The 114,659-nt window shown below is 57.3% G+C and carries 108 protein-coding genes, 1 other RNA gene, 1 pseudogene and 1 riboswitch (2 of these 111 cut by a window edge); of the genes and pseudogenes, 38 read left to right on the plus strand and 72 right to left on the minus strand.

What is annotated here, in order from left to right:
• From proB to QQX03_RS10070, 28 genes are all read right to left on the minus strand, one after another.
• On the minus strand, positions 1-422 hold the 5' end (the start) of the coding sequence (gene proB / locus QQX03_RS09935) for a glutamate 5-kinase (RefSeq protein ID WP_285975577.1). 703 nt of this gene lie to the left of the window's left edge; the window shows 422 of its 1,125 coding nt (coding positions 1-422); the start codon lies at positions 420-422; the stop codon falls past the left edge of the window.
• A 4-nt stretch (positions 423-426) separates the two neighbouring features.
• The gene (gene cgtA / locus QQX03_RS09940; protein WP_285975578.1) at positions 427-1,497 is read right to left on the minus strand and encodes an Obg family GTPase CgtA; all 1,071 of its coding nucleotides are present in this window, start codon (positions 1,495-1,497) and stop codon (positions 427-429) included.
• 39 nt (positions 1,498-1,536) lie between these two features.
• Positions 1,537-3,498, minus strand: coding sequence for a TonB-dependent receptor plug domain-containing protein (locus tag QQX03_RS09945; RefSeq protein WP_285975579.1), 1,962 nt, complete (start codon positions 3,496-3,498; stop codon positions 1,537-1,539).
• Positions 3,499-3,607: 109 nt separating this feature from the next.
• Positions 3,608-3,842: riboswitch (cobalamin riboswitch) on the minus strand.
• 30 nt (positions 3,843-3,872) lie between these two features.
• Positions 3,873-4,604 (minus strand): hypothetical protein, encoded by a 732-nt coding sequence (locus tag QQX03_RS09950; RefSeq protein ID WP_285975580.1) that lies wholly within the window; start codon positions 4,602-4,604, stop codon positions 3,873-3,875.
• Positions 4,605-4,799: 195 nt separating this feature from the next.
• Positions 4,800-5,540 carry a Bax inhibitor-1/YccA family protein gene (locus tag QQX03_RS09955; protein WP_432762820.1) on the minus strand — a complete coding sequence of 247 codons (741 nt, stop codon included), beginning with the start codon at positions 5,538-5,540 and terminating at the stop codon, positions 4,800-4,802.
• Between the two features lie 112 nt (positions 5,541-5,652).
• Complete coding sequence (locus tag QQX03_RS09960) at positions 5,653-6,450, minus strand: pyrroline-5-carboxylate reductase family protein (protein WP_285975581.1); 798 nt, start codon at positions 6,448-6,450, stop codon at positions 5,653-5,655.
• A gap of 48 nt (positions 6,451-6,498) precedes the next feature.
• Positions 6,499-7,005 carry a type III secretion system chaperone family protein gene (locus tag QQX03_RS09965; protein ID WP_285975582.1) on the minus strand — a complete coding sequence of 169 codons (507 nt, stop codon included), beginning with the start codon at positions 7,003-7,005 and terminating at the stop codon, positions 6,499-6,501.
• A gap of 141 nt (positions 7,006-7,146) precedes the next feature.
• Positions 7,147-8,481, minus strand: coding sequence for an SPOR domain-containing protein (locus tag QQX03_RS09970; protein WP_285975583.1), 1,335 nt, complete (start codon positions 8,479-8,481; stop codon positions 7,147-7,149).
• Between the two features lie 91 nt (positions 8,482-8,572).
• Complete coding sequence (ftsZ, locus tag QQX03_RS09975) at positions 8,573-10,210, minus strand: cell division protein FtsZ (RefSeq protein WP_285975584.1); 1,638 nt, start codon at positions 10,208-10,210, stop codon at positions 8,573-8,575.
• Positions 10,211-10,335: 125 nt separating this feature from the next.
• Positions 10,336-11,616 carry a cell division protein FtsA gene (ftsA, locus tag QQX03_RS09980; RefSeq protein ID WP_285975585.1) on the minus strand — a complete coding sequence of 427 codons (1,281 nt, stop codon included), beginning with the start codon at positions 11,614-11,616 and terminating at the stop codon, positions 10,336-10,338.
• Entirely contained in the window at positions 11,609-12,532 is a 924-nt protein-coding gene (locus tag QQX03_RS09985; protein WP_285975586.1) for a cell division protein FtsQ/DivIB, read from the minus strand. Before QQX03_RS09985 ends, ftsA begins: the two co-directional genes overlap by 8 nt.
• The gene (locus QQX03_RS09990; protein WP_285975587.1) at positions 12,519-13,505 is read right to left on the minus strand and encodes a D-alanine--D-alanine ligase; all 987 of its coding nucleotides are present in this window, start codon (positions 13,503-13,505) and stop codon (positions 12,519-12,521) included. The genes QQX03_RS09985 and QQX03_RS09990 overlap by 14 nt, the downstream gene beginning before the upstream one ends.
• The gene (murB, locus tag QQX03_RS09995) at positions 13,502-14,395 is read right to left on the minus strand and encodes a UDP-N-acetylmuramate dehydrogenase (RefSeq protein WP_432762821.1); all 894 of its coding nucleotides are present in this window, start codon (positions 14,393-14,395) and stop codon (positions 13,502-13,504) included. Before murB ends, QQX03_RS09990 begins: the two co-directional genes overlap by 4 nt.
• A complete protein-coding gene (gene murC / locus QQX03_RS10000; protein ID WP_285975588.1) occupies positions 14,392-15,831 on the minus strand; it encodes a UDP-N-acetylmuramate--L-alanine ligase in 1,440 nt (479 codons plus the stop codon). Before murC ends, murB begins: the two co-directional genes overlap by 4 nt.
• The gene (murG, locus tag QQX03_RS10005; RefSeq protein ID WP_285975589.1) at positions 15,828-17,123 is read right to left on the minus strand and encodes an undecaprenyldiphospho-muramoylpentapeptide beta-N-acetylglucosaminyltransferase; all 1,296 of its coding nucleotides are present in this window, start codon (positions 17,121-17,123) and stop codon (positions 15,828-15,830) included. Before murG ends, murC begins: the two co-directional genes overlap by 4 nt.
• A complete protein-coding gene (locus QQX03_RS10010; protein WP_285975590.1) occupies positions 17,120-18,346 on the minus strand; it encodes an FtsW/RodA/SpoVE family cell cycle protein in 1,227 nt (408 codons plus the stop codon). The genes murG and QQX03_RS10010 overlap by 4 nt, the downstream gene beginning before the upstream one ends.
• On the minus strand, positions 18,343-19,686 hold the full coding sequence (murD, locus tag QQX03_RS10015) for a UDP-N-acetylmuramoyl-L-alanine--D-glutamate ligase (RefSeq protein ID WP_285975591.1): 1,344 nt from the start codon (positions 19,684-19,686) through the stop codon (positions 18,343-18,345). Before murD ends, QQX03_RS10010 begins: the two co-directional genes overlap by 4 nt.
• A 7-nt stretch (positions 19,687-19,693) precedes the next feature.
• Positions 19,694-20,764 carry a phospho-N-acetylmuramoyl-pentapeptide-transferase gene (gene mraY, locus QQX03_RS10020; protein ID WP_285975592.1) on the minus strand — a complete coding sequence of 357 codons (1,071 nt, stop codon included), beginning with the start codon at positions 20,762-20,764 and terminating at the stop codon, positions 19,694-19,696.
• Between the two features lie 9 nt (positions 20,765-20,773).
• Positions 20,774-22,252: a UDP-N-acetylmuramoyl-tripeptide--D-alanyl-D-alanine ligase gene (locus tag QQX03_RS10025; RefSeq protein WP_285975593.1), complete on the minus strand. Its 1,479-nt coding sequence runs from the start codon at positions 22,250-22,252 to the stop codon at positions 20,774-20,776.
• Entirely contained in the window at positions 22,249-23,721 is a 1,473-nt protein-coding gene (locus QQX03_RS10030) for a UDP-N-acetylmuramoyl-L-alanyl-D-glutamate--2,6-diaminopimelate ligase (RefSeq protein ID WP_285975594.1), read from the minus strand. Before QQX03_RS10030 ends, QQX03_RS10025 begins: the two co-directional genes overlap by 4 nt.
• Entirely contained in the window at positions 23,721-25,475 is a 1,755-nt protein-coding gene (locus QQX03_RS10035) for a peptidoglycan D,D-transpeptidase FtsI family protein (protein ID WP_285975595.1), read from the minus strand. The genes QQX03_RS10030 and QQX03_RS10035 overlap by 1 nt, the downstream gene beginning before the upstream one ends.
• A complete protein-coding gene (locus QQX03_RS10040; RefSeq protein WP_285975596.1) occupies positions 25,472-26,014 on the minus strand; it encodes a hypothetical protein in 543 nt (180 codons plus the stop codon). The genes QQX03_RS10035 and QQX03_RS10040 overlap by 4 nt, the downstream gene beginning before the upstream one ends.
• Positions 26,011-26,961, minus strand: a complete 951-nt coding sequence (rsmH, locus tag QQX03_RS10045; RefSeq protein WP_285975597.1) for a 16S rRNA (cytosine(1402)-N(4))-methyltransferase RsmH — start codon at positions 26,959-26,961, stop codon at positions 26,011-26,013. The genes QQX03_RS10040 and rsmH overlap by 4 nt, the downstream gene beginning before the upstream one ends.
• Positions 26,958-27,461 (minus strand): division/cell wall cluster transcriptional repressor MraZ, encoded by a 504-nt coding sequence (locus QQX03_RS10050; protein WP_285975598.1) that lies wholly within the window; start codon positions 27,459-27,461, stop codon positions 26,958-26,960. The genes rsmH and QQX03_RS10050 overlap by 4 nt, the downstream gene beginning before the upstream one ends.
• 476 nt (positions 27,462-27,937) lie before the next feature.
• Positions 27,938-28,642, minus strand: coding sequence for a hypothetical protein (locus QQX03_RS10055; RefSeq protein ID WP_285975599.1), 705 nt, complete (start codon positions 28,640-28,642; stop codon positions 27,938-27,940).
• Entirely contained in the window at positions 28,617-28,994 is a 378-nt protein-coding gene (locus QQX03_RS10060) for a hypothetical protein (protein ID WP_285975600.1), read from the minus strand. Before QQX03_RS10060 ends, QQX03_RS10055 begins: the two co-directional genes overlap by 26 nt.
• Positions 28,995-29,026: 32 nt before the next feature.
• A complete protein-coding gene (locus tag QQX03_RS10065) occupies positions 29,027-30,040 on the minus strand; it encodes a cysteine synthase A (protein ID WP_285975601.1) in 1,014 nt (337 codons plus the stop codon).
• A 42-nt stretch (positions 30,041-30,082) separates the two neighbouring features.
• On the minus strand, positions 30,083-30,400 hold the full coding sequence (locus QQX03_RS10070; RefSeq protein ID WP_285975602.1) for a 2Fe-2S iron-sulfur cluster-binding protein: 318 nt from the start codon (positions 30,398-30,400) through the stop codon (positions 30,083-30,085).
• Between the two features lie 111 nt (positions 30,401-30,511).
• Between QQX03_RS10070 and QQX03_RS10075 the strand changes: the two genes are divergently transcribed.
• The 3 genes from QQX03_RS10075 to QQX03_RS10085 all read left to right on the plus strand — a co-directional run bounded on the left by QQX03_RS10075 (position 30,512) and on the right by QQX03_RS10085 (position 34,064).
• Complete coding sequence (locus QQX03_RS10075) at positions 30,512-31,129, plus strand: DNA-3-methyladenine glycosylase family protein (RefSeq protein WP_285975603.1); 618 nt, start codon at positions 30,512-30,514, stop codon at positions 31,127-31,129.
• 72 nt (positions 31,130-31,201) lie between these two features.
• Positions 31,202-33,160: a S9 family peptidase gene (locus QQX03_RS10080; RefSeq protein ID WP_285975604.1), complete on the plus strand. Its 1,959-nt coding sequence runs from the start codon at positions 31,202-31,204 to the stop codon at positions 33,158-33,160.
• A gap of 85 nt (positions 33,161-33,245) precedes the next feature.
• Positions 33,246-34,064, plus strand: a complete 819-nt coding sequence (locus QQX03_RS10085) for an SDR family oxidoreductase (RefSeq protein WP_285975605.1) — start codon at positions 33,246-33,248, stop codon at positions 34,062-34,064.
• Here the strand turns inward: QQX03_RS10085 and QQX03_RS10090 are convergent.
• Positions 34,061-34,351 (minus strand): 4a-hydroxytetrahydrobiopterin dehydratase, encoded by a 291-nt coding sequence (locus QQX03_RS10090; protein WP_285975606.1) that lies wholly within the window; start codon positions 34,349-34,351, stop codon positions 34,061-34,063. The two genes, QQX03_RS10085 and QQX03_RS10090, sit on opposite strands and share 4 nt — an antisense overlap.
• A 48-nt stretch (positions 34,352-34,399) precedes the next feature.
• Between QQX03_RS10090 and ccmA the strand changes: the two genes are divergently transcribed.
• Positions 34,400-34,981: a heme ABC exporter ATP-binding protein CcmA gene (gene ccmA, locus QQX03_RS10095; protein WP_285975607.1), complete on the plus strand. Its 582-nt coding sequence runs from the start codon at positions 34,400-34,402 to the stop codon at positions 34,979-34,981.
• Positions 34,978-35,634: a heme exporter protein CcmB gene (locus tag QQX03_RS10100; protein WP_432762822.1), complete on the plus strand. Its 657-nt coding sequence runs from the start codon at positions 34,978-34,980 to the stop codon at positions 35,632-35,634. The genes ccmA and QQX03_RS10100 overlap by 4 nt, the downstream gene beginning before the upstream one ends.
• Positions 35,635-35,711: 77 nt before the next feature.
• Here the strand turns inward: QQX03_RS10100 and QQX03_RS10105 are convergent, their stop codons facing one another.
• The gene (locus QQX03_RS10105) at positions 35,712-37,226 is read right to left on the minus strand and encodes a M20/M25/M40 family metallo-hydrolase (protein ID WP_285975608.1); all 1,515 of its coding nucleotides are present in this window, start codon (positions 37,224-37,226) and stop codon (positions 35,712-35,714) included.
• Positions 37,227-37,382: 156 nt separating this feature from the next.
• Positions 37,383-38,213, minus strand: coding sequence for a type I methionyl aminopeptidase (map, locus tag QQX03_RS10110; RefSeq protein ID WP_285977003.1), 831 nt, complete (start codon positions 38,211-38,213; stop codon positions 37,383-37,385).
• A 69-nt stretch (positions 38,214-38,282) separates the two neighbouring features.
• Here map and QQX03_RS10115 point away from each other — a divergent pair, with 69 nt between their 5' ends.
• From QQX03_RS10115 to QQX03_RS10140, 6 genes are all read left to right on the plus strand, one after another.
• Entirely contained in the window at positions 38,283-39,674 is a 1,392-nt protein-coding gene (locus tag QQX03_RS10115; protein ID WP_285975609.1) for a leucyl aminopeptidase family protein, read from the plus strand.
• Between the two features lie 96 nt (positions 39,675-39,770).
• The gene (locus QQX03_RS10120) at positions 39,771-40,121 is read left to right on the plus strand and encodes a hypothetical protein (protein WP_285975610.1); all 351 of its coding nucleotides are present in this window, start codon (positions 39,771-39,773) and stop codon (positions 40,119-40,121) included.
• 11 nt (positions 40,122-40,132) lie between these two features.
• Positions 40,133-41,062: an N-acetyl-gamma-glutamyl-phosphate reductase gene (gene argC / locus QQX03_RS10125; protein ID WP_285975611.1), complete on the plus strand. Its 930-nt coding sequence runs from the start codon at positions 40,133-40,135 to the stop codon at positions 41,060-41,062.
• Between the two features lie 176 nt (positions 41,063-41,238).
• Entirely contained in the window at positions 41,239-41,577 is a 339-nt protein-coding gene (locus tag QQX03_RS10130) for a P-II family nitrogen regulator (RefSeq protein ID WP_285975612.1), read from the plus strand.
• An 89-nt stretch (positions 41,578-41,666) separates the two neighbouring features.
• Positions 41,667-43,076, plus strand: coding sequence for a type I glutamate--ammonia ligase (gene glnA / locus QQX03_RS10135; protein WP_285975613.1), 1,410 nt, complete (start codon positions 41,667-41,669; stop codon positions 43,074-43,076).
• 206 nt (positions 43,077-43,282) lie between these two features.
• Positions 43,283-43,654, plus strand: a complete 372-nt coding sequence (locus QQX03_RS10140) for a lysozyme (protein ID WP_285975614.1) — start codon at positions 43,283-43,285, stop codon at positions 43,652-43,654.
• A gap of 69 nt (positions 43,655-43,723) precedes the next feature.
• On the opposite strand, the gene QQX03_RS10145 is transcribed toward QQX03_RS10140, so the two are convergent.
• Both QQX03_RS10145 and QQX03_RS10150 read right to left on the minus strand, forming a co-directional pair.
• Positions 43,724-44,557, minus strand: a complete 834-nt coding sequence (locus QQX03_RS10145) for an arginyltransferase (protein WP_285975615.1) — start codon at positions 44,555-44,557, stop codon at positions 43,724-43,726.
• A gap of 165 nt (positions 44,558-44,722) precedes the next feature.
• Entirely contained in the window at positions 44,723-45,976 is a 1,254-nt protein-coding gene (locus tag QQX03_RS10150; protein WP_285975616.1) for a threonine ammonia-lyase, read from the minus strand.
• Between the two features lie 106 nt (positions 45,977-46,082).
• On the opposite strand from QQX03_RS10150, the gene QQX03_RS10155 reads away from it, so the two are divergent.
• The 3 genes from QQX03_RS10155 (at position 46,083) to QQX03_RS10165 (ending at position 49,124) form a co-directional block, all read left to right on the plus strand.
• Entirely contained in the window at positions 46,083-46,982 is a 900-nt protein-coding gene (locus QQX03_RS10155; protein ID WP_285975617.1) for an NAD(P)-dependent oxidoreductase, read from the plus strand.
• Positions 46,979-48,640 carry an amidohydrolase gene (locus tag QQX03_RS10160; RefSeq protein WP_285975618.1) on the plus strand — a complete coding sequence of 554 codons (1,662 nt, stop codon included), beginning with the start codon at positions 46,979-46,981 and terminating at the stop codon, positions 48,638-48,640. Before QQX03_RS10155 ends, QQX03_RS10160 begins: the two co-directional genes overlap by 4 nt.
• Before the next feature lie 265 nt (positions 48,641-48,905).
• Positions 48,906-49,124, plus strand: coding sequence for a hypothetical protein (locus QQX03_RS10165; RefSeq protein WP_285975619.1), 219 nt, complete (start codon positions 48,906-48,908; stop codon positions 49,122-49,124).
• A 93-nt stretch (positions 49,125-49,217) separates the two neighbouring features.
• Here QQX03_RS10165 and tatC read toward each other — a convergent pair whose 3' ends face one another.
• The 9 genes from tatC to QQX03_RS10210 form a co-directional block, all read right to left on the minus strand.
• Positions 49,218-50,015: a twin-arginine translocase subunit TatC gene (tatC, locus tag QQX03_RS10170; RefSeq protein WP_285975620.1), complete on the minus strand. Its 798-nt coding sequence runs from the start codon at positions 50,013-50,015 to the stop codon at positions 49,218-49,220.
• A gap of 5 nt (positions 50,016-50,020) precedes the next feature.
• Positions 50,021-50,416: a Sec-independent protein translocase protein TatB gene (gene tatB, locus QQX03_RS10175; protein WP_285975621.1), complete on the minus strand. Its 396-nt coding sequence runs from the start codon at positions 50,414-50,416 to the stop codon at positions 50,021-50,023.
• A gap of 12 nt (positions 50,417-50,428) precedes the next feature.
• Positions 50,429-50,689 (minus strand): twin-arginine translocase TatA/TatE family subunit, encoded by a 261-nt coding sequence (gene tatA, locus QQX03_RS10180; RefSeq protein ID WP_285975622.1) that lies wholly within the window; start codon positions 50,687-50,689, stop codon positions 50,429-50,431.
• A gap of 59 nt (positions 50,690-50,748) precedes the next feature.
• On the minus strand, positions 50,749-51,354 hold the full coding sequence (scpB, locus tag QQX03_RS10185; protein ID WP_432762853.1) for an SMC-Scp complex subunit ScpB: 606 nt from the start codon (positions 51,352-51,354) through the stop codon (positions 50,749-50,751).
• A 65-nt stretch (positions 51,355-51,419) separates the two neighbouring features.
• A complete protein-coding gene (locus QQX03_RS10190) occupies positions 51,420-52,199 on the minus strand; it encodes a segregation and condensation protein A (protein ID WP_432762854.1) in 780 nt (259 codons plus the stop codon).
• Positions 52,200-52,228: 29 nt separating this feature from the next.
• The gene (nagZ, locus tag QQX03_RS10195; RefSeq protein WP_285975625.1) at positions 52,229-53,248 is read right to left on the minus strand and encodes a beta-N-acetylhexosaminidase; all 1,020 of its coding nucleotides are present in this window, start codon (positions 53,246-53,248) and stop codon (positions 52,229-52,231) included.
• Between the two features lie 112 nt (positions 53,249-53,360).
• Positions 53,361-54,050 (minus strand): SPOR domain-containing protein, encoded by a 690-nt coding sequence (locus tag QQX03_RS10200; RefSeq protein ID WP_285975626.1) that lies wholly within the window; start codon positions 54,048-54,050, stop codon positions 53,361-53,363.
• Positions 54,047-55,798, minus strand: coding sequence for an arginine--tRNA ligase (gene argS, locus QQX03_RS10205; RefSeq protein ID WP_285975627.1), 1,752 nt, complete (start codon positions 55,796-55,798; stop codon positions 54,047-54,049). Before argS ends, QQX03_RS10200 begins: the two co-directional genes overlap by 4 nt.
• 65 nt (positions 55,799-55,863) lie before the next feature.
• Positions 55,864-56,520 (minus strand): hypothetical protein, encoded by a 657-nt coding sequence (locus QQX03_RS10210; RefSeq protein WP_285975628.1) that lies wholly within the window; start codon positions 56,518-56,520, stop codon positions 55,864-55,866.
• Positions 56,521-56,628: 108 nt separating this feature from the next.
• Here QQX03_RS10210 and ispH point away from each other — a divergent pair, with 108 nt between their 5' ends.
• Genes ispH through rnhA form a run of 3 tightly spaced genes read left to right on the plus strand, consistent with a single transcriptional unit; the run spans position 56,629 to position 59,062 of the window.
• Positions 56,629-57,603: a 4-hydroxy-3-methylbut-2-enyl diphosphate reductase gene (gene ispH, locus QQX03_RS10215; protein ID WP_285975629.1), complete on the plus strand. Its 975-nt coding sequence runs from the start codon at positions 56,629-56,631 to the stop codon at positions 57,601-57,603.
• 15 nt (positions 57,604-57,618) lie between these two features.
• Positions 57,619-58,602, plus strand: coding sequence for a homoserine kinase (locus QQX03_RS10220; RefSeq protein ID WP_285975630.1), 984 nt, complete (start codon positions 57,619-57,621; stop codon positions 58,600-58,602).
• Between the two features lie 16 nt (positions 58,603-58,618).
• On the plus strand, positions 58,619-59,062 hold the full coding sequence (gene rnhA, locus QQX03_RS10225; protein WP_285975631.1) for a ribonuclease HI: 444 nt from the start codon (positions 58,619-58,621) through the stop codon (positions 59,060-59,062).
• 58 nt (positions 59,063-59,120) lie between these two features.
• Here rnhA and QQX03_RS10230 read toward each other — a convergent pair whose 3' ends face one another.
• From QQX03_RS10230 to QQX03_RS10240, 3 genes are all read right to left on the minus strand, one after another.
• Positions 59,121-59,297, minus strand: coding sequence for a YegP family protein (locus QQX03_RS10230; RefSeq protein WP_285975632.1), 177 nt, complete (start codon positions 59,295-59,297; stop codon positions 59,121-59,123).
• Positions 59,298-59,403: 106 nt separating this feature from the next.
• The gene (locus tag QQX03_RS10235; RefSeq protein ID WP_285975633.1) at positions 59,404-60,504 is read right to left on the minus strand and encodes an NAD(P)/FAD-dependent oxidoreductase; all 1,101 of its coding nucleotides are present in this window, start codon (positions 60,502-60,504) and stop codon (positions 59,404-59,406) included.
• Positions 60,501-61,466, minus strand: a complete 966-nt coding sequence (locus tag QQX03_RS10240; RefSeq protein ID WP_432762823.1) for an alpha/beta hydrolase — start codon at positions 61,464-61,466, stop codon at positions 60,501-60,503. Before QQX03_RS10240 ends, QQX03_RS10235 begins: the two co-directional genes overlap by 4 nt.
• 88 nt (positions 61,467-61,554) lie before the next feature.
• Here QQX03_RS10240 and QQX03_RS10245 point away from each other — a divergent pair, with 88 nt between their 5' ends.
• The 7 genes from QQX03_RS10245 (at position 61,555) to QQX03_RS10275 (ending at position 68,813) form a co-directional block, all read left to right on the plus strand.
• Positions 61,555-62,046 carry an A24 family peptidase gene (locus QQX03_RS10245; RefSeq protein ID WP_285975634.1) on the plus strand — a complete coding sequence of 164 codons (492 nt, stop codon included), beginning with the start codon at positions 61,555-61,557 and terminating at the stop codon, positions 62,044-62,046.
• A gap of 84 nt (positions 62,047-62,130) precedes the next feature.
• The gene (gene cpaB, locus QQX03_RS10250; protein WP_285975635.1) at positions 62,131-63,198 is read left to right on the plus strand and encodes a Flp pilus assembly protein CpaB; all 1,068 of its coding nucleotides are present in this window, start codon (positions 62,131-62,133) and stop codon (positions 63,196-63,198) included.
• A gap of 44 nt (positions 63,199-63,242) precedes the next feature.
• Positions 63,243-64,775, plus strand: a complete 1,533-nt coding sequence (locus QQX03_RS10255) for a type II and III secretion system protein family protein (RefSeq protein WP_285975636.1) — start codon at positions 63,243-63,245, stop codon at positions 64,773-64,775.
• An 18-nt stretch (positions 64,776-64,793) separates the two neighbouring features.
• Positions 64,794-65,438, plus strand: a complete 645-nt coding sequence (locus QQX03_RS10260; RefSeq protein ID WP_285975637.1) for a CpaD family pilus assembly protein — start codon at positions 64,794-64,796, stop codon at positions 65,436-65,438.
• Positions 65,439-65,441: 3 nt separating this feature from the next.
• Positions 65,442-66,728 carry a pilus assembly protein CpaE gene (locus QQX03_RS10265; protein ID WP_285975638.1) on the plus strand — a complete coding sequence of 429 codons (1,287 nt, stop codon included), beginning with the start codon at positions 65,442-65,444 and terminating at the stop codon, positions 66,726-66,728.
• A 96-nt stretch (positions 66,729-66,824) separates the two neighbouring features.
• A complete protein-coding gene (locus QQX03_RS10270) occupies positions 66,825-67,796 on the plus strand; it encodes a type II secretion system F family protein (protein ID WP_285975639.1) in 972 nt (323 codons plus the stop codon).
• 18 nt (positions 67,797-67,814) lie between these two features.
• A complete protein-coding gene (locus tag QQX03_RS10275; protein ID WP_285975640.1) occupies positions 67,815-68,813 on the plus strand; it encodes a type II secretion system F family protein in 999 nt (332 codons plus the stop codon).
• A gap of 57 nt (positions 68,814-68,870) precedes the next feature.
• Here QQX03_RS10275 and QQX03_RS10280 read toward each other — a convergent pair whose 3' ends face one another.
• The 4 genes from QQX03_RS10280 to QQX03_RS10295 all read right to left on the minus strand — a co-directional run bounded on the left by QQX03_RS10280 (position 68,871) and on the right by QQX03_RS10295 (position 72,645).
• Entirely contained in the window at positions 68,871-69,374 is a 504-nt protein-coding gene (locus tag QQX03_RS10280) for a MarR family winged helix-turn-helix transcriptional regulator (RefSeq protein WP_285975641.1), read from the minus strand.
• A gap of 82 nt (positions 69,375-69,456) precedes the next feature.
• The gene (locus QQX03_RS10285) at positions 69,457-70,329 is read right to left on the minus strand and encodes a crotonase/enoyl-CoA hydratase family protein (protein WP_285975642.1); all 873 of its coding nucleotides are present in this window, start codon (positions 70,327-70,329) and stop codon (positions 69,457-69,459) included.
• A gap of 331 nt (positions 70,330-70,660) precedes the next feature.
• On the minus strand, positions 70,661-71,446 hold the full coding sequence (locus QQX03_RS10290) for an SDR family NAD(P)-dependent oxidoreductase (RefSeq protein ID WP_285975643.1): 786 nt from the start codon (positions 71,444-71,446) through the stop codon (positions 70,661-70,663).
• 26 nt (positions 71,447-71,472) lie between these two features.
• A complete protein-coding gene (locus QQX03_RS10295; RefSeq protein ID WP_285975644.1) occupies positions 71,473-72,645 on the minus strand; it encodes an acetyl-CoA C-acetyltransferase in 1,173 nt (390 codons plus the stop codon).
• Positions 72,646-72,783: 138 nt separating this feature from the next.
• Between QQX03_RS10295 and QQX03_RS10300 the strand changes: the two genes are divergently transcribed.
• A complete protein-coding gene (locus tag QQX03_RS10300; protein WP_285975645.1) occupies positions 72,784-74,163 on the plus strand; it encodes a putative 2OG-Fe(II) oxygenase in 1,380 nt (459 codons plus the stop codon).
• A 68-nt stretch (positions 74,164-74,231) separates the two neighbouring features.
• Here the strand turns inward: QQX03_RS10300 and QQX03_RS10305 are convergent, their stop codons facing one another.
• The 3 genes from QQX03_RS10305 to clpB form a co-directional block, all read right to left on the minus strand.
• Positions 74,232-76,223 carry an alpha/beta hydrolase family protein gene (locus tag QQX03_RS10305; RefSeq protein WP_285975646.1) on the minus strand — a complete coding sequence of 664 codons (1,992 nt, stop codon included), beginning with the start codon at positions 76,221-76,223 and terminating at the stop codon, positions 74,232-74,234.
• A 140-nt stretch (positions 76,224-76,363) separates the two neighbouring features.
• A complete protein-coding gene (locus QQX03_RS10310; protein ID WP_285975647.1) occupies positions 76,364-79,747 on the minus strand; it encodes a TonB-dependent receptor domain-containing protein in 3,384 nt (1,127 codons plus the stop codon).
• Positions 79,748-80,010: 263 nt separating this feature from the next.
• Positions 80,011-82,590, minus strand: coding sequence for an ATP-dependent chaperone ClpB (gene clpB, locus QQX03_RS10315; RefSeq protein ID WP_285975648.1), 2,580 nt, complete (start codon positions 82,588-82,590; stop codon positions 80,011-80,013).
• Positions 82,591-82,804: 214 nt separating this feature from the next.
• Here clpB and QQX03_RS10320 point away from each other — a divergent pair, with 214 nt between their 5' ends.
• Both QQX03_RS10320 and QQX03_RS10325 read left to right on the plus strand, forming a co-directional pair.
• Positions 82,805-85,015 carry an acylase gene (locus QQX03_RS10320; RefSeq protein ID WP_285975649.1) on the plus strand — a complete coding sequence of 737 codons (2,211 nt, stop codon included), beginning with the start codon at positions 82,805-82,807 and terminating at the stop codon, positions 85,013-85,015.
• 73 nt (positions 85,016-85,088) lie between these two features.
• Positions 85,089-85,388 (plus strand): hypothetical protein, encoded by a 300-nt coding sequence (locus tag QQX03_RS10325; protein WP_285975650.1) that lies wholly within the window; start codon positions 85,089-85,091, stop codon positions 85,386-85,388.
• Positions 85,389-85,500: 112 nt separating this feature from the next.
• Here QQX03_RS10325 and gatB read toward each other — a convergent pair whose 3' ends face one another.
• The 8 genes from gatB to rpsU all read right to left on the minus strand — a co-directional run bounded on the left by gatB (position 85,501) and on the right by rpsU (position 90,915).
• Complete coding sequence (gene gatB, locus QQX03_RS10330; protein WP_285975651.1) at positions 85,501-86,997, minus strand: Asp-tRNA(Asn)/Glu-tRNA(Gln) amidotransferase subunit GatB; 1,497 nt, start codon at positions 86,995-86,997, stop codon at positions 85,501-85,503.
• Positions 86,998-87,028: 31 nt separating this feature from the next.
• Positions 87,029-87,709: a class I SAM-dependent methyltransferase gene (locus QQX03_RS10335; protein ID WP_349665861.1), complete on the minus strand. Its 681-nt coding sequence runs from the start codon at positions 87,707-87,709 to the stop codon at positions 87,029-87,031.
• Positions 87,710-87,832: 123 nt separating this feature from the next.
• Entirely contained in the window at positions 87,833-87,988 is a 156-nt protein-coding gene (locus QQX03_RS10340; protein ID WP_285975652.1) for a hypothetical protein, read from the minus strand.
• A gap of 3 nt (positions 87,989-87,991) precedes the next feature.
• A complete protein-coding gene (locus tag QQX03_RS10345) occupies positions 87,992-88,159 on the minus strand; it encodes a hypothetical protein (protein WP_285975653.1) in 168 nt (55 codons plus the stop codon).
• Positions 88,160-88,163: 4 nt separating this feature from the next.
• Entirely contained in the window at positions 88,164-89,645 is a 1,482-nt protein-coding gene (gatA, locus tag QQX03_RS10350) for an Asp-tRNA(Asn)/Glu-tRNA(Gln) amidotransferase subunit GatA (RefSeq protein ID WP_285975654.1), read from the minus strand.
• Entirely contained in the window at positions 89,645-89,947 is a 303-nt protein-coding gene (gatC, locus tag QQX03_RS10355; RefSeq protein ID WP_285975655.1) for an Asp-tRNA(Asn)/Glu-tRNA(Gln) amidotransferase subunit GatC, read from the minus strand. Before gatC ends, gatA begins: the two co-directional genes overlap by 1 nt.
• 70 nt (positions 89,948-90,017) lie before the next feature.
• Positions 90,018-90,581 carry an FKBP-type peptidyl-prolyl cis-trans isomerase gene (locus QQX03_RS10360; RefSeq protein ID WP_285975656.1) on the minus strand — a complete coding sequence of 188 codons (564 nt, stop codon included), beginning with the start codon at positions 90,579-90,581 and terminating at the stop codon, positions 90,018-90,020.
• Between the two features lie 133 nt (positions 90,582-90,714).
• Complete coding sequence (rpsU, locus tag QQX03_RS10365; RefSeq protein WP_285975657.1) at positions 90,715-90,915, minus strand: 30S ribosomal protein S21; 201 nt, start codon at positions 90,913-90,915, stop codon at positions 90,715-90,717.
• A gap of 240 nt (positions 90,916-91,155) precedes the next feature.
• On the opposite strand from rpsU, the gene crcB reads away from it, so the two are divergent.
• The 6 genes from crcB to QQX03_RS10395 all read left to right on the plus strand — a co-directional run bounded on the left by crcB (position 91,156) and on the right by QQX03_RS10395 (position 94,884).
• Positions 91,156-91,578 (plus strand): fluoride efflux transporter CrcB, encoded by a 423-nt coding sequence (gene crcB / locus QQX03_RS10370; RefSeq protein WP_285975658.1) that lies wholly within the window; start codon positions 91,156-91,158, stop codon positions 91,576-91,578.
• The gene (locus tag QQX03_RS10375) at positions 91,575-92,735 is read left to right on the plus strand and encodes an RluA family pseudouridine synthase (protein ID WP_285975659.1); all 1,161 of its coding nucleotides are present in this window, start codon (positions 91,575-91,577) and stop codon (positions 92,733-92,735) included. The genes crcB and QQX03_RS10375 overlap by 4 nt, the downstream gene beginning before the upstream one ends.
• Before the next feature lie 172 nt (positions 92,736-92,907).
• Positions 92,908-93,330: an FMN-binding negative transcriptional regulator gene (locus tag QQX03_RS10380; protein WP_285975660.1), complete on the plus strand. Its 423-nt coding sequence runs from the start codon at positions 92,908-92,910 to the stop codon at positions 93,328-93,330.
• Complete coding sequence (locus QQX03_RS10385; RefSeq protein WP_285975661.1) at positions 93,327-93,974, plus strand: HAD-IA family hydrolase; 648 nt, start codon at positions 93,327-93,329, stop codon at positions 93,972-93,974. The genes QQX03_RS10380 and QQX03_RS10385 overlap by 4 nt, the downstream gene beginning before the upstream one ends.
• Entirely contained in the window at positions 93,971-94,189 is a 219-nt protein-coding gene (locus QQX03_RS10390; protein ID WP_285975662.1) for a hypothetical protein, read from the plus strand. Before QQX03_RS10385 ends, QQX03_RS10390 begins: the two co-directional genes overlap by 4 nt.
• Positions 94,186-94,884: an ATP12 family chaperone protein gene (locus QQX03_RS10395; protein WP_285975663.1), complete on the plus strand. Its 699-nt coding sequence runs from the start codon at positions 94,186-94,188 to the stop codon at positions 94,882-94,884. Before QQX03_RS10390 ends, QQX03_RS10395 begins: the two co-directional genes overlap by 4 nt.
• A 6-nt stretch (positions 94,885-94,890) precedes the next feature.
• Here the strand turns inward: QQX03_RS10395 and QQX03_RS10400 are convergent, their stop codons facing one another.
• The 4 genes from QQX03_RS10400 to QQX03_RS10415 are packed head-to-tail and all read right to left on the minus strand — an operon-like array spanning position 94,891 to position 98,446.
• Entirely contained in the window at positions 94,891-95,499 is a 609-nt protein-coding gene (locus QQX03_RS10400) for an ABC-type transport auxiliary lipoprotein family protein (RefSeq protein ID WP_285975664.1), read from the minus strand.
• 14 nt (positions 95,500-95,513) lie between these two features.
• Positions 95,514-96,461 carry an MlaD family protein gene (locus QQX03_RS10405; protein WP_285975665.1) on the minus strand — a complete coding sequence of 316 codons (948 nt, stop codon included), beginning with the start codon at positions 96,459-96,461 and terminating at the stop codon, positions 95,514-95,516.
• A 9-nt stretch (positions 96,462-96,470) separates the two neighbouring features.
• Complete coding sequence (locus QQX03_RS10410) at positions 96,471-97,337, minus strand: ABC transporter ATP-binding protein (protein WP_285975666.1); 867 nt, start codon at positions 97,335-97,337, stop codon at positions 96,471-96,473.
• Complete coding sequence (locus QQX03_RS10415) at positions 97,334-98,446, minus strand: ABC transporter permease (RefSeq protein ID WP_285975667.1); 1,113 nt, start codon at positions 98,444-98,446, stop codon at positions 97,334-97,336. The genes QQX03_RS10410 and QQX03_RS10415 overlap by 4 nt, the downstream gene beginning before the upstream one ends.
• 106 nt (positions 98,447-98,552) lie before the next feature.
• Between QQX03_RS10415 and QQX03_RS10420 the strand changes: the two genes are divergently transcribed.
• Together QQX03_RS10420 and QQX03_RS10425 are read left to right on the plus strand one after the other, a co-directional pair.
• The gene (locus QQX03_RS10420) at positions 98,553-101,282 is read left to right on the plus strand and encodes a valine--tRNA ligase (protein ID WP_285977006.1); all 2,730 of its coding nucleotides are present in this window, start codon (positions 98,553-98,555) and stop codon (positions 101,280-101,282) included.
• A 2-nt stretch (positions 101,283-101,284) separates the two neighbouring features.
• Complete coding sequence (locus QQX03_RS10425; RefSeq protein ID WP_285975668.1) at positions 101,285-102,019, plus strand: 7-carboxy-7-deazaguanine synthase QueE; 735 nt, start codon at positions 101,285-101,287, stop codon at positions 102,017-102,019.
• Positions 102,020-102,219: 200 nt separating this feature from the next.
• Here QQX03_RS10425 and QQX03_RS10430 read toward each other — a convergent pair whose 3' ends face one another.
• Complete coding sequence (locus QQX03_RS10430; RefSeq protein ID WP_285975669.1) at positions 102,220-102,972, minus strand: TIGR02186 family protein; 753 nt, start codon at positions 102,970-102,972, stop codon at positions 102,220-102,222.
• Entirely contained in the window at positions 102,969-103,880 is a 912-nt protein-coding gene (locus QQX03_RS10435) for a sulfite exporter TauE/SafE family protein (protein WP_285977007.1), read from the minus strand. The genes QQX03_RS10430 and QQX03_RS10435 overlap by 4 nt, the downstream gene beginning before the upstream one ends.
• 230 nt (positions 103,881-104,110) lie before the next feature.
• Here QQX03_RS10435 and nhaA point away from each other — a divergent pair, with 230 nt between their 5' ends.
• A complete protein-coding gene (nhaA, locus tag QQX03_RS10440) occupies positions 104,111-105,334 on the plus strand; it encodes a Na+/H+ antiporter NhaA (protein ID WP_285975670.1) in 1,224 nt (407 codons plus the stop codon).
• Positions 105,335-105,355: 21 nt separating this feature from the next.
• On the opposite strand, the gene QQX03_RS10445 is transcribed toward nhaA, so the two are convergent.
• Together QQX03_RS10445 and QQX03_RS10450 are read right to left on the minus strand one after the other, a co-directional pair.
• Positions 105,356-105,793, minus strand: coding sequence for a VOC family protein (locus tag QQX03_RS10445; protein WP_285975671.1), 438 nt, complete (start codon positions 105,791-105,793; stop codon positions 105,356-105,358).
• A gap of 132 nt (positions 105,794-105,925) precedes the next feature.
• Positions 105,926-106,789 (minus strand): TorF family putative porin, encoded by an 864-nt coding sequence (locus tag QQX03_RS10450; RefSeq protein WP_285975672.1) that lies wholly within the window; start codon positions 106,787-106,789, stop codon positions 105,926-105,928.
• A gap of 365 nt (positions 106,790-107,154) precedes the next feature.
• Here QQX03_RS10450 and QQX03_RS10455 point away from each other — a divergent pair, with 365 nt between their 5' ends.
• A complete protein-coding gene (locus tag QQX03_RS10455) occupies positions 107,155-107,874 on the plus strand; it encodes a metallophosphoesterase family protein (RefSeq protein ID WP_285975673.1) in 720 nt (239 codons plus the stop codon).
• On the plus strand, positions 107,871-109,181 hold the full coding sequence (locus tag QQX03_RS10460) for a UDP-glucose dehydrogenase family protein (protein ID WP_285975674.1): 1,311 nt from the start codon (positions 107,871-107,873) through the stop codon (positions 109,179-109,181). The genes QQX03_RS10455 and QQX03_RS10460 overlap by 4 nt, the downstream gene beginning before the upstream one ends.
• Before the next feature lie 604 nt (positions 109,182-109,785).
• Here QQX03_RS10460 and QQX03_RS10465 read toward each other — a convergent pair.
• The 4 genes and pseudogenes from QQX03_RS10465 to QQX03_RS10480 all read right to left on the minus strand — a co-directional run.
• Positions 109,786-112,800 (minus strand): TonB-dependent receptor domain-containing protein, encoded by a 3,015-nt coding sequence (locus QQX03_RS10465; protein ID WP_285975675.1) that lies wholly within the window; start codon positions 112,798-112,800, stop codon positions 109,786-109,788.
• A 287-nt stretch (positions 112,801-113,087) separates the two neighbouring features.
• Positions 113,088-113,486: RNase P RNA component class A (gene rnpB, locus QQX03_RS10470), an RNA gene on the minus strand.
• Positions 113,487-113,730: 244 nt separating this feature from the next.
• A pseudogene (locus QQX03_RS11575) lies at positions 113,731-114,005 on the minus strand (aquaporin); the annotation flags it as partial.
• An 88-nt stretch (positions 114,006-114,093) separates the two neighbouring features.
• A protein-coding gene (locus tag QQX03_RS10480) for an N-acetylmuramoyl-L-alanine amidase (protein ID WP_285975677.1) crosses the window boundary here: on the minus strand, positions 114,094-114,659 show its 3' portion. 142 nt of this gene lie beyond the right edge of the window; 566 of the gene's 708 nt are visible here — the last part of the coding sequence; its start codon lies beyond the right edge, outside the window — the gene reads right to left on this strand; its stop codon occupies positions 114,094-114,096.

The raw sequence follows: 114,659 nt of genomic DNA on the forward strand, positions 1-114,659 counted from the left end.
ATGACTGGTACGGCCCCGGCTTCGAGCAAGCGAGCAAGCGTTGCCGACGCATTGAGATACCGCCGCCGATCCTCAAGATCGCTCAAAGACAGCAGCATTTGTGCCGCCGTCAGTTCCGACTGCGCCAGTTTGTCTGCCCACAATCCCGCCAGCGTGATTTGTCCGACTGATGCCGCTGCTTGTGCATCGGCCAAACTCGCGCGCCCGCCAGATGGCAAGCCCAGCCTTGATGCGCCCAATGCAATCGCGCCGGAGCTGACTACAACCAGCTCCACCCCTTCGTTCCGCAGCATGACCAGGTCTTGCACCAGCGTTTCAAGCCAGTTTCTGCGAGGGCTTCCATTGCCGATCAACAATGCACTGCCGATCTTGACCACCAAACGGCGGCACGAGGTCAATTCGCTCAATGCAGTAAAGGACATCAGCTTAGATAGGCGACCAATTGCCGCCCTCCTCTTCTTCTATGTCTTCGACTTCATTGCCTTTGGTTTCTGTCGAAGTCCGATCTGGCAGATAGCTTAGCACTGCATCCATTAGCGCTTCGATACCCTGGCCGGTGGCTCCTGAAACAGCGAACACATCTTCTGCACCGGCAGCCATCAGCTCTTTGGCAAACTCTGCTGCTAGTTCACCATCCGCAAGATCGATTTTGTTGAGCGCAATCAATCGCGGCTTGTCTTCCAGCCCTTCGCCATAGGCTTCCAGCTCTTCTTCTACTACGCGCATCGCCTCAGCCGGGTCCTGATCACCCTGTCCGGTAATATCGACCAAGTGGATGAGAACGCGGCACCGTTCGATATGACCCAGGAACCGGTCTCCGATTCCGGCGCCATCTGCGGCACCTTCGATCAGGCCGGGAATGTCCGCGAGCACAAATTCGCGGCCCTTGTGGCGGACAACGCCCAATTTCGGGACGAGGGTTGTAAAAGCGTAGTCGCCCACCTTGGCCCGCGCGTTCGATACCGCATTGATAAAGGTCGATTTCCCTGCATTGGGCAGCCCGACCAGGCCCACGTCAGCAAGCAGTTTCAACCGCAGCCACACCCACATTTCTTCGCTGGGCTCGCCGGGCTGATGCTGGCGCGGGGCACGGTTTGTAGAGCTCTTGTAACTGGCGTTACCGCGACCGCCCATGCCGCCTTCAAGAAACACGACGCGCTGACCAACCTCGGTAAAATCGGCGAGAATTTCTTCCTTGTCTTCGGACAGCACCTGCGTGCCAACGGGTACTTTGATCACGAGGTCTGGCGCGCCTGCACCTGTCCGGTCGCGCCCTTGCCCGTGGTTGCCACGCTTTGCCTTGAAATGCTGCGAATAACGAAAGTCGATCAGCGTGTTGAGACCCTGCACGGCCTCGAACACGATGTCGCCACCCTTGCCGCCATTGCCGCCATCGGGTCCGCCATATTCGACGTATTTCTCACGCCGGAAGCTGACGGCCCCTGGGCCGCCGGCACCGGATTGGAGATAGATCTTGGCTTGGTCGAGAAAATGCATGGGCGCTACCTATGCATTTTCCTGGAAAAAGCGAGTGTTTTAGAAATCAGCTTTGATGCCAATGACTGCGGTCCGTCCGGGCGAGACAAAGCTGAACACTTGCTCATATGTCTGATCGAACAAGTTTTCGACGCGGCCGAACACTCTGAACTGGCCCGTCAAGCGCGCTTCCGCGTTGAAATTGACCAATGTGAAACTGTCCAATCGCTCGACCACCGGAGCAAAGCTGGGATCAGTGAAGGCCACATCGTCGGTTGCACCATTGTGCCGCACGATCAGAGTAGTTGATCTCTCGTCACCCGGCGCGGTCCAGGTGAGTACGGCAGACGCGATATTTCCGGGGCGGCGCACTTCTTCCACCCCGTTTTCTTGGGCGTCGAGATAGGTATAGGCCGCATTCAGTGTCAGTTGCTTTCCGAGCTGCGCACGAGCGCTTAGCTCAACGCCGCGCTGTTTCGATAGCGTGCTGCGGTTGGCTGGGGTTGCGATGTATAATGGAGCCGGGAATGTCGTGAAGATTTCATCTTCCAGCCGGCTGTCGAAAAAGGTCGCCGACAATGTCATTGCGCCCTCAGCCAAGCGCTGATCTACGCCCACTTCCCAGCTTTCGGATTTCTCTGGCGAAAGGTCTTCATTGCCGATGAAGCGACCATCGAAGAAGCCAAACAGTTCGAAAAAGCCCGGGTTCTTGATACCAGTGCCATAATTTGCGCGCAGGCGCGTATCTTCGCTCGCATCGATGCCCGCGCCCATGCGGAAAGTCGTTTCGTCAGCGAAACGATCATTGATGTCATGTCGGATTGCCGCTGAGAAATCGAACCTCTCGCCGTCAAATCGATATTCGCCAGCAAGCCCGACATTTTCAATCGAGCGTCGCCCCGTGAAGGCGAAATCGAACGGATCGTCGTTGCGGAACCGCTCACGCTCCCAGTCGGCGGCGAAAGACAGCGAATGAGCATCCGAGATCCGCAGACCGGATACATAGGACGCCTTCAGGCGGTCTCCATCGCTACCGGATGTGCGCCCGAACTGGCCAAAAGTGTCGCGCGCAATATCCGCGATCTGGGCAGATAGATCGTGCGTCCAGTCACCGCGCATGGTTTCCAATCGTGCGCCAACCAGCGCATAGGCTGCTTCATTCTCGAACCGGGTCCCCGGGCTGTCGATCACAAAACCGAAGGTCGGGCTACTTGGGTCGAAATCACTGTCGTTGAAATCGCCTTCGGTTTGGACAAAACGCCCAGAAGCGCGCAGCTCAAATCCGTCTACGACTTCAAGAGCGCCCTTGCCGGAGAGCGTGTAGCCATCGCGACCGATATCGCGCGCGCCGCCACGGGCATTGGGTTCGCCGCCGGTGCTAACTATTGTGCCTGATAGCGATGCATTCCAACGACCGCCGCTTGTACCGATACGCGCAGCACCGTTGAATGTGTTGTTAGATCCTCCTTCGATCCATGCCGAAGCGCCGTCAAACTGCCCGCTATCGTATGCGACCACTCCGCCGATTGCATCCGAGCCATAGAGCGCTGACTGCGGCCCGCGCAGAACCTCTATCCGGCTGCCGATTTCAGCTTGAAGTGTTCCGATATCGAACTCGCCAGCGAAAGGGTTGGAAACTTCGATTCCGTCGACCAGCACCAGCACGTGATTGGCTTCAGACCCGCGCAGGCGCAGCTGGGTCTGACCCGCAACGCTCGCCACGGCGACGCCCGGCACATCGCGCAGCACATCCGCCACATCACGCACCTGGCGTTGCCGGAGTTCATTGGTCTCGATGATAGTGGCGGACCCTGTGTACTCCTCTGGATAAGGATCATTATCAGACCGGCTGCCACTTACGATGATGTCACCACGCTTGGGGTGGTACAGAAAGACGTCGACCTGTTCGAACTCCTCATCGTTGGCATAGGTGCCTTCCTGCGCGCCCTGCGCCACCGCAGGCGAATTCCATGCCAGCGCAGCTACAGCCGCACCGCACAGCAAACTTCGTTTATTCATCATCGAAATACTCCGTCTCAACGCGACGGGCCTCGCGAGATGCACCCACAAGGCCCAACAATGTCGCTCGAAACGAAAGTTCTTCCGCGCCTGACCAATCCCAGAGCCAGACAAAGAGCGACGCGCGCCGGTCGGTCTCCTGGCTCACGGGTCAGTGCCTCTGCTTCCCCTTCCCAGATCGGTTCAGATCCAGTGGGAGTGTCCGTATTGGGACACGCGAAACAGATGCTCGCCGCTTACAGTTGCAGGGACAGCTGCGGAATTGAGTGAAGAACACTCGCACCGCATTCCCGTTACCGGTTTGCTAGACGTGCTCTAGATAGCAAAAGGGCGCGGTGCAAGATTGCACAGAGCCCTTTGGTCGCCCCTGGTAAGGATCAATTATTCTGCGCAGCCGCGCTTTGCGGCGGACCGTAATTGGCTTCAAGCGTTACCGGGCTTCTGTTCGGGCCATATTGCGCTTCCCACGCTGCCAAATCGACGCGGTATTGCTCATAAGAAGAGAAAAACTCTTCATAGACCGCTTCCATCCGCGGCAGGGCAGTCTCGGCAAAAACGTGCAATTGACCGGCCGGCACATCAACGATTTCCTGCCCGATCTGATGAGCTACATCGCAGAATGCTGGCAAAGCCGGCGGCAACGCGAAATAGTTATAGACACGGGTCATGTAGGCGTCTTGAGCGTCGCGATAGCTGCGCCCGTGTTGAGCACGATACTGGGACGCCAAAGTACTGTTGGTGCGCGTTAGCTGGCGGCGATGCTTCTTGAGAAATTCACTGTAATTGTCGGCAAGTGCCAGATGCGATGCGTTGCGGCAATTGAGCGCAGCAACATTCAGGCCTGAACGGACATTCCAGAGCTTTTGCTCGTCAGAAATGCCGTAGTTGACGGTCTGGCGAACACCGTCAGCGGCCATTTGCGGAATTGCCATGGTCGCGAATGCACCGGCAGGTGCCGTGGGCCGCGGCGGAATCACTATAGGCGGTGGCGGTGGGGGAGCAACAACGACCGGCGGTGGTGGCGGGGCCGCAGTTCCGCAAGCGGCCAATGTCGCACTGACGACAGCAATGGCGATGATCTTGATCTTCACAATGCCGGACTGCATCATTTTTCGCGTCCCTCTCGCTATCCTTCCGGGCAAGCTACAAATGCGATCCCTAACCGCGCCTGAATCCCGAAAGTTAATTATCGCCTAGGCATATCGTTCAAATGCAGCAAAGAAAATGCCCGAGATGCGAAGGGCACCTCGGGCGTCGGTGAATTGAGTCCTTTATGCGACCAGACGATCACAAACGGAAAATGCCTACTCGCGCGATCCCATGAAGGAGAGCAGGAACTGGAACATGTTGATGAAGTCCAGATAGAGGCTCAGCGCCCCGAGGATCACAGCCTTGCCGGCAAAGTCGGTTCCGCGCAGCTGCGCATACTGGTTCTTCAAACGCTGCGTGTCATACGCTGTCAGACCAGCAAAGATCAGCACGCCGATGAAGCTTACCGCCCACATCAATGCGGGTGATTGCAGCCAAAGGTTAAGCAGCATCGCCACAATCAGGCCAACCACACCCATAATCAGGAAGCTGCCCATGCCGGTCAGATCCTTCTTGGTGGTATAGCCGAAAAGGCTAAGCCCTGCGAACGCCGCAGCGGTTGCAAAGAATGTCGTCGCGATCGAGCCCTGCGTATAGACGAGGAAAATCGTCGACATGGAAAGACCCATCAGCGTCGCAAAGGCCCAGAACATGATCTGGAGCGTTCCTTTGCTAAAGCGGTTCGCGCCAAAACTCATCGCGAAAACAATCGCGAGTGGCGAAAGCATAATGAGCCACATCAGCGGCGAGCCCACAAAGCTGTAGATCAAACCGGTGTTCGCCGTCAGCAGCGCGACAACGCCAGTCAGCAAAATACCAGAGGTCATATAGTTATAGATCGAGAGCATGTGCTTGCGCAGCCCTGCGTCAAACACAGTCCCTGAGCGCGGTACGGACGCGCCAGTGAAAGCCGCCTCCTGCTGCTCCATGCTCCGGGGTTCGTTCCAATCAGCCATCGTAATCGTCTCTCCGATAATAAATCGGGCGCACATTCAGCGCCATCTGTTCAAATATCGGGTGTTTGTGTGCAATTTTCAAGCAAAACTGGATTGCATTCCTTGCAACTGCTTAAGGCTGTTTTCCGGCCATTTTTGACAGTTCAGTCCCGCGATCCGCCGTGGCTTTCAGAGTGCGTAAAAGAAGCGATTTCAGAGCTTTGCTTTCATCAAGCACATTCAGACCCTCGCGCGTCATGCCGCCCGGGCTGGCAACCCGGTCTGCCAGTTCATCTGTTGTGAACTCTGAATCGGCTGCCAAAGAACCTGCCCCGTCGACCATCGCTGTCGCAAGCCGGCCTGCCATATCGGCCGGCAGGCCCAATTCGCTCGCTGCCTCTGCCAGCGCATCGATAAAGCGATAGACGAAACCAGGCCCCGAACCAGCCAGCGCGGTAGCAAGATCGAACAGATTCTCATCCGCAAGCCATTCGGCTGTGCCTAGCTTGCATGCCAGTTCCGTCACCGCCTCCCTATCCGAGCGCGAGAGGTCGTGCGCGGCCAGAACATTGGGCGACTTGCCGATCGCTACCGCAAGGTTGGGCATGAAACGCACATTCGCTTTCGCATCGGGAAACGCTGCATCAAGTTGCGCCAGTGTGACACCCGCCAGGATCGATAGAACCAGCGTGTTCGGACCAGCAATTGACTGCATTTTCGGCGCGATATCGACCAGCATATGCGGCTTGAAACCGAGCACCACGGCATCGAAATCGCCGTCAGGTTGCCGGGTGGTCAATGTCACCCCCTCCGCGCTTGCCTTATGGCGAGGATTATATGCAATGATGTTGCTTGCAGACACACCCGCTCGCAACCAGCCATCGACCATAGCGCCGGCCATCTTGCCATATCCGTAGATCAGAATTTTCATGGAGCCACGTTTACAGCAGGCGCGCGTGCGCTCAAGCCTCTGTGGCCCTCAAGCCTCGCCGACCGCGTCGACCATCGCGCTCTCCAATGCTTGGCGCGGGCTCTTGTCGCCCCAAAACACAAACTGGAAGGCAGGATAGAAGCGATCACATTCGTCAATCGCCGTTTCGATCAGGGCTTGCGCCTGCTGGATACTGAGCAACCCATCGTCACCAAGCAATGCGCCATGCCGGTAGAGCAGGACATTGCCGTTGGACCAGACATCGAAATGTCCCAGCCAGACCTGCTCATTGACCATGGCGAGCAGTTCATAGGCCGCGCGGTTCTTGTCCTCAGACACGCGAATGTCAGGCAGGCAAAGCAATTGCAGCACATTGTCTTCGCTGCGCCAGATCGCCTTGATCTGGTACTTCGCCCAGCTTCCTTGCACTTCGCCAGCGATCTCGTTTTGACTGGTGATCTCGCATGCCCAGCCGCGCGCATCGAACAATGCCGCCAGCATTTCTACCGGGGCAGCATCCTCACCGGTGCCATATTCGACTTCGCGGGCTCTCATGAATTGGGGCTTTCACTTCGCATCGAGTGCTGATTGCACTTGTCCCTGCTTTGAATGCAATGGCTGCGATGTCAGCTTTTGGGGAGAAAGCGACTGGCTTGTTCAAAGCTTGTGCAAAGAAAGCCGTGAACAACTTATATACTATTGAATAATATCAATCTTTTCGCCTTCAGCGCTAGTGTAGCTGAAGCTGTCAAAACCTTGTTGCCGCAATTCGCGCACCAATTGCCTGGCTTCGTCGCGCGTAGCAAAGGGCCCGGTCAGAAGCCGGTTCGCCTGCCCCCACGGGGTGGAATAGGCCTCGCGCCCGTCCAGCAACTCAGGTGCGCGCCGGATCATCCGGCGCCAGTCGAATCGCAATGCGCCAATATCGCGCCCGGTGGCCATCTGCACCCAGTGACGGCTGGGATGCTGCGGCGGTTCGGGTTTCGATTGTTCGCGCGGTATCTCGATTGTCGAAATGTCAACAGCCCCATCAGATGCCGCGGCGGGAAGTTCCTCCGGCGCGATAAAGCCTGAAAACGCATCTGCTACAGAAGCCTGCTCACGTGCTATGCGCGCAAGCCTGCTTTCGCCGCTCGGCTCAGGTGGAGATGTATCGACGCGTGTTCCCAGCGGTGTTCCGCGCGGGGTAAGCCGTTGATCGACGCGGGCGATCCGCGGATCTTCACCGCGGCCCAAACTCGCCATTTGCGGATCATCGCGGCCAATCTCGGCCGCACGCGGGAAAATTCCCAGATTTGCAGCAGCCGCTTGTTGCGATTTGGTCAGGCGCGGCATGAACTCAAAATAGGGGGTCATGCGACTGGACAGATCGGGCGGCAGCAGTTGATTTGCCAGCCTCGCTGCTTGATCGGTGTCACCCAGTATGGCGAGACCAAATGCGCGCGCCCTGAACGCGGCGAGATCTTGCCTCGTCAGAAGCGGGCGCAGGGTGGCTTCGAAGGCATCGCGCTGACCCGCAATCGCCTGGCTTATTGCCAAACGACGCGTCACCTCATCATCCTGTTCCTTCGCCAGAAATGCCCGGTAGCTTTGTTGCGCAAGTTCGTTGTTGCCAACCAGATCCTGCGCCAGCCCCCAATCACCCAGGATCACATCGACAGACGCACCCGCACGTTCTGCTTCGGCAAACATCTGCAACGCCTCTACCGGTTGTCGCGTCTTCAGAAAGACAGACGCGAGCCCGAGCTTGGCTGCAGCAGAATTGGGCGATATCTGAAGTGCGCGCGCGTAGAAACCTTCCGCAGCGCTGTAATCATCGAGTGCGAGCGATGCATCACCAGCATCCACCAGGGCCTGAGCGCTTTGAGGTTGCCGCGCCAGTCGCTGCAACGCGTTACGCAATTCCTCCACTTCCGCCGAAGGCAAAGCCTGCGATACCTCACGCGATGCGGTTTGCTGAGCATTGGTTGGCACGGCCAGTGCCGGAACAGCGGCCATAGCAAGCACAAGGAGGAAGGCGGGGGTGGCCATTACATAACCCTTACAAGGTTCACACCTGCAAGCGCTGCACTAAGCGGGCGCATGTGAACCTTGCAAGAATAGCGCGGTGAGACGAGCCGAATTACTGGTTGTTCTGACGGCCAAGGAAACGCGGGATGCTGAGCGAAGAGCCGCCCTCGTCGCCATCCTCGTCGCTGTCAGAATCGCTGGCGCCGCGTGACAGATTTGCCATCCGCTCAAACAGCGTGCTTCCGCCTGCGGATGCAGCAGCTGGTGCAGCGCCTCTGCCGCCGGAACTGCCACTACTACCGCTTGCGCCGGAGGAGACAGCTTCGGACGTGTCTCCACCGAATCCCTCGCGCGAGGCAGGCGCAGCTTCACCGCCTTCGCTCGGCTCTGGCGAGACTTCAGACGTCAAATCGAACGGAGCTTCTTCGGCCAGCTCGTCAGCCACATCATCGGCATAAGGATCGTTGTCCTCATTACGCATGCCCGCAAGCGGATCGACGATGTCGTCAACATCATCATCCTCTTCGCTTTCACCCATATCATCACCGACTTGCATACCGGTAAGGTCAAACGGCTCCACCACAGGCGCCGCTTCCTCGACTTCTTCAGCCGCTCCGTATAGCTCGGACTCAGGCTCAGCCTCCATCGCGAGCTCCAATGGCTCATCGATGATCGGCTCTTCAACGGTTTCCGGCTCTTCTTCCGACAGCGCGATTACCGGGCGCTTGGGTGGGCGCGATGCGCTCAAGCTAATCGGAGTGCTCTGGGTGGTTGCTGAAATAGCGCTCTGATCGATACCGGTCGCGACAACGGATACGCGAATCTTTCCATCAAGGTCTGGATTGAACGCAGAGCCCCAAATGATGTTTGCATCTTCGTCAACCAGTTCACGGATATGGTTGGCTGCTTCATCTACTTCGAGCAGCTTCATATCTTCGCCGCCAATGATCGAGATGATCACGCCCTTGGCGCCTTGCATGCTGACCCCGTCGAGCAGCGGATTTGCAATCGCGCGTTCTGCGGCTTCGAGCGCACGGCTCTCGCCCTCGGCTTCGCCTGTACCCATCATCGCCTTGCCCATCTCGCTCATCACAGAGCGAACGTCGGCAAAGTCCAGATTGATGAGGCCCGGCATCACCATCAAATCAGTGATCGAACGCACGCCTTGTTGCAGCACTTCATCCGCCAGCTGGAACGCTTCCTTGAAAGTTGTCTCTGCCTTGGCGATCAGGAACAGGTTCTGGTTTGGAATCACGATCAGCGTATCGACGTGCTTTTGCAGCTCATCAATGCCAGCCTCGGCCGCGCGCATCCGCCGCGTACCTTCGAACAAGAATGGCTTGGTCACAACTCCAACCGTCAGCACACCCTTGCGCCGTGCGGCTTCCGCGATGACCGGTGCTGCGCCAGTACCCGTACCGCCACCCATGCCGGCAGCGATGAAAACCATGTTCACGCCTTCCAGCGCGTCTTCGATTTCCTTGACCGTTTCTTCCGCCGCAGCCTTGCCGACTTCGGGTCGAGCGCCCGCGCCCAGACCACCTGTGATCTCTGGTCCAAGCTGGATCTTGCCGTCAGCCTTCGACATCGAAAGCGCTTGCGCGTCAGTGTTGGCACAGATGAAATCGACGCCTTCGATTTCGGACTCGATCATGTTGGCGATAGCGTTTCCGCCCGCCCCGCCAATTCCGACAACAGTGATGCGGGGACGAAGCTCGTCGCTAGAAGCTGGTCCGATATTGATACTCATCAGTTTTCCTCCGGGCGTGCTGGCCCTTTCCTTATAGATCACTTTGCCACAAAGGTATTGCACGGTTGATAGCGCATTCTCCCTTATCCACAGTGGTTAACCGACCCATTTCCCTGTATTTATACCTAGAAATTCTCTTTCAATGCTCGCATCAAACGGCCCACACCCAACCCCAATCCGAACCGCGAAATCGGCGCGCGGCTCTCGCCTACGCTCCGGATGTCAATCGGATCATCGGCCGCATAGAGACACAAGCCAGCCAACGTAGCAAATCCGGGAGTCGAATGCGCTTCGGGCAATCCCGTAAGCGAAGGCGGCTTGCCAATCCTAACCGGCATCCCCAGCGCGCTTTGCGCAAATTCCGCGAGCCCGGCAAGCTCAGCACCGCCGCCGGTCATAACCACCTGCCCACCGTTTGCGCCGGTAAACCTCATTGATTTCAATGCCTTGCCAATCTCATCGGTCAGGCGAGACAGGTTCTGCGTGACTATGGAGACAAGCTCGGCACGAGCGATACGGTTCTTGTCATCGGCACCGCGCGCAACCGGCCCTGCTTGATCATCACCCGGCCCGTTGACCGGGATCATCTCGCGATGATCCGTCGGGCTGGCAATTGCTGATCCGGAAACGCATTTAAGACGCTCCGCCTGGAAGCGGCGAATGCCAAAGGCAGATGCGATCGCATCGGTGATATCGCCTGAACCGTAAGGCAGCGCCTTCAGGCCGAGCAGCATACCGCCAGCATAAACCGCGACATTGGTCACCTCTCCGCCAATTTCCACCATCGCTACGCCAAGTTCGCGCTCTTCCTCGCTCAGGCAGGCATAGCCTGCAGCCAGTGGAGCAGCGACAACGGCCTCTACGTCCAGATGCGCGTTCTGCACCGCTTCGGTGAGGTTTCGCACCGGCGCGCCGTCCGCCAGCATGACATGCACATCGACGCCCAGCCGCTCTGCATGAAGACCTTTGGGGTTCGCTACACCATGTGCGCCATCAAGCGTGTAATGCGCAGGCTGCGCATGCAACACCATCCGCCCGTGCGGCTGAATGGTTTCTCGTGCGGATATCAGCAGGTGTTCGATGTCTTCTTCTTCGATGCGCCGACCATTGATGTCGATCTCGACCTTCGAAACCTGGCTTGCGAGTCCGGCTCCAGCGCAACCGACCCAAACGCTTTGCACGCTGGTGCCAGCATTCTTCTCTGCGCGCTCAACAGCGTCACGAATGGCGTAGGTGGCGGCCGCCATGTCAGTCACATAGCCGCGTTTGATACCGTTCGATGCGCGGTGGCCCGACCCCAGCACCTGTAATTCACCGTCCTCGGTAAGCCCCATGATCATCGCTGAAATACGGAATGAACCCGTATTGACCGCGCCAAAATAGCGGGTGAAGCGCTTACTAGCCATCAGGGGTGGTTTCTCCATCATCATTGCCGCCCAGAACGCGGTCTGCCCGGCCAGGAATTCGCATGTAGATGCGCGGTGGTGCCCGCATATCGAATGTCGTGACTTCGCCGCCGATCAAACGATTCTGTCCGTCGAGCCGCGCAAAGGACACCAGCGCTGTCGCGGCTTCATCCTCGCCTTGTGGCAACGCAAGCACTTGATTACTCTTGAAGGTCAAGTTCCAGCGGCGGTTGCCGACCCATTCCGCAGCGCGCACTTGCGGGCTTATCGCCGGCGCGGCTTCGAGCAGGTTGTCGAGTTGCTTGACCTGGCGCACGGCACCCGGGCCGGAAATCACCAGCCGATCTCCGATATCGGTGCGGTTGATCGGTTCAAGTTCATTGCCTTCAACGTCGACCAGCACGAGGTGGTCGGGTCTTTGCAGCACCGCATGCGGCACTCGTTCGACAATATCGATCGCCAGCGTTCCGGGAAGTTGACGGGAAACGCGAGCGTCCTTCACCCAAGGCAGTTCGAGCAGCTCTTCACGAATTGTGATGACATCAACGTCAGGCATAGGTTCGTTGCGTTGGCTAACCACACGTTCGTAGACGCGATCCTCATTCATTCGCTCGACGCCCGAAACCCGAACATGGCGCACTTCAAAGCCGGCATTGGCTGCGGACTGCGAAATCTGCGCCTGAACCAGAGCAGTGGCCCCAGAGATGCTTGCAATAAACCATGCCGCAACAAGTGCTGCTGCAATGATCAACCACAAAAAGATGCGCTGAAGCTGTTCTTCGGTGAAAGGCAGCAAGCCCATCAGCCAGTCGATAAAACCGCCGGTTGTCTTCTTCGCCTTGCGTGCGGTGTTTGCCCGCGCATTGGCTTTCGCGGCACTGCGTGCACCTCTAGCAGAGCGCCTAATCGTCGCCAAAGGTGCCTCCCGTCAGCTTGTCCGGTGCGTGCTTGCGTAAAGCCGCGGCGATCACCGCTTCCACCAGATCGGCATATTCCATCCCGGCGTACTTGCCTTGCTCAGGGACCAGACTAAGCGGTGTCATTCCGGGTTGGGTATTGGTTTCGAGCACAAACAGGCCATCCTCGCCCTGCTCATCATCCCAGCGGAAATCGGTGCGACTAACTCCGCTACATCCCAGCCTCAAATGCGCGGTTCGAGCATATTGTTCGCACAGCGCCGCGATCTCCGGCGGAATTTGCGCAGGGCAGACATGGACTGTCTTGCCGTCTGTGTATTTGTGCTCGTAGTCGTAAAAACCGGCGTCGATCACCAGCTCGGTGACGCCCAGTGCGCGCGGGCCCTCAGGCGTGTCGATCACAGCTGTTGTCAGCTCGCGCCCGCGGATAAATGGCTCTGCGAGGAGTTCTTTAAAATCCTGCCATGGTCCGGCCGAATCAGGCGCGATCGGATTGCCGTAATCGCTCTCATCCGTAACGATTGCAACGCCAACCGATGACCCTTCATTGACCGGCTTCAGCACATAGGGGCGCGGCAGCGGATCACGCTCGAATATCTCTTCACGGCTTACGATCCGTCCACCTGGAAAAGGCACGCCGTGTGGTCCAAGCACCATTTTGGTCAGCTGCTTGTCAATCGCGATGACCGAGGTTGCAAGGCCTGAATGTGTGTAAGGAACACCCATCAGATCAAGCATGCCCTGCACACTGCCATCCTCGCCAGGAACGCCATGCAGCGCATTGAACACGACATCGGGCGCAGCGTCTGCAATGCGGGCTGCAACCTGCCGGTCCATATCGATCCGCGTGACACGATGCCCCATGCTTTCGAGCGCGTCAGCAACGCCATTGCCGCTCATCACCGAGACTTCGCGTTCATTGGCCCAGCCGCCCATCAGGACTGCAACGTGAAGTTTGGGCAGCAAGCTCATGGCCGCCCCACCCGCTGGATTTCCCATTGCAGTTCGAAGCCGGAGTTTTCACGCACGCGGCGGCGCACCTCTTCGCCTAGCGCCTCGATATCGCCGCTGGTCGCATCGCCGGTGTTGATCAGGAAATTGGTGTGTTTCTCGCTCACCTGAGCACCGCCCATTGTCAGTCCGCGACAACCCGCCGCATCGACCAGCTCCCAGGCCTTGTGACCATCCGGATTCTTGAAAGTCGATCCGCCGGTCTTAGTGCGCAGTGGTTGCGATTCTTCGCGCGCTTTCGCGATGCGCTCCATCTCTGCGCCAATCGCCGCTGGATCACCCGGCGTGCCTTGAAAACGTGCCGAAACGACGATCGAACCCGAGGCCAGTTCCGAATGACGATAGGAATAGGCCAGTTCTTCAACCGGCACACGAGACAGTTTTCCGCATGGGAACATCACCTCGCAATCAATCAATATGTCCGCGACCTCACGCCCGTAAGCGCCGCCATTCATGCGTACGAACCCGCCTACTGTACCGGGTATGCCGCGCAGGAATTCGAGCCCGGCTATCCCGGCATCACGCGCAGTGGAAGATACAAGGATACCGCTGGCGCCGCCGCCGCATTCAAGCTGATCATCGTCAAGTACCTTGACGCCCGAAAATGCCTTGCCCAAACGAACAACCACACCTTCGACGCCGCCATCGCGTACAATCATGTTGGACCCTAGCCCAAGAGCCATAACCGGCATCGCGCGATCCAACGCGCTGAGAAAGTCTCGCAAGTCGTCAATATCGGCGGGCTCGAACAGCCAGTCCGCATTGCCTCCGGTCTTGAACCAAACAAGTTTTGCCAGCGGCGCATTCGGAGTGAGATTGCCGCGCACTTTTGGAAGTGTGTCGGCCATCATGGCTTGCCCCCGCGCGCACTCTCGATCGCCGGTGCAAGGCCCGCGGCCCATTTGGTGATATCGCCGGCACCCAGGCAAACAACAATGTCTCCAGCGTTCAGCTCTCTGGCGAGAGCTCCCGCAAGCTCGGTCTGGTCAGCTACCGCCACAGCAGAACGGTGCCCGCGTGATTTCAGTCCAGCCACCAGCGTAGCGGCGTTCACGCCATCGATGGGGTCTTCGCCCGCCGTGTAGACCGGCGTGACATAGACATGGTCAGCTTCGTTGAAACATGCCTGAAACTCGCCCATCAGATCCCGAAGGCGAGTATAGCGATGCGGCTGCGCAACGGCGAACACACGGCCACCATTATCGCCGCCGACCGCTTCGCGTGCTGCATTGAGCACGGCTGTGATTTCAACCGGGTGATGCGCATAGTCATCAATGATCGTCGCAGTACCGCCGTTGCAGGCCACTTCGCCTACCTTTGTGAAGCGCCGCCGAACGCCGCCGAATTGACCAAAGCCTTCGCGGATTACCTCGTCCGGGCAGCCCATCTCGATTGCGACTGCAATCGCCGCGAGCGCATTCTGCACATTATGCCGGCCCGGCATTGGCAGGCGCACACCTTCGATCCGGCGATCCTCTTCACCGCGCTGACGCACGATAACGTCAAATACATTGCCGCCCGCTTCGGAACGGATGTTCACGCCACAGATGTCCGCCTGAAGCGAAAAGCCATAGGTCACAACCTTGCGATCGCGCACCTGCCCGATCACGGCCTGCACCTCGGGGTGATCAATGCACAGAATGGCTGCGCCATAGAATGGTACATTGTGAATGAACTCGACGAATGCGCGCTTCACGCCGTCGAAATCACCGTAATGGTCCAGATGCTCGGGATCGATATTCGTAACAACCGCAATCGTGCCATCGAGCCGCAGGAAGCTGCCATCGCTTTCATCGGCTTCGACCACCATCCAGTCGCTGTCGCCCATGCGCGCATTCGAGCCATATTGCTCGATAATCCCCCCATTGATCACTGTGGGATCAATGTTCCCGCGATCGAGCAAGGCCGCGATCATACTGGTTGTGGTGGTTTTCCCGTGGGTACCCGCGACCGCAACGGTCGATTTCAACCGCATCAATTCCGCGAGCATTTCCGCGCGGCGCACCACCGGAATGCGGTTCTCGAGCGCATGTGCGACTTCGGGATTTGTTCGCCGCACTGCGGTTGAAGTGACCACCACAGCGGCCCCTTCGACATTTTCCTTCTCATGCCCGATGTGCACCGAAATGCCTTGTGCACGCAGCCGTTCAACACTGGGTCCTTCGTTCAGGTCAGACCCCTGAACCTTGTATCCCAGATTGTGCATCACCTCGGCTATGCCGGACATGCCGATCCCGCCGATTCCGACAAAGTGGATCACGCCAATCTCGGTTCCGACACCCTTCACTTGCCGTCACTCCCGATACCGCGGGTAGCATGCGAGGTAGATGCAGCACGTTCCGCAGCGATATCTTTGGCTGTCTCTCCAACACGGATGACATCCATCATATCCGCGCCGCCAAAACTTTCGACCAGGTCGGCCAAGTCTTTCGCTGCATTTGGGCGTCCGCAATTCCATGCAGCATGCGCAGCATTGGCCAGCGATTGCGGCGCCTTGGCCATGGCTTGAATTTGCAACGAGATGTCTTTGGAAAGCTTCTGCAAAGCATCAGATTGCGCAATGCGCTCGCGATTGTCCTTGTCCTCAAGACCACTGACTTCGCCAACCGTAACCGATGGCTGGCGGATCATTCGCGCCCCACCCGCCTTCACCATTTCGCGGGTATTCGCAGCCTGGTGATCGTCGGTCGCTATGGGCAGCGGGATGAGGATGCCCGGACGGCCCACAGCGGTCAGCTCCGCGATCGTCGAAGCCCCTGCGCGGCCGATGAACAAATGGCATTCCGCCAGCCGCGCTTCCATATCCTCGAAATAAGTGCCCAGCTCCGCCGGGATATCATGTGTGCGATAGCGCTCGCGAACACGGTCGAGGTCTTCTGCGCGGCATTGCTGTGTGACTTGCAGGCGTTGGCACAGGGCGGGCGGCAACATGGCCAGCCCATCAGGGACAACTTCGGACAGAATACGCGCGCCCTGACTGCCGCCAGTAACCAGCACTTTGAGAAGACCATCCTCAGTGAACGGCGGATAATCCTCATCACGCAGTGCAAGCACTTCGGGGCGGACGGGATTGCCGACCAGATGCACCTTGTCGATGTACTTGTGCTTCAGCCGTTCAATCTCTGTGAACGCGGTTGCAATCGCATCAACGCGTCCGGCCAACATGCGGTTCACGCGGCCCAGAACCGCGTTTTGCTCGTGAAGCACGCTCGGAATGTCTGCGCTTGTCGCCGCTAGCATTGCCGGGGCCGCCGGATAGCCGCCAAAGCCAACCACAGCGGTCGGTTCAAAGCTCTCAAACAGGCGCAGCGCCATACGCCGCCCTTCCAGCAAAGCCTTCAGCCCACCAAACCAGCGCAGGGGATTCTTGCCAAAACGCCCGGCTGGGATGACATGCGACGTCAGGAAATCCGGCTTGCCAGGGATTTCCGCGCCACGCTGATCGGTAATCAGCGCCACGTGATGGCCGCGCTGATCCAGTTCTGTCGCAAGGGCGAATGCCGGGATCAGGTGCCCTCCTGTCCCGCCCGCGGCCAGCACGAAATGCCGGCTTGAGCCTGTGCGTACCGAGCCGCTCATGCAGCCTCCTCCTTGCGTTCCATCATCGCCTTCAAACCACGAGTCTCCCGCTTCAGGAACGGATTGCGACGCGTGATAGCCAGCAATAGCCCAACTGTAAGGCACATGGCGATAGTTGATGATCCGCCATAGCTGATCAACGGCAAGGTCATACCTTTCGATGGGAAGAGCTGCAGATTGACCAGGATGTTGATGAAGGCCTGGCCACCAATTGCTGCGATCAGGCCCGCGCTGGCCAGCACAGTAAACAGGTTCTCCTCATCCACCAGCCGCATAAGCAAACGCCACACGATTGCCAGGTAAAGCACAACTACCAGGGCGCAGGTGATAAGGCCGAACTCCTCCCCGATTACAGAGAAGATATAGTCCGTATGCGCTTCGGGCAGGTTCATCTTGCGCACGCCCAGCCACAATCCTGTGCCGGTCCAGCCGCCCGCCATCAGCGTTCGCTGCGCCAGATCAACCTGATCAAATGCCGTGCCTCCACCCAGGAACGCATCGATCCGGTGCCGCGCATTGTCATACAGGAAATAGGCCGCCGTCAGTCCGGCAATCCCGGTTCCAACGATAATGCTCAAACGTTGCACGCTGATTCCCGACAGCAGCACCAGCACAAACCAGATGCCTGCAAACAACAGCGTCGCGCCCAAATTCGGCTGCATCATCAGCAACAAAGCGATAACGCCCATAATCACGCTAGCCATAGGTACAACCGGCAATTCGGGATCACGCAAGCGCAGGCTCAATATCCACGCAAGCAGAATTGCAAAACCGGGCTTGAGAAACTCTGACGGCTGAAGCGAAAAGCCCAGATCCAGCCAACGCTGCGCGCCATTGCGCTCAAACCCGAAAATGGGGACCAATGCGAGCAGAACCAGCGTTACCGATGCAAGCAAGATGCCTGCTTGACGAGCGCGTTCGCGGGTCAGCGTGGACACGCTGATCATCGCGACCAGACCCAGAAATTGCCAAACAATATGCTGCTTCAGAAAGTAGAATTCGCTCAATTGCACTTCGCTGGTGGAAAGTCGCGAGGCGCTGGCGGGCGATGCTGACGCAACGGCAGCAGTACCGAATAACATCAGTATCAGGATCAGTGTCAGCAAAACCTTGTCGATCTCGCGCCACCAGATGCGCAATTGATCGCGCCAGTTAAGCTTCAAATGCGCGCCGCCTGATGCAGCGCCGCCTTGGCGCGGAATATAGGGTTTGACGGTGCTCATTCAGCGTCCCCGGCCTGCAAGGCGGACCGAATCTCTTCACTTGCATCTGTCAGCGCCGCGACAACTTGGCGGAAAGCCGCGCCGCGTGCTTCATAGTCGCGGAACTGATCGAAGCTGGCGCAGGCTGGCGAAAGCAGAATAACGTCCCCCTCGCGCGCCGATGCCTTGGCGCGGCAGACCGCATCCTGAAGCATTTCTGCGCGTTCAACGTGGACATGCGGCTCAAGCAATTCGGCAAATCGCGGGCCGGCCTCCCCAATGGTGTAGGCGGCGGCGATGTTGCCGAGATGCTGCTCGCTTGGGCCAAGCCCGTCTTCCTTGGGCAGTCCGCCGACGATCCAGTGAATGCGCGGGCGGCCGTTCTCGGGTGGGTAAGCCGCCAGCGCGGGGGCGGTACTGTCCGGATTGGTTGCCTTGCTGTCGTTAATATAGAGCACGCCCTCGTGGCGGGTAACGAGCTCCATGCGATGCGGAAGGCCACGAAAGCTCTTCAACCCTTCATTGATCTTCTCGACTGTCAGGCCAAGCCAAGCGCAGACCGCCATCGCGGCACCAGCGTTTTCGGCGTTGTGCGGCCCTTGAAGAGAGGGCCATTCAGCCTGAGCAGTTTCATCAGCTGAAACGATACCGTTAAACCCAGCCTCACCTAGTCGGACCAAACCTGCCTCGAAAGCTTGCCAATTGAGCAATGCATAGCTCTGATCGCCTTGCATCTCAAAAAGCCGCGCCTTGCTCGCTGCATATTTCTCGAAGCTACCATCATAGCGATCCAGATGGTCGGGCGTGATGTTGAGGATCACTGCCACGTCACAATCGAGCGAGTACGTCAGGTCGATCTGGTAACTCGACAACTCCAGCACATAGACCCCGCCTACTGGGAGCGGATCCTGCGCCAGGATCGGTAGTCCGATATTGCCGCCCATCGTGGTCCGCACCCCGGCTGTTTTCAGGATATGGTGCACCAGCGCGGTGGTGGTTGATTTGCCGTTGGTGCCGGTAATCCCGACAACCTTGTGCGGCGGCAATTCAGCTCGTGCGAGCGCGAACAGCTCAATATCGCCGATCACCGGCACACCGAATTTCTCGGCATGCGGCTTGATCGGATGCGTGTTGAGCGGAACACCGGGAGAGACGACCACCCCATCGAAACCGGTCAGGTCCATCTCGAGCGGATCGGCGAGCTCACAGCGTCCCTCGAAAGGTTTGCGCGCCACATCCTGCCGGTCCCACGCGACAACGCGCGCACCGCTCGCCAACAAGGTCTCGACCGTCGCTGCGCCAGAGCGCGCGAGGCCAAGCACCGCGTAGGTTTTTCCAGAAAAGGCCTTCGCGGTGATCATGCGTTCATCACCTCACCTTCAGCGTGGCGAGACCCGACATCGCCAGCACGATGGCGATGATCCAGAAGCGGATCACGACCTTGCTTTCGCTCCAGCCCAACTGTTCGAAATGGTGATGGATCGGCGCCATTCGGAATACGCGTTTGCCGGTCCGCTTGAACCAGAACACCTGAATGATAACGCTGGCGGTTTCGACCACGAACAAGCCGCCCACGATCAGCAGCACGATCTCGTGATGGCTCGCGACTGCAATCGCACCCAGCGCACCGCCAAGAGCAAGCGACCCCGTGTCGCCCATGAACACGGCGGCAGGCGGCGCATTGAACCACAGAAAGGCAAGCCCTGCCCCCATTATTGCCGCGCAGAAGATCGCAAGTTCACCCGCACCCTCGACATAGGGAATGCCGAGGTATTCGGAATAGTCGACGCGGCCCACAAGATAGGCAATTATAGCGAATGTTCCCGCAGCGATGATTACCGGCATGATCGCGAGGCCATCCAGCCCGTCAGTCAGGTTCACGGCATTGCCGAAGCCGACGATCAGAGTGGCGGCAAGGACGAAATAGAACGGCCCAAGCGGGATCGAAACGCCGCTGAAGAACGGTACATAGAGATTGGTGCTGACCTGGCTGACGATGATGTAGCTCGCGATCCCAGCGACTATAAACTCCAGCAGCAAGCGCACCTTGCCCGAAACGCCGCGGTGGCTCGCCTTGGTAACCTTGTCGTAATCGTCGAGAAAACCGATCAGGCCGAAGCCAATTGTCACCGCCAAACACGCCCAAACCAGCGGGTTGGTTATGTCCATCCACAGCAGCAAGGAGAAGCTGAGCGAGACAAGGATCATCAGCCCGCCCATCGTCGGCGTGCCGACTTTCGCCAGATGGCTTTGAGGGCCGTCAGCCCGGATCGGCTGCCCCTTGCCCTGCCTTACGCGAAGCAAGTTGATAAAGCGCGGCCCGATCAACAGGCCGAAGAACAGCGCTGTGATCAACGTCGCGCCCGCACGAAACGTCTGGTAACGGATAAGGTTCAATACACCTTCGAAACCCAGCCATTCGGCGATCAGGTAGAGCATTTATTGTTCCTAGGTCTTGGACTGGGCGAGCGCCCCGCCAATCCCGGTAAAGTGTGACACCAGCGCACCAAGTCCGACTGAATTAGAGCCTTTGATCAGGATCGCATCTCCTTGCGTTATCCCGAATTCATTCAGCGCCGCAATCGCCTCGGCAGGGTTATCGCAATGCGTGAAACCATGGGTAATGCCAAGCGAGGCGCCGGCGAGTTTCCCCAACTCCGCAGCGAGGGCGCGCATCTCGTCGCCAACCAGCACCGCATAATCCACTTTCGCCTCGGAAAGAGGCTCGGTCAGCTGCGCATGGAACTTGTCACTGAAATCGCCCAATTCCTTCATGCTGCCCAGCACGGCCACGCGGCGGGTTGCCGGCGTTTGACCTAGCGCTTTCAAGGTGGCCCGCATCGATGCCGGATTGGCGTTGTAGCTTTCATCAATCATCAGAGCCTTGCCGCCCGGAACCGCGATATGATGGCGCGCACCGCGCCCTTTGAGCCCGCCCATTTCAGCAAGCGCCAAGCCCGCTGCACCCAAGTCTCCGCCCGCTGCATTCACAGCCGCCATGACACCGAGCGAATTGGCGATCCAGTGCTCACCTGGCTCTGCAACGGAATAGCATACACGGGTATCACCCAGATCGGCCGTCACCAGCGAACCGCCATTGGCGCTGGGAATGGCATCGAGCAAACGAACATCTGCGTCTTTGGCCGCACCGAAAGTGACAACCTTTGCGCCGAATTTCTCAGCCACTGAGCGCATCTGTTGGCAATAGGGACTGTCGGCGGGGATCACCGCTGTGCCGCCTGGCATCAGGCCGGAGAAAATCGAGGCTTTCTCCTCGGCAATGGCTTCTATGCTGCCAAGATTCTCTATGTGAGCTGGAGCGATAGTGGTGATCAGCGCGACATGCGGGCGAACGTGCTCTGCCAGAGGTGCGATTTCTCCAGCGTGGTTCATTCCCATTTCGAACACGCCGAACTTGCTGCGCGCAGGCATACGAGCGAGCGTCAACGGCACCCCGACATGGTTGTTATAGCTGCGAATGCTGCGATGCGCGCTACCGCGACTTGCGCGGTCGAGCGACAGGAAGATTGCCTCTTTCATGCCAGTCTTGCCGACTGATCCGGTGATGCCGATGCGCACGGCTTCGCTGCGTTCGCGGGCGGCATGGGCTAGCGCGTGAAGCGCCGCTGTCGTGTCCTCAACGAGCACATGCGGGTACTCCACTGGACGATCGACGATCGCCGCAACTGCACCATTGGCAAAAGCTTGCGGCAGAAATTTGTGCCCGTCCATCGCGTCGCCCTTGAGTGCAATGAACAGATAGCCGCGCTTAACATCGCGGCTATCCATTTCGACGCCCGAAGCCTGAAATTCATGGCTGGCGGTGCCACCAGTCGCAACTGCAATCTCTGCCGCGCTCCACAGCGCCATGGGTAGCGCATCGCGTTGTGCGATGGGCCAATTGCGCAGGGCTCGAAGTGCACTCATGCTCGCGCCTCCGCAGCAGCACATTCTCGCGCTACCTGCACATCGTCAAACGGCAATACCCGCATGTTTTCTCCTGACCCGATTATTTGCCCTTGTTCATGACCCTTGCCAGCAACAAGGACGATATCTTCAGCGTTTGCCTGACGGATCGCTTCAGCGATCGCGTCACGTCGATCCGCGACTTCGTGAGCATCCGGCGCGCCGGCCAGCACTGCTGCGCGGATAGTGGCAGGATCCTCACCGCGTGGATTGTCATCCGTGACGATCACTAGCTCGCTGCCCTTTGCAGCGGCTGCGCCCATTGCAGCGCGTTTTCCCTGGTCGCGGTCACCACCTGCGCCGAACACAGTGATAAGCTTGCCTTCAACATGCGGACGCAGCGCTGCAATCGCCGCTTCCAGCGCGTCTGGCGTATGAGCATAGTCGACATATACCGGCGCGCCTTGTGCGGTGATGACTGCACGTTCAAGCCGACCACGAACCGGTTGCAAGCGGCCTGCGGCATCGAAAACCTGGGATGGTGATGCGCCCGTCGCGATTGCTAACGCGCAAGCTGTCAGCGCATTGGCCGCCTGATAGGCTCCAATCAGCGGGAGCTTGATTGTGCAGGATACGCCTTCATGCTCGATTTCGAGCATTTGTCCCAATTGCGTTGGCGTGCGCTCTTTCAAGGTAATGAATCCACCTCTCGGACCCACCGTCAGGACTTTTAGGCCTCGCGCTTCTGCATGCTCGATAGGCCTGGCGGTCCATTTGCTATCGCCATCGCCGTGCCAAACAATTGCAGCTGCACCCGGTTCAAGCACTTCATCGAACAGGCGCATCTTGGCCTCGAAATAGGCTTCCATGGAGCCGTGATAGTCGAGGTGATCGCGGCTGAAATTGGTGAAAGCCCCAGCAGTTACCGGCACACCTTCGTTGCGAAACTGGTCCAACCCATGGCTGGACGCTTCGTAAGCGACATGAGTCACACCTTCGCGCGCGAGCCCACTCATATTGCTGAGAAACGAGACGATATCGGGCGTTGTCAGACCGGTGGAAACGCTTTCATCCGGTGTTGTCACACCCAGCGTTCCGATACTCGCCGCCCGCTCTCCGCACATACGCCAGATCTGGCGGGTCATTTCAACGCAGGATGTCTTGCCGTTCGTGCCGGTCACCGCGACAATGTGCCCAGGGACAGGCGTGAAGAATGCTGCCGCCAGATGGGCAAAGGCACGGCGCGGTTCCGGGTCGGCAATGTGCACCGCGCCCGAAACGCGCGCTTCGGGTCGCGCAACAACTGCCACGGCACCCGCTTCAACAGCCGCAGGAATGAAATCCTCCCCGTTGAATTTTGCACCCTGGAAGGCACCGAAAACCGTGCCGGGAGCCACCTTTCGATTGTCAATCGCGAAGCCGGTGACCTGTGTCTGCTCGCCTTCTGTCAGCGCGATGCCTGCCGCCTGTGCCAGCGCCCCCAACTTCATCACTTCTTCTCCGGCACAAGGCGATCTATGTCAGACAGATCGACATCGCGGGTGTTGTCTGGGCGCACACCCAACAGCGGTCCGATGCGCGGAACGAGGCGCCCGACGATCGGCGCCGCGGTCCAACCGGCTGTCCGTTGAAAGGAGCTGGCGACTGTGCCGCGCGGCTCATCAAGCATGGCCACCACAACGTAGCGCGGACGATCCATCGGAAAGGCCGAGGCAAATGTCGAGATGAGCGCATTCTGGCGATATCCGCCGCGCGTCGGCTTTTCAGCAGAGCCGGTCTTGCCGCCTACGCGGTAACCCTGTGCATCGGCAAACCGGCCGGTGCCGTAAAGTGCGGTCATACGCAGCAGCTGACGCATCTGAGCGGAGGTTGATGCCTTGAACACCCGGCGGCCGCGCGGCACATCTTGCGGCGCAAGTTTGTGCAAGGTCGCAGGACGCCAAATGCCACCATTGACCATTGCCGCATATGCGCTCGCCAAATGCAGAGGTGTAACCGACACACCGTGACCGAACCCGACGTTCATCGTTTTCAGCCGTCCCCAGCGCGATTCCTGCCAGATCGGGTGGCCCCGCGCTGGCAATTCGATATAGGGCCGCTCGCTCATGCCGAGATCGGTCAGTGTGCGGCGAAGGCGCTCTTCACCCAACTGATCAGCAATCCGGACCGTAACGGTATTGGATGAATACATCATCGCTTCGGCTACGTTCAGCGTATCGCCGTGATCTTTGGAATCGGTGAAAGTCTTGCGCCCGACTTCTGCCGGTGTTGCGTCCCAGCGAGTGCCAAGATCGCGCACGATACCTGCATCGATTGCAGCAGCGAAAGTGATCGGTTTGAATGTCGAGCCCAGCTCGTACACCTGATTGGTGACACGGTTGAAGACCGGAGCATTCTTTCCCTGCGCCGCTGCTTCCTCCGACTGCATCAGATCGCTTTGTGTAACAGCGTTCGGATCAAAGTCAGGCAGGGACGCCATCGCCACGATCTCGCCGGTATCAACGTCCAATACCACGCCAGCCGCGCCAAGCGCATTCACGGCCAACATGCCGCGGCGCAGTTCGTCCTCCAATGCGCCTTGCACGCGAATATCGAGAGATAACGGCACAGAATCGCCGCGCAACACCGGATCGGCAAGCCGCTCATGCAACACTTGCTCCATGCCGATCTTGCCCTGTCCGTCAGCGTCAATGTAGCCTAGAACATGTGCCGCCAGCTGGCCTTGCGGATAATGGCGATCATTCTCGCGCGGCATTTCGAGCGCGAGTTCGCCGATGGCCTGAACTTTGTTCGCGTCTTCGGGAAGTACGCGGCGGCGCAGATAGCCGGATTTGCCGGACGCCAACCGTTCAGCCACATCAATTTCGTCGATCTCAGGGAAGATCGCCTTGAGACTTGCGGCGACTTCTTGCGGAGATTTCACAAGCGGTGAGCCCCCCTCACTCATCGCCTTTGGATTGAACCATAGAGCATAGGCCGGAAAAGCGCGCGCCAAAGGCACGCCGTTGCGATCAGTGATCTCGCCACGCGGCGGAAGCAGCGCTTCCTCCAAGGACGTGCGCACCGGGCCGTGATCGGCCAGGCCCAGATAGGCGATACGCATCAGCGCAGCAGCCGCGACCAGCGCGAACATGATCGCGATCCACAGCACACGCCAGCGCGCCTGGAAAAGCGATTGTTGGCGAAGATTTACTAGGTGGGCCCTGCCGCTTCCGAATGCTGCACTGGCCGAAAGTGCGTTCATTCAGCAGCCTCGGCGCTCAGGAAAGTGCGCGCTTGCGCAGGCCGGATTGGTGAGGCTTCGGCGACGAACTCGCCCAATGCTTCTGCAAATGTAGTCGCTGCATCGGGTGTGTTGACCGCCGCCAGTGTAACCGGCTTGCCGGATACCGGTGAAACCATAGCGCGCGGCTGGGTAGCGCCCGAACCCTCGAGTGGGATCTGTGCCACAGCAACCCTGATCGGGCTGGGCGCAGTTGGTGCACGGTCTCCACCGTAGGCCGCCAATTGACGCTCGTTTTCAATGTATTGATCGGGGCGCGCAGCCTGCAGCCCGAACTCGACAGCGTTCCAGTTAGACAACTGGCGCTGATTGGCACGCGCCTGGAATTCGGTTTCCAGCATCATGGTCTCGCGCTCAAGCCGGATCAGCTCGCGCTCCGCCAGCAGCACTTCGCTTTTCACAGAGTGAACCTGAAAACTCAGTGCAACGAACAATCCCACGACCGCGGCCAATACAACCGCCCATCCGACTTGACGCAAACGAGAACCAGCGAGTGTCATGCGGCAACCTTTCGTGCAGGAGTATCGCTGCGCACGGCATGGCGTAGCGTTGAAGAACGGGCGCGCGGGTTGCGCGCGATTTCCGCCTCAGACGGGCGGATCGCCTTGGAAATCTGAGTGAAAATCGCAGGCTGCTGATCGGTTTCAGGCAGGTGCCGCGATCCGGAATTGCGCCCGGATGCGTCGCGCAAGAAGCGCTTCACAATCCGGTCTTCCAGGCTGTGAAAGCTCACCACGGCAAGCTTGCCACCGCTGCGAAGCAATTGCTCTGCCGCGCTCAAGCCTTCGCGCAGTTCGTCCAGCTCTCCATTCACATGAATGCGTATCGCTTGAAAGCTACGCGTGGCGGGATCCTTCTTGTCGCTGGGCTTGTAGCCAAGCGCCTTGCGAACCACCCGGGCTAGCTCGCCCGTAGTCGTAAGCGGACGTGCAGCAATGATGGCGCGCGCGACCCGGCGCGACTGGCGTTCTTCGCCATATTCATAGAGCACGTCCGCTATCTGAGAATCTGAAGCTGTATTGAGAAAATCAGCGGCGCTTTCGCCTGCCTGGCTCATGCGCATGTCGAGCGGACCATCAGCCGAGAACGCAAAGCCGCGTTCGGCCTGATCGAGCTGCATCGAAGAGACGCCAATATCCATGGCGACACTGTCAACCTGAGCGATGCCCACCTCGGCAAGCGAAGCCACCATCTCGGAAAAGCACCGCGGATGGAGCACGAGACGCGGAGGGGTTGTACGCGCCTCAGCCCATCCGCGGCCTTGCGCGGTCGCATCCGGATCGCGGTCGAAGGCATGGACAGTTGCGCCGCGGTCAAGCAGCGCGCGGGTGTAGCCACCCGCACCGAATGTTGCATCGACGATAACGTCGCCGGGCTGCGGATCGAGCGCAGCGATGACTTCGTCGAGAAGCACAGGGATGTGCGGAGCCTCAGCGGCAGAGGTCATTTGCTGCCTCCTTTGGCTTTGGCCTTGGCCTGTGCTTCCGCGACCAAATTGGCGCAGGCGGCTTGCGCCGCCTCCCATTCATCGCCCATCTGCGAAAGCTCGTCTGGATTCCAGATCGTGAAGAACCGGCCGGCACCCTGGAAATAGAGACCATCATCAACGCGGCCCAACGTCCGCAAGTGATCGGGCATGATAAAGCGGCCGCTGTCATCAAATGGGACTTGCGCGAAACCGAAAAGCTGGCTGGCGCGAAGATCGTAGTCGAAGTCACGGCCCAAGCGCAGAGCACGCTCTTCCTCGCGGTCGATCTGAGCGTTCAATTCGTCATTGCGCGAAAGACCAAAGCCAACGAGGCAATTCCAGCGATCATGCTTGTCGAGGCACAAGATGCGACCGCCGGAGGATTCCTTTACCGCCTTGCGGAAGGAAGGAGGCAGGACAAAGCGGTTCTTATCACCCGCGGGTGAAAAAGCCTGTCCACTGTATCCTCCGAAAGACAACTGCCCCTCTCCACCCTAATCCCTGCGCGATGAAGGCCCCTTCCCTCACCATCTACGGACACAGCTTCACCGTCGCCGCCAGCGCACGAGCGCAAACAGCGCGCTTCGAGAAACAGAAGCGCAGCACGAAACGTCATGTCCGATGGAAGACGGTCATATCGCGGGCACAGTGGGGATGGAAGGGGTTTTTGCGGGAAATTGCGGGATAATTTGGTAAATATCTGATTTACAATATTATTCTTTTCGCTGATTTTGCGCCCTTGGTATGGAAATTCTCGAGCAATGCGGGGCAATCCCCTGTTTTTCCGCGCAAAAGACATGTTCAGAGTCGCTTTTCCCGCGACTGTCCCGTGAATTCCCCGATCGAACTGAATTCATTCTTCGAACGCGTGTTCGAGCAAAGAGAGTAACTGCTCCTCGGCCGGCCCTTGCGCGTCAGGCATTTCAAGAATGGCAGCGTCGGCCAAGAGAAACACCTACCCTGCCCCAACGGAACATTGAGCGGCAATCCCATCACCCAAGATCGTACAATTGCCCCGCGCAGCCGATTGGTCGTCGCTAAGTCCTTCGAACTCTTCGAGAAGGATGACTTCGCCCGCCACCTGCACCGGCAAGGTGCCCTTGCCATAGTCAGCCTCACGCAGTTCAAGCGGCTGAAAATCGTCGAACCGCAAAGTCATTCCCCAACGCAAGATTACTGGCGGGATAAGACCCACTGCCGTGGGATGATTGGAATCACTCAGCGCAACCGAATAATGACCCGTCAACATCGGATCGAGGACGTAGAGAAGCTTGCCCCCTTCCCGCACCCAGGCATCCAGACCTTCATTGTCCGCAGGGCTCAGCCCACGCGGCTGCGCGATAACAAGCCGTTCAAACTGCTTGATCGGTGCAGGCTCGCCTTCATTGCCTGTCAGACTATCAAGCGGTGTGATTTCGTAGCGGCGCTCAAGCGTTTCACGCACCCAAGGAGCCTCGCTGTGCTTATCCACCAGAGAAGCTATATCGCTACCTTCAGGCCAATAGATCGGAAGGCTTGTCATTAATGCAAGCTTGTGGCGTTCGACGGGGACCTCTGGCTCTGGATCGCTAGTGCCCGGCCAGAAAACCACGGCGAGCGCGATGACGCCAGCAACGACGCCAACCAATCCGGCTTTAGGTATCCGGCGTAGCTGCGGCATCGTTTTGCTCCGTTTCGAGCAATGGATCGGATCCGAGCGGCGCAGAAGGTTCCACCGGCAAATCCGGCACAACGCCAGCATCGGCCAGCGGATCGCGTTGCGGCGGTGCTTCTGCCGGTGCAGTGGTTGGCGCGGCGTCAGGAACCGAAGATTCTTCAGTGACACGCGCGCGGTCCTGAATAATATTGGCTAGTCCCACGAGCAAAACCATCGCTGCGAAGCCGAAAAGCCCGACCTGCAATCGCTGAGTCGCTTGCGCGCGGGTACCACCCAGCGGCGCCGCTTCGGTCGCATCATCAGGTTCAGCCGGCCCCCGCAATCGCGCGAGTTTGAAGATGTCAGGTTTCTGCATCGCTCGTCAGGCTACCGCCTTGAGAGTTTCAGTCAATCAGCTTTAAGCCAACCGAATATTGGCAGGCCTTTCTCAGCCAGCCAATCTGCGTTGTAGAGTGTCGAAAGATAGCGGAATCCTGTGTCGCACAGGATTGTCGCCACGCGCGCTTCCTTGCGTCCTTCGCCCACTAGCCGTTTGCCCAATTCAATCGCGCCAGCCACGTTGATGCCAGAGGAGAGCCCGAGGCAGAGCCCCTCTTCACGCAGCAATTGTTCAACCCATTGCATCCCTTCTTCATCTGAGATGCGGAATTGATCGTCGATCGGTGCGCCTTCGAGATTTGCTGTAATCCTGCCCTGCCCGATCCCTTCCGCGACGGACGATCCTTCTGCCTTGAGCTCGCCATGCGCAAAATAGTTATAAAGCGCGGCGCCATGCGGGTCGGTCAGCGCAATCCGGACATTTTCGTCAAACGCCTTGAGCCCCATGCCGACGCCGGCAATGGTTCCGCCCGTACCAGCCGCACAGGTAAACCCGTCAATCTTGCCGCCAAGCTGCTCCCACAATTCTGGCGCAGTACCTTCGATATGCGCCTTGCGATTGGCGGTGTTATCAAACTGCCCCGCCCAGATCGCGCCATCGATCTCTTCTGCCATGCGACGAGACACGTGCTGGAAGTGATTGGGATCGGCATATTTGGTCGGAGGAACAAGCATGAGCTCCGCGCCCAGGGCCCGCAGCGTGTCCATCTTCTCTTTCGACTGGTTGTCCGGCATCACGATGATCGTCTTGTAGCCGAGCGCATTGGCTACCAGCGCAATGCCGATTCCCGTGTTGCCCGCCGTGCCCTCGATCACGGTTCCGCCCGACTTCAACTCACCGCGCACCTCCGCATCGCGGATCATGTAAAGCGCTGCACGATCCTTCACCGAGGACCCAGGGTTCGCGAACTCGCACTTACCGTAAATCTCGCAGCCAGCCGCTGCACTTGCCCCTTTCAACAGGACAAGCGGCGTGTTTCCGATCAGTTCAAGCGTAGAGCCAAAGGGCTGAGTAATATTCATGAGGCAAGAGATAAACCCGACCGGCTCATCCGGCAACGAAGATCAATCTTCAGGTGCAATAGTTACCTTGAGGCCATCAAGATCCGCCGTGAAAGGGATCTGGCACGAAAGGCGCGATGTTTCATGACGATGATCTGAACTTTCCAGCAGATCATCTTCATCTTCGCTCATCGCCGGCAGATTGTCCATCGCCTCTGCGTCAACATGGATGTGACACGTGGCGCAAGAGCAGCAGCCGCCGCACAGCGCCAATAGCTCGTCAAAGCCGTTGTCACGGATAGCTTCCATCACGGTCAGGCCGTCTTCGACCTCGATTGTCGATTCTTCTCCATCGCGATTAACGACTGTCAGCTTCGGCATTGTGTGCGCATTCCTTTTGCGGTGGGCTTTTCCCGGAGGGGGCCCTAGATAACGGTTCGAAGGCGCTCGCTAAGCAGGTGCGGCCCGATTTGCAAGCTAGGGGAATAGTTAGTGAGCTTGAGCGCTGAAACAATAAAGGCCGGGTTGGATGCCATCGCAAGCAGCGACAAGCGGGTTTCCGGTGTGCTTGAGCGGGTTGGCTACCCCGAACCGCGCATCCGCGATACCGGCTACAAGACGCTGCTCCGCACGATAGTCGGTCAGCAAGTGTCCGTCGCCGCAGCAACGTCCATGTGGAACAAGTTGGAGGCCGAGCTTGGCCACGACTTCAAGCCCACATGCATTCTTGAACGCGATTTCGACACACTTCGGGCTTGCGGCCTTTCGCGTCAGAAACAAGGTTATGCGCGATCGCTGTGTGAACTTGTTGCTGCAGGTGAGCTGGACTTTGAAAATTTGCCAGCCGATGACGAAGCAGCGATCGAAGAATTGACCCGCATCAAGGGCATCGGACGCTGGTCAGCCGAGATATATCTACTTTTCGCCGAAGGCCGCCCCGATATCTGGCCCGCTGGCGATCTGGCCGTGCAGGAAGGGGTAAAGCGACTGCTTGATCTTCCCGAACGCCCAAAGGAAAGGCCGACGCGCGAGCTTGCCGAGCAATGGCGCCCGCATCGCGGTGCAATGGCCATCTTTACCTGGCACTTCTACGCCAATCCAGCGCTATAGGCTCAGACTTGAAACGCACGTTGCTACGTGTATTAATTAAGTAATACACCTTGATTCCGAAAGTTCCACCACATGCCAGCTTTAAACACCTCCCCTCTAATCCCGCGCGGTGACCTGTTTGGCAATCCGACCCGCGCAGCCGGCAAGATCAGCCCGGACGGGCAATGGCTCAGCTGGCTCGCACCAAAGGACGGCGTGCTCAATATCTGGATAGCGCCAGCGGACAACCCCGATCAAGCGAAGGCGATGACCGATGCCACAGATCGACCGATCCGGCAGTATTTCTGGTCTCCGGATTCGCAGAGCCTGCTCTACATTCAGGACAAGGGCGGGGATGAAAATTTCCTCTTGTATGGAGTCAATATTGCAAGTGGCGAGGAAACCACGCTGACACCATTCGAGAACACGCGTGTCGATATTGTTGGCGGATCAGAGAGCATCCGCGACAAAATCCTGGTCGGACTCAACAACCGCGATCCGGAATTCCATGACGTTCACCTGCTCGACTTGAACAGCGGTGAGCTGACACTGGTCATAGAGAACAACAGCTACGCCGGGTTCATGGCGGATGACACGTTGACCGTCCGTATGGCACTGCGTCAGAACGAAGCTGGCGGCACAGACTACTTCCGCGTGGTCGATAACAAAGTGGAGGAAGAGCCTTTCACTTCGACAGAAATGGAAGACGCGCTAACCACCAGCCCTGCTGGCTACACCCGTGACGGATCAATCCTTTATTGGCTCGACAGCCGTGATCGCAACACAGCTGCGCTTTTCGCAGAGGATGTCGCGAGTGGTGAGCGCACGCTGATTGCGGAGAATGACAGAGCCGATATTGGCGGCACAATCCGCGACCGCGAAACTGGCGAAGTCCAGGCATATTCGGTGAACTATTTGAAGACCGAATGGACCGCGCTTGATGCTGACATCGGTGCATCGCTCGATTGGCTCGGCACACAACTTGAGGGTGAGTATGGCATTTCCAGCCGTACCGATGATGATCAAACATGGATCGTCTGGAACGATCCGCTGACCGCCCCGACCGCGACCTATATCTATGACCGTCAGGCGCAAACACTCACGCCGTTCTATGTCACCAGACCAGAACTGGAAGGCGCACCGCTTCAGCCAATGTATCCGGTAGAGATTGCCAGCCGCGACGGACTGACTCTGCCTTCTTATCTCACGCTGCCTGCCGGCGTTGCAATGGACGGCAATGGCAGCCCCAGCGCATCATCGCCAATGGTTTTGCTGGTGCATGGCGGCCCGTGGGCACGCGATGATTACGGCTTCAACTCGATCCACCAGATGCTGGCCAACCGCGGATACGCTGTGCTTAGCGTCAATTTCCGCGGCTCGACCGGTTTCGGCAAGGACTTCCTCAATGCGGCGAACAAGCAGTGGGGCCTAGCCATGCATGACGATCTGATCGATGCCACCAATTGGGCAATCACGCAGGGGATCACCGGCAAGGATCAGGTCGCGATTATGGGCGGCTCATACGGCGGCTACGCTACGCTGGCCGGTCTTGCCTTCACGCCCGAAACCTTTGCCTGTGGTGTCGACATCGTTGGCCCTTCCAACCTCGAAACTCTACTTGACACCATCCCGCCCTATTGGGCGCCATTGGTCAAGATTTTCCATGAGCGCATGGGTGATCCCAATACCGAAGAAGGTCTGGCACTGCTCAAGGCGGCCAGCCCGCTTTACAAGGCAGACCAGATTACCAAACCGTTGTTGATCGCGCAGGGCGCAAACGATCCGCGCGTCAAGCAGGCGGAGAGCGACCAGATCGTTGGCGCGATGAAAGACGCGGGAATTCCGGTAACCTACGTGCTCTATCCTGATGAAGGCCACGGGTTCGCGAAGCCAACCAACAACATCGCCTTTTTCGCAATTGCCGAAAACTTCCTTGCCGAATGTCTGGGGGCGCGCGCCGAGCCGCTGGGTGATGTGCTTTTACCTTCGAGTGCTGAAATTCTCGAAGGCGCAGAGCATGTTGCAGGCTTGGCTAACGCGCTGGCGGAGTGATCGCGCTACCTTCAGTGATGTAAATAGCTGACAAACGGGTTTCAGCGAGCTACCCATCCTGCAACACAAGGATGGGAGAGAAACGTTGAGCGATCGCAAGAGCATTTTCATCACTGGCGGCGGGTCAGGCATTGGCCGCGAAGTCGCGATCTATTTCGCGAAGCGCGGCTGGTTTGTCGGCATCGCGGATATCAGCGATGCGGGCATGCAGGAAACGCTTGGCATGATCGAAGGCGGCTTCAAATATGCGCACAAGCTCGACGTGCGGGATCGCGCCGCATGGGATGAAGCGCTCAACGCTTTTTCAACGGCGGCTGGTGGCCGGATCGACGTTGTGTTCAACAATGCCGGCATCGGCCATGGCGGGCCAATCATCGAGCAGCCCACCAATGAAGTTGAGGCGCTGCTGGACGTTAACCTGAAGGGCGTGATCTACGGCGCGCAAGCCGCGCATCCGCACCTCAAGAAAACCGCGCCCGGATCAGCCCTGATCAACACCGCCAGCCTGGCCGGAATCATTGGTGCACCCAACCTATCTGTCTATTGCGCCACCAAATGGGCTGTGCGCGGATTGACCAACAGTCTCGACGCAGAATGGGCGGAAGACGGTATCAAGGTTGCCTCGCTGTGCCCCGGCTTCATCGACACGCCGATCATCGAACAAACGGCAGAGGGAACCAACCAATCGGTGAAGGAACAGCTGGTCGATGCGGGGGTAGAAGTGAACCCCGTTTCCATCGTGCCTGAAGTAGTGTGGAACGCGGTGCATGGCGACAAGCTCGATTATACCGTTGGCAAAATGGCCAAGCGCCTGTTGTTCCTCTCGCGCTGGATGCCGGGCAAGGTGCGTAAGGAAATGCGCACCAACGGCATCGGCACCGAGGATATGAAAACAGCGAGCTAAAGCAGCGCGTCGATTGCAGCGGCCATAACAGCGTCGCGTTCAGACAAGCCACCTGCATCATGCGTGGTGAGCGTGATCTCGACGCGGTTGTAGACGTTGAACCATTCGGGGTGATGGTCATGGCTTTCCGCCAGCAAAGCAACGCGGTTCATGAAGACCCAGGCTTCGCTGAAATCGCCAAACTGGAACTTACGCTCAATCGCTTTGCCGTCGCGCGCAATCGACCATTCTGGGTGCGCGGTTAGCAGCGTGTCGCATTCGGCATCGGTTAGCTGGGGGACTGACATGATCCATCTCCTTGTTATGGCACACCCTTTCGCTTAACGCTGCGGATCATGCAAGCACGCCTCACAGCTACAGACCTTGCCTGCCGACGCGGGGAGCGTTTGCTGTTTCGCGGGCTGTCGCTGGATTTGAGCGCGGGCGATGTGCTGCACGTGACTGGTGAAAATGGCACGGGCAAGACGAGCTTGCTACGTATTCTGGCTGGCCTGCTCAGCCCCTATTCCGGCGAAGTATCGCACGAAGGCGCAATCGGCATGCTTGATGAGCGGCCCGCGCTTGATCCGGATCAGCCGCTGGGCGAGGCCTTGCGTTTCTGGCAGCAAGTCGACGGGTGCGCCGATCCCGCTGAGGCGATAACCGCCATGGAATTGGTCCCACTGCTGGAAGTGCCGGTGCGCTACCTCTCGACCGGGCAGCGCAAGCGCGCGGCGATGGCGCGGCTGCTGTGTCAGCAAGCTCCAATCTGGCTGCTCGATGAGCCGCTGAGCGGGCTGGATGATCGCGCGCAAGCACGCATTGCCGAAACCGTCAGCGCGCATGCCGCAGCGGGGGGAATTGTCGTGCTGGCATCGCATCAGCCGATTGCGGTCGAGCGGCTGAGCGCGTTTGCTCTGGCGGAGTATGTCGTGTGATCTGGCCGCTGCTCAAACGCGATCTGCGCATGTTGTTGCTTGGCGGTGGGCGCGGCGGCGGAGCCATGCTGCCACTGCTGTTTTTCTTGGGCGTTGCGATGTTGTATCCGTTTGCGGTTGGTCCCAACGCGCCATTGCTCGCGAAAACCGGTGGCGGGGTGCTGTGGATCGCGGCGCTGCTCGCGGCGATCCTGCCACTGGATCGGCTGGTGCTGCCCGATGTCGAGCTGGGCCTGTTCGATCAGCTCAAGCTGCGCGGCGTGACCGAAGAAGTGGTGATGGCGGTCCGGCTGTTCGCGCATTGGCTCAGCTTTGGGCCGCTGTTGATGCTGGCGTGCTTTCCCGCCACTGCGCTGCTCAATCTGGACGGCGCAACTTTGCAACTTCTGTTGCTTGGATTGCTCGCAGGAACGCCGGGCCTTGCGGCTGTAGGTCTGATGATTGCTGCACTGACAGCAGGCTTGCGCACAGGCGCGGCACTATCTGGGCTGCTGCTAATCCCGCTCGCGCTGCCGATCCTGATCTTCGGCGCGGGCGCTCTCGAACGCAGCGATCCGGCAACGCTGGGCTTTTCGGCGGCGATCAGCCTGCTGCTGGTTGCAATCACACCCTTCGCAGCAGGCGCGGCTATTCGAGCTGGGAGAGAGGGATAGAAATGTCCGCTAACGACCCAATTGCGGACGGATGTTCAATGGCCCGGAAGTTACTACAGACCCAATCTATTTTATTGTCAGTCGGTCCCGCGTTCGGCTTCCTTAGCGACTAAATATAGATAGTCGACGTAAGCCATCGTTGCTTCATCGAGGCCGTTAACCTTGGGATCGGTGCTTTCAATCAGGAACCATTCGTTGGGTGCATGCGCACCTCCTCCGCGGCTGAGGCCAAACTGCGATGCCGGGAGATTGAGCGGCGCTCCGTTAAAGATCACGCCCGGCCAGCTACCGGCACTTCGTGGTCTGATTGAATAAGCTATCCCGTTCTGTTCGAAGAGCCTCTTCTGCGCCTTGATCAGAATACTGTCTTCATCGGTTTCATTCGGACCATAGCCGCCTGAAATCGTTACCTGCACATCATCAAAACCACGTTTGGCAAGATGCGCCTCCAACTTTTTGACTGCCTCGTCCTTAGTCATTGCCGGGACAAGGCGAAACTCGAGTTTGGCTTCGGCCCGGCCTGGCAAAATTGTCTTGCCCCCGGGGCCTGTATAGCCTGCGACCAGCCCTTGAATGTTGACGGTGGGCTGAGAATAAAATCTTTCAAGGCTTGTGATATAGGGTAGGTCGTCGATCCAACTTCCGATGCCCAGGAGCTCTTTGGCCTGATCTTCGGGATTTAGCTTTGCGCCTTCGGCAATCAATTGCTTTTGCCGGTCAGTAAGCGGCCTGACATTTTCAAACCAACCATCGATGGCAGGAGTGTGCCCATCGTCGGCGACCAGCGTGTCGAGAGCCTTGACGAGCCGCCATGCCGGGCTCTCGATCCGAGCGTGATTTGACGAATGGATGTCGGTCTTAGGATATTTGTCGGAAGTCTCGCCTCCGACGACGAGCTGAAACTCAACTGCGCCCTTGGCACCAAGAGTAATATTTGCGCTGCCATCCTTGCTCTGCGCGGCAGAGGGAATGAATACGCCAATAGACTTTGCTAGCGCTTCTTGCACTTCAGGCACCGCAACGACCTGATCAAAGTGCGTTGAGGCAATCTCTTCCTCGCCCTCGGCGACCAGAACAATATTGACGGGAAGTTGGCGGCCGCTTGCCTGAATCGCTTTGAGCGCAGCCAGGAATGCCGTTTGTGGCCCCTTTTGATTGACCGCTCCGCGCCCTACTATCGTTAAGCCTTCGTCATGGCGCTCAACCAGATTGCCTTCAAGTGGGTGGGAATCCCATTCCGATGGGTCGAACTGCTTCACATCATACATGAAGTATATGCCGAGGGTAGTTTCTGCCCCTGCATCGAGTGTCGCAAATACTGCCGGTAGTCCGTCTGTTGGAATGATCTTGGCAGTCTGGAAGCCTGCATCAAGCGCCAATTGCTGCATATATTCGGCACCCTGCGGCGTGTTGAGTTTTTCGGCGGCTATGGTTGGCAAGGCAATCCAGTCCTGTAGTGACTTTACCGTTGCGTCGTGCTGCTCTTCCACCGTTAGTACGATCTCTGCGCGATCGGGTGTCTCTGCCGCGACGGGCACCACTGCGAGCGCAATAAGCGCAACTGCGACGAGCCTAGAAGACCGACGAACCATAATCCCTCCTATATTCAGACAACACGACAGAAGGCATCAGGCTGTCTCTGTTCCACAACCGCTTTTCGCAGGGTAGCAAACGACTTGATCCTCATCTGCGCAAGGCGCAACACAACCGAACCGCCAAGTGTCCGCTTTCGACCCCAGTTTCGGACGTTACGCATAAGGCGGCTTATCCAGACCTTTCGGGCTTTTGGTAAAAAGCTCCGCACCGTTTTCAGTGAGTCCAATCGAATGCTCGAATTGCGCGCTTAGCGACTTGTCGCGGGTCACCGCTGTCCAGCCATCGCCCAGCACTTTCGCCCAGGGCTTGCCTCCGTTGATCATCGGTTCGATGGTGAAGAACATGCCCGGCTTTAGCTCAGGCCCCGTACCCGCCTTCGCCGCGTGCACCACTTCGGGCGCATCATGGAACAAGCGCCCTAGCCCGTGGCCGCAAAATTCGCGCACCACGCCATAGCGGAACTGGCGCGCATGTGCCTCGATCGCTGCGCCAATATCGCCCAGCCGCGCGCCGGGTTTGCTTGCCGCTTCGATCCCCAGCATCAGGCATTCATAGGTCACATCGACCAGCCTCTTGGCCTTGATCGAGGGTTCCCCGGCAAAGAACATGCGGCTGGTGTCGCCATGCCAGCCATCGAGCAGCGGCGTGACATCGATATTGACGATATCGCCATCCTTCAGCGCCTTGTCCCCCGGAATGCCGTGGCAAATCACATGGTTGATCGAGGTACAGCAACTGTGCGCATAGCCGCGATAACCCAGAGTTGCAGGCACTGCGCCCGCGTCCAGCATCATGCCGCGCGCGAAATCGTCAATCTCACCGGTCGTCACACCGGGCTTCACGAATTCGGTTAGCTCGTCGAGGATTTCTGCGGCAAGGCGCCCGGCCTTGCGCATACCCTCGAACCCCTCGGGTCCATGCAGCTTAATCGTGCCGTCGCGGTAGACGGTCTCACTTCCATCGATGACTTGGTACTGGTGCATGCCGCACACATAGCGATGGATGCGCAAAATTGCGAGTGACAAGCGCCATATCGTGACTAAGTAGCGCACATGAGCAAAAAAGACGCGTTGATACAGCCTGATCGCGGACAATCCGCGACGTCCATTCACCTGGTTACCAAGGACAGATTCGAGGATTGGCTCAAGCCGCTGTCCGCAGGGCAACGCGCCGCAATCAAAGCGCAAAAATTCGAAGGCAAGCCCGCGCAGGTAGCCATAGTGCCCGATGGCGACGAATGGTTCGTCGCAGGCGGTGTGGCTGACCTAGAGAAAATGACAAGCTGGTGTCTGGCCAAACTGGCCGAGGATCTGCCCGAAGGCACTTATCGGCTGAAGGATGGTGAGGCTGGCGCGGCGCTGCATGGATGGCAGACAGCGCAGTACAAATTCACCCGCTATGTGAAGCCGGATGAGAGCGCGCCCGGCCCGCGCGTGCTGCTGAGCCAGAAAGCCAAGCATCTGGATAACGCGATTGCCGAAGCTGAAGCGGAAAATCTGGTGCGCGATCTGGTCAACACGCCCGCTGAAGACATGGGCCCTGCGCAGCTAGAGGCCGAATGCGAAAAGCTGGCGAAGACGTATGACGCAAAACTCAAAGTGGTCAAAGGTGATGCGCTGGAGAAAGACTATCCGATGGTTCATGCCGTGGGTCGTGCGGCCGCGCGCCACCATGCACCACGGTTGATACGGCTTGAGTGGGGCAACGAAAAACACCCCAAGGTCGCGATTGTCGGCAAAGGCGTTTGTTTTGACTCTGGCGGGCTGGATGTGAAACCGGCGGCTGGAATGAAACTGATGAAGAAGGATATGGGCGGCGCAGCGCATGCTATTGCGCTGGCTGGCCTGGTCATGAATGCGAAGCTGCCTGTACGGTTGCAGCTCTTAATCCCTGCAGTTGAGAACGCGATTGCCGGCAATTCTTTCCGCCCCGGCGATATCCTCAAGACGCGCAAGGGCTTGACCGTCGAGATCGGCAATACCGATGCCGAAGGCCGCCTGATCCTGGGCGACGCGCTTACCCGCGCAAGCGAGGATGATCCAGACCTTATCCTCGATTTCGCTACGCTGACAGGAGCCGCGCGTGTGGCGCTCGGGCCGGACCTCCCTGCCCTGATGACCCGCAAGGACGGAACCGCGCAGGCACTGATCGACGCGGGCAAGACATGTGATGACGAGCCATGGAGACTGCCCTTGCCAGAGACATACCGCGAATGGCTGAAGTCTGACGTGGCTGATATGAACAATATCTCCAGCAATGCCTTTGCCGGGGCCAGTGTAGCCGGCCTCTTCCTCGACAAGTTCGTTGGCGACGGAATTGACTGGGCGCATTTCGACACCTTCGCATGGCGTCCTTCGGCCAAGCCGGGCCGGCCGGCAGGCGGTGCCGCCTACGGCCTGCGTGCAGCTTTCCACATGTTGCGCGCGCGCTACTCTGGCGAATAACCCGCAAACGGCTAACTTGCCGGAAAGGCGCGATGTGTATAAGCGCCCGCGAAATCCGTAAAAAACGGGTCCAAATGCACAGGGGATGCGCGCCGGATGAGCGACGTAACGACATATGAGGTTCCCGACGGGCCGCTCAACCTGGCAGGACCTGTCGCGCGCCCTGCACCAGGAACCTTGCCCCTTCGCGGAGACCTTGCGCATATCGCACTGGCGGGCCGGCATCTTGCTGCGCATTACGTCATCCCCACACAGCGCCACATTGGCGATGCAGCGGTTGAGATGCATCTTGCCGGTCGTGACGATAGCGATGTTGTGAGAGAACTTGCCACTGGCACAGCGCTAGAAGTACTTGATATTGCAGGTGAATGGGCCTGGGTATGTCTCGCACCAGAGGGCCCCTCCGGCTATGTGCGGATTGCGCAGCTTGCGCCCGCTGACACCTGATTAGTGCGCCAATGACAACCCGTATCTTCATCGATGGAGCTGTTGGCACGACCGGTCTGGAAATCCGTGACCGGCTCAAGGATCGCAGCGAGTTTGAGCTGATTGTGCTTGATGATGCCCAACGCAAGGACGAAGCCGCGCGCAAGGACGCGCTACACGCTGCGGACATCGCGATCCTGTGCTTGCCCGACGACGCTGCGAAAGACGCGGTGAAGCTGGCGCAAGGTTCGAATACGCGAATGATCGACGCATCATCCGCCCACCGCGTGGCCGAGGGCTGGACTTATGGCTTCCCGGAGCTGATCGGTCATGAGAAGATTGCCGATGCGCAATTCGTCTCAAATCCCGGATGCTATCCAACAGGGTTTCTGGCTTTGGTCGCGCCGCTTGTCAGGGCAGGATTGCTGCCAGCCGACTGGCCTTATGCGGTCAATGCCGTGAGCGGATATTCGGGCGGCGGCAATGCGCTGATCGAACGGTTCGAAGCTGAAACAGACATCGCATTCCGGACATATAGCCTGGATCTGGCGCATAAACACCTGCCCGAGATGTCGCTGCACGCAGAGCTGATGCATCCGGTATTGTTCGCACCTTCTGTCGTGCCCGCGCATCGCGGTATGATCGTAGAGGTTCCGTTGCATCTGGGCGCGATGGCTAACGAACCTCACGCGGATCAGTTACGCGATGCTCTGCGCGAATTTTACGCCGCGTCACAAATTGTCAGTGTGGTTGATGGCGAAGTGCCCGCAGAGCTGCTGCTCTTGCAAGGCGCAGCACCGCATGACGGTCTGTCGCTGCATGTGTTCGCCAACGAGGGTGGATGGAATGCACGGCTGATCGCTGAGCTCGACAATCTCGGCAAGGGTGCCAGCGGCGCGGCGGTGCAGAATCTCAACATCATGTGCGGATTGCCGGAGACGACCGGACTACGGCTCAACTGAGATCGCTGCCTAATATTTAGGCAGAACCCGTCCGACTCTTGGGCAATCTATACCCGTTTGCGCGCACTTACGATCGCTTCGCCTCCATCTAAGTGATTGGCACGATTCTTGAATGTTCACGCGCATCTCTTGAGCGCGGTCCAATATCTGCGCCCCATTCGGAAGCAGGCCATCACGTGAAAAAGATCGAAGCGATCATCAAACCCTTCAAGCTCGACGAAGTGAAGGAAGCGCTGCACGAAATCGGCGTATCGGGCATCACCGTCACCGAAGCGAAGGGTTTTGGCCGCCAAAAGGGCCATACGGAGCTTTATCGCGGCGCGGAATATGTCGTCGACTTTCTGCCCAAGGTAAAACTCGAAGTCGTCGTGAATGACGAGATCGCTGAACGCGTGGTTGAGGCGGTGGCTGCTGCTGCGCAGACAGGCCGCATCGGTGATGGAAAGATCTTCGTTTCGCCCATCGAAGGAGCCCTGCGCATTCGCACCGGCGAAAGAGATAACGACGCAATCTAAGTTTGGCGGGGATTCTCCCCACCCAATGTAACCAATGCCCAAATCCGAACCGGGCAAAACAAGACACTTAAGCTGGAGGCAAAATTCCAATGAGCACTGCCAAGGATATCATCGCGAAGATCAAGGAACACGAGGTTGAGTGGGTCGACCTGCGTTTCACCGATCCGAAGGGCAAGTGGCAGCATCTGACGATGTGCGCCGGAGTTATGGGCGAAGACGAATTCGAAGACGGGCTGATGTTTGACGGCTCTTCGATCGCAGGCTGGAAAGCGATCAACGAGTCAGACATGATCCTGAAGCCAGACCTGTCTGAAACATGGCTTGACCCTTTCAGCGCGACACCGATGCTGATCGTCAATTGCGACATCGTGGAGCCGTCAACCGGCGATTGGTACAGCCGCGACCCGCGCACGACAGCCAAACGCGCCGAAGCTTACCTGAAAAGCACAGGCGTTGGCGACACCGTCTATGTCGGACCGGAAGCGGAGTTCTTCATGTTCGACGATGTGCGCTTCGAAGACGGCTATGCCGGTTCTGGCTTCGCGATCGACGATATCGAACTGCCGACCAACACCGGCAAAGAATATGAAGCGGGCAACCTGGGCCATCGGCCACGGGCCAAGGGGGGATACTTCCCCGTTGCTCCGGTTGACAGCTGCATGGACATCCGCGGTGAAATGGTTGCCACGATGCTGGAAATGGGCCTGCCTTGCGACAAGCACCACCACGAAGTGGCAGCCGCGCAGCACGAGCTGGGCCTGACATATGGTACGCTGGTACAAACAGCCGACCGTATGCAGATCTACAAGTATGTCGTGCAGCAAGTCGCGCACGCATATGGCAAATCAGCGACCTTCATGCCGAAGCCGATCAAGGAAGATAACGGTTCAGGCATGCACACCCACATGTCGATCTGGGCCGATGGCAAGCCGACTTTCGCCGGTAACGAATATGCGGGTCTTTCAGAGAACTGCCTTTATTACATCGGCGGTGTGATCAAGCACGCCAAGGCGCTGAACGCCTTCACCAACCCGACCACCAACAGCTACAAGCGTTTGGTACCAGGTTTCGAAGCACCGGTTCTGCTGGCGTATTCGGCCCGCAACCGCTCGGCATCGTGCCGTATTCCTTACGGTGCAGGCGACAAGGCGAAGCGCGTCGAATTCCGCTTCCCGGATGCGATGGCCAACCCGTATCTTGCCTACTCGGCGCTGCTGATGGCTGGCCTTGATGGTATCACCAACAAGATCCACCCGGGCGAAGCAATGGACAAGAACCTCTACGACCTGCCACCGGCAGAGCTCGCCGAAGTTCCGACCGTGTGCGGCAGCTTGCGTGAGGCACTCGAAGCACTCGAAGCCGATCACGAGTTCCTTCTGAAGGGCGATGTCTTCACCAAAGACCAGATCGATGCCTATGCCGAGCTGTTGTGGGAACAGGTGATCCGCACCGAAACCACGCCATGCCCAGTCGAATACGATATGTATTACAGCGCGTAACTGAGACAGTTTCAATTAAAACAAAGGCCGTTCGGAACGATCCGGGCGGCCTTTTCTTTGTTTAGCTAGCGATCCGAGTGTAGGCCTTCGCGAACTTTCTCGAGACGCTCGATGATGCAATCGTTTGTGCGGGCGGCGACAAACGCGCTTGCGAACGACTTCGGCCCGCTTGACGAATGAACGCCGGCTCAGAGGCATTCGAGCTTATGAAACGCTTTGGGGGTTGCGCGTCGCAGCGAGCCGATGGCCTTATCGAAGGCCACCCGGATCCTGGCACAGGTGGTGCACCATGGACGATCGGCTGGGGAGCGACCTGTGCAGATGTCAGCCCCGGGACGGTCTGGACCCAGGAACAATGCGATGCGCGTTTGGCCGAAGACGTCGCGCGCCACGCAGCGGACGTGACCGAGGCGTTAGGCAATGTTCCGACGACCAGCCAGGCGCAGTTCGATGCCTTGGTCAGCTTTCACTACAATACCGGTGCAATCCGCTGGGCCACACTGACCACGAAACACCGTAAGGGCGACTACGCTGGTGCAAGCGAAGAATTTGCGCGGTGGAACAAAGCCGGCGGGTGAGTGCTGAAAGGGCTGGCCAGGCGCAGACAGGCCGAAGGCCGCGTCTATGCGAGCGCTTGACGCACCGGCTCAAAAGTCTTCGAGTCTGGGCTGCTTGCCGTCTTTCCCGGTGGGGTTGGGAACCGGATTGCCAGGCTTGGTCGCATTCGCGATCAAGCGCTGATGCTCTTCCTTGCCAATTCGGACCCAACCGTCACGGGTAAGCTTTTCTAACGGGCGATAGCGCACTTTGTATTGCATGCGCGGCGATCCCTCGACCCAATAGCCGAGGTAAACATAGGACAGACCCTCGGCGGCAGAGCGGCGGACATGATCAAGAATGATGTAGTCACCCAGGCCGGAACGCGCGCCATGGTCAGCGTCATAAAAGCTGTAAATCATCGAAAGGCCGTCGCTCTGACGATCCGTCAGGCAAACCCCTACCAATCGGCCTGGCTGTCCGGTAGCTGTCGGTTCGCGATATTCGATCATGACAGAGGAAACGGGCGTATGCTCGACCATGTCGGCAAAATCCATCTCGTCCATCGCGGCCATTCCGCCATCGGGATGGCGGGTGCTGAGGTATTGGCGCAGCAGATCGAACTGTTCGTTGGTCGCCCAAGGGCGGCATTCGGTCGCAATCAAATCGCCATTGCGTTTGAGGTTGCGGCGCTGAGAATTGGAGGCTGCAAAATCGGTCGCCGATACACGCACAGAAATGCACGCCTGACAGTCCAGACAGCTGGGGCGATACGCCACAGTCTGACTGCGGCGAAAGCCAATGCGGCCCAATGCTTCGTTCAATTGCTCGGCATGCGGACCCTTGAGCTCCGTGAACACTTTCCGTTCACTGCGGCCAGGCAGGTACGCGCAAGGTGCCGGACTGGTCACGAAGAAACGAGGAAAGCGTATCGGTGCTGTCACGAGCCTAACAAGGTCCTTAGTCCTGCCAAACGGAATCACGCAGAGGCGTGAGTTAAGACATTGTTATGCCTTTTCGGGGCGCTCGGTAAAAGGTCTTTAACCATGGCGTATGGTTAATATCGCCATCAGGCGGGGGTAAGTCAGGTCAAGTCATTGTAAAAATGACTAATCTAATTCGACCAGGCTTACTGTATAGTCTTTCTGTCTCAACGCCTTAACCAAGGCATCAAGCTGTTCGCGGTCTCTTGCCTCGCATTCGATGTCTGTGATCAGGCCCTTTGCAGGCAGCGACGTAAAGATTCGCTGGTGGTAAATCTCGATGATATTGACGTTGTGCTCGTTAAACTCGCGCATCACTTTGAACAAAGCGCCCGGCCGGTCTTGCAGCTTGACGCGAACGCGTGCGAGGCGGCCCTGACGGGCCAGATCACGCAGCAGGACATTGGCCAGCAAGCGCGTGTCGATGTTGCCACCGCAAAGCACCAGACCGACTTTCTTGCCTGCAAACCTCTCCGGATTGGCAAGAACCGCGGCAAGCCCTGCCGCACCAGCACCTTCAACCACAGTCTTCTCGATCTGGAGAAGAAGAGAGACAGCTTTCTCGAGCGAGCGCTCGTCCACGAGCAGTATTTCATCGACCAGCTGCGCGATGATTTTCGAGGTGAACTCGCCCGGTGCCTTCACCGCAATGCCTTCTGCGAGTGTATCACCGCCGCATGCCATATCTTCCCCGCGCACCTTGGCGTACATCGAAGGGAACAGCTCTGCCTGCACACCAATCATCTCGATATCGGGATTGATCGCATCGGCAACTGTCGCCATGCCGGACATTAGCCCGCCACCGCCGATCGGCACAACCATGCAGTCCAGATCCGGCTGCTCTTCCAGCATCTCGATCGCAACGGTACCCTGCCCGGCAGCCACCAGGGGATGATCGAATGGATGCACAAAGGTCAGCCCGCGTTCTTTTTCCAACTGCCGGGCGTGCGCGTGGGCGTCATCAAAGGTCTCGCCTTCTAGGACAACCTTGCCGCCGACACTTTCGGTTTGCATGATCTTCACGGTTGGCGTCGTGCGCGGCATCACGATGGTCACCGGAACACCCAACCGGGTGCCATGATACGAAAGACCTTGGCTATGGTTTCCAGCCGAAGCGGCGATAACACCACGCTGGCGCTGTTCATCGGACAGATGCAACAAGGCGTTGAGCGCTCCACGCTCCTTATACGCCGCAGTGAACTGCAAGTTCTCGAATTTCAGCCAAATCTCGCAGCCGGCAATTTCGGACAGCGTAATTGAGTGCATCATGGGCGTACGCACGACTGCGCCTTCGATCCGCTCAGCGGCGGCTCGGACATCATCAATTGTCAGCGCGGCACGCGCTTCAGCTTCGCTGGCAAAGGCCGGTAGGCTATTCATGGGCGGCGGGATAGGCGTTTGGCCTACGCGCCGCAACGTCAATCAGCCTTTAGTCAATGATAAAAGCGGTTGCAGCGCCGCCAATTCGCATTACCGCACACAGACTATGAAGACACATGGCAAAGTCGCATTCCTTGGGCTTGGTGTGATGGGCGGTCCGATGGCCGGTCATCTCGCACGCGCAGATCACCAAGTCACAGTCTACAATCGCACCAAGGCACGGGTGGAAGAATGGCAGGCCAAGTGGGCTGACGAAGGGCTACAGCTTTCTGGTGCAGGCACGCCTGCCGAAGCTGCGCGCGGAGCAGACATAGTTTTCACCTGTGTCGGCAATGATCAGGACGTCAAGCAGGTCATACTGGGAGAGAATGGCGCGCTTGAGGCGATGTCTGACGGAGCTTTGATGGTCGATCATACCACGACATCTGCTAATCTAGCGCGCAAACTCTTTGACTCGTGCAGAGCCAAGGGCGTTGGCTTTGTTGATGCACCGGTTTCCGGCGGGCAAGCAGGTGCCGAAAACGGAAAACTTGCGATCATGTGCGGCGGAACCGCTGAAGACATGGAGCGCGCGGCCCCGGTTATGGAATGCTACGCGGCGCGAATTGTCCATGTTGGAGATGCAGGCGCAGGCCAGACGGCCAAGATGGCGAACCAGATGTGCATCGCTGGTGTTCTCGGCGGCTTGAGTGAGGCCATCCGGCTGTCACAAGCCGCTGGTCTCGATCTCGACAAAACCTTGGATGCGATCTCGGGCGGCGCGGCGCAAAGCTGGCAAATGGAGAATCGCTGGCACACCATGGTCAAGGACGAGTTTGATTTTGGCTTCGCGATCGACTGGATGCGCAAAGACCTTGGCTATGCACTCGAAGAAGCGCGCGGCCTGGGTCTGTCAGCCCCCGTGACGGAGCTGGTCGATCAACTCTATGCTGAAATTCAGGCATCGGGCGGAGGGCGGAAAGACACCAGCGCGCTGATCAGCCGATTGCCGAAAGGAGAGAAATGATGTTTCGCAAATTTGCCCTGGCCGGGATCGCCAGCACTGCCACCTTGTTTGCAACACCAGCCTGGGCTGACACGCTGATCGATAATGTGGTGGGTATCACCATCAATGCAGATGGCGAAGTCGAACGATTCACCGGGCTTGTGATTTCGGATGATGGCAAGGTTCGCGAACTCGTAAAGTCGGGTGACCCTCGACCCGGCAGCATCGACTATCAGATCGATGGCGAAGGCCGGGTCATGCTGCCCGGCATGATCGACAGCCATGTCCATGTTATGGGCATTGGTTTTGGCCAACTGACACTCGACCTTTCCCGAACCAACTCGCTGGAAGAAGCACTCGGCGCAGTCCGTAACTTTGCGGAAGCGAACCCCGGTCGTCCCTGGATTATCGGGCGCGGCTGGAACCAGGAGAAATGGGGGCTTGGACGATTTCCGACCGCAGCCGAGCTGGACGCAGTTGTTTCTGACCGTCCGGTGTGGCTTGCTCGCGTGGATGGCCATGCCGGCTGGGCGAATAGCCTTGCCATGTCGAAAGCCAACGTCACGCGAGCATCCACAGATCCAAACGGTGGACGGATCATCCGCGACCCGGCTGGCAACCCTACCGGTGTGTTCATTGATGCGGCTGAAAGCTTCATCAACGCGATTGTGCCTGAACCTCGCCCAAGCGACCGCGATGTTGCGCTTCACAAGGCGCAAGATGTCCTGCTCGCCAGCGGCATCACCGCAGTTGCTGACATGGGCACGTCAGTCGAGGATTGGCAGGCTTTCCGCCGGGCGGGCGACCATGGGTCGCTCAAGATCCGCATCATGGCATATGCAAACGATGTCAAAACGATGGAGCTCATCGCCGGTCCCGCGCCCACACCCTGGCTCTATGAAGACAGGTTACGCCTCAATGGAATAAAGCTGTATCTTGATGGGGCATTGGGATCGAGGGGGGCGGTGCTCAAGCAGCCTTATCATGACGAGAGTGATCATCATGGCTTGGCACTCTTGAGGCCCGCACAGCTTCGCAACCTGATGAGCCGGGCGGCGATGGATGGCTTTCAAACCGCAATCCACGCGATCGGAGATGCCGCTAACGCTGAAGTGCTCGATGCCATTAGCGAGCTTAGTGAAACCTACTCGGGTGACCGGCGCTGGCGGATCGAACATGCTCAAATTGTCGATCCCGATGAAATCGTAAGATTTGGCCAAAACGGCACCATTGCTTCAATGCAACCGCTTCACCAGACAAGCGATCGTTTGATGGCAGAAGCCCGCCTTGGCCCCGATCGGTTGGGCGGCGCCTATGCCTGGCGCAGTATTGCTGCTGCTGGCGCTCCCTTGGCGTTCGGATCCGATGCGCCCGTTGAACCTGCGGATGCATTCGCAGGACTCTCAGTGGCGATCAGCCGGACCGACGCGGATGGTGAGCCATTCGGCGGCTGGCTGCCAGGAGAAACGATTTCACGCGATGTGGCATTGGCCGGATTCACCGCAGACGGAGCCTATGCCGGCTTCGCCGACGGGCGGTTCGGGCGTCTCATCGCTGGAGAACGAGCAGATTTCATTCTGGTCGATCGTGACCCGATGCTTTCCTCGCCCCAAGATATCCGAGAAATGCAAGTCTTGGAGACTTGGATTGGTGGCGAAAGAGTATTTGAAAACAAATGACTGGGTCAGAATGACCGAATAACCAATAACAAATTCGACGTAAAATTTACCTTTGATTCGCATTGGTGCTTGGTGCAGTGGAGCGGTTCTTCGGGACCAGCGTCGCTTTCGTCGCACTCTTGCAACAGAAAAAGGCACATTTGATCGTTTCGGCGACGTTTTGAACCAGTTTGACGACACTGACATACGAATTCAGTCTTGTCTTGTGAGAGACAGTTTCGTAGGAGACAAATGTGTCAAGAAAGTACCCTATAGGAGACACTAGATGAAAATCCGTACTCTCGCAGCAGCTGCTGCGGTCCTCTCGCTGGCAACTGCTCCGGCAATCGCAGAAGTTTCGCTTGACCGTGCTCCGGCACCGGTTGAAGGCGAAAGCCAGCTTCAGGGCGGCTCAGGCCTCCTGATCGCTGTTCTTGCGGCTACTGCAGTTATTGCCGGTATCGTTATCGCTGCAGACGGCGACGACGATCCCGTCAGCCCGTAAGAGGGTTTTCAAGACAAATTAAACGGGGTCCTTCGGGGCCCCATTTTTTTGTGCGTTCGATGTATCTATGGGTGGCGGGCCATCGTAGCCGATCTATTCGGGTGCGCTTGTTACCGACTCAACTTCGCTATCCGTGATCGCCTTTCGCTCTTGAAGACACATCAGCAAAAGCGAACCTTCGAATAGCAACAACAAAGGCACCGCCAGAATAACCTGTGAACCAGGGTCTGGCGGCGTAACAATCGCAGCCAACGCAACCACGCCAACGATCACATAGCGCCGCGCCCCTGAAAGCTGTTCGCGCGTGACGATGCCTGCGCGGTGCAGCAGCAACAGCAAGACTGGCAGCAAGAAGCTGATGCCGAATGCCAAAATGAACTGCATAACCAGGCCAAGATACTCACCGGCGGCAGGCAGGGCTTCGATAGTCAGTCCGCCTGCTTCACCTTCAAATCCGAGAAACCATCGGAAGGCCGTTGGCATGACCACATAATAGGCCAGAGCCGCGCCTGCAGTGAACAGGATCGGCGTAGCAACAAGGAATGGCAGAAAAGCCTTCTTCTCTTTCGCATAAAGGCCCGGAGCGACAAACGCCCAAAGCTGATTCGCGATGACCGGGAAACTGAAGAAGAATCCCGCGAACAATGCCACTTTCAATTCTACAAAGAACACCTCGTAGAGCTTGGTGAAAATCAACTGCCCGTCACCATCAGGAAACGCGTTCTTCAAAGGCTGAACCAGATAGCCAAGAATCGGGTCGGCAAAATAGAAACAGATCGCGAAAGCGATACCGAGTGCCACAACGCACCTGAGCAGCCGTGCACGCAGTTCGATCAAATGATCGATCAGCGGAGCTTCTGTATCATCAATATCGCGAATCTTGAGCGCCATTGCATCTAATCCCCCTCGCCCTTCTTGGGTGAATCGAGTGGCAATTGCGGGTCTTCAAGAGCAACAGGCTTGGCCGGCTTGGGCTTGGCCGGTTCAACAAACGCCGCAGACTCTGCAGAAACAGCCGGTGGCCCTGTCATTTCGTCTTCAGGCGCCTGTTCACCAGTTCCCGTTCGCGCCATGATTTCTTCATTACGCGCTTTCCACTTGGCTTCCATTTCCTCCAGCTCTGCCTCGCGGATCATCGTGTCGATACCGCTGCGAAAATGCGCGGAAACCTTGCGCACTTTTCCGATCCAGCTGCCTGCTGTCCGCATAGCGCGCGGCATATCCTTCGGGCCGATTACAATGATGGCCACGACAACGATCACCAGCAGCTCGGCGGCGCCGATGTCGAACATGAAAAGTGCCTCCTATCGGCGCTGGTCTGGTGTATCGGGGCGCGGGGCTTGCTGAGGATCAGCCTTCTGCTCAGCATCGCTGCGCGCTTCCTTGGCTTGCCCTTCAATCTGTCCGGCGGGCTTGGAAGATTTCGCTTCTTCCTCGCTCATGCCTTTCTTGAAGCTACTGATTCCCTTACCAAAATCACCCATCATTTCGGAAATGCGGCCACGCCCGAATAGGACAAGCACAACCAGCGCAATAATCAGAAGCTGCCAGACACTGAGACCCATGGGACTGCCTTTCTTACAAAACTTATATCAATATAGGGTGGATTGACGCGCGGCGCCAGTCATGCTGCAGAAGGTTCGGCGCTTTCCGCATTCTCATCATCGGCAAACGCTGTTTCATCGGCGTCTTCGTCAACATCATCGCTGTTCTGCTCTTTCGTATCTGCCTCTTCCTGCATTGCGTCATAAGCGTCTTCAACGGGATCCAACAGACCCGCTGCCTTCAACTCATCGATACCGGGCAGATCACGGCGGCTGGACAGCCCAAAGTGATCCAGAAATTCGGGTGTGGTGGCGTAAATCACCGGGCGCCCCGGCACTTCGCGCCGCCCCGCGAGCTTGATCCAGCCCGCTTCCATCAGCACGTCAAGCGTGCCCTTGGCGGTCTGCACGCCGCGGATTGCTTCGATTTCCGCGCGGCTGACCGGTTCATGATACGCAACAATCGCAAGTACTTCGGTGGCAGCGCGACTAAGCCGGCGAACCTGTTCGCGTTCACGGCGGAGAAGATGCGCCAGATCGTGGGTGGTTTCGAAATGCCAGCGCTTTCCGCGTTCAACCAATTGGATCCCGCGACCTTCGTAGTGCGCTTGCAGCTCCAACAAAGCCTCTCGCACCGACGAAGTCTCCAAGCCTCCCAAATGCCCGGCCAAAGCGTCGACCGACATTGGCTCTTCAGATGCGAACAACGTTGCTTCGACAGCGCGTACCGTATCGTCCAATTGCTCTGCGCTCACTGCGTTATCCTCCGAATACGCATCTCTCCGAAGATCTCTTCCTGCGCGATTTCCGCCCTTCCCAAGCGGGCCAACTCCAACGCTGCGACAAAACTGGAAGCCAATGCAGACTTGCGCAGTCGCGGCTCGGCATGGGGCGGCAGGAATTCCCGTATTCCCATCCACTCCAGCGTTACACCCAACATGGCAGACACACGATCAAGCGCGCTATCCAGCGTCATCACCGGGCGATCAGACACGTGGTAAATCCGGGGCGCAGTGCGCGCCTTGACCTGCCCATAGCCCTGGATCAATGCGTAGCTATCGCAAGTCCATTGCGTCTTTCGATCAATCCGCAATCCTTCCGGCGCTCCGCGCAAGAACACATCGCGACCGATCCGATTGCGACCCATCAGCCGCGCCGCAGCTTCGCGCATGGCGCCCAGGCGTTGTAGGCGTAATTGCAGTTTGAACGCCAGCTCTTCTGGGCTTGGATCTTCCTGCTCTTCCTTGGGCAGCAACAGCGAAGATTTGAGATAGGCAAGCCAGGCGGCCATCACCAGATAATCTGCCGCAAGCTCCAGCTTCAGCGCTTCTGCACGGTCGATGTAACCCAGATATTGATCAACCAGAGCAAGAATGGAAATCTGCCGAAGATCGACTTTCTGCCGCCGGGCCAAGTCGAGCAATAGGTCTAGCGGGCCTTCCCAACCTTCAAGCTCAAGGTAGAGCGCCCTGTCATCCGGCTTCTCGGCCGCCGCGATGCCGCCCCAGCTCTCGGCATCGTCATCTGACATCGGCGTTTCGATAAGCAGGCTCTCGTCGCTCATGCTGCTTCTCCTGCCAATTCCAGCAAACTATCACGCTTCGCGAGCAGCTCTTTGTGCTCGCCAAGGTCATCACGCAGTTGTGTAGTTTTCAGCGCATTGTCCAAACGTGCCAGTGCCACCTGGTCCATAGCCGGCAATTGGTCAACAATTGCAACCATGTCCGGCATTTTCGCCCAGCAGTTGAGCACGATATCGCAGCCCGCCGAATGCGCCGCAACGGCGCGTTCGGGAACGGTTCCGTTCAGGGCTTCCATATCGATGTCATCCGTCAACAAAAGACCGTCAAAGCCGATACGCTTGCGGATGATCTCGCTGATGATGAAAGGTGAGAGCGTGGCGGGTTTATCCTTGTCCCACGCATTGAAGAGCAAGTGCCCGGTCATGCCGATTGGCGCTTTGTTCACAGCTCGAAACGGAGCGATATCCAATTCCAGTTCTTCCTCGCTTGCGGTGACCGTTGGCAAGGCATGATGCGTATCCGTGGTTGTCCGGCCATGGCCCGGCATGTGCTTGATGCAACCCGCAACACCGCCTTTGGCGAGCCCATCCAGAATGGCACGGCCAATTGCGGCCACTTGCATCGGTTCGCTGCCCAAGGCGCGATCACCGATTACGTCATGTGCGCCCGGCTGGCGGACATCGAGCGGTGGATGAAAATCGACCGTGATGCCCATCGCAGAGAGTTCGAGCGCCATCGCATGCGCGCCGGCTCGCGCCGCCTCAATCGCGCTGGCAGGGGCAATTTGATAAAGCGCATCAAAAGTCTGCCCAGAGGGATAATGCGCCCAATGCGGCGGCCTCAGTCGGGCAACCCGCCCGCCCTCCTGATCGATCGAAACCAGCAGCTGCTCCCGCCCGTGAATGGCGCGAAGATCATCAGTCAGCGCGCGCAATTGCTGCGGATCGACACAGTTGCGTCCAAACAGGATGTAGCCAGCCGGATCGGCCTCGCGAAAGAACGCGCGCTCCTCTTCGGTGAGCTGGGCTCCGGCAATCCCGAATATGGCAGGTGTCATGGGCAAAAAATTCGCAGCTAAGCACCGTTACGGCAAGGCGAATGATCATTACTTTGGGGGAAAACGATGCTTTCCAGCACCATTTTAGCGCATTCGGCGCATTCCGCGCGCCCTACTGCTTGATATTGCAAGCAATGCCATCGGCTTTAAGGCCGTTGCAGAGTGTTCGCGCCGTCTCCAGATCGCCGGGAAGCGCTTGCAAACGGTAGACTGTGCCGATGTCCGCCTGCCCCTGAACAATCCGGTAACGCACACCGTTGAGCAATGTGGTTTGCCCACGCAATGTTACCCAGCCGGATTCGGCCTTTGCCCGGGATCCGTATGCGCCCACCTGAACAGCTACACCGCCGTCTGCTGGGGCGCTTCCGCCCTCTGGATGCGTTGTAATAGTTGGACGCGGTGCACTGGTTGGCGCAGCGATCGGCGTTGATGTTTTCACATCAGCCAATTGGGTTTCCGCCGAGACGCCTTCACCCACTCCGGGCGCGACATTACCCGTTCCGGCGAATTCCTTGCCACCCGGGTCGGCAGGGCGCTCTTTATAGGGGCCTTCGGGCGCCTTGATCGTGCTGCCATCAGCAACGATCTGCTCACCCTGGAGACTGTTGGAATACCACCAGACGCCGCCAATCCCGGCGACCAGCAAAAGCAACAACACACCAGCAAACGTCACGATACGCGAGGTATCAACCGCACCCTCATCCGGATCATATTCATCGGATTCGAGCCATGGCAGGCTGTCGTCACTATCCAGCGCCAACTCATTATTGCTGCCAGTGTCACTCATAGAGATCACACTCACATCTCCTCAACCGCGTCGACCCCCAATATCTGTAAGCCGTTTCGGATAACCTGCCCCAATTGAGCGGCAAGGAAAAGCCTTGCAGCGGACAATTCCGGCTTATCTGCCACGATAAAGCGTCTGTCCGTATCTGTGCGGCCGAGCGTGTAGAAAGAGTGCAGAGCGCTAGCCAGCTCATAGAGATAGAACGCAATCCTGTGCGGTTCGCGCGCTTTTGCCGCAGCTTCCACTTCGCGCGGGAACTGTGCAGCCAGCTTGATCAGCGCAAGCTCTTCTTCGCCCAACGCAGCAAGATTCGCTGCAGAGGGGGCAATCCCCTCATCAGCCAGCGCCTTGCGCAAATTCGAGCAAATCCGGGCATGGGCATATTGTACATAGAACACCGGATTGTCTTTTGAGGCTTCAATCACTTTGGCGAAGTCAAATTCCATCTGCGCTTCGGGCTTGCGCGTCAGCATGGTGAAGCGAACAACATCCTTGCCGACTTCTTCCACCATATCGGCAATAGTGATGAAGTTGCCCGAACGTTTGGACATCTTGACAGGCTCACCACCACGCATCAGCTGAACCATCTGGACCAGCTTCACATCGAACGGCACGGGCTTGCCCTGCCCCTCGGACAGCGCAGCAACCGCGGCCTTGATCCGCTTGACCGTGCCTGCGTGATCCGCACCCCAGATGTCGATCAGCGCATCAGCGCTTTCCGCCTTCTGCATATGATAGGCGAGATCAGCGCCGAAATAGGTCCACGCCCCGTTCGATTTCTTGATCGGGCGATCCTGATCGTCTCCGAACTGGGTCGAACGGAAAAGCGGCAGCTCAACCGGCTCCCAATCCTCTGGTGGAGCCTTGCCCTTCGGGGCTTCGAGGACACCATCATAAACAAAGCCATTTTCACGCAGCCACGCTTCGGTAGCTTCGGGTTTGCCTGCGGCCTGTAGTGCGGCCTCGGACGCGAATTCATCATGATGAATTCCCAGCGTGGCCAGATCGGATTTGATGAGATCCATCATCTTCGTGACCGCTTCGGCGCGGAAAATCGGCAGCCATTCCTGTTCAGGTGCTGACTTGAACCGGTCACCGAGCTCGCTTGCCAGATATGCCCCGACCGGTTTCAAATATTCTCCCGGATATAGTCCCTCGGGTATCTCGCCGATATCATCGCCCAGAGCTTCCAGATAGCGAAGGTGCGCCGAGCGTGCGAGCACATCAACCTGTCCACCGGCATCATTGATATAATATTCGCGCGTAACATCATGGCCTGCGAATTCGAGCAGGCTGGAAAGCGCATCGCCCACCACTGCGCCGCGACAATGACCCATATGCATCGGGCCGGTGGGGTTGGCAGAGACATATTCGACATTGACCCGCATGCCTTCGCCCATCCGAGAGCGACCATAGGCATCGGCCTGGCTCGCAATTACGCCAAGTTCTTGCAGCCAAACAGCCGGATCCAAGCGCAAATTGATAAAACCCGGGCCTGCAACCTCAGCGCTTGTAATCGCGGGATCATCGATCAGCTTGCCTACTATTGCCTCGGCCAGCGCGCGCGGATTGGTTTTTGCAGGTTTGGCCAGCACCATGGCGGCGTTGGTGGCCAGGTCGCCATGACTTGCATCGCGCGGCGGCTCGACCGCGACGTTAGCCAGGTTTGTGCCTTCGGGAAGCACGCCATCAGTCTCAAGATCGGCCAAAACGGCCGCGATCTCGGCTTCGAAATTCTTATAGAGTGTCATTGTGTCGGACATACATCTGTGCGCCTAGCCGAATTGGCCAGAATCGCAAGAATTCAGGTAATGAAAGCGCGCTTCGCTTAGCGCGTCACATTATAGGCAAGCTGGTCTTGAGTGAGCTGAAAACCGATCAGCATCTCAAAACTTGCCCGCTGGATAGCGGCGCGCACTTGCGGATCGGCCAGCGGATCAAGCGCTGCATCTGGATCACCTGCACGTCGTCGACGGGTGATCTGCAAACGGATTTCCTCTGGCAGGGTTGCTTCGGTCCGATTTACAAACGAACCAGCCTGCGCGGTTGCACTCGCCCGTTCCTGGCCATCAGCGAAATTCAGCGTCACTGTGCCAACGCTTTTGGTCACAACTGCGCTGCCGCCGCGAAGGACAGTAACGAAGTAAGGCAGTTCGACCGTACGCCCACCACGGACATCGGTACGACGCGCCTGCACATCGAATGTGGCGCTGGTATAGACTTGGTCTGCCGTGCTGTTCTCGTCACATGACGACCGCAGGTTTGTAATCGCCGCGGTCATATCAAGGTTGTTCGCGGTTCGATCGCCCTCAATGCGGAAGGCGGTGATATCGCCGGTGTAGTCGGGAATCCCCACTGCAGGGCATTGGCCCAAAACAGTTGTGATACCCACGCCTTGATCAACAACCAGCTCGCCTTCGTTTGTGCAGCCGGCCAGACCGGCGACAAATGCGGTTGCTGCCAAAATGCGAAACTTGCGGTTCATCGCGTTACGATCCTCAATCATTGCCTTGGCCCGCACCAGAATATGCTGGCCGTAGAATACATCGACACGCCCTAGCGGTGCGCGTCACAAAGCGCTAGAGGGCGTGACATGAACGCGCTCTTTCAACAAGCAGAATCGGGGGAAAATAGCCCCGCCCTCAAACTCTTGATCGCAGCCCCGCGGGGGTTTTGCGCCGGAGTAGACCGTGCAATCGAGATCGTTGAAAAGGCGCTCGAACGGTATGGCGCACCCGTGTTTGTGCGGCATGAGATCGTCCATAACAAATACGTTGTGGAAGATTTGAAGGCCAAGGGCGCGATCTTTGTCGAAGAGCTGGACGAAGTGCCCGATGATGCACCGGTGGTATTCAGCGCACATGGTGTGCCCAAATCAGTCCCGGCGGAGGCTGAACGCCGCAAATTGATATATGTCGATGCGACATGCCCTTTGGTGAGCAAAGTTCACCGTCAGGCGGAACGCCAGATCGAAAAGAACCGCCATATCATCTTTGTTGGCCATGCCGACCATCCGGAAGTAATCGGAACCATGGGGCAGGTTGAACCGGGCCAAATGACACTGGTGGAAACGGTTGAAGACGTTGCGAGGCTTGAGTTCGCAGAGAGTGATGACCTGTCATTCCTTACACAGACCACCCTTTCAGTCGACGATACCCGAGAAATTCTCGAAGCCCTACAAGCCCGCTTTCCTCAGATTGTGGGACCCAAGGCCGAGGATATTTGTTACGCGACATCGAACCGGCAGGCAGCGGTAAAAAAGATCGCGCCTGAAAGCGATCTGGTGCTGGTCATCGGCGCGCCCAACAGTTCGAATTCTCTGCGGCTGGTCGAAGTGGCAGAGCGTCTGGGGACGAAAGCATATTTGATCCAGCGCGCAGACGAAATTGATCCTGAGTGGCTCAACGGTGTCGAGACGATCGGTCTCACCGCGGGCGCCTCGGCTCCGGAGAAGCTGGTCCGCGAAGTTATTGACCGTTTCAGCCAATGGCGCGACGTGAAAGAAGAAACGGTCAAGGCGGCAGAAGAGAAAATGGTCTTCAAATTGCCGCGGCAATTGCTTGAATAGCGGCAGATTCAACTGATGGCGGTTTACACACATCTCGGAGCAGAAGAGCTCGCGGAGCTGATCGCAACATATGATGTTGGCGAACTCGTTTCTGCCAAGGGCATTGCCGAGGGCGTGTCGAACAGCAATTGGATCATCGAGACAAGCGGGAGCGATGGCACTGGCGCGCGCTTCATCTTGACCATGTACGAACGGCGGATCGAACTATCGGACCTGCCGTTTTTCTTGTCTTTGCTTGATCATCTGGCTGCAAGGGATTGCCCGGTGCCAGGCACAATCCATGATCGTGAAGGCGCTGCATTCCGGATGATCGGTGACAAGGCAGTTGCCCTCATCGAGTATCTGCCTGGCGTCTCTGTGGACCACCCAACGGCCAATCAAGCTCACTCCGTAGGCAAAGCGCTTGCGCAAATGCATCTGGCGGTCGATGATTTTGAACATCAGCGACATCAAACCATGGGTCTTGCCGAATGGGACCACACAATCAATCGTTGCGGCGCCGAAGCGCTGGACAGAATTGACCCGGCACTGGCAGACTTTGCGTTTGATGAGCTTGGTGTACTGGCAGGCGATTGGCCCGGTGGTTTGCCGCACGGTGTCGTGCATTGCGATCTGTTTCCGGACAATGTTCTGATGTTGGGTGATGAGGTTAGCGGCCTGATCGATTTCTACTTCGCAGCGACAGACTTCATTGCCTACGATCTGGCCGTGACGCATGCCGCGTGGAGCTTTGAGCGCGGCGGGCATAGCTATCGACCAGAGATCGGAGCAGCCTTGTTGAGAGGGTACCAATCGGTCCGCGAATTGAGCGCGGCCGAATTGGCGGCCATGCCGGTATTTGTTCGCGGGGCATGCATGCGGTTTATTTCATCACGCGCTGCAGATTGGCTCGATACACCTGACGGCGCCTTGGTCGCACGCAAGGACCCGATGGATTTTGTCCGCCGGTCCCAATTCTATGCAAGCTCCGGATCAGCACTGTTCACACCACATGTCTGAGGCAGGCAGCAAACCCATGCGACAGGTTGAGATCTTCACGGACGGTGCCTGTAAGGGCAACCCCGGCCCCGGAGGCTGGGGGGCGCTGCTGCGGATGGGCAAGCATGAAAAGGAATTGTCCGGTAGCGAGCTGGGCACCACCAACAATCGGATGGAGATGACCGCGGTGATTGAGGCACTCAATGCCCTGACCGAGCCTTGCCGGATATCTCTCTATTCAGACAGTAAATATGTGATTGATGGAATCACGAAATGGGTTGGCGGCTGGCAAAAGCGCGGCTGGAAAACGGCGGCGAAAAAGCCGGTGCTGAATGCAGATTTATGGCACGATCTAATTGAGGCAGCCGCAAGGCATGAAATCGAATGGAATTGGGTCAAAGCGCACACCGGACACCCTGAGAACGAGCGGGTTGACCAGCTGGCAAGCGAAAGGGCCGAGCAAGTCGGACGAGGCGAGTAACCTCAACCCAATTTGATCGACCCTTTTGAAACGCGTTCTGCGAACTCTCAAGCAAAAGTCAGTAGTTGTCGACGACCTCTGCATTCGGCCCGTTCTTCAGAACAGACGCAATCGCGTTATTCGCGCTTGCCTTCGAGCTGTAGCCTTCAGTCCACCAGATCGTTTCCGAATTGTAGATGAAATACGAAACGAATTCGCCTTTCTTGTTTTTGCGAATTTCGAAGCGGTGCGCCATGTAATGGCTCCCTCAAAGGCATTGAACTAACCCGTACCGTAGCGTCACCAATTCAAAAAGCTAGACCAAGCGTCGCGATTTTACGTGGCTTTGCAAATGCTGCCGCTTAGCAAAAGCGATCCGGACAATAGAGCGCCAGATCAAGGCCTCTAGTCAATTCGTCTCGCCCTTTCCCAAGCAACAATTGTGCGCCCAATCGCGCGGCGGCAGGTGCGGTTTGAATCCCGTAGCCGCCCTGACCTGCAAACCAGAAAAAATTCTCGATGCGGGGATCAAACCCGTAAACCGGCCGGCGATCAGGTGCGAAGCTGCGCAGCCCCGCCCATTTGCGCTCTACCCTCTCTACGTTCCATTCTGTCACGTTCTGGAACCGATCAATAGCAAGCGCTACGTCGAATTCTTCAGGCACAGCATCGCACGGATCGGTGGGGGTTTCATCATGGGGGCTAAGCCACAACCGGCCCCCGCTTTCCGGTTTGAAATAGAAACTGCCGGAGATATCCAGACACAATGGCTGGTCAGGTGACAATGGCGGATCGGTGCGAAGCTGAACCACCGTGCGACGCAAAGGCTGGATACCCAACGGAGTTGCCCCGGCCAGCTTTGCCAAGGCATCTGCCCACGCCCCCGCTGCGTTGACGACGATTCTTGATGTATAGCGCCGACCATCTTCGCATTGAATGTCCCAGCCATCGGGAAAAGCATTCAGGTCCCGCACACGAGCTCGGCAATTGGGTTCGACGCCATTTCGTTTGGCTCGTGCGAGGTAATGCGCATGCAGCCCTGCCACATCGATATCTGCACATGCACGCTGCAAGATCGCACGGTCCCATTCGGGACGAAGGCCAGGCACCATTTCATCCAAAGTTGCTCGATCAATCTGTTCGAACTCGGCTCCCGTGTCCGCAAAGCGCATGACAAATTCATCAATAAGCGGCTGATCCGCCTCGCGCGCGAGATAAAGCGCGCCGCGGTCGCTCAAGAATCCGTGCTCTCTTAGATAACCGCCCGAGGCCATTGTCAGAGGGACAATCTCCGGACCGCCATAGCAGGTTTCCCAGAATGCGGCGGACCGCCCGGTCGAGTGATAGCCCGGCACATCTTCAGCTTCGAGAAGCAAGACGCGCACTGATGCGCCGACCTCAGCCGCTAAACTCGCGCCTGCCATTCCAGCACCAATAATCGCAACGTCGAATTGTTCGGTCACTTTTGCAGAGCCACCCGATCCAAAAACTCGTCTATTGCTGTCTTTGCCCTCTCCCGCACGGCATCAGTATCGCGCAATATTTCATGCTGAGCTTCCTCGCCAAAACGCACCAGCTCACCCGCTGGCAATCTTTCGGCGGCCTCTTCGATGGCGCGCATGGATACAAGCTTGTCGTTCGATGTTCCCAATAGCAGCACGGAGGTGTCGACGCTTTCCAATAGGCCCGGCGCAAACAGGCACCGCATGGATGCATAACTTCGCTCAACCCAGCCCCAGCTTCCCGGCCCCATAACCAGTTCAGGCCGTTCGTTGCGCCACCATTGCTCATCCTCATAGCGATCATCATCGCCCGTCAGAAGCGCTTGCCGACCAGCCGGCACAACGCCGGGCTTTTCGTTCCACTTCCATGCCGGGCGCTTTGGGTCCCCGATCGCGCACATAAGCTTAGCGGCAAGGTGCCCGATTGCAGATGGTATTGAACCCACAAAGCCCAACATCGGTGCGGACAGAACCATTGCGTCGGGATCGACTTTGCGTTCCGCAATACCCCGCAAGACCAAATGTCCGCCCATAGAATGTGCAGAAAGTATGTGCGGCCTCGGAGTCGCTGCCTTCCAGTCCGTCCAGAAGGATTGAAGATCATCAATCCAAGTCGCGAGGTCATCCACATGGCCGGTTACCGCATCATTCCCCAATCGGCCGGAGCCCGCTTGCCCGCGCCAATCCGCGGCCGTCACGCGCCAGCCGGCCCGATGCCACTCTTCCAGCGTCTCAAGGTACTTCTCGTAATTATCGCCGCGCCCGGGAAAGAACAGGATCGAACCGCGCGGCGTGCCGCCTGTTTCCAGACCGGGCCAATCGATCCGGCGGATCTTGTGACCGTCTTGAGCAGTCCAGAAACTCTCGGTTGCATGGACGGGAATGGCGCGGCGGTTGATCTGTTCCAAGGCTGTTTCGCTCACGTGGCTAATTTCAACTCTCTGGCTGTGGTTACTTTTTAGTAAGTCATAGTCTTTAGCACTGTGTCCCAAGGGAAACCTTGGGGGCCAAATGTTGATTGAATTTCTATACTACGGACTGCTTGTCGGCTTGGCAATCGCGCTGCTGTTCGCGGCGTTCACTGATCTGCGTCGGCGCCAGATCGACAACTGGCTCAATGCCGGAATCGCTCTGGCTGCTCCTGTATTCTGGTGGAGCAGTGGTCTGTCGATCTGGCCGGGCGTCGCCATGCAACTGGGCGTTGCGGTCGCTGCGTTTGCGCTCTTTGCCGGGCTGTTTGCAGCAAAGATGATGGGCGGCGGTGATGTCAAACTGCTCACCGCACTTGCGCTTTGGATCGAGCCGACCTGGTTTCTCAGACTGCTTGTTGTGATGGCGCTCGCCGGCGGCGTGCTGACCATCGTGATGGGCGGTTGGCACATCATCCGCAGACATAAAAATCGGATCGCAATTCCATATGGAGTGGCGATCGCAATCGGCGGTTTGTGGGTGCTTGGCGCACAATATTTACCTCGGTTCAACTCATCTTCTGGATTGGGATGAACCTGGTTTTAACCAGTTCGATAATATCCGGACAAACCATTCCCGCCCGAATTTTTCGGGCCGAACTAGGGGGCTTGATTAGCCATGGATAGGAAGAAGTTTGTTTTGCTGCTTTTAGCACTGGTCGTTGCGGTCGGTACAGCATTGGCAGCTCGGAGCATGTTTGCCGGATCTTCGGCACCTGAAGTTGAAGCGGCACCTGTGCCTGAAGGACCAAAGGTTCTCGTGGCGCAGCGCGCACTGCCAACCGGCACTATTATCACTGCGGACGCGTTGAGCTTCCAACAGTGGCCGGAAGAGTTGGTGCAGGACGCATACTTCCTTGATGGCGAATCAGACATCAATCAATTGCTCGGCACGGTTGTTCGGCATTCGGTCACCGCTGGTGAGCCTGTAACGCAAGGCTCTTTGGTGAGCCCTGGCGATCGCGGGTTCCTTGCAGCGGCGCTTGGGCCAGGCATGCGTGCAGTGACGGTTCCAGTGTCTGCAAAGACCGGCGTTGCTGGCTTCGTATTCCCTGGTGACCGGGTTGATCTCGTACTGACACAAACTGTCACCGGCGATGATGGCCAGCCTCTGAAAGCAGCAGAGACCGTTCTCCGCAATCTTCGCGTGTTGGCAACTGACCAAGCAACCAATCAGGAAACTACCGAAGATGGCCGCACCATTGTTCGCGCATTCAAGACTGTTACTTTGGAGGTGACACCGACAATCGCGGAGAAGGTCGCCGTTGCACAGACAATCGGCACGCTCAGCCTCGCCCTGCGCTCAATCGCAGACAATCAGGCGGAACTTGAGCGCGCGATTGCTTCAGGCGACGTTGTCATCCCTGATGACGCTACTCGGGAAGAAGAAGAGCGCATTCTGCGTGCAGCAATGAACCGTCCGGCAGAGCGTGGCACTTCAGTCAGCACTGGCGGTGACGTGTCGCGTTTCCAGCGCCGCACAATGCCGGTGATCGAAGCAGCTCAACCTAAGAACGCCGATGGTACCCCTATCGTACCTGGTCCGAAGGTTCGCGTTTCGCGGGGCAGCAACACCTCCGAGGTAACGCTCGGTAATGCTGGAACCGCACTCAATCTGCAAAACGCTCAAAACGTCCGCGCCGGGGGCCAGATGGTTCCTATCGCCGGCAAAACAGTAATCCGGTGAGGAGCGGCACGATGACAAGCATTTTTAAACCGAGGGGCAAGACCATGAAAAGTCGCCTGACTGCCAAATTGCTGCTTGCCAGCCTGGCCTTCGCGCCATTGGCTGCGGCACCGATGACGACTGTGACAGCGCAAACCTTCGCTTCACCTGCAGAGGAAATTGTGATCTCGATTGGCCGCGGTCAGTTGATCTCAGTCCCTGGTCAGATGTCAGACGTTTTCATCGCCAATGACACTATTGCCGATGTACAGGTTAAATCCCAGCGTCAGCTGTATGTATTCGGCAAAGCCGGTGGCGAAACCACAATCTACGCCAGTAACGCACGCGGTGATGTGATCTGGTCTGCCAATATTCGCGTTGGTTCAAACATCGAAAGCGTCGACCAGATGCTGGCTCTGGCTATGCCAGATGCAAAAGTCAGCGTCGCCACAATGGGTTCGGACACGCTGCTTTTGACCGGCACAGTAGGCTCGCCTGAGGATGTTTCAGAGGTCGAGCGACTTGTGCAGGCATTCGTTGGTGACGATACCAATGTCATCAGCCGCATGCGCATGGCCACGCCGCTGCAAGTGAACCTGCGTGTTCGCTTTGCAGAGGTCAGCCGTTCGCTGGTTCGATCGATCGGTGGCAACCTGAACACCTTTGACGGCACAGATGGCTTCCGCTTTGGCGTTTCAACTGGTCGTGAAGGTTTCCTTCCACGGTGGACCGTCAATGGGCCGGTATTCAATGGTGGAACTGAAGCTGCCGACGGTGCGTCGCTTGTAAAGCAAAATGCTCCGGGAACGACGATCTCAGGCTTCGACAAGTTCCTGGGTCTTGATCTGGCCAGCGCGCTTGATCTGGCTGAAACAAGCGGCCTTGTTACCACTCTGTCAGAGCCAAACCTGACCGCGCTTTCTGGCGAAACAGCTGAATTTCTGGCGGGCGGAGAATTTCCGATCCCAACCAGCCAGGGCCTTGGTTCGACATCGATCGAATATCGTAAATATGGGGTAAGCCTGGCCTACACACCAACGGTGCTTTCCAACGGCCGGATCTCGATCCGTGTGCGTCCGGAAGTCTCCGAACTGTCGTCGCAAGGTGCAGTGACCATCAACGGCTTCCAGATCCCGGCGCTTACAACACGCCGCGCTGAAACAACCGTTGAGCTTGGTTCAGGCCAGAGCTTCATGATTGCTGGTCTGATGAACAACAACGCTCAGTCTACAATCGACAAGGCGCCAGGGCTTGGTGACATGCCAATTCTTGGCAACCTGTTCCGTTCACGCTCATTCCGTAAGGGCGAGACCGAGCTGGTTATCGTGGTTACTCCATATCTGGTGAAGCCGGTCAACGACCGCGACATCCGCCTCCCAACCGATGGTTTTAACGCGACAACCGAGCTGCAACAGTTCCTTGGTTTCCGCAGTCATGGTGCAAACGGCGGTGAGCGCCCTAACCCGCAACCGGGCAATGGCGGCGGCGCACCTGATGTGGGCGGCGTGACCCCTGATGCAGTGGCGCCTCGCCGTGCCGAAGACGAAAATAACGAGGGTCGTAGCGCAGCTGTCGCGACTCCTGGTTTCAACCTCTAATTGAGAAAGGTGAGAACAATGCCCTTTGCAAATCACAGCAAGCTAGCAGGCGCACTCGCCCTCTCGCTCGGCCTCGCGCTGGGTGCATGCGGCGGAATGCCAACCAACAAGAGCCTCTACAGCGTCAATCAACCTGTCGTAGAGCGCAACAACTACACATTCGACGTACAGTCGAGCCAGAGCGGCCTCAGCATTGCTGACCAGCAGCGTCTCGATGGATGGTTCGAAGCACTCGAACTGGGCTATGGTGATCGTGTTTCGATTGATGACCCTCTCGCCAGCGATGCTGTGCTCGAAGCCGTCAGTCAATTGGCTGGACGCCACGGCGTACTGCTTTCGGATGAGGCGCCGGTCACCTCTGGCGCATCACAACCAGGCTATGCCCGCGTTATAGTAACGCGTTCGAAAGCTCATGTGCCGGGATGCCCAAATTGGTCGGCTACTTCCGACATGAACTATAACAATGGGACCAGCCCGAACTACGGCTGTGCAACCAACAGTAACCTGGCTGCCATGATCGCAAACCCGGAAGACCTGATCGAAGGTCAAAAGGGTACGGGTGAAACCGTGATCATGAGCTCAAGCAAAGCGATCGAGACATATCGCGATGCGGCTCCGACCGGAGCCGGCGGCCTATCAGAAAACGCAACCGGAGGTAACTAAGCCATGAATGCGCCCTGGAAATCCGGAATGCCCGGCAATCGTGATCCGTTCGCTGCCTATATTTGCGACGATGCTGCGCTTGACGTTCTACGTCCGGTAGTTATCGAGCTCGGCTGGCAGCCGAAAAAGTGCAACAAGGGTGGTTTGCGCAACGCGATCCAATCACTCAGCGTCAGCGCCAGCCCGAACATCCTGCTGGTTGACTTGTCGGAAAGCGGTGACCCGCTGAATGATATCAACGCTTTGGCCGAGGTCTGCGAACCTGGCACTGTTGTGATCGCAATCGGTCAGGTGAACGATGTTCGCCTTTATCGTGACCTGCTTGCGAGTGGGATTCACGATTATCTGCTCAAGCCGCTTTCAGCCGGCCAGCTGCGTGACGCGCTAAACCAGGCACAAGCCGTTTTTACCGAGCCCCGCAACCAGGACGGCGAAGTGGTAAAGCACCACATTTCAACCGCTATCATTGGAACGCGTGGCGGTGTGGGTGCGTCCACACTGGCTACTTCGCTGTCTTATTTGTTCAGCGAACAGCACAAGTCGCCAACTGCGCTGCTTGATCTTGATGTGCACTTCGGCACTGGCGCTCTGGCGCTGGATCTGGAGCCGGGCCGCGGCCTGACAGACGCAATTGACAACCCAAGCCGCATTGACGGCCTGTTCATCGAACGTGCCATGATCCGTGTCAATGACAATATGTCGATTCTATCGGCAGAGGCACCGATCAACCAGCCGTTGATGACCGATGGCGCTGCTTTCGTTCAGCTGGAGGAAGAATTCCGCCAAGCGTTTGAAATGACAGTGATTGATCTGCCACGTAACATGCTTATCAACTTCCCGCATGTTCTGTCACACGTGAACCTGGTGTTGCTGGTCAGCGATATGACGCTTGCGTCAGCTCGTGACACGATCCGCATCCAGTCCTGGCTGAAAACGAACGCTGCTCATGCTCACACAATGGTGGTGGCCAACAAAGTTCAGTCGGGCGTTTCGGAAATCAGCAAAGCTGACTTCGAAGACTCGATCGAACGAAAGGTGGATTACATCATCCCGTACGACGCGAAGGCCGCTGCGAACGCTGCCAAGCTGGGACAGCCATTCGTAGAAGCAAACCGGTCAAGCAAGGCAACCAATGCGATCAAGCAGGTTGCCGAGCGCGTGATGGGTGCGAGCGAGGAAGATTTCAAAAGCGTGGACGAAGGCAAGAAATCGTTTCTGGGCGGCTTTGATCTGAAGTCTTTGCTGGCGAAGAAAGAAAAGCCGGAACCTGCCGAGGAACCGGCTGAGTAATCAGCGATGAGCATGGGTGGCGGGTCCGAATTTCGATCCAGCCGCCCCACTCTTCCCTGATGCATGATTTGATTTAAGGAAAGGCGGGACAATCGCATGGGCATTCTTCAAACCCTGCTGCTGGTTGGCTTCATAATGGCACTGCTTCTTGGCGGGTACGTAGCCTTTGCCGGCCCATCGGTTGGCAAGGCTGCCAATCGCCGCCTCGAAGCTGTCCGCTATCGTCACTCTGAAAGCACGGACACCAAGGTTGAATCGCAGCTCAAAAAAGCGATCGCAGCGCGTAAGCCAAAGCTACATAAGGTTGCCGGTTCAACGTCGCGCATTGATGCCTTGGCCATACGGCTGGATCGCACTGGCAAGAACTGGACGCTTTCGCAATATGCCTATGCCTCCATTGGTCTTGCGCTGTTTATCGCGGTGGTCTTGTACTTGCGCACCGACGCTCTTTTGTTGTCGCTCGGCGTGGGCATACTGATCGGTGCAGGGATCCCGCATCTCGTCGTCAATTTTGCGATCACGAAGCGGACCAACCAATTCAATGCGAAATTCCCCGACGGGATCGAGCTGCTTGTTCGCGGTCTTCGCTCCGGTCTGCCAGTTACTGAAACGCTCGCCGTTGTTGCTCAGGAAGTTCCAGGCCCAGTCGGCGTAGAATTCAAAGGGATTGTCGAGCGCATCAAAATCGGTCGGACAATGGAGGAATCCCTCCAGGAAACAGCAGACCGTCTTGGCATCGCTGAGTTCAATTTCTTCTGCATCACTTTGGCCATCCAGCGCGAAACGGGTGGTAACCTGGCAGAGACGCTCTCGAACCTGGCGGATGTACTCCGCAAGCGCTCACAGATGAAGCTGAAAATCCGTGCCATGAGCTCGGAATCGAAAGCTTCAGCCTATATCGTCGGCTCGTTGCCTTTCATCGTGTTCATCATGGTGTGGATGGTCAACCCAGAATATTTGGGCGGCTTGTTCACCGACGATCGCCTGATCGTTGCAGGGCTTGGCGGTATGGTCTGGATGTCGATCGGGGCATTCATCATGGCCAAAATGGTCAGTTTCGAATTCTAAGCGAGGGAAACGGAAATCATGTTGAATACACCATCCGGACCCACGCTGCTCGGCTTTGATGTCATCGTCGTCGGCTCGATCCTGGCCGGGATCGCAGCTCTTGCGGTGATGTTCGCCATCTATAATGCAGTCACAATCAAAGATCCGATGGCAGGGCGCGTCAGAGCGCTCAACGATCGGCGTGACGAACTGAAAGCCGGTATCATTACGCAAAGCGCCAAGAAGCGCACCAGCCTCGTTCGCAAGACCGACAAGACTGACAAGGTCAAGCAACAGCTTCAAGGCATGAGGGTACTGCAGGATAGCCAGATCAAGGACATCCAGCAGAAGCTTGCCCATGCCGGTATCCGCAACAAAGAACTTGCGGTTTACGTCATCGGAGCGCGCGCCATACTTCCGATCGTCCTGGGCCTTGCAGCCTTTGTGATGCTTTATGTTGTCGAGATCTATCCCGATTGGGAGATGAAGCGCGTAATGGCTTTGGCGGCAGCGGTGTTCCTCGGATACAAGGGACCAGAGCTCTATATCGGCAATATCGCGAAAAAGCGTACAAATGAGATCCGCAAGGGTTTGCCAGACGCGCTCGACCTGTTGGTCATCTGTGCCGAAGCCGGTTTGACAGTCGACGCAGCCTTTAACCGCGTGGCTAAGGAATTGGGGCGCGCGTATCCGGAACTGGGCGATGAATTTGCTCTCACCGCAATCGAGTTGTCCTTCCTGAGCGAGCGCAAGACGGCGTTCAATAATCTGGCCTATCGGGTTGATCTGGAACAGGTGCGCGGTGTTGTCACCACCATGGTTCAGACAGAGCGCTATGGTACGCCGTTGGCCTCGGCGCTGCGTGTGCTGTCTGCCGAATTCCGGAACGAGCGTATGATGCGCGCAGAGGAAAAAGCGGCACGCCTTCCGGCTATCATGACCATACCGCTGATCATGTTCATTCTACCTGTGCTGTTCATCGTGATCCTTGGGCCAGCGGCCTGTTCGATCAGCGATGCGCTGTTCACAGACCAATAGGTTTGCAAAAGACTAGGGCGCGGGTGTTTCGGCAATTCATGTCGTCGCACCCGCGCTCTAGTCGTTCGTCTTCTCCGCAAGATTTGCCGCCCGCCCGCGCATTCGTTTAAGCAAGGAACGAAATTGCTGCTGCTCGATAGCATCGAAATCAGCAAACAGATCGCGCTCCGTCGCAAGAGCCAGCGGCATGACCTCTTCGTGAATTGCCCTGCCTTCGCCAGTCAACTGGAGAAAATGCGAGCGCCCGTCATCCTTGTTTGGCGCGCGAGCCACCAGGCCGCGATCTTCCAGAACCTTGCACGCACGATTCACCGCGACCTTGTCCATCAGCGTCGCCGCAGTAAGCGATCGCTGGGTCAATGCAGCGCCGCGTGCATGCGCATCGCCTAATACCGCGATCACGCGCCATTCAGGGATCTTGAGAGCGAACCGCTTGTGATACCGCTCCGCAATCAGACTGCTTACCGCGTTCGAGGCGATCGAAAGCTGGTAAGGCAAGAAGCTCTCTAATTGCCCCTCGGGCAATTCGTGATCACGGTTATCTCCCATCAGGTCAGTCATTGTTCCATGTTGTCATCACTATGGTTTCCCATGAAACGATAGCGGGATGCAAGAGCCGCGCAAGGAGGCGGCAAGAGATTCTTCAGCGATACTCGGCAGCATCCCACCAAGGATAGAAGTCCGGCATATCTTCGCTGACCTTGCCCGGATATTGTGGCGCACGTTTCTCCAGAAAGCTCGCGATACCTTCCTTCGCATCGGCCCCTCGCGAGAGACGGTAGATCGCGCGGCTATCAATCTTGTGCGCCTCCATTGGGTGACTACCACTAGGCAAGCGCCACATCATGGCGCGGGTCATCGCGACCGAGACTGCCGATGTGTTGTCCGCAATCTCGCGAGCAAGCCCTCGTGCCGCATCCATTAATTCGGATAGTGAATAAATATCCTTAATCAATCCACCATTACGCGCCTCTTCTGCATCAAATATGCGCCCAGTGTAGCACCATTCCAATGCCTGGCTAATTCCGACAAGTTTCGGCAGGAACCAGCTGGAGCACGCTTCCGGCACGATTCCACGCCGGGCAAACACGAAACCATACCGTGCATTCTCGCTCGCAAGCCTGATATCCATAGCCAGCTGCATGGTCGCACCGACGCCCACTGCCACGCCATTGCAGGCAGAGATCAGCGGCTTCTTGCTTTCGAACAAACGCAGTGTAAGCAGACCGCCGCCATCGCGCACTTTGGGATCAGACAAGTCCTCAACTTCGGAGGGGTCAGAGAACACATGCCCTCCCCCCTCAGGTGTCAGATCGGCGCCTGCGCAGAATGCGCGATCACCGCTTCCTGTAAAGATAACCGCGCCCACGCTGTCGTCGACGTCGATGTCATCCATGGCAGCCATGATCTCTTCGCCCATGATGCGCGTGTAGGCATTCATCTTTTCCGGGCGGTTGAGCGTGATCGTCGCAATCCCATCAGCCTTGTCGACCAGTATCTGCGTGTAATCGTTCATGTCTTTTTCTCTCCGTCAAATCCTTCAGCTTGGAACACATGGAACACTGTCCTAAGGCAAGAAGAAACCCGCCCGCATTCTGCCGATATCTGGTGCAGGACAATGGAAGTTTTGGTCACGCAATGTCACGGCCAAAAGCGATAGGGCAATGCCGGCCGAGTAGGATAGAAGGCGACTGACGCACTTTTACCAAGAGCCGCATTGTCATGCTGCGCGCGTCAGCCGGATTCGTCCAGCAAAAGAATCCTCCAGATTGATCGGTCAAACGATAACGCCGCCTGCACCACATTGGGCGCGGACGGCGTTTGACATCCTGAGTTCGCTGTTACGCTTAACGAGGCGCCATTCTGATAGCTCCATCGAGCCGGACGTCTTCACCGTTGAAATAGCCGGTTTCGATCATGGTCATCGCGAGCTTCGCATATTCTTCGGGATAACCGAGGCGCTTGGGGAATGGCACACTGGCTGCCAGCGCTTCCTTCACCTGCGGCGGTGCTGCATTCATCAGCGGCGTGTTGAAGATACCAGGCAGGATCGTGTTGACGCGAATTCCTTCGCGCATCAGATCACGTGCAATTGGCAACGTCATGCCAACAACGCCGCCTTTTGACGCTGAGTAAGCCGCTTGGCCAATCTGACCGTCTTCAGCGGCAACCGAAGCGGTGTTGACGATAGCGCCGCGGGCGCCCTCTTCATTCATCGGGTCAAGCGCCATCATGCCTGCTGCAGACTTCGCGATGCACCGAAACGTGCCGATCAGGTTGACTTGAATGACAAAGTCGAACGCGCTGATCGGGAAATGTTTGATTTCGCCCGTCTGCTTGTCGCGGCTCGCAGTTTTGATTGCATTGCCGATACCTGCGCAATTCACCAGAATACGCTCTTGCCCGTGCGCTTCGCGCGCCTTGGCAAAGCCTGCATCCACGTCGTCATCGCTGGTCACATTGACCTTGCAGAACACGCCGCCAATATCGGCTGCAACAGCTTCGCCCTTCTCTTCGTTCATGTCGAAGATCGCGACTTTCGCACCTTTGGCCGCGAGTGCGCGCGCGGTTGCTTCACCAAGACCAGACGCGCCGCCTGTGACAACAGCTGGGGTGTTTGCAGAGACTTCCATCAGATATTCCTCTCAGATTTCGGGGTTTAAAGCGCTTCGATGATGGTGACATTGGCAACGCCGCCGCCTTCACACATCGTCTGAAGGCCGTATTTCTTGCCGTGACGCCTCAGCGCATGGACGAGTGTCGCCATAAGCTTGGTGCCCGATGCGCCAAGCGGGTGGCCCAGCGCAATCGCGCCGCCATGGAGGTTCAGCTTGTCCGGATCAGCGCCGGTGTGCTTGAGCCACGCCATCGGAACAGGCGCAAAAGCTTCGTTCACTTCGTAAAGATCGATGTCCTCGATCTTCATGCCGGCGCGTTCGAGCGCGCGGTCAGTTGCGAACAGCGGCTCTTCCAACATGATCACGGGATCGCCCGCGGTGACGGTCAGATTGTGGATGCGCGCAAGCGGAGTGAGACCATGCGCTTTCAGCGCCTCTTCGCTCACCACCAAAACAGCGGATGATCCATCGCAAATCTGGCTGGCGGACGCGGCGGTCACACGGCCATCGGGCGCCAGCAGTTTAACGCCGGCAATTCCTTCCAGTGTCACATCGAAGCGGATGCCCTCATCCACCCTGTGCATCTCCTCGCCTTCAGGCGTGTCGATCTCGATTGGCACGATCTCACTATCGAACGCGCCCGCTTCGGTCGCTGCAATGGCCTTTTTGTGGCTGTCCAGACTGAACTGGTCGAGCATATCCTTGGAAAAGTCATGCTTCTTCGCAATCATTTCCGCGCCCATGAACTGGCTGAACTGAATGCCGGGATATTTTTCTTCGAGGCCCGGCGATTTGTAATGGCCCAGCCCTTCTTTCATGTGGAAGGTGGCATTGGTGCCCATGGGAACCCGAGTCATGCTCTCAACGCCGCTAGCGATCACAATGTCCTGCGTCCCGCTCATCACCGCCTGCGCGGCGAATTGGATCGCCTGTTGAGAGGAACCACACTGGCGGTCAATCGTCACGGCCGGGGTCGATTGCGGAAGAAGCTTGGATGCAAGCACGCCCATCCGGGCAACCTGCATCGCTTGCTCGCCAGCCTGGCTGACGCAGCCTGTCACCACATCATCAATCGCTTTGGGATCTACGCCGCTGCGCTCAACAATCGCATCAAGCGACTTGGCGAGAAGATCGACCGGATGCACGCCGGCAAGGCGCCCTCCCCTTCGGCCACCAGCGGTGCGCACGGCGTCTACAATATAAGCTGTCGGCATTGGGGTTCTCCTCTCTCGCGTTGCGAATGGCAACGGGGGTTAAGCACGCTTTACGTTTGCGTCAACCGCGATTGTCCTGTCGCGCAGACGAGACTTGGCAGGATTGCGCGTGAGTGCAATGGACAGTGCGCGATGGGCATGAACACCCCCGATATGGATAGGTTGGCGGCCGAAGCCGATGGCTGGAGGCGCTCGGGTGCTCTGTTGCGCGCGCGCGAGGCTTTCGATACAATTCTTGAGCAGGACAGCAAGCACCCGGCAGCACTACGAGGGCGCGCACGGATCGCCCTGGCTTGCGGGGACGATGATACTCTGGATTGGTTCGATCGCGGCCTGGGGATTGATCCGGGCAGCGCAGACCTATGGCTTGGCAAGGCGCAGGCACTAGATATCACAGGCGACAGCAAAGGCGCGCTGGCGATTACGCGGCAACTCGTGGAACAGGCTCCTAACTGGTTGGAAGGATTGCGGTTCCTGGCGCAATTGCGTGTTGCGCGCGGCGATAGCGATTTTTCCGGCCACTATGCTTCTGCTGCGCGCAAGGCGCCTCGCGACCCCAACATCCTCTATGACTGGATAAACCAGTTGGCTGCGCTGGATCGCTTCGCGGATGCCGCTGAGGTCGCTGGACAAGCCGCGAAAGCATTCCCAAACGAAGCGGTATTCGGCTTGATGCACGCTTCGAACGTAAGCGCATCGGGCGAGCTGAGCATTGCCGATCAGATATTCGCGGGTTTGACACTCGACACTGCCGAACGGCAGCGCAACGAGGCACGCCACCGAATTCGTCGAGGTGAATTCGATCTCTCTGAGGATCTATTGGTCAAGGCGTTGGCGGCAGATGGGGGTGATATCGCCGCGTGGGCGCTGCAGGGGTTGGTCTGGCGCGCGACAGACAAGGCAAGATCCGATTGGCTCCATGACCAGGACAACTTTGTATCACGGATCGAAATGAGAGATGAAGCCGGAGCACTCGATGCGGCTTTGCCGCTCTTGCATGAACTCCACGACGCCGCATCCATGCCAATCGGTCAATCTCTGCGAGGAGGAACGCAAACTCGGGGTAATCTGTTTGATCGATTGGAGCCTGAGCTCGGTGCACTCAAGCACGCGATCGAAGCGACATTAGAAGACTATCAAGTTGCCCTGCCGCTCTATGACAAAAGCCACCCCTTACTTTGCCATCGGGATACGCAATGGCAACTCGCGGGGTCGTGGTCAGTTCGCCTTTCCGGAGGCGGAGATCATCACAAGTCGCACATCCACCCTGCTGGCGTCATCAGTTCCGCCCTTTATGTCGATGTTCCGGCCCAGTGGACTGGAGACGACGAGCAAGCAGGCTGGTTGGAGATTGGACGCCCGCCGGATGATCTGATGCTGGATATGGGCCCACTCGCAACCATTGAACCCAAGGCAGGTTATCTCGCACTTTTCCCAAGTACACTTTATCATGGTACGCGGCCATTCCGGTCGGGCCGACGCATGTCGGTGGCATTCGACGCTGTCGCAGTCAGCTGAGTTGACAAACAAAAGGCCCGCCTACTCGCAGAGACGGGCCCTTTATCCAAGCGACTTGCGCCTAATTCTTAGAGACCATCCGGTCCGCAGTCATTGCGAAGAAAGTCGAGCAACTTCGTATTGAACTGTTCCTGGTGGCTGTACATGTGTGTGTTCGAGAAGTGGTCCGCGCCATCAATCGTCATAAACTGCGCGTCCTTGCCCGCCTTCTCGATCGCCTTCTTATAATCCTCGAAGTGATAATACATCACACGGCGATCCTGTTTGGGATGTACCATCAGCAGCGGGATGCTTACATTATCGACCTCGTCGATTGGGTTGATACCGACAAGCCCACCGCGGGCCTTAGACCAATCGTCAAGCGCCTTAAATTGGGTATTGCGGCGACCATAATATTGCTTCTCCGCATCGGCGACTGCTGCACCAGCAATCGCGCATTGATAGAGTCCTGCCTTGTTCGTTGCGGCGTACAACGCAGCCTGGCCGCCGTATGACCAACCGAAAAAGGCAACACGATCCGGATCTACCCATCCAGCTTCAATGAGAGCTTTTACACCGTCGTCTTTGTCATCCTGCATAGCCAGTCCATGCTGGCCGTAGCCCGCATCGAAGTGACGCTGGCCCCAGCCGGTCGAGATCCGGTTGTTCGGGTAAAGCACCATGTAGCCAGCATTTGCCAACATTTGACCCCATTCATCGAACGAAACCATACCATTTACATGGGGGCCGCCGTTATGCTGAACCACTAGCGGATGTGGCCCCTCACCCTTCGGTACAGTTACGTAAGCAGGGATCTTCAGCCCATCGCGTGCGGTATACCAGATGAACTCAACATCATTGAGCTGATCCGGATTTATCAATGGGTTCCGGCTGCCCAATTTAGCGATCCCCGCCTCAGTTATGAGATAGTATGAACCCGGATCGCGCGGCCCGCGGTTTGTCACAATCATCCGTTTCCCGTCGCGTGATCGACTAGATACGCTGATTTGATGCGCATATGGAATTTGTTGCTCCAAAGCTTCGTAGAGTGCCTTTTCTTCCTCATCAAACCAGTGAGTTTCCATCCGCCAATCTGGATACATCGCACCGGCAAGGTGATCATTACCTGGTACGGAATGCAGACGAATGCCCATCACATCTGACGTTTCGGACTGGAAAAGCTTCTTGCCGAACTGCCCGGTGGTGAAGTCAAACTCCCACAGCGCAGCCTTATCTTCACCACGGTTATCGATCATGTAACCAATATTTGGATTATTTGGATCAAATCCAGCTAGCCCCATGAAACCGCTGAGCACGCGATAAAGGTTTTCGTGGTCATCATAATCATAGCGTTGATCGAGTTCTTTCCAGGAACTTTCGCCTGGCAATCTGTAGTAAGAAACCAGCTCGTTCGTACCTGGATCAACCGATTGAGAAAAACGCGGGTTCCCGGCGTTATCAAAGGTGATTGACGGGGTTTTCTCATTTCCCTTAATCTGGAGAGAACGTCCCCCCGTATTCAAATTGAATCGGTAGTACGCCTGCGGTCGAAATGCAGAAAAAGGATCAACACCAAGTCCATCGGAAACTGCACGGCCCTGAGATATCAAAATCGTATCTGGCTCGTTGGGTAGCAATTCGACAATTCCGAAGTTACCGTCGATATTATTGAATTTGTTCTCTTCGAGATTGTAAGAGAAACTCTTATAATCGCGGATGTCTGCTTCCGGCCGCGTCACACGGTCTCGATTTACCTGCCAGGCGGTGCCGAAAATGTGATTGTCTGTCACCCAGGACGCACTAATAATTTCCATGGGGCTCGCATTGAGGCGACGATAGGGCTGCGGATCCCCTGAGAGCAAATCGTCAGTCTTGTAGATTTCGAGAAGGTAATCACCTTCACGACTCTCAGTCTTGTGAACCAAGATGTGCTTTCCGTCGGGCGAAATCTGAACCGCATTCACAACGCTTCTCAGAGACCAGATTTCAACCGGAATTGTATCACTGGCAACTTGCGCGTTGGACTGCGCTTGAACGGTATCTGAGGTCGGAGACAGAAGTAGCGCCGCGGCTCCAACCATACCCGCGACCAAGGGGGATTTGATTCGCATCTTTCAACTCACTCAAAAGGATATTTGGACCAAGATCATGCTAAGAAGAAAAGGGCCCCGCCACAAGAGTGGCGAAGCCCTTTTTTTTGATTAGCTTAGCTTCTTTGCAACTAGAACTGATAGCTAAACGATGCGAAGATCTCACGACCATCGTAATCGTAACCATTACCGATCGCAACGTTGTTGATGGCAAGCACTTCGTCGCTGTCAACCAAGGGCGGTGCAGTGTCGAAGATATTGTCAACACCTACCAACAGGCTCCACTTGTCAGCGCTGTAGCGAATCGATGCAGTGTGCAGGAATTGCTCCTTCGCAAAGCCTACGTCACGGCAGAAGCGCCCATCTCCAGGTACGTTAGCCGTGCCGTTGCCGGTACATGTGTCTGAGAAGAAACCGGTACCAAGGCTACCAAAAGCATCGTCAAACTCGTCGATACCATCCGAGTCTTGCTCTACCTTGCCGGTGTAGCGCAACTGGTATGTCAACCTGAAATCACTGACGTCGGCGGTGAACGTCGCACGACCCGTCCATTTTGGCAGGCCGAACTCGCCGGCATCGTCGTCAAAAGTGACCGTGCCGTCATCATTCGTGAAGAGCGAGCTACGCTCCATCAGGTTGTTCGCACGGATATTAAGACCAAGGCCAACGTTCTCACCGAATAGCATGACATCTTTGCCAAAATCGGCGTTGAAGTCGATACCGCGAACACTTTCCTGATCAAGGTTAAGGAAGGCCGCCGCGACATTGCTGACTAGACCGCGGCCAGTTGGAGCTGTGTCAACCGAGATACGGTCACAGAACTGACTGCGCTGGCCATCATCCCGTGTGAAGCAGTCATTGACGATGAACTGACCCGAAGGTTCAACGATCGAGTCTTTCAGTTTAATGTCGAAGTAGGTCACACCAAGAGAAACGTCCCATCCGTCACCGAAGGTTTCTTCAAAGGAGAAGCCAGCTGTGATCGAACGTGAAGTTTCTGGATCGATGTCCAAGGTACCACCGGACGTGATCTCTGTGCTTGAGAATTGCTGAGTATTCAGCCCTTCAGGGTCGATACCCACCTGGGTTGGGTTACGACCTTCCCGGAGACAATTCTCAAGGATGGTGGGATCACGCTCATCGTCCTGTGCTTGATAGCCACCAGCAGCTGAATCAAAAGCCGCGTCGGGCACCGCGCAAGGATCAAAAAGTGTATTAAATCCTGAGAGACCAGCCAGGAAGTTCTCGCGCAGGTTTGGCGCGCGGAACGAGGTACCATAGGTCACACACAGAAGCAGCGCACTCACTGGACGCCAGCCAGCTTTTAGCGAGTAGGTGTAGTTGGTGCCGTAGAACTCTTCGTCGGTCAAACGACCAGCGATGTCGACGTTCAGCTCTTCGACCAGAGGTTTCGCCGCGATTAGCGGGATGCTGACTTCGCCGTAGAGCTCACGGAGAACCTTGCTACCCTGAGCACCTTGGTCAGAGAAGAACCCGAAGAAAAGGCCGTTGGAGGCCTGGAAGTTAGGATCAGTAGAAATCTTATCCTTACGCCATTCGCCACCAAACACGGCGCTGACTGGACCAGCAGGCAGCTCAAAAAGATCGCCCGTGAGAAACGCTGAGAAGAGCATCTGTTCGTAAGTCGTATCTACACGACGTTGATCAAACAGATAAGTACGCTCCGCAGCGCTTGCGAAGTCGCCAACTGCACCGGTCAGCACGCTAGGTGCGAACAGGTTTACGGGCACACAGCCTTGAGCAAGGTCAGGGGCGGCAAGGTCAGGATTGGCGAGGCCAGCAGTGTTACACTCACCGATCCATAGCGGCTCACCGAAAAGACCAAAAACGTCAACGCCGTTATCATAGTCGTCGGCAATACCGTCGCCGGTATTATCAACCACGCCATCACCGTCATAGTCTCCTGTCGGGTCAAGACCTAACGCCAGTGCAAGGCGGTCTTCACGGATGCCGTTACGGATCGAGAGACCTTCAGAGCGTGAGTAGACCCCGGAAACTTCCCATGTCCAACTCGAACCAAAAGCCGGTAGATCACCCTTAACACCAAGAACGCCGCGATACTGCTCTTGCGTCACATCAGTATTGTTCCGGTCGCCACGGATTGAAGCGATTGGAGTTGTTGGGAGCGTAAAGCCCGATGACAGAGCTAAAGAAGTACCCGTGAGCCCCTGCAGTTCGTTGTCGGCGGCACGGCAGTCAACACCGCTTCCAGTTATGAAGTTACACGGGTTAAACTGGTTGAGGTCTGGAACACTCGGGAAAATCTGAGGATAGCCCGTGTCAGTCGCCTTGATCTCTGCTCGTGAGTAATTCGCCTCGAAGAACGGTGTGATATTACCCGCTCCCGGGAAAGTATACTCACCATAGGCCATCACGTTGTAGAGCTTTTGTTCACTGAGGAACGTCTGCTCTGGCAATGCACCGTTGGTGTTCACGTTCTGGAAGTCAACGTCGCGGATACCATCGCCATCGGTGTCGAGATTAACGCCAAATGCATTAGAGGACTCACCATAACCCAAACCAGGGATGTTTGCGATATTGCCGTTGCCCGGGAAATAGACAGAGCCGAAACGTGCAAACGGCTGGAAAATACGGCCAGAAATGCCGCCAACCTTACATTCGGTCTCGGATACAGACACGCCGGGTGTACGATCCTGAACGATCGCATTGTCGCGCACACCCAATGTATAGATGTTACCGTCCTGGTCGACTTCAAGGTGAGTGTTACAACCATCGAAGAAATCGCGATCACGCAGACGGATTGCGTCGCGATAGTCATATTCGGCACCGATGCCGAAGAAGCCACGGTCTGTGTTTAGGCCGTAAGCAGCACTAATCGTGTAGTCTTCACCAGCGCCCTGTGGGTTTACATCGCCGCGTGCAAATAGTTCAAGGCCATCGAAGTCCTTGCGCAGGATGACATTACCCACACCAGCGACAGCGTCTGAACCATACACCGACGACGCACCGTCGAGCAGCAAGTCATAGCGTTCGACTAGCGATCCCGGGATCAAGTTAATCGAAGGGTTGGTCGGAGCGCCCTCCACGCCAGCTGGCGCGAGTCGGCGGCCATTGATCAAAAGAAGCGTGCGGTCAGCACCAAGGCCGCGTAGGTTCAGCGTTTGCGAGCCTGGACCGTTGTCCAGCACAAAACCCTGGAATGTCGCATCAATTTGCGTACCTGCAGCTGATTCATCACGCTGCAGGATCTGAGAAGGATCAAACAAGCCAACGTTATTGGATGCTTCCGTGTTGAGAACCTGAATCGGCGAAATACTGGTATAAGTATCGCGGCGGATACGCGAACCAGTAACAACGATGCCGCCTTGCGGCGCTTGCGCTGTCTCACCCTCTTCGGTGACATCAACGCTTTCCTCTTCTTGCGTTTCTTCACCGTCTGCATCCTGCGCTTGAGCAGGACCAGCGATTGCAAAGGCAATAGCCGAGGCTGAGAAGGCAAGGGCCTTCACTGAATTACTTTGGAACTTTTTCATGTTTACTCCAGTCGCGACAACTGGAACCGCCCCTATCTGACAGGGACTAAACAAATCGCTCTCACGATTTCTCTTAGCTTAGCCCCCTATAATCCCACAGGCACGGCCCCTTAGGATGCGGAACTAATGCGTTAGCGCTCGCGCGATGTCAAAGAGTAAGATCAAATTTTACAGAATTGTTGCGCGAATCACACATTACCGCTTTTGTGTGATTTTAAGTCCTCACAACGCGCATGACGATTCAACTTTAGTTCGGATATCAATCATCCAACCCAGATCTTTAATTCGCCATCGCCTTCGTCAACCTTGACGACGCTTCCATCTGGCACTTTCCCTTCCAGAATCATTTCCGCCAACGGGTCCTGCAAATAGCGCTGAACCGCGCGTTTAAGCGGTCTCGCGCCATAAACCGGGTCATAGCCGACTCTGCCGAGCCAACGCAGAGCAGCGTCAGTCAATTCGAGCTCGATCTTGCGATCCTCGAGCAGTTTACCCACGCGCTTGACCTGAATCTCAACAATCGGCGCCATATGTTCAGCCGCCAAGCGGTGGAACAGTATGATTTCGTCCAGCCGATTCAGGAACTCTGGGCGGAAATGTCCGCGCACAACGTCCATGACCTGAGGTTCGAAATCCTTGACCGTCTGGTCATCGGTCATTTGACTCAGATACTGACTACCGAGGTTCGAGGTCAGGATGATCAACGTGTTTGAGAAATCGACCACACGGCCCTGCCCATCGGTAAGCCGGCCATCATCGAGAACCTGCAACAGCACGTTGAAGACATCGCTGTGCGCTTTCTCGACTTCGTCGAACAGCACAACCTGATAGGGGCGGCGACGGACCGCTTCAGTGAGCACACCACCTTCATCATAACCGACATACCCCGGAGGTGCGCCAATAAGTCGCGCGACCGAGTGCTTCTCCATGAATTCACTCATGTCGATGCGGACCATCGCCTGATCATCGTCGAACAGGAATTCCGCCAGAGCCTTGGTCAGCTCGGTCTTGCCCACGCCCGTTGGGCCCAGGAACAGGAAGCTGCCAAGCGGGCGGTTCGGATCCTGCAAGCCGGCACGCGCACGTCGCACAGCTTTGGACACAGCCTCGATGGGCTGTTCTTGCCCGATCACGCGCTTGCCGAGCAGCTCTTCCATTTGCAGCAGCTTCTCGCGCTCACCCTCCATCATCCGTTCCATCGGGATGCCGGTCCAGCGCGCCACAACGCTTGCGATATCTTCTTCGGTCACCTCTTCGCGCAGCAGAGCATTCTCTGATTGCGCGCGTGCACCTTCCAACTCTTTTTCCAGTTCGGGGATCCGCCCGTAGGAAAGCTCGCCAGCCTTGGCCAAATCGCCTTCGCGCTGGGCTTGCTCCAGTTCAAGGCGCGCCGCATCGAGCTTTTCCTTGATCCGGCTTTCCGCATGGATCTTGTCACGCTCGTTCTGCCAGCGGGTGGTGAGCTCCGACGATTCCTGCTCAAGGTTCGCCAGCTCTTCGCGAAGAGTGACAAGACGATCCTTCGATGCATCGTCGCTTTCCTTGGCCAGCGCCGATTCTTCGATTTTCAGCTGGATAATGCGGCGGTCGAGATTCTCGATCTCTTCCGGCTTTGATTCCACTTCCATGCGGATGCGCGACGCGGCCTCGTCCATCAGGTCGATCGCCTTGTCGGGCAGGAAGCGGTTCTGAATATAGCGGTTCGAAAGCTGCGCAGCCGCGACCAATGCGCTGTCGGTAATGTTCACACCGTGATGCAGCTCGTACTTCTCTTTAAGTCCGCGCAGGATAGAGATTGTGTCTTCAACGCTCGGCTCATCAATATAGACCGATTGGAAACGCCGCTGCAGCGCGGGGTCCTTCTCGACATACTTCTGATATTCATCGAGCGTGGTCGCGCCGATGCAGTGCAGTTCGCCGCGGGACAGTGCGGGCTTGAGCAGGTTGGATGCATCCATCGAACCTTCAGAGGCCCCAGCCCCGATCAACGTGTGCATCTCGTCAATGAACAAGATGATCTGACCGTCAGAGCCCTTCACTTCATCAAGCACCGTCTTCAGCCGCTCTTCAAACTCGCCGCGATATTTCGCGCCCGCAATCAGCGAACCCAGGTCGAGGCTCATCAATGTGCGCCCCTTCAAGCTATCGGGAACATCACCGTTGGCGATGCGCAGCGCGAGCCCTTCGGCAATTGCGGTCTTGCCCGTGCCCGGCTCACCGATCAGCGCGGGGTTGTTCTTGGTACGACGAGCCAAGATCTGGATCGTGCGGCGAATCTCTTCGTCACGACCAATCACCGGATCAAGCTTGCCGTCGCGCGCAGCCTGCGTGAGGTCGCGCGCGTATTTCTTCATCGCATCGTACGCGCTTTCAGCATTCGCGCTGTCGGCCGTCTTGCCTTTGCGCAATTCATTGATCGAGTTTTCCAGTGCCTTGGGATCAAGCCCTGCTTGCTTGAGCGCCTGCCCGGCTTTTGTTGTTGTCGCCAACGTCAGCGCGGAAAGAAGGCGCTCAACCGTGACATAGGAATCGCCGGACTGCTCCGCGATCTGCTCTGCCTGATCGAGCACCCGCACCGCATCATTGTCCAAGCCTGGCGTTGATTGTGCGCCGCCGCCGGACACCGCAGGAATCTTGCCTAGCTCGGTATCGACCTCTGTGATCGCCACGCCCGGGTTGCCGCCCGCACGCTGGATCAGGCCTGCGGCCATGCCCTCTTCATCTTCGAGCAGAGCCTTGAGCAAATGTGTCGGCGTGATCCGCTGATGGTTCATGCGGATGGCGACGGTCTGCGCGCTTTGCAGAAAGCCCTTGGCGCGGTCAGTGAATTTCTCCAGGTTCATTGGTGATCCCTCAGTGAATTACCGCTTTCATGTAGTGTTGCTATTTTGCAACACAAGGCTCTTGGCCATTTTTCCGTAGGTCGGTGTGTTACCTGACTAGGTGGGTTTGGCAATCCGCATTGCAAGCCCCTGATCGCTACCATCAAACTTGATGGCTTGACCTGCGCGCGACTGACAGCGAGTGTCACGCCAAGAGCTGGAGAGAGATTTGAACATGAAATGGCTGTTACGCGGTGGCTTTACGCTGCTCGCATTGGTGCTTGTTGCTTTTATCGGACTCGCGACTTGGGAGCCGTTTTTGGCCCACCAAGGTAAAGCGCCTGATGGCGATCGTGAATACAGCGCCGAAATCATCCGCAGCGAATACGGCGTGCCGCATATCTACGGAAAGACCGACGCGGACGTGGCATTCGGTGTTGCGATTGCGCAATCGGAAGATGATTTCTTCACACTTCAGGATGTGATCGCCATGGCGCGTGGGCGCTACGGCGCAATCGCTGGCGAAGATGGCGCAGCAGTCGACTACGTCTATCACCTACTTGATGCGCGCGGCACAGCTCAGCGGCATTACGGCAGCTTGCCCGAGGATACACGCGCGCTGTTCGAAGCCTATGCCACCGGCCTCAACCAATATGCGCGAGACAACCCGGGCGAAGTAAAGCTCGCGAATCTCTTTCCCATGAATGGAGAGGACGTGGCAGCCGGCTTTGCGCTGCGCCAGCCGTTCTTTTTCGGGCTCAATAATGTCATCCAGCCTTTGGTAAGCGGCGATCCGCTTCGCCGCGAATTTGGCCCCGACATTCCCGGTTTCCCGCGTGACAAGAATGGAGATGTCATCGGGCCTGACTTCGATGGAGAACCTGCTGACGCTGCGGTCTTCACGCCATTCGGCAATGATGGTGCATTGAATGGCTCCAACGCTTGGGCCGTCAGCCCGGATAAATCCGGCGGGCCAACAGTGCTCATCTCCAACTCGCATCAGCCGCTGCGCGGCGGCGTTGCTTGGTACGAGTTGACCGTTGAGAGCGAGGAAGGCTGGCACTTCACCGGTGCGAACTTCCCCGGCTCACCCTTTCCATTCCTGGGGCACAATCGCCACTTGGGCTGGACCAACACCGTCAACCGCCCGGACATGGTCGACGTCTATGCCCTGGAAATGGACGACAGCGGTACGCGCTACATGCTCGATGGTGAATGGCGCGAGCTGGAAAGCAAGACCGTTACTTTGCCTGTCAAAATTGGGCCTGTGGTCTTGCCGATTCGCCGCGAAGTGCATCGCAGTGTGCACGGTCCAGTCATCATCAATGACAATGGCGCATTCGCGATCCGCTATGGCGGAATTGACAGGATCGATCAGCTGGACGCTTATTACCGCCTAAACAAGGCAACCAGCCTTGAAGAATGGCAGACACAGCTTTCACGTATGGCGATCCCCAGCACCAACTTCATCTACGCCGATGAAGCGGGCAATATCGCCTATGTCTACAACGCTGCAATTCCGGACCGCCCCGAAGATGCGGAGGCGAATTGGCGCGGCTTGGTTGATGGAACGCGGTCCAACCTGATCTGGCAAGGCGCAGTCGAATATGAAGAGATCCCCAAACTGATCAATCCATCCTCGGGCTGGCTCTATAACTCGAACAACGAGCCTTTCACTGCCGCGGGCGCATCGGACGATATCGACCGCGACAGCGTCTCGCCGATACTGGGTGTGGAGCTCAAGCAGACCAACCGCTCGCGCCGTGCATACAAGCTGCTTAGCGAGACCGAAGTGCTCGATCGCGCCAATCTGGAGCGGATCAAATATGACACCGCTTACGAACGCGAAGGTTATGTCGCGGAGCTGTGGGACGCCGTGCAAGCGCTCGATCCCGGCGAGGACAAAGATGTCGCCCAAGCGCGCGAACTGATGCTGAGCTGGGATTTCAAGGCGGACAATATCGGAGGTGCAGATGCGATCGCGCTACTGATGATCCGAGACTTCATGTCAGCCGAGTATCAGAACAAAGACTATCCCGATGTAGGTGAGAGCCTTGAGAATGCAGTGGATCATCTCAACACCCACTTTGGCCGGATCGATCCGCCGATGAGCGATTTGTTGCGCTTGCGCCAAGGCGATGTAGATCTGCCGCTTGATGGCGGCTCGGACACATTGCGCGCCTCAACCACCTGGCGCGTCGATGACGATGGCCGGTTGAGCCTGGTCCATGGCGACAGCTTCATTCAATGGGTCGAATGGCGAAAGGGTGAACGCGTCCATTCACAGTCGATCCAGCCTTTCGGTGCAGCGATCAGCCGCCCAGAAAGCCCGCATCACACCGACCAGATGGAACTGTTCGTGAATCATCAACTGAAACCGGTCCATTTTTGGCGCGAAGATGCGATTGCCAATGCTAGGCGGCGATATGTGGTTGAGTCCAACTGACAGCCATGTAAACAGGCGCAATGCCCCGCCCGGCGGCAATGGCCGGGCATACAGTTCAATTTAGGAGAATCCGATGTCCGTAGCAGGTACCTATAACACAACCGTCAAAAGCCCGATGGGCGATCAGAGCGGCACTCTTACCGTAACCGACAATGGCGACGGCACTTTCAGCGGCAACATGGCTGGCGCCATGGGCGCAATGGATGTTGAAGATGGCAAGATCGACGGCAACACCATCACCTGGAAGATGCAGATGACGGTCCCGATGCCGATGACGCTCGATTGCGAAGCGACAATCGACGGCGACACTCTGACCGGCAACGTCAACGCAGGTGCTTTCGGTGCAATGCCAGTTTCAGGCACACGCGCTTAAGCGATCAATTGTAGAAACAGTGAAGGGCCGTCGGAGCGATCCGGCGGCCTTTTCTATGGCCGATGATAATGTCGCAACTTGGGGTGGGAAGTGGACATTGCCAAAGCTGCTTCTACCCAAGCTTGTCTTTCAGGATCTGGTTCACGACCGCGGGATTGGCCTTGCCCTGCATGGCCTTCATGGTTTGCCCCACGAAGAAACCGAACAGCTTGTCTTTCCCGCCGCGATATTCTGCAACCTTGTCGGCATTGTTGGCGAGAATATCGTCAATCGCAGATTCAATCGCACCGGTGTCCGAAACCTGCTTCAAGCCCTCGCTATCAGCGATCTCGTCAGGCTCGCGCCCGGTCTTCAAGACGATCTCGAAGATCTCTTTCGCCTGACCGCCGCTAATCTCGCCCGCGTCCTGCATCTTCAGGATCGCAGCCTGACGCGCGGCGGTGGCATACTCGACATTGGCTTCGCCACCCAGTGACTTGATAACACCGGGAGCAACCGAAAGCGCCCAGTTCGCGACAGGAGTCGCAACAGCCTTCTCGTCCTTGCCGATTGCCTTCGCCGTTTCTGTCAGCAGCGTTTCAAACCGCGCGAATGTCTCAACCTCTGCGGTCAGTTCGCGCGCGTTGTAAGGCGTGAGACCCAGCTCGTTCTCATAACGTGCACGCTTGGCATCAGGCAGTTCTGGCAACGATGCGCGGCATTCCTCAAGGAAGTCATCTTCCAGCTCAAGCGGCAGCAGATCAGGATCGGGGAAGTAGCGATAATCATGCGCATCTTCCTTGGAACGCATGCTGCGTGTCGTACCGCTAGCGACATCGAACAGGCGCGTTTCCTGCACCACCGAGCCACCGCCTTCGATCAGATCGACCTGGCGATTCGCCTCATGCTCGATAACCTGCATCACGAAACGCACCGAGTTGACGTTCTTTGTCTCGGTACGCGTGCCGAATTCCTCGCCGGGTTTGCGCACAGAGACGTTCACGTCGGCACGCATGCTGCCCTCTTCCATGTTGCCGTCACAGCTGCCGACATAGCGCAGGATTGAACGCAATTTGCGCACATAGGCTCCGGCCTCAGCTGGCGAACGCATATCGGGTTTGGAGACAATCTCCATCAACGCCACGCCGCAGCGGTTGAGATCAACGTAAGACATAGTCGGGTGCTGGTCATGCATCAGCTTTCCCGCATCCTGCTCGACATGAATGCGCTCGATACCGATGATTTTCTCTTCCGGAATACCGGCCTTCTCGTCCGCGTCGAGAACCAGCTGCCCTTCGCCCACAATCGGGTGGTAGAGCTGGCTGATCTGATAGCCCTGCGGCAAATCGGCGTAGAAGTAGTTCTTGCGGTCGAAGCGGCTGTATTTGTTGATCTGCGCCTCGATCGCCATGCCGGTGCGCACTGCCTGACGGATACATTCCGCATTCGGCACGGGCAGCATGCCGGGCATCGCCGCATCGATCAGCGAAACTTGCGCGTTGGGCTCTGCGCCGAATTCAGTCGAAGCTCCGCTGAACAGCTTGGCATTGCTGGTGACCTGCGCGTGGACTTCAAGGCCGATCACGACCTCCCATTCGTCGGTGGCGCCCTGGATACGATATGTGCTCATAGGTTTTGCTCTAGATCGGGTGTGCTGCCAGTCAAGCGGGCTCTAGAACAAAATAGCCCTGATCGCCCTTGTCGCGGGCATTTAGCGCTTTGGCTTGTTCTTCGAAAGCGGAGATTTCCTGTTTTGTGAGGGGGAGCGCGTTCGCTGTGCCATCAAGGTTGTTGGACGGGATATCGCGCGCGCAGGTCTCACTCCACGCGAGTGACCAGCCGAGCGTGTCGGTTCCGTGCGCGATGCATTTGAGGGCAGCGCGGCCTGCGAGACTGACAAAGGCTTCTGGTGTGAAGAGGTACAAATGCCTTGGTGCATCAACCTGCGCCCAGTCCGCCCCGTATTTCGCCCAGATCTCGTCCTGCAACAGTGGCAACCGAACGAATATCTTGCCGCCGGGATTCAGACGCGCGCGCGCCGTCTCAAGTAGAGCCTTGAGATCGGGCGCATGCTCCAGCGAATGGTGCATGGTGATGCAATCGTTCTTGCGATCATGGCTGTTCAATTTGCCGCGAATGAGCGTGATGCCCAACGGCCGCCTGCCTTCGCGTGCCTGCGGCAGAAAGGCGTCGATCCCGGTCAGGTTCGCAAAACCGAGCTTGGCCAGTTTCTCGAGCCGTGCGCCCTCCCCGCATCCCACATCAAGGATCGCCGAATCGAATGTAAGCCTCGGTATCGTCGCAATCCATGGCTCGGCTCCGCGGCGGATACGATCGGTTATCCCTTATCCGCGTGGAAAGGCTTGCGGGTTGCCAACCAGTCCAACCGCCGCCCATCGCTTGAGCAGGTTCTTCCAGAGCGGATCTTCGCGGCGATTATTGAACGAGTAGTAGGTCTCGCTGGCTTAGAAGCGCCCAAGGTCTTCGGGGATGTCCGCGATCTGCAATGTCCCGCAAGAACCGCAACGGAAGTACTCAAACGCCTCGCGGGTCCCGAACATCATCTCGCGCGCTGTGATCCGTTCCGAGACTTCGTCAGCGCCGCAAATCCGGCACGCCATCGCTTAGCTATCGTCGATACGCCGCGCGGGCGTCGCATCCTTTGCGTCAGGCTTCTTGGCCTTGCCAGTGGTGTCGAACCGCGCTTCGCCATGCTCGACATTCCTGCTGAGCCATAGCGCGAATAGGCCTAGCAGCACGAAAGCGATCAGGAAGATGATGGCGAAGAGCATCGTCTTACCACCACTTCTCCGGCTTAGCCGCGAAGTTCGCACGCTGCTGAATCGCGAGGCCAGCGTTGAGCACTCCCTGCTCGTCAAACGGCTTGCCCACCAATTGAAGCCCCAGCGGCAGACCATCATCGGTCAGTGTCGCAGGTACGCTCATCGCAGGCAGGCCAGCGAGCGAAGCCGGTACCGCAAACACATCGTTCAGATACATTGTCAGCGGGTCTTCATTGAGCGAACCTAGCGGGAAACTCGGCGTTGGTGTTGTCGGCGCCAGGATCACATCGCATGTCGCCCAAGCCTCTTCGAAATCACGCGCGACCAGTGCTCGCACCTTTTGCGCCTGATTGTAATAGGCATCGTAGAAGCCTGCACTCAGCACATAAGTGCCGATCAGGATGCGACGCTTCACCTCGTCACCGAAGCCCGCAGCACGCGTAGCGGCATACATATCCTGAAGGCCCGCACCTTCGGGCAATTCGCGCAACCCGTAACGCACGCCATCGTAGCGCGCGAGGTTGGACGAAGCCTCTGCAGGCGCGATGATGTAATAGGCTGGCAGCGCGTATTTCGTGTGCGGCAGCGAGATATCGACGATCTCCGCGCCCGCATCGCGCAGCCATTCCTTGCCCTGCTCCCAGCTTTTCAGGATCGCCTCATAGGTGCCATCCATGCGGTATTCCCTGGGAATGCCGACTTTCTTGCCCTTGAGATCGGCTGAAAGCCCCGCTTCCCATGCGGGCACATCCATCTGCAGCGACGTGGAATCCTTCGGGTCAAACCCGGCCATGGCTTCCAGCATGATCGCGCAGTCTTCTACGCTGCGCGCCATCGGCCCAGCCTGATCAAGCGAGCTGGCAAAGGCGACTACGCCCCAACGGCTGCAACGCCCGTAGGTCGGCTTGATCCCGCAAATGCCGGTGAAGGCGGCAGGCTGGCGGATCGAACCGCCGGTGTCAGTGCCGGTTGCCGCTGGCGCTATGCGTGAGGCAACCGCGCTGGAAGAACCGCCTGACGAGCCACCCGGCGACATCGCGGCATTGCTGCCTTCTTTGCGCCATGGCGAATTGACGTTGCCGAAATAGCTTGTCTCGTTGGATGAACCCATCGCGAACTGGTCAAGATTGAGCTTGCCCAGCATGCCTGCACCAGCCGCCCAAAGGTTGGACGAAACAGTGCTTTCATAATCGGGCTTGAAGCCTTCCAGAATATGCGAGGCCGCGGTGGTCTGTACGCCGTGCGTGGCGAACAGATCTTTCATGCCGATAGGCACGCCGGCCATCTTGCCCAGGTCTTTGCCAGCCGCGCGGTCTGCATCGACTTTGTCAGCCGCAGCCAGAGCATGCTCAGGCGTGGTCACGATGAAAGCGTTGAGCGCCGCCGCATCCGCAACAGCCGCATTGAAGCTTTCCGCCACTTCGCGCGCGGTGAATTCGCCGCTCGCAACACCGTCGCGGATGTCCTTGACGCCAAGATCAGTAAAGTCAGCCATCACTCGATCACCTTCGGGACGCCAAAGAAGCCATGCTCTGCGGCGGGCGCATTGGCGAGCACATCTTCACGCTTGCCGCCGCCCGTCAGCGGGTCAGCGTCAACCACGTCATCGCGCAAGCGCAGCTTTTTCGGGATCACTGCGGTCATCGGCTCGATCCCGGTCACATCGACCTCGCCCAGCTGCTCGACCCAATCGAGGATGCCATTGAGCTCGGGCACCATGCGCTCGAGCTCTTCATCACCCATTTTGATGCGCGCCAAGGAAGCGATCTTGGCCACTGTTGCTTTATCTACGGACATAGCGTTTCCGTTAGCGGTGCGCTGGATCGCCTTCAAGCGCCCATTGCGCGGTTTAGGATGGAATCGAAACTTATGGCTGCGGCGGTGGTGGCGCGCCCGGCCCGCTCGGCCCTTGCGGCGGCATCATTTGTTGCAGCATCTGGATACGGCGCTCCGCATCTTGCCGGCTCATAAATTCGACCAGTTCGACTTCGAAATTGAGACTGGCTCCAGGTGGAATGTCAGAGCCCGGTGGCGGCGCATCACCATATGCCAGGTCCGCAGGAATATAGAGCTCGTAAGTGCCGCCCTTCTTCATCTGCTTCAGGCCTTCGTAAAAGCCATCGACCACTGCACCCTTTTCAACCAGCATCGGCACGCCATCAGGGAATATTCCCGGCGGGAACGGCGACGAAGAAGCTTCGTCGAAAATCGTCCCGTCATCCAACGTGCCTTTGTATTTGATGAAGGCCACGTCGCCGTCGGTAGGCGCAGCGCCTGTACCAGCGGTAATCTCAGTCACGGAAAAAGTCTTGGGCAGTGCGGCCCAGGCAATGCCCGCGCCCAGCAGCACGGCAGCAACCACACCAAGCCACAGTTTGGTCAGCGAGCCTTTGGCAATGGGCAAAATCGGAACGCGGGTGACTTCGGTCATGCAAGATAATCCTGATATAGTCTGTGTCTTCGCCGCTTACGCACAAGCAAAAGGGCGCGGAATCAATCCGCGCCCTGATGGCTTATCGCTGAAACCTATTCAAGCCGGAAAGCTTGAATAGGACGGCATTACTTTAGCCGTCGCGTTCCATACGCTTGCGCTCAAGCTTGCGAGCGCGGCGAACAGCAGCAGCCTTTTCACGGGCGCGCTTCTCGCTTGGCTTTTCATAATGGCGACGCAACTTCATTTCGCGATACACGCCTTCACGCTGAAGCTTTTTCTTAAGCGCACGGAGAGCCTGGTCGACATTGTTATCGCGAACCGTGATTTGCATAAATTCAAACACCTCACAAAAATGAGCCAGAGCCCGCATGCGCGCGAGATACCCCACTTGAAAATAAACGAAAATTTGGCCGAATCCGCAAACGGTCAGCAATCTCTAAGCGCGCTCTAGCCAAATCGGATACGAATGGCAAGTGCCTGAAGGGTTGCGGGAATACAACATGTGGCCTGCGTGCGATGATCCGTAGTCGGCGCTATGCAGGTGCGCCAAGCCTCGTTAAAGGGAGCCGCAATGAGCGCTTCACTCTCTCCCATTATGGCCAGCATCAACGTTGCCATCGGCGGCGCAATCGGCGCCGTGCTGCGTTATCAGCTTGGCCGCGGCATGACCGGATGGCTGGGTGCGCCAGTTGTTGGCGCGTTTCCGTTTGCTACGCTGGCTGCCAATGCAATCGGGAGTCTGCTGATGGGCGTGCTCGCGGGTTGGCTAGCGCGCCATGGCGGCGAAGGTAGCGTGGCTCCTGACCAGCTGCGCCTGCTCCTGGGAGTCGGCCTGCTTGGCGGCTTTACTACATTTTCTGCCTTCAGCCTCGAGATGGTGCTGCTGATCGAACGCGGACAATATCTGTTCGCGTCGCTCTATGTGATCCTGTCTGTTGCATTGGGCATCAGCGGGTTGCTCGTGGGGCTTAACCTGACGAGGCTCTTCTCATGAGCGAGCAGACCACCAACGCAGACCAGACGGTGCGCCAGTTCACCATAGGCGAAGACGATAATGGCATACGGCTGGATCGCTGGTTCAAACGCAATCTGCCGCAGATCGGCTTTGCCACGGTAAGCCGCTGGGCACGTACCGGCCAGATCCGCGTCGATGGCAAGCGCGCCAAACCCGATGATCGTTTGAGCGAGGGGCAAGTGCTGCGTGTGCCGCCAGGCGGCGAGCAAGCCCCCGGTGGACGAAAGCCGAAGCAGCACCGCGAGCTGAAGCCTGAGGAAATCGCCGAGGCCCATGCCATGGTGATTCGCGAGACCAAGTCCGCAATTGTGCTCAACAAACCTCCCGGCCTTGCGACGCAAGGCGGCAGCAAGACCAACAAGCATGTCGATGGCCTGCTTGATGCCTTTGTCGAAGACGATGACACCCCTCGCCCGCGCCTGGTTCACCGGCTGGACAAGGACACTTCCGGTGTGATCCTGATCGCGCGCACTCCAGGCAGCGCAGCAAGCTACTCCAAGCGATTCTCCGGCCGCAGCGCGCGCAAAGTCTATTGGGCCCTGATCGTCGGGGTTCCCGATGTGAAAGAAGGCACAATCGATGCCCCGCTCGCCAAGCAGCCGGGGAGCGGCGGCGAAAAAATGCATGTCGATCTGGAGAACGGTCAGCCTGCAAAAACGCGCTATCGCGTGGTTGAAACCGCGGGCAAGAAAGCGGCCTGGGTCGAGCTGGAGCCGCTTACCGGGCGCACCCACCAGCTGCGCGTACATCTGGAGGCGATTGGCCACCCGATCGTGGGCGACGGCAAATATGGCGGGCAAGACGCGTTTCTGACCGGCAGCATCAGCCGCAAGATGCATCTGCACGCCCGCCGCCTGGTCATTTCCGAACCCGGCGGCGGAAAGATGGATGTTACAGCCGATCTGCCCGACCATTTTTCAGCAAGTATGCAGCAACTGGGTTTCGATCTCTCGCTAAGCGATGCCGAGCCCCTGCGCGAAGATACGACCGAGCGCACCAAGGCCGAGAAGAAACAGGCCGCCCGCGCCCATGCCAAGCAATATCGCCGCAGCCAGCGCGGACCGCGCCGCGCGCGCGGAGACGCTGGCAAGTCTGGTAAGCCGCGCAAGCTCGGCAACAAGGGGCGCAAACGCTGATGCACCCGAATCCCAGTTTTCGCGGCGACAGCCCCGATCTGCATCGATCGCTGGTCGACGCGGTCGGTTTTGGCACAATCTTCCTTCAGACACCGGCCGGGCCAAGGGTAGCCCACTCTGCCCTGCTAGCGATGGATTCGAGCAAACTGCAATTCCATCTCGCACGCGGCATTTGGAAAGCAGCACCGCACTGGCCGTGGTCAATGGACCTGATGCCTATATATCCGCTATATTCGCCCGCTGGTACGCCGGCCCCGATCAAGTGCCGACGTGGAACTACATTGCGGTCGAGCTGGAAGGCAGCGTTCGCAAGCTTGATGACGCCGAACTGTTGCAGCAGCTTGAAATGTTGAACGATCACCACGAGGCTAAGGTCAAAGGCGGAATACCCTGGACCATGGACAAGATGTCAACGCGCCACCTGGACGGATTGGTGCGGAGCATTGTGGGCTTCGAATTGGAAATTGAAACGCGCCGAGAAACGGTAAAGCTTTCGCAGAACAAATCGGTTGAAGAGCGCGAGCGTGTTATCGCTGGCCTGGAACAACAAAATGCGGCCGGCATCGCGCAAGCGATGCGTAGGATTAACAAATGACGCGGCTCGCTGTCTTTGATTGCGATGGTACGCTGGTCGATGGGCAAGCCCATGTTTGCGATACTATGGCGCAAGCTTTTGCCGAAGCCGGGCTTTCCTTGCCTGATCGCAACGAGGTACGCCGTTCTATGGGCTTGAGCCTTCCCATGGCGGTCCGGCGACTGGCCCCCGAGATTGACGAGAACACTAATGCGCAGCTGGTTGCGGCCTACAAAGAAGCCTTCTTCGAGCGCCGTCTGCGCGGCGCCATTCACGAGCCATTGTATGAGGGCATTCGCGAGCTTCTGATCACGCTTCGGGAGGCGGATTGGCGGCTGGCCGTTGCGACCGGCAAATCCGATCGCGGTCTTCAGGCCTGCCTGGAACAGCACGGCCTGACCGACATGTTTGTATCCTTGCAAACCGCTGACCGCCATCCCTCCAAACCGCATACCGACATGTTGGATGCGGCGATCTTCGAAGCGGGGGTCGCGCCGCAGGACGCAGTCATGATCGGGGACACCACCTTCGATATCATCATGGCGAAGGATGCCAACGTTCGCTCGATCGGTGTCGCATGGGGATATCACGCACCGGAAGAGCTGCTCGAAGCGGGGGCAGAAGCGGTTGCCCGGGACGCATTGCATTTAGGGGAACTCGTGTGAGTGGGTTTGACGAGAGCAAAGCCAAAGAGCGCTTCATGCTGCTCAACCTTGTGCGTTTGGCGGGAATTTCGCTGGTTCTGATCGCAATCGCTTTCTCTCAGATGGACCCCAATGTTCCTGCAGCACTCAACATCGTTCTCAGTTTGACGGGAATGGGGATCTTCTTCTTCTGGCCGCGCCGGCTCGCCAGCCAATGGAAGTCCGAAGTCGAATGAAACGTTTTTACGAGAATGTCGATGTATCAGAGGTCGTTGATGCCGGCTGGCAAGTGACGCTCGATGGACGCGGGCTGCGAACAGTCAAGGGCACGCCGCAAATCGTGCCGACGCGCAAACTGGCAGAGGCTTTGGCGCGCGAATGGGCGGAACAGTCGGAAGACATTGATACGTCGCGTTTCGTTCATCGCGATCAGACCGATTTCGCGATCGATATGGTTGCCAACGATCCCGAAGAAGCAATCAGCCAGATCTTGAAGTACGCGGAAACAGACACGCTTTGCTATCGCGCTGACCCGGAACAACCGATCTTTGCACGTCAACAGGCCGTCTGGGAACCGCTGATCAAGCGGGTGGAACAAACCCATAGCATCAAGTTCACGCGAGTGAGCGGGATTGTGCACCGCCCGCAACCACCGGAAACGCTTGCGACCTTGAGTGATTTTCTGCGCGGCAGGGATCACTTTACCCTGGCCGGCATGCAAACCATGGCCTCGCTGGCCGCTTCACTCTGCATTCCATTGTTGGCTTTGGAGGATGGTGCGGAACCGATTGCTCTATGGCGCGCGGCAAGCCTTGAAGAAGAATGGCAATCGGATCTGTGGGGCCGTGATCAGGAAGCCGAAACGCGCCGGAGAAGGCGGAAAGAGGCGTTCCTCGCGGCTTGCGACGGGATCGGTCTGCTGAACGACTAAAGCGCGCTACTCGAGCCAGTCAGCAACTTGTCTGGCAACATCATTGGCCGCACTATTGAGCGCCGGACCGACTGAAGCAGCGTCAGCCAAGACCCCTGTTTCAATTGCTTCGAAACGTTGTTGTCTGACCACCCCGTCACTGTCCAACAGGGTCGCATCGAAACGCACAATGACCGCTGACTGGGTCGCATCATAGCCAAACTGCGACAGACTGCCGCGCATTTGCAAGCTGCCCCGCGCCGCTGGGTCGCCGCCCGCCAGAACCACACGTTCGCTTTGCGTACGAATGGTCTCTGCCAGCAAGCGACGGAACAATTGTGCAGGACGCTCGACCCACACTGCATCTTTCAGATAGGCCAGCGACGCATCGTCAATCTGGACGGGCACGCGGAGCACATCCAGCTCTGCCGGAACGACCGGCTCGTGAAGGGCAAGAGCCTCGCCGCGCGCAGCGCTGATCGCGGCACCAGCCGGAGCAGAGGTGGTCGGGGTCAAGGTCAGCAGGCTTTCCGGCGGTTCTGCGCCGCCTAAGTTTACACAGCCGCCTAGCGCGAGGCATGAGAGCAAGAGACCAGCCCGCAAGAATGCTACAGGCCGGCTTGAAGAAGTGATCATCGACTTGCCCTTTCTCATGGCTCGTAATCCGGCAAAGTTTGCCCGCCTATCACAGCAGCCGCGCCCTGGCTCTCAAGCCGCTCTGTCACCTTGCGCAATGCGCGGCTCGTTGCTTCCAAATCGCGCATTGTGGCTTCGGCGGCCGGGATTGTTGTTTGTGAAAGTTGTTCAGCTGCAGGCTGCGCCGCGTCCAGCGTTGCGGCCAAGGACGCTGATGCAGCATTAACAGATTCCAACGTGTTTCGTAGTTCCTTAGCCAGGGATCGGCCCTCGGAATTGATGACTTTGTCTGTCGATTCCATGACCCGTTCGAAACTGTCGAGCGCTTCGGCAGCTTCCTGAAGCGTAATCTCCAGCTGCGCCAGATTGGCATTTACCGCCGGGGCAGTCTCGGCAAAACTGGCGGTCATGGCGTTGGTATTTTCCAGGATCGCAGCAATCTGGTTCTGGTTGTCATCGTCCAACACTTGCGTGAGGCGCTCGGTCAGCGTCGCCAGCCTTTCCAGCAGCACTGGTGCAGACGCTAGCAATTCGCCAAAGCCGCCGCGCGCGGGCGGAATGACCGGGTTTCCATCGGGGCAGGCTGTCGTTGCACATGTGATCGGCGGCGCGTCGATACGTGCGCCATCAAGCAAAATTGTCGAGACGCCGGTAAAGCTCGCTTGAATGGTCGCCGTCGTCCCGACAAGCATTGGCACATCATCGCGCACCTTGATGGTAACTTTCACATACTCGGGATCCTGCTTCCAGAGCTCGATCTCGCTGACCTGTCCAACCGGCACGCCCGCGAACGAAACCTGGGATCCCTTGGCAAGACCAGCAACAGATTGTTCAAAGAGAATATCGTATTCATCGCTTGCGCCTTCGCCAATTCGCGCAAGCCAGACGATAAATGCAGCCAGCGTCGCAAGCAGCGCCAACGTGACCACGCCCACCCAGATATTGTTGGCTTTTGTCTCCATGCCTGCCCTTTATGCCTCGCTATCCGGTTGATTGTCCACGCTTGCACGCGAATTTACCCGCGGCGGCTTGCCATGCGATGCAGCCCTGCCGCGCGGGCCATTGAAGTATTCGTCGATCCACGGATGAGCTGTTTCCAGCAATTCCGGGATAGTGCCCACTGCGATAATTCGTTTTTCGGCAATCACCGCCACACGGTCACAAATCTCATAAAGCGTGTCCAGATCGTGGGTGATCAGGAACACAGTCAGGCCAAGCGTTTCTTTTAGCTCGCGCGTCTGCCGGTCAAACGCAGCCGCACCTATCGGGTCAAGTCCGGCAGTCGGCTCATCCAGGAACAGCAATTCGGGATCAAGCGCCAGCGCGCGAGCAAGGCCGGCGCGCTTCTTCATACCGCCAGAAAGTTCAGACGGAAATTTGTCGATCGCGTTCTCTGGCAGGCCTGAAAGAATGACCTTGTAGCGCGCAATCTCGCGGCGCAATTCAGGCTCTATGTCAGGATAGAACTGTTTGATCGGCACTTCGACATTCTCGCCCACGGTCAAGGTCGAGAACAGGGCCCCGCCCTGAAACAAGACACCCCAGCGGCAACGGACGCCCATGTCTTCATCGATACCCGCTTGTGTAATCGAATTACCAAACACCTCGATTTCGCCAGCCGCTGGTGTCTGCAAGCCGATAATCGCGCGCATGAGCACCGACTTGCCTGTCCCCGAACCACCAACCACGCCAATAATCTCACCGCGATTGACCTTGAGCGAGAGGTTTTCGTGAACGACATGTTCGCCGAAAGCGGTCTTCAGGCCCTCAACAACAATCGGATGCTCGCCGCGAAAACGTTCGTGCTGTTGAGGTTCGTGCTGGTTGAAAATGCTCATCCCCAACCAACCTCTGTGAAAAATACCGCGAAGAACGCATCAAGCACGATCACTGCAAAGATCGCACTGACCACTGCCATGGTTGTGCGCAGCCCGACTTCCTCTGAATTCCCGCGCACTTGCATGCCGTGATAACAGCCCGCCAGCGCAATGATCAGGCCGAAGACCGGCGCCTTGATAAGCCCAACCCACAAATCGTGGGTCGGCACGACCTCTTCGATGCGGGTCAGAAATGTCCAGAAGGGAATACCCAGCAACAGGACACCCACTACAGCGCCGCCGATGATTGCCATGACTGATGCATAAAAGCCCAGCAACGGCATCATGATGACAGCCGCCAAAGTACGCGGAATTACCAGAGCTTCGACCGGAGATATTCCGATCGTGCGCATCGCGTCGACCTCTTCGGTCAACTTCATCGTGCCAATCTGCGCGGCAAAGGCAGAGCCCGAACGGCCCGCAACCATGATTGCCGTCATCAACACGCCAAGCTCGCGCAGGGTAATCCGGCCGACCAGATTGATCGTCAGCGATTCAGCGCCAAATTGTTCCAGTTGCACCGAGCCTTGCTGGGCAATCACAATTCCGATCAAGAAGCTCATCAATCCGATGATCGGTAACGCGCTGACGCCAACCAATTCGATCTGGCGAACGAATGCCGTCCCCCGGAACCGGCTCGGTTTGCGCAACAAGTTCCAGACAGCAATCAATATCTGCCCTAGGAAATCGAGCACGCCTATGGTGCCCACCTGCGCTTTCTCGACCAACTCACCAGTCTTTGCGGGGATCGGTTGCCACCAGGCCAAACCCTCTGGTTCCTGATACTCACCGCCGCCCGCTGCCTCGACCGCATTGAGCAGCCGCCGCGCGCGCTCGCTTGCCCCGACAATTTCGGCCCCATGCGCCCGTGCGGTCCGGCAAGCAACCCATGCGCCGACCGTGTCTATCTCGCTCAAACCTGAAAGATCGATCTCGGCAATTTCTCCGCTCAACGCGTCAAGATCCTGATCAATCGCGCCAATCGAAGACACCAGATACGGCCCCGACAGCAACAAGCGCCGTCCGCCAGCTTCCCGCTCTTCAATGGAAAATTCGGCTCCGCCGCTCATGCGGTAAACTATGCGAGGAAAACGGTACGATAACAAGCGCTCTGTTGCGTCGCAGCGTATCAGCCGTTGCACCTTGCGCGTGGCGCTGGCAAAGGCGCTATCCAAGATGACTACAGAGTTAGATAAAACATTCGATCCCGCCACGATTGAGGCGAAATGGTATTCCCATTGGGAAGAGAGCGGCGCATTTCGTCCGGAGCGCCCCGACGCCGAGCCGTTCACTATCGTGAACCCTCCGCCGAACGTGACCGGATCGCTCCATATCGGCCATGCGCTCGATAACACGTTGCAGGACATTGTAATCCGTTATGAGCGCCTGCGCGGCAAGGATGCGCTGTGGGTGGTTGGAACGGACCATGCGGGCATCGCGACGCAGATGGTGGTCGAACGCCAGCTGGAGGAACGTCAGGACAAGCGGACGAATTATTCGCGCGAAGAATTCGTCGACAAGGTGTGGGAATGGAAAGCCGAGAGCGGTGGAACCATTACAAATCAATTGCGCCGACTGGGCTGTTCGATGGACTGGTCACGCGAGCAGTTCACCATGGACGAGCATTTCACCAAGGCCGTTCTCAAAGTGTTCGTCGACCTCTACAATGACGGCTTGATCTATCGCGACAAGAGGTTGGTAAACTGGGACCCGAAGCTCAAGACCGCGATTTCCGACCTTGAAGTCGAGCAGCAGACAATCGCGGGTAGTTTTTGGCACTTCAAATATCCGCTCGCGGACGGTGTAACCCTCGACAACGGACAGGACTTCATCGAAGTCGCGACCACGCGGCCCGAAACCATGCTCGCCGATATGGCGGTCGCGGTGCATCCCTATGACGAGCGCTATAAGAGTATCGTCGGCAAGCATGTGATCCTACCGATCACCGGTCGTCGAATTCCCATCGTGGCGGACGAACACGCCGATCCCGAGCTGGGCAGCGGCGCGGTAAAGATTACGCCGGGGCACGACTTCAACGACTTCGAGGTGGGCAAGCGCGCCGGTTTTGCCGCAGCAGACATGCTCAACATGCTCGATGGCAATGCCGATGTTTGTCAGACGGCAGACGGGCTGGTCCCCGATGAATTCATCGGCCTGCACCGCTTCAAGCGCGACGGCGAAGATGGCGCGCGCGAACTGGTGGTGCAGCGGCTTAAGGAACAGGGCTACCTGATCCCGCATATCGCCAAGACGAAGAAGGGCGAAGAAGTCGAGCATGACGCCGAAGCGCGCCAGATCGCGACGCCCTTTGGTGATCGCGGCGGGGTGGTGATCGAGCCGTGGCTGACCGACCAGTGGTATGTGAATGCCGCGGAGTTGGCTAAGAAGCCGATTGAAGCCGTACGCGACGGCACCATCGAAATTGTGCCCAAGAGCTGGGAAAAAACCTTCTTCAACTGGATGGAGAATATCCAGCCGTGGTGCGTCAGCCGCCAGCTGTGGTGGGGTCACCAGATCCCGGCCTGGTATGACGACGACGGAAACGTTCATGTAGCCATGACCGAAGAAGAGGCTCAATCGAAGGCTGGCAATGGCGTTAAGCTGAGCCGCGACAATGACGTCCTCGACACCTGGTTCTCGTCAGCCTTGTGGCCCTTCGCCACGCTCGGCTGGCCGGAAAAGACCGACTTGCTTGAAAAGCACTACCCCAACGATCTGTTGGTTTCCGGCTTCGACATCCTGTTCTTCTGGGATGCGCGGATGATGATGGCGGGCTATTTCAACACGGGCCAAGCACCGTGGCCGCGCCTCTATCTGCACGGCCTTGTGCGCGCGGCAGACGGCGCGAAAATGTCCAAGTCGAAGGGCAATGTGGTCGATCCGCTCGGCCTGATTGACCTGTATGGCGCGGATGCGCTGCGCTTCTTCATGGCGGCCATGGAAAGCCAGGGCCGCGACATCAAAATGGATGAGAAGCGGGTCGAGGGATATCGCAATTTCGCGACCAAGCTGTGGAATGCAACGCGTTTCTGCCAGTCGAACGGGATCGGCGCGTCGAGCACGCTGGCCGCACCCGAAGCCAGGCTTGCGGCGAACCAGTGGATCATCGGCGAGGTCCAACAGACCGTCGAAATGCTTGATGCCGCCATGGCAGACCTGCGTTTCGACGCGGCGGCCAACACGATCTACCAATTCACCTGGAGCCGCTTCTGCGACTGGTATCTGGAACTGATCAAGCCGGTGTTTGCAGGCGATGCGGATAGCCCGGCTGCGGTGGAAACCCGCGCGGTTGCCGGATGGGCACTCGATAATATCCTGGTGATGCTGCATCCCTTCATGCCGTTTATCACGGAAGAATTGTGGCATGCACTGGGCGCGCGGAAGTATGATCTCATTCTGGCGAAGTGGCCCAATCCGCGTGCCAGCGTCAGCAAGGACGCGACCGACGCGATTGACTGGGTAATCGATCTGACAACCAATGTCCGCAGCGCGAAGAACGAGTTAGGTATCCCCCCGGGCGCGAAGCTGGCAGCATTCCTGCCTCAGGCCTCCACATTGGCAACGAGCACAATCGAGCGCAGCAACGCCGCGATCGAACGCCTCGCGCGTTTGACACCCGTGACCGTGGGCGAAGCGCCCGCAGGGGCGGCTATGCAAGTCACAGCTGGCAGTGATGTGTTTATTGTGCCGCTTGAAGGCATTATCGACATTGAGGCTGAGAAAGCGCGTCTGAGCAAGGCGCTTGAGGCCTCGCAAAAGGAAGCGAAATCCTTGGAAGGGCGTTTGTCCAACGCCAACTTCGTCGAGCGCGCCAAGCCCGAAGCGGTCGAGAAGGCGCGCGAGGATTACGCGCATCATTCGGCAGAGGCAGAACGTTTGACCGCGGCGTTGGCGCGGTTGGGGTAAAGGTGTCGCTCGTCCTCGCCACTGACGACACCGGCGGGCCGGAGATTTTTGCGTCATTGCAGGGCGAAGGACCAAGCACGGGTATGCCGGTTGCCTTCATGCGGCTCTCGCGCTGCAATCTGGCCTGCACCTGGTGTGACACCGCCTACACATGGCGCTTTGAAGGCGACAATCGTCCGCACCGCGATGGCGAAACGTTCGAGCGTAAAGGGAATCAGGTGAAGCTCTTTCCTTCCGATGCGGCCGAGCGCATCCTTGCGTTGGGACAAAGACGGCTGGTGATCACTGGCGGGGAACCTCTGCTGCAAGGCGGAGCTTTGGCCGAGCTGCTCGCGCAAATCCCCGACATGGAGATCGAGATCGAGACCAATGGCACGACCAAGGCGCCATCGCATGTCGATATGCGGGTCGATCAGTATAATGTCAGCCCCAAGCTCGCGCATTCGGGCAATGAGGCAGAGCTGGCGCTCATCCCCGCGCGGCTTGATGCCTATGCCGCAGATCCGCGGGCCTGGTTCAAATTCGTGATCTCAGAGCCGTCCGACGTTGACGAGGTGCTCGCATTACAGCGCCGCTATCGCTTCAAGCCCGGACACGTCTTCCTAATGCCCGAAGGAACGGACAGCGAGGCAATCGGTTCGCGCGCGCGCTGGCTCAGCGAACTATGCCTGAAGCACGGCTTCCGCATGAGCGACCGTCTGCATATCCACCTTTACGGCGATACGCGGGGAACGTGATTACCCCTGCGAACGCCACATTTGGACAACACGCTCGACGGTCTCTGGTTGACTGCCATTGGTAGAATTGAACTGGTCGAAGTTTTCGTTGCCCAAGTTGCTTTTCGAAGCCCCAAATCATTGGATTACAGAGCATGTCGATTAGATCGGTGAGGTTAAGATCGCGTCAACGATAGCTCGCAAGCATGGGCTTTGCCCGCTCACACCATCGCGAATAAACGGCCCGCAATCCATCCCATGGATACCGAAAGCCCCACAGCCAGAAGCCCGTACAACAAGGCAAATCGCTGCGAGAACACCTCTACCAAGCGTTCAAAACCGACCTTTCGTACTTCAACTTCCGCAATTGCCGAAGCGATCACGCGGCCGTCGGAAATAGCAAACGTTTCAGCAGTATATTCGCCAGTTATAACATTCGATGGCAACTGGATTCGGGCCTGATACAGGACCTGCTCGTTGATCGTAACTCCGCTCATGTCTTCATTGTAAAGACCAAGCCTATGACGCAAATCGACCAGGCCAGCGGCAAAACGTGCTTGCTCTTCAGGATCGATCTGACCGGTCGGAGAAAGCTGGATGAATTCCGTTCCCAGCTCGTAAATCGCGGCTGTGCGTTCATCAACAATCTCTTCAACAGGGCGCGAAGCGGCAACCGCAAAGAATGACGGGGCCGAGCGGAAATCGCTCGACTGCGCATTCATCCAGACCCCGGCAATGCGATCTTTCTCGCGGATTGTGATTGGTTCTGTCGGGCCTTTCAGCACCACAACGATATCGTATTCAGCCCCACCTCTTTGCCCCCGCGGATCGAGGATCGCTCCGTAGAGCAACAGCTCGGTACCGGTGAAACCCTGGCGCACTTGCACCTCGTCCTGCGAAACCGCCGGTACCAGGATCGCATCGCGTTGCCCCATCAGGAAGAACGCGGCAAACAGGACGAACGGAGCCCTCATAGCGGCGCCACCGTGTAAATCTCGTCAGGCTGAACGGCCAAGCCAACAACCATTCGAAGCGCCACTGCCAGCACGATTGCGGCAAGGACAAAGCGCAGGATTTCTGGCTTTGCTTTCATTGCGATTTGGGTGCCGAATTGCGCGCCCATGACCGAGCCGAGCAACAACAGACCAGCAAGCACGATATCGACCGCTTGCGTAGTCAGCGCGTGCATCATGGTGGTTGCCATGGTCACGAACAATATCTGGAACAGCGAGGTTCCGACGACAACGTTCCCGCTCATACCCAGGATGTAGAGCATCGCTGGTACGAGGATAAATCCGCCGCCTACTCCCATCAGCATGGTCAGAATTCCGATGATGAAACCGAGGAGAAATGGGGCGAGCGGTGAGATGTACAGACCGGAACGATAGAACCTCCACCGCATCGGCAATGCCGCAATCAGGGGATGGTGGCGCCGCTTGCGCACCTTCTTTGTAGTCTCACCGTCAGATCTGATCGTCGCCAGAGCTTCTTGCAGCATCAGCCCGCCGATTGCGCCAAGCATCACGACGTAGAGTATGTTGATCACGATATCGATCTGTCCGACCGCTTGCAGCAATCGGAACAGAAAAGCGCCGATAATCGCACCAAAAATGCCGCCTCCGACGGTCACTGCGCCCATGCGATAGTCGACACCGCCCCGCCTGCTGTGCGCCAGAACGCCAGAAACGCTCGCGCCAGTGACCTGTGTGGAGGCAGACGCTGCTGCGACCGTGGGCGGAATTCCGTAGAATATAAGCAGCGGTGTGGTCAGGAATCCTCCACCCACCCCGAACAGGCCCGACAAGACGCCTGTGACCGCGCCCAGAAGCACAATCAAAAACCCGTTCACAGACAGGTTTGCGATCGGCAAATAGACGGGCAGGATATCTTCCATAAAGAACGGCCTAGCCCAGCCGCCCCTAGGTTTAAAGTCGCGACATCGCGCGAGCCGATTTAAAAGTGCGTGGAGAGCGTTACAGCAACACCGGATTGCGGTTCTGCGTCTCCTGCGACCCTTTCGCGATAGTCGATCGAAAAGCGTGTGGGGGCTTGTGCAATCGTCAAATCAACCCTTGCAACCAGCAACAAATTACGAAAAAGGGCACTCCAACCATGGCAAAAAACAACCCTCCCCTCCGCTCGCCTTTTGCGCCTGTGCGCGCGCTGTTTGTTAGTGATGCATCAGCTGGCATCCTGCTCATCATTGTCGCTGCAGCGGCTTTGCTGGCAGCGAACTCGCCGCTGGCGGGCGATTACAAGGAATTGTTCTACGGTGATCTGACCTGGACCCCGATCGCAAAGCTCGATGATTTGCATTTGTGGATCAACGACGGCCTGATGGCGGTATTCTTCTTCGTCGTCGGCCTCGAAGTGAAACGCGAGCTGATCGAAGGGCAATTGGCAGACCCGATGAAGCGCCGTTTGCCAGTGGTAGCAGCGGCAGCGGGCATGTTTGTGCCGGCAGCGGTCTACATGCTGGTTTCCGGCGGTGGAGAATATGCAAGCGGTTGGGCGATCCCGGCCGCGACCGACATCGCCTTCGCCATGGGCGTTCTGGGCTTGTTGGGCAACAGAGTGCCTGCCTCGCTGCGCCTGTTTCTGCTAACAGTGGCGATCGTCGATGACATCGGAGCGGTCATGGTGATCGCACTTTTCTACACTCCTACCATAAAGATGGTCTGGCTAGTGTCTTCTGTTGTGGTGTTTGGATTGATGGTCGGCCTCAATCGTGCGCGTGTCAGCGTATTATGGCCGTATGTCTTGATGTCCCTCGTCCTTTGGTATTGCGTGCTCAACACAGGCGTCCATGCAACGATCGCCGGCGTCGTGGCTGCACTGACAATCCCGATGCACGGCAGAAGCGGCAATCACATGCTCGAAAAGCTTGAGCACAATCTTGCACCATGGAGCGCCTATCTTGTGGTGCCGGTCTTCGGGTTCGCGAATGCCGGCGTGTCGTTGCAGGGCCTGGGGGTCGAGGCATTGCTCGACCCGCTTCCCTATGCAATCGCCGCCGGTCTGGTCATAGGCAAGCAGCTCGGCATCTTCACCGCAGTTTGGCTGGCGGTGAAAACCGGGTTTGCGCAAGCACCGGACAATGCAAGCTGGATGGAAATCTACGGTGTGTCGATCCTGTGCGGCATCGGCTTCACAATGTCGCTGTTCATCGGCGGGTTGGCATTCCCGGGCAATCAGTTGCTTATCGATGAAGCGAAGATCGGCATTCTGACCGGTTCCGCCATTTCAGCGATACTGGGCTACATCGTCCTGCGAATGACCACCGCACACACAGCTGAAGAATGCGACGACAAGGGCAATCCGCTTCCCAAGGAATAACGACGGCGGAGAAGTCGCTGCCTACCAGCTGCCGGTATTTTCCATACTGCACCAGGGCTCTTGCGGATCGAGATTGCCTTCCTGCAGCAACTCGACGGAGATGCCGTCAGGTGATTTGACGAATGCCATATGCCCGTCGCGCGGCGGGCGGTGAATGATGTGGCCTGCATCCAACAGCCTCTGACATGTCGCGTAGATATCGTCGACGCGATAGGCCAAGTGGCCAAAGTTGCGCCCTCCATCATACTCTTCCGGCGTGGTGCCATCTTCTGGCGGCCAATTGTGAGTTAGCTCGACCTCGGCCACACCCTCTTGGCCAGGCGCAGCGAGGAAAATCAGCGTGAACCGCCCCGCTTCGACCTCAAACCGGCGGACCTCTTCCAGACCGATGAGATTAAAGAATGCCACCGTCGCGTCAGGATCGGTGACACGGATCATGCTGTGCAGATATTTGACCATGGAGCTGTCCTTTAGTTTACGCCGTTCTTGCACACATGGCCATCGACCGTCGTTCAAGCAAGTCAAACGGGCACAAGTTCCGAAGAACCCGTGCCCGCCAGATGTCTCGTAAATGCCTGAATCTTATTTGCGTCAGATACTTGCGCTCAGCGTAAATACGACAGCATCGTCTGTGTAATCATAGGCTCCCGCCGGAATATCACCTTCAGCACCGACATAAGCTACGCCAATGCTAACTGGACCTCCAACAGCCAAATCAAGGCCGATCGACCAGTCAAAAGCCTTGCCATTATCGGTAAAGGTCAGGAACCCATCCGTGTAACCCAAGTGCGCCGTCACGCTAATCGGTGTCTCGGGAATACCCGCAGACAGATCTGTATAGATGTAAAAATTGTCTGAATCACCAAGCGAATCCTGATCAGGTGCGTATGCTACGCCAATGGTTGCTTCGCCTGGCCCGAAGCCAAAACCGACCGAACCATAGAATTCGTAATAATCGAAATCACCTGGTCCTGCATCTGGGTACATATAGACAATACCGCCGATATCGAATGACACCCCTTCAGCCAGACTGCCGCCAAAGCCTGCATACACATCAAGCTCGGTTGATCCAAAGCCGACTGTGTCTTCGTCCAGCGAAGAGGCCCACGTGCCGGCATAGAAGCCAGAGTCATGAGCGAGATCTACGCCTCCTTGGATAGCGATCTCGCCACCCGACAAATCTACACCGCGGAATCGGTACTCGGATGCCAATGCCACATTGCCCGAGAGGGTAATGCCAATATCACCACCAACGTTGTTGGCAGTTTTTTCAGCGACAGGTTCTTTAAGTGGCGCGATTTCACTGACATCGACATCAACGTCAGCAGCAGCCTGAAGAGTAGCGAGGTCAAACTCGCTTTCAGCTGCGTTTTCATTTGCGAGAGCCGGTACTGCGGAGAGTGCGAGACCGGAAACTAAAGTTGCGGTAAAAGCACCGCGTACGGACGTTAGCATGACAACTTCCTTATGTTGTTTTTTTGCTTCGTCCCACCTGCAAACCCAGCGGACACCTGTTTAATGCGGCGTTCTCGGCCTGGGTTCGCTAGAAAACTGCACAGCTTTGCTGCATTGCACAAGAGTTATTGCGGCGATTCCCCCAATTGAAGCAATTTGTAGAAAATTGTGTTGTCATTACGCACCACTTGGGAAACAGCCCATCTGTTGAGTGCTACATGTTGCCGTAAAGCCTCCCCTAGCCTAAATGCAGCGCAGGTTTTCCCGAACGTGCCATGATATTAAGCAATCTCAACAAGCTCCTGTGCCGCAAGAAAAATGCACCATCCGGACCACGTGTCCCCGATGGTGAGCGCTATTATGTCGTGGGTGACATCCATGGCCGCCTGGACCTGTTTGAAGCACTTGTCGATGCGATCGAAGCAGACATAGCCGACCATCCCGATGCCGATGTAACTGTGGTACTGCTCGGCGATCTGATCGACCGCGGCCCTGACAGTGCCGGTGTGATTGAACGCAGTTTGCAATGGCAGGAATGCCGAAAAGTCCGCATTCTCGCGGGCAATCACGAAGAGATGTTCCTCGAATCAATCGATGATATAGAAGTACTTAGGCACTTTTTGAAGCATGGAGGCCGTGAAACGATCCTGAGCTTTGGCTTGCCGGTTAAAAAATACCGGAAGCTAGACCTCAAGGAATTGTTCGAACTTCTACCCGAGATAATTCCGGAGACAACACGGAAATTCGTCGCCGGCTTTGAAGAGATGATCGAAGCGGGAGATTATGTTTTTGTTCATGCTGGGATCAATCCCGAGCTGCCGCTGGATAAGCAGAAGCGCAGCGACCTGCTTTGGATTCGCGAGCGGTTTCTGAGGCACCAAGGCCCGTTCCCCAAGACAGTCGTTCATGGGCATACCATTTTTGACGAGATAGAAATCAAGAGTGACCGGATTGGCCTCGATACCGGCGCTTTTCGAAGCGGCATTTTGACAGCCCTGGTTCTCGAAGGAACAAATCAGCGAACGATCCAATCGATCGAAAAAAAGAAACATATCAAAATCAGGCACGAGGAAATCAGCTCATGAAGATCGCTATGGTTGGATCCGGCTACGTCGGACTAGTTTCTGGCGCCTGCTTTGCCGATTTTGGTCACGAAGTCGTTTGTATCGACAAGGATCAATCGAAGATCGATCGTCTGCATGATGGCATTATGCCGATCTATGAGCCCGGTCTCGACGCCCTTGTTGAGACAAACGTAAGCGCGGGCCGGCTTACCTTTACGACCGACCTGGCTGAAGGGATCAAGGGCGCAAGCGCCATCTTTATCGCCGTTGGCACACCAAGCCGCCGGGGTGATGGGCATGCAGATCTGTCCTTCGTCTATGCCGTAGCCGAAGAGATTGGAGCCAATCTTTCGAACGACGCTGTCGTCGTTACCAAGTCGACCGTACCCGTAGGTACTGGAGATGAAGTGGAGCGCATCCTGAAAGGCAGCGGTACGAGCCACAAAGTGTCTATCGTATCCAACCCAGAGTTCCTGCGCGAAGGCGCAGCAATCGGTGACTTCAAACGGCCCGATCGGATCGTGATCGGTTCAGAGGATGATTTCGGACGCGACGTCATGCGCGAGGTATACCGGCCACTCTTCCTAAATGAATCGCCCATTCTCAACGTCAATCGCCGATCAAGCGAGCTGATCAAATATGCCGCCAATGCGTTCCTTGCTACAAAGATAACCTTCATCAACGAGATGGCCGATCTGTGCGAGAAAGTGGGTGGCAATGTGCAGGATGTTGCGCGCGGGATCGGCATGGATGGCCGGATCGGGAGGAAATTTCTCAACGCTGGGCCCGGCTATGGCGGCTCTTGTTTCCCGAAGGACACTTTGGCGTTGCTGAAGACCGCAGAGGATCACGAGAGCCCGGTCCGGATCGTGGAGGCGGTTGTTAAAGTAAACGAGAGCCGCAAGCGCGCAATGGGCCGCAAGGTGATCGATGCATTGGGTGGCATGAAAGCTGCTCGCGGCAAGAAAGTCGCCTTGCTTGGCCTGACCTTCAAACCCAACACCGACGACATGCGTGATTCCCCGTCGATTGCTATTGCCCAGGCACTCGCCGATGCGGGTGCCCATGTCACAGCCTTCGATCCGGAAGGTATGGAACAAGCCATGCCGCTGATGCCCAAGGTCAACATGTGTGAGAGCGCTTATGAAGCGATCGAAGATGCTGACGCAGTTGTGATCGTAACCGAGTGGGATGTGTTCCGTGCGCTGGATGTCTCAAGGATCAAGAAATTGGTGAAGACCCCGATCATGGTCGACCTGCGCAACATTTATAGCCCCAATGAAATGCGCGCTGCAGGCTTCACTTACGAGAGCATTGGCCGCGGATAGGTTCGGCGCTTCGCCAGTGATCTTGTAACCCTCTTCGAATTGATAAGCAATTCAAGGGGATTGGAGACGGATTCACCTGGCAAACATTCTCGACTGGCTGTCATCACTCTTTGTTTATAAAATCGGAATTGTGCCGCCAGCGCTAATAGTGCTGTTCATAATCAACCGCGGACAGGCGCAGGATGCAATGCGTCATAACTATCCAGTGAGTGGCCACCTACACCATGTATTCACCGGACCTGGCGAGTTCTATCGACAATACTTGTTGGCCATGGACCGCGAAGAGCTGCCGTTTACTCGCTTGCAACGCGATTGGGTGAACGAAGCATCTGCAGGCGAATCAACCAATGTAGATTTCGGTTCGACCCATCATTTGGAGCCGGCCGGCACACTCATCTTTGTGAAGAGCCCGCGGCGGATGAAGCTTTTCAATTGCGTATGGAGTTTGCCGATGGGCATTCTAGGCCACTGGATGACCTCCATCCGACATTGGCGGCGTAATGCTCGTTCGCCATGCCAGACAGGCCTGAGGATCATCCGATCAGGCAAAAGAAAAGCCGCGGACCGAAGTCCGCGGCTCTCTTTTTTCTAAATCCTGAGCGGATTAGAACGAGAAGGTCACACCACCGAAGAACGTACGAGCAGTGTCGTAGATCGTCGGGAAGGTGTTGCCATTACCCAGCGGCGGACCCGAAGAGGTCGATACTGGGGGCTGGGTGTTCGTCACGTTCTGGACACCGCCGCGTAAGCGTATCGTGTCATTCAGCTCGTAGAAGAATGACAGGTCAACATAGTTAATCGTCTGCAGATCATCGTCAATCAACGGGCTGTCACCAGGTTCGTTCTTCGTTCCCGCGAAGTAACGCCATGTTGCAGCGGCCTCGAGGCCTTCAACCGGGGTTTCCCAAGTTGTCGTCACGCGGTGACGATACTTCGGGTTCACCGGAGAAATACAACCATTGTTCAGGAACCCTGCACATTCAATCGGGGTATCGCCCGGGAATGAAGCAAAGTCGAACTTGTCGAGGTAGGTACCAGCGTAGTCAAAGCGCATACCGCCAAACGAACCAAGATCGGTTGAATAGCGAACTTGGATATCAATACCCGAAGTTGTCAATTCAGCGATGTTGAGGTTGGTCTGTTGGAAACCTACGCCCGGAATACCCGCGATGAGCGAGCCGTTCGATGCGCGAACGATCAGATCGCAGAAGGTTGGGTTACCGGTTGCAAGACACTGATCCAAAGTGGTCTGCGCCTCGATACCAGCTGAGATGAAGTCTTCAACTGAGATATCAAAGTAGTCAACTGTGACCGACAAACCTGGCGCGAACGAAGGTGTCAGAACGGCACCAAAAGTCCAAGTGTCCGAGCTTTCCGGGGTCAGCTGCGGGTTACCACCAGTCAGCGACTGGGTCTGACCAGAGATCACGTCTGGAACATTACCATACTGAGCCGCAGTAACGCCAGTGTTAGCACATGCTGACTGTGAGGCAGTCGGTGCAGAAGTCGCACAAGGATCGAAGATTTGATCCCCGAGCGAGTTCTGAGACGAGTTGAGGTTCGGCAGGCCAGTGTTCTGGCCTGTGTAAAGCTCAATCACGTTCGGCGCACGAACAGCACGCTGGAACTGACCGCGAAGCGTCAGATCTTCAACCGGTGACCAGGTCAACTGAACACCGAAAGCATCGGTGCTGAAGCTGTTGGTCGTGCGGTTACCCGAGTTGTCATAATCCGAGTAGCGGTACTGACCGGCAAGTGTCAGCTCGTTGAAGAACGGCTTGTCCTGAACGAGTGGGATCTGAAGCTCAGCGTAGAGTTCCATGACTTCCACCTGACCCTTAACAGGCAGGGTTGCGCCACCAACACCGGTGAAACCGCCGCCAGGAACCTGGCTGATTTCATCGGGGATTGATTCCAGCTTGTCCTTACGACCCTCAACACCAACAAGCAGAGCGACGCCATCGTCTGCCCAAGGTGTAGAGACACCATATTCGCCGAGGTCGCCCTGAATGTTCGCGCCATAAACCATCTGACTGGTTTTACCGATCACAAGGCCGACACCCTGAATGAAGTCGAGAGCTTCCCGGGTCACACCTGAGCTGCCGCCAGGACGCGTAAAGATGTTGTACGGAACGCAGCCACCCGAGGGATCGGAACAAACAACATTGCCATTGCCATCATCGACAGCAAGAAACGCCTGCTGCGTCTTCGCGATAATGAAGTCGTTAGTAGACAGCGAGCTATCCGAAGTCTCGGAATACTGACCGAACACTTCGTACGCCCACACGCCATCCGCAAAATCACCGCGCAAGCCGCCAACGATGCGGAATGCAGAGTTTTCGAGGCGCGAGTTACGAGGACCACCTTCAACGTTACGGTGCGACATGAACTGGCTGTCCTTGATCACGCCATCAGCGATGTCCTGCGCCGAACAGCCGAACACTTCAGTGGCCAAGTCAATGCCTGGTGTGCCGTTGATAAACGGGTTGTCACAGTTGATGTCCCAGATACCGAATGACGCAGATTCAGCAATCTGGGCGTCTGAGAAGACGTCCGTGTAGCTTACGTCCAGGAATGCTTCCAGATTGTCCGTGATGTCATAGTGACCACGAGCGTACAAAGTGAAACGCTCTGAAGGACGCTGGAAGAAGTTACGCTGACCAAAGTTGTAGGTCTGAGCAGGCCCGCCAGCGAAAGGAACGAGCGTACCATCTTCAAGCTGGAAGACGTCGTCGTTTACGCCGTCACCGTTGAAGAAGTCAGCAAAGCGACGGAAGTTCGAAGAGCCTACGCAGCCCGCACCGCCGAAGCTGGTCGAAGAACCGGATTCACCGATTGTACAAGCCGAGAAAGAACGGTTGTTCTGAGTTACCTCGTTACGTTTTTCGTAGCTGGCATAAACGGTAACGTTACCACGGCCGTCAGCGGTGTTGGTGCCGATCATACCGGTGATCACATATTCTTCACCGTCAATAATAGGCGACGCAACAGTCTGTTCTGCAGCAGAGGTAACATTGTTGAAAAACTTGTTGCCGTTACCAGTCTGCTGGAAGTTACCCTGCAGATCTAGCTCGATGCCTTCGAAGTCGCGGCGGAGAATAAAGTTAGCAACACCGCCAACAGCGTCCGAACCGTAAACAGCCGAAGCACCACCGGTCAGCACGTCGACGCGCTCAACCAACTGGGTCGGGATCAGGTCAAGGTTCGCTGATGAGATGGACGAAGAACCATAGGGCAGTCGACGACCGTCGATCAACACGAGCGTACGCTCCGAACCAATACCGCGAAGGTTTAATGTAGCGGTACCCGATGCACCGTTTGAAACTTCACCAGCTTGACCAGCAAATACCTGAGGAAGCTGGTTGGTGAGGTCTTCGATACGAGCCGTACCAGTTGATTTGATTGTGTCAGTGGATACACTGAGGATTGGAGCCGCAGCTTCAAGGTTCGGGTTCACGTTCAGACGCGAACCAGTAACAACGATGGTGCTTTGCTCTTCGATTGCGCTGTCGTCTGACGTAACGTCTGCATCTTGCGCCAGGGCTGGAGCCGCCGTGATTGCAAGACCTGCAATCATGGTAGAGCTCAGGAAACGCCCCATAAACTTAGTATTTTTCATGTCGTTCCTCCGGATAGATTAATCTTCCGTTCTAGTTTTGCCAATAGGGACCAAATGGCTAAACAACGCACCAATTGCGTGTGCATCAAAATACCCAATCCCACTTGGATGGGGTGCCACTGTATTCCACGACCACCCAGGTCAACCTGCAAGGGAGTAACTTACGGCTTTTCTAGGGAAGTGTTGCAGTCGTGTTACACACCATTTCCCGCGTTTTAGCGGTGCAGTTCATCCACTTATCCTGATGTTAACGTTAAAATAGAATTGAACGCCAACGCATCAGTAAATGTGCCAGAAGGCCTGTAAGCCGGGTTCTGTCCTGCAAGCGGTATGTTCGCACACCAGCCTTGCAGCGGCAGCCATTCATCTAGGCTACGGATTGCTCCGCAGCTCAAGCAGCCAACCCGGGCCTCTCAGGGCGAAACGCCCCTGCTTTTGACAGCGCGAGCCCCCTATTTGGCCTTGCTCCGGGTGGGGTTTGCCATGCGGGCGCTGTTACCAGAGCCCCGGTGCGCTTTTACCGCACCCTTTCACCCTTGCCTGTGCCCTTTAGGGGCCATCGGCGGTATACTCTCTGTGGCACTTTCCCTGAGGTTTCCCTCGGCGGGCGTTACCCGCCACCCTTGTTTCGTGGAGCCCGGACTTTCCTCGTAATCTCGCGAAAACGCAGCTGCCCAGCCTCCTGGCACAGCGCGATATAGGCATGACCGCCAGAAATGAGAAGGGCCAACCCGTTTCAAGGCCGACCCTCCATCAATTCGGAATTTCAGCGCCTACTCTTTGCCGCCAATGCTCTCGATCGATTCATCGGGCGAAAGCGCCATCTTCCAGATCAGTGCGCCGATCACTGCGCCCACTAGCGGTGCGACCCAGAACAGCCACAGCTGTCCGACAGCGCCGGTCTCTGCATAGAATGCAACGCCGGTTGAACGCGCCGATCACCTGCGCCACCCAATAGGGCAGCAGCTCACCCCATGAAAATCGGCCCAAAACAGCAAGGCCAAGCGAAACAGCCGGGTTAAAATGTCCGCCGGAAATCCCTCCAACCGCATAGGCCATAGTGAGCACGGTCAAACCAAAGGCCAATGCGACGCCGGCAAAACCGATCCCCAATTCCGGATAGGCTGCTGCCAGCACAGCTGAACCGCAACCGCCAAACACAAGCCAGAATGGCCGATCAACTCAGCAGACAGTTTTCTAATCATGAACTTACTCCCCTCCCCGGAGAACAATGCGCAAGACTAGCATCTAGATTGCAGGGGGCAAATTCCAGATTGGGGAAAGGGGATCAGCCTACCGCGCAGCGCCGCGGTCACGATCAAGCAACAGCTGAAACAGGATCGCACCCACATGCTGATCCACGATCCCGTCAATCAGCTCAGGACGCCACCGGCGCTGGAATGCTTCGACTGCCTTGTGTCCGTCTGTGATGTCATAGCCAAACCGCTCCAGCGCGAGATAGAACGCGCCATCGTTGTCGAACGGATCGCCCAGGTCGAGTTTCTCCGGCTTTGGCAGGCAGAGCCCGTATTCAGCCAATCGATCCCATGGAAACAGCTCGCCCGGATCGGTCTTGCGCGCTGGCGCAACATCGGAATGACCGACAACGTTTGCGCGGGGAATATCATTCTCTTTCACTATCCGCGCCAATAGCGGAACGAGGGCTTTGATTTGCGCTTCGGCAAACTCGCGATAGCCTAGCCCATGCCCCGGGTGATCCAGCTCGATCCCGATACTTGCCGAATTCACGTCCTTGTGACCGCGCCAGTAGGACGTACCCGCATGCCATGCGCGCTTTTGTTCCGGCACCAGCCGCGTGACTTCGCCTTCTTCGCTGATCAGGTAATGCGCAGAAACCT

It is taken from the genome of Altererythrobacter rubellus (genome assembly GCF_030284385.1).
GTDB lineage: Bacteria > Pseudomonadota > Alphaproteobacteria > Sphingomonadales > Sphingomonadaceae > Erythrobacter > Erythrobacter rubellus.

What these genes read in the sequence shown, in the direction of transcription:
- glnA (WP_285975613.1), top strand. Translation starts at nt 41,667, where the DNA reads ATGAGCACTGCCAAGGATATCATCGCGAAGATCAAGGAACACGAGGTT.
- clpB (WP_285975648.1), bottom strand. Translation starts at nt 82,590, where the DNA reads ATGAACCTGGAGAAATTCACTGACCGCGCCAAGGGCTTTCTGCAAAGC.
- nhaA (WP_285975670.1), top strand. Translation starts at nt 104,111, where the DNA reads ATGGCAAAAAACAACCCTCCCCTCCGCTCGCCTTTTGCGCCTGTGCGC.
- QQX03_RS10190 (WP_432762854.1), bottom strand. Translation starts at nt 52,199, where the DNA reads ATGTCAGATGACGATGCCGAGAGCTGGGGCGGCATCGCGGCGGCCGAG.
- ccmA (WP_285975607.1), top strand. Translation starts at nt 34,400, where the DNA reads ATGCAAGCACGCCTCACAGCTACAGACCTTGCCTGCCGACGCGGGGAG.
- QQX03_RS10420 (WP_285977006.1), top strand. Translation starts at nt 98,553, where the DNA reads ATGACTACAGAGTTAGATAAAACATTCGATCCCGCCACGATTGAGGCG.
- ftsA (WP_285975585.1), bottom strand. Translation starts at nt 11,616, where the DNA reads ATGGCTAGTAAGCGCTTCACCCGCTATTTTGGCGCGGTCAATACGGGT.
- murD (WP_285975591.1), bottom strand. Translation starts at nt 19,686, where the DNA reads ATGATCACCGCGAAGGCCTTTTCTGGAAAAACCTACGCGGTGCTTGGC.
- QQX03_RS10025 (WP_285975593.1), bottom strand. Translation starts at nt 22,252, where the DNA reads ATGAGTGCACTTCGAGCCCTGCGCAATTGGCCCATCGCACAACGCGAT.
- QQX03_RS10105 (WP_285975608.1), bottom strand. Translation starts at nt 37,226, where the DNA reads ATGGTTCGTCGGTCTTCTAGGCTCGTCGCAGTTGCGCTTATTGCGCTC.
- QQX03_RS09950 (WP_285975580.1), bottom strand. Translation starts at nt 4,604, where the DNA reads ATGATGCAGTCCGGCATTGTGAAGATCAAGATCATCGCCATTGCTGTC.
- QQX03_RS10010 (WP_285975590.1), bottom strand. Translation starts at nt 18,346, where the DNA reads ATGAGCACCGTCAAACCCTATATTCCGCGCCAAGGCGGCGCTGCATCA.
- QQX03_RS10220 (WP_285975630.1), top strand. Translation starts at nt 57,619, where the DNA reads ATGGCGGTTTACACACATCTCGGAGCAGAAGAGCTCGCGGAGCTGATC.
- tatC (WP_285975620.1), bottom strand. Translation starts at nt 50,015, where the DNA reads ATGGCGCTCAAGATTCGCGATATTGATGATACAGAAGCTCCGCTGATC.
- rnhA (WP_285975631.1), top strand. Translation starts at nt 58,619, where the DNA reads ATGCGACAGGTTGAGATCTTCACGGACGGTGCCTGTAAGGGCAACCCC.
- QQX03_RS10065 (WP_285975601.1), bottom strand. Translation starts at nt 30,040, where the DNA reads ATGAATATTACTCAGCCCTTTGGCTCTACGCTTGAACTGATCGGAAAC.
- rsmH (WP_285975597.1), bottom strand. Translation starts at nt 26,961, where the DNA reads ATGACCTCTGCCGCTGAGGCTCCGCACATCCCTGTGCTTCTCGACGAA.
- QQX03_RS10245 (WP_285975634.1), top strand. Translation starts at nt 61,555, where the DNA reads ATGTTGATTGAATTTCTATACTACGGACTGCTTGTCGGCTTGGCAATC.
- QQX03_RS10055 (WP_285975599.1), bottom strand. Translation starts at nt 28,642, where the DNA reads ATGCCGCAGCTACGCCGGATACCTAAAGCCGGATTGGTTGGCGTCGTT.
- QQX03_RS09990 (WP_285975587.1), bottom strand. Translation starts at nt 13,505, where the DNA reads ATGAGCTTGCTGCCCAAACTTCACGTTGCAGTCCTGATGGGCGGCTGG.
- QQX03_RS10255 (WP_285975636.1), top strand. Translation starts at nt 63,243, where the DNA reads ATGAAAAGTCGCCTGACTGCCAAATTGCTGCTTGCCAGCCTGGCCTTC.
- ftsZ (WP_285975584.1), bottom strand. Translation starts at nt 10,210, where the DNA reads ATGAGTATCAATATCGGACCAGCTTCTAGCGACGAGCTTCGTCCCCGC.
- QQX03_RS10360 (WP_285975656.1), bottom strand. Translation starts at nt 90,581, where the DNA reads ATGACCGAAGTCACCCGCGTTCCGATTTTGCCCATTGCCAAAGGCTCG.
- QQX03_RS10300 (WP_285975645.1), top strand. Translation starts at nt 72,784, where the DNA reads ATGAACACCCCCGATATGGATAGGTTGGCGGCCGAAGCCGATGGCTGG.
- QQX03_RS10210 (WP_285975628.1), bottom strand. Translation starts at nt 56,520, where the DNA reads ATGAACCGCAAGTTTCGCATTTTGGCAGCAACCGCATTTGTCGCCGGT.
- QQX03_RS10400 (WP_285975664.1), bottom strand. Translation starts at nt 95,499, where the DNA reads ATGATCACTTCTTCAAGCCGGCCTGTAGCATTCTTGCGGGCTGGTCTC.
- QQX03_RS10325 (WP_285975650.1), top strand. Translation starts at nt 85,089, where the DNA reads ATGTCCGTAGCAGGTACCTATAACACAACCGTCAAAAGCCCGATGGGC.
- QQX03_RS10030 (WP_285975594.1), bottom strand. Translation starts at nt 23,721, where the DNA reads ATGAAGTTGGGGGCGCTGGCACAGGCGGCAGGCATCGCGCTGACAGAA.
- QQX03_RS10265 (WP_285975638.1), top strand. Translation starts at nt 65,442, where the DNA reads ATGAATGCGCCCTGGAAATCCGGAATGCCCGGCAATCGTGATCCGTTC.
- QQX03_RS10060 (WP_285975600.1), bottom strand. Translation starts at nt 28,994, where the DNA reads ATGCAGAAACCTGACATCTTCAAACTCGCGCGATTGCGGGGGCCGGCT.
- QQX03_RS10230 (WP_285975632.1), bottom strand. Translation starts at nt 59,297, where the DNA reads ATGGCGCACCGCTTCGAAATTCGCAAAAACAAGAAAGGCGAATTCGTT.
- ispH (WP_285975629.1), top strand. Translation starts at nt 56,629, where the DNA reads ATGAACGCGCTCTTTCAACAAGCAGAATCGGGGGAAAATAGCCCCGCC.
- crcB (WP_285975658.1), top strand. Translation starts at nt 91,156, where the DNA reads ATGAGCGCTTCACTCTCTCCCATTATGGCCAGCATCAACGTTGCCATC.
- gatA (WP_285975654.1), bottom strand. Translation starts at nt 89,645, where the DNA reads ATGGCTGACTTTACTGATCTTGGCGTCAAGGACATCCGCGACGGTGTT.
- murB (WP_432762821.1), bottom strand. Translation starts at nt 14,395, where the DNA reads ATGATGGCCGACACACTTCCAAAAGTGCGCGGCAATCTCACTCCGAAT.
- QQX03_RS10285 (WP_285975642.1), bottom strand. Translation starts at nt 70,329, where the DNA reads ATGAACGATTACACGCAGATACTGGTCGACAAGGCTGATGGGATTGCG.
- QQX03_RS10155 (WP_285975617.1), top strand. Translation starts at nt 46,083, where the DNA reads ATGAAGACACATGGCAAAGTCGCATTCCTTGGGCTTGGTGTGATGGGC.
- QQX03_RS10280 (WP_285975641.1), bottom strand. Translation starts at nt 69,374, where the DNA reads ATGACTGACCTGATGGGAGATAACCGTGATCACGAATTGCCCGAGGGG.
- mraY (WP_285975592.1), bottom strand. Translation starts at nt 20,764, where the DNA reads ATGCTCTACCTGATCGCCGAATGGCTGGGTTTCGAAGGTGTATTGAAC.
- QQX03_RS10450 (WP_285975672.1), bottom strand. Translation starts at nt 106,789, where the DNA reads ATGCTAACGTCCGTACGCGGTGCTTTTACCGCAACTTTAGTTTCCGGT.
- QQX03_RS10160 (WP_285975618.1), top strand. Translation starts at nt 46,979, where the DNA reads ATGATGTTTCGCAAATTTGCCCTGGCCGGGATCGCCAGCACTGCCACC.
- QQX03_RS10345 (WP_285975653.1), bottom strand. Translation starts at nt 88,159, where the DNA reads ATGCTCTTCGCCATCATCTTCCTGATCGCTTTCGTGCTGCTAGGCCTA.
- QQX03_RS10275 (WP_285975640.1), top strand. Translation starts at nt 67,815, where the DNA reads ATGTTGAATACACCATCCGGACCCACGCTGCTCGGCTTTGATGTCATC.
- murG (WP_285975589.1), bottom strand. Translation starts at nt 17,123, where the DNA reads ATGAGCGGCTCGGTACGCACAGGCTCAAGCCGGCATTTCGTGCTGGCC.
- cgtA (WP_285975578.1), bottom strand. Translation starts at nt 1,497, where the DNA reads ATGCATTTTCTCGACCAAGCCAAGATCTATCTCCAATCCGGTGCCGGC.
- QQX03_RS09965 (WP_285975582.1), bottom strand. Translation starts at nt 7,005, where the DNA reads ATGAGAGCCCGCGAAGTCGAATATGGCACCGGTGAGGATGCTGCCCCG.
- QQX03_RS10415 (WP_285975667.1), bottom strand. Translation starts at nt 98,446, where the DNA reads ATGAGCGGCGGAGCCGAATTTTCCATTGAAGAGCGGGAAGCTGGCGGA.
- QQX03_RS10430 (WP_285975669.1), bottom strand. Translation starts at nt 102,972, where the DNA reads ATGAGGGCTCCGTTCGTCCTGTTTGCCGCGTTCTTCCTGATGGGGCAA.
- QQX03_RS10375 (WP_285975659.1), top strand. Translation starts at nt 91,575, where the DNA reads ATGAGCGAGCAGACCACCAACGCAGACCAGACGGTGCGCCAGTTCACC.
- QQX03_RS10150 (WP_285975616.1), bottom strand. Translation starts at nt 45,976, where the DNA reads ATGAATAGCCTACCGGCCTTTGCCAGCGAAGCTGAAGCGCGTGCCGCG.
- tatB (WP_285975621.1), bottom strand. Translation starts at nt 50,416, where the DNA reads ATGTTCGACATCGGCGCCGCCGAGCTGCTGGTGATCGTTGTCGTGGCC.
- QQX03_RS10115 (WP_285975609.1), top strand. Translation starts at nt 38,283, where the DNA reads ATGAGCAAAAAAGACGCGTTGATACAGCCTGATCGCGGACAATCCGCG.
- QQX03_RS10410 (WP_285975666.1), bottom strand. Translation starts at nt 97,337, where the DNA reads ATGAGCATTTTCAACCAGCACGAACCTCAACAGCACGAACGTTTTCGC.
- QQX03_RS10445 (WP_285975671.1), bottom strand. Translation starts at nt 105,793, where the DNA reads ATGGTCAAATATCTGCACAGCATGATCCGTGTCACCGATCCTGACGCG.
- nagZ (WP_285975625.1), bottom strand. Translation starts at nt 53,248, where the DNA reads ATGACACCTGCCATATTCGGGATTGCCGGAGCCCAGCTCACCGAAGAG.
- QQX03_RS10320 (WP_285975649.1), top strand. Translation starts at nt 82,805, where the DNA reads ATGAAATGGCTGTTACGCGGTGGCTTTACGCTGCTCGCATTGGTGCTT.
- QQX03_RS10395 (WP_285975663.1), top strand. Translation starts at nt 94,186, where the DNA reads ATGAAACGTTTTTACGAGAATGTCGATGTATCAGAGGTCGTTGATGCC.
- QQX03_RS10070 (WP_285975602.1), bottom strand. Translation starts at nt 30,400, where the DNA reads ATGCCGAAGCTGACAGTCGTTAATCGCGATGGAGAAGAATCGACAATC.
- map (WP_285977003.1), bottom strand. Translation starts at nt 38,213, where the DNA reads ATGCACCAGTACCAAGTCATCGATGGAAGTGAGACCGTCTACCGCGAC.
- QQX03_RS09945 (WP_285975579.1), bottom strand. Translation starts at nt 3,498, where the DNA reads ATGATGAATAAACGAAGTTTGCTGTGCGGTGCGGCTGTAGCTGCGCTG.
- gatC (WP_285975655.1), bottom strand. Translation starts at nt 89,947, where the DNA reads ATGTCCGTAGATAAAGCAACAGTGGCCAAGATCGCTTCCTTGGCGCGC.
- QQX03_RS10465 (WP_285975675.1), bottom strand. Translation starts at nt 112,800, where the DNA reads ATGAAAAATACTAAGTTTATGGGGCGTTTCCTGAGCTCTACCATGATT.
- argS (WP_285975627.1), bottom strand. Translation starts at nt 55,798, where the DNA reads ATGTCCGACACAATGACACTCTATAAGAATTTCGAAGCCGAGATCGCG.
- QQX03_RS10090 (WP_285975606.1), bottom strand. Translation starts at nt 34,351, where the DNA reads ATGTCAGTCCCCCAGCTAACCGATGCCGAATGCGACACGCTGCTAACC.
- QQX03_RS10460 (WP_285975674.1), top strand. Translation starts at nt 107,871, where the DNA reads ATGAAGATCGCTATGGTTGGATCCGGCTACGTCGGACTAGTTTCTGGC.
- QQX03_RS10270 (WP_285975639.1), top strand. Translation starts at nt 66,825, where the DNA reads ATGGGCATTCTTCAAACCCTGCTGCTGGTTGGCTTCATAATGGCACTG.
- gatB (WP_285975651.1), bottom strand. Translation starts at nt 86,997, where the DNA reads ATGAGCACATATCGTATCCAGGGCGCCACCGACGAATGGGAGGTCGTG.
- QQX03_RS10305 (WP_285975646.1), bottom strand. Translation starts at nt 76,223, where the DNA reads ATGGTTGGAGCCGCGGCGCTACTTCTGTCTCCGACCTCAGATACCGTT.
- QQX03_RS10310 (WP_285975647.1), bottom strand. Translation starts at nt 79,747, where the DNA reads ATGAAAAAGTTCCAAAGTAATTCAGTGAAGGCCCTTGCCTTCTCAGCC.
- QQX03_RS10340 (WP_285975652.1), bottom strand. Translation starts at nt 87,988, where the DNA reads ATGGCGTGCCGGATTTGCGGCGCTGACGAAGTCTCGGAACGGATCACA.
- QQX03_RS10040 (WP_285975596.1), bottom strand. Translation starts at nt 26,014, where the DNA reads ATGACACTCGCTGGTTCTCGTTTGCGTCAAGTCGGATGGGCGGTTGTA.
- QQX03_RS10405 (WP_285975665.1), bottom strand. Translation starts at nt 96,461, where the DNA reads ATGGAGACAAAAGCCAACAATATCTGGGTGGGCGTGGTCACGTTGGCG.
- argC (WP_285975611.1), top strand. Translation starts at nt 40,133, where the DNA reads ATGACAACCCGTATCTTCATCGATGGAGCTGTTGGCACGACCGGTCTG.
- QQX03_RS10295 (WP_285975644.1), bottom strand. Translation starts at nt 72,645, where the DNA reads ATGCCGACAGCTTATATTGTAGACGCCGTGCGCACCGCTGGTGGCCGA.
- rpsU (WP_285975657.1), bottom strand. Translation starts at nt 90,915, where the DNA reads ATGCAAATCACGGTTCGCGATAACAATGTCGACCAGGCTCTCCGTGCG.
- QQX03_RS10290 (WP_285975643.1), bottom strand. Translation starts at nt 71,446, where the DNA reads ATGGAAGTCTCTGCAAACACCCCAGCTGTTGTCACAGGCGGCGCGTCT.
- cpaB (WP_285975635.1), top strand. Translation starts at nt 62,131, where the DNA reads ATGGATAGGAAGAAGTTTGTTTTGCTGCTTTTAGCACTGGTCGTTGCG.
- QQX03_RS09955 (WP_432762820.1), bottom strand. Translation starts at nt 5,540, where the DNA reads ATGGCTGATTGGAACGAACCCCGGAGCATGGAGCAGCAGGAGGCGGCT.
- tatA (WP_285975622.1), bottom strand. Translation starts at nt 50,689, where the DNA reads ATGGGTCTCAGTGTCTGGCAGCTTCTGATTATTGCGCTGGTTGTGCTT.
- QQX03_RS10120 (WP_285975610.1), top strand. Translation starts at nt 39,771, where the DNA reads ATGAGCGACGTAACGACATATGAGGTTCCCGACGGGCCGCTCAACCTG.
- QQX03_RS10035 (WP_285975595.1), bottom strand. Translation starts at nt 25,475, where the DNA reads ATGAACGCACTTTCGGCCAGTGCAGCATTCGGAAGCGGCAGGGCCCAC.
- QQX03_RS09960 (WP_285975581.1), bottom strand. Translation starts at nt 6,450, where the DNA reads ATGAAAATTCTGATCTACGGATATGGCAAGATGGCCGGCGCTATGGTC.
- QQX03_RS10385 (WP_285975661.1), top strand. Translation starts at nt 93,327, where the DNA reads ATGACGCGGCTCGCTGTCTTTGATTGCGATGGTACGCTGGTCGATGGG.
- scpB (WP_432762853.1), bottom strand. Translation starts at nt 51,354, where the DNA reads ATGTCGGTCGACGCTTTGGCCGGGCATTTGGGAGGCTTGGAGACTTCG.
- QQX03_RS10080 (WP_285975604.1), top strand. Translation starts at nt 31,202, where the DNA reads ATGCCAGCTTTAAACACCTCCCCTCTAATCCCGCGCGGTGACCTGTTT.
- QQX03_RS09970 (WP_285975583.1), bottom strand. Translation starts at nt 8,481, where the DNA reads ATGGCCACCCCCGCCTTCCTCCTTGTGCTTGCTATGGCCGCTGTTCCG.
- QQX03_RS10140 (WP_285975614.1), top strand. Translation starts at nt 43,283, where the DNA reads ATGAAACGCTTTGGGGGTTGCGCGTCGCAGCGAGCCGATGGCCTTATC.
- QQX03_RS10165 (WP_285975619.1), top strand. Translation starts at nt 48,906, where the DNA reads ATGAAAATCCGTACTCTCGCAGCAGCTGCTGCGGTCCTCTCGCTGGCA.
- QQX03_RS10260 (WP_285975637.1), top strand. Translation starts at nt 64,794, where the DNA reads ATGCCCTTTGCAAATCACAGCAAGCTAGCAGGCGCACTCGCCCTCTCG.